Genomic DNA, 115,343 nt, shown 5'->3' with positions numbered 1-115,343 from the left:
TAGCAAAAAATTTCCACGCTGCGAAAAAGCCACAGCATGATATGCCCTGAATTCAGGTTGAAAACCACGTCATGCCAGTTCACCGTTTCACGCTGCATCCACTGTAAAACCAGCGCTTCACCAATCACTACAACCAGCATGAAGACAATGGGTAGTGCCAAATCGATCATGATGTCATTCCTGATGGCGCTTGTCGTTAGGCAACGGAGCCGCTGGGGAAATGGCCTCCACCGTCTCTCGGCTACGCAGAAAAATCCATCCGGTTATACCCGCCAGCATCGCGCCCGTCACCAGATCGATGAACAGGTGCCGGCGCAGTTGCAGGATGGAGAAGGCAATTGCGGCACCCCAGAGAAGATACAAACCCGTTTTTACTTTCTGCTGGCTATCGCTCATCGCCCACACCGCCAGTGCCGTTAGCGCCATATGCAGCGACGGCAGGCAATTTTGCGGCGAATCGATACTCTGCAAAAGCTGTAGCAGACGAGCGGAGAGGTCGCCTCCGATAGCCTGCGGATACACCATCGTGGTTGGAAAAATCAGGTACACCGCGCCCGCAATCAACGCCGTAAGCTGCGTTGCCCGACGTAATCCAGCCAAGCGCGCAATCGGGCAGGATAAGTAAGACAGAGGAATGATGATAAAAAAGGAGAGATACAGCCAGATAGCCAAGGGGCTAAAGGGAATCCATTCGTCGATAATCGAGGGAGGTAACACCGTTCCCTGCCCTTGAAACTGTGCACTCAGTTGATACACCACCCCGACCGATCCCCAGCCGAAGAGCAGCGCTTTCAGCCGCAATAGCAGCGTGCTTTGAGGAAATCGCATCATATTTCCTCCTTCAGGCGGGTAATCCGTCTGCGCTTTTGCGTAAATTCTGGCGCGATCTCACCAGCGCTTAACCGCCACTGTAGCCGCGACGCATCAATGCCCTGCAACGCAAACTGCTGCACCAGACTGTCACGGCAGGCTTCCAGCTCTGGCAGGCTACACGCGGCGGATAAATGCAGCGTCGCGTCGCCCTGCTGCACCAGCCGATAATCAGCATGTAGCGGCAGCACATTAGCAATCACCCGGTTACAGAGATCCGCAAACACGGTCTGAGGCTCACCGCGATTATCCGGCAATCTCAGGCTGTCATCGCTGCGCCCTTCAATGCGGGCTATCGCCATCGTCACCCGACCACACGCACAGGGTGTTTTTTGCTTCACCAATATATCGTCCAGCCGATAGCGCACAATCGGCTGCGTGCTGCGGGTGAAATCGGTAATGATGGGCGTAAAGCGTTCGTCATCCAGCCACTGCGGCTCAATGTGAATAAATTCTTCGTTAAGATGCAGCGTGCCATGTTCACAGGTCGATGCCAGAAAGCCTTCCGTTGCCTGATACACTTCCCCTACTTGCCCGAAGACCTGCTGCAACAGCTGCTTATCCTGCGGCTCCAACACCTCGGCCACGGAAATCACCTTTTTGGCCGACAGGCGCAGTTCACCACGCTGTACCGCCAACGCCAACTCGCGCAGCACCTGTGCAGGAGCAACGATAATCGACGGTGACCACGCTTCCAGCCGCGAAAAATGGCCGGAAAATGGCGCAAAGAGATCGTAAAACGACAGGCTGAGCCAGCGGTTATCGACGCTGTGATACAGGTTGTTATCCGCCCGCAGAAACAGCGCCACCCGTTCACCGGCGCGTAAACCGTCCGGCAGCATTTTTGCCAGCATGCCTCCCGCCCACACCTGCTGTTCACGTGGGCTGACGACAAACAGCCCACGCTGACCAGAGGTGCCGGACGACAGCCCGACGCTGAACCCATTTACACTCGGCGTGAAGTCGCGATCGTCCTCACTGCGGCGCGCGCAGGCGAGCAGGTCATCCTTCTTAAGTCCGGCGGTGTTCATCCGATCGAATTCGGCCATCATTACGGCTTTATCCATCATCGGCCACGACGTTATAGGAAGCTGGCAGTAAGGACGAAAATAGGGACTACGCGCCAGCACCCGCCGCGCGAAGCGGGCGAGCTGATTCTGCTGATGGCGTTCAAGCGCCTGACGGGTAGTAAAACTCAGGCGTCTGGCGCGGAAATAGTGCCAGATCGTCATCAGCGGAATCATAAGTCGCCCTCGTGGCACAGACGAATCTCGACCTGTCCGTTCAGGTGCAACTGGTGCAGCTGATCCAGCGTGTGGTAATAGGCTTTTGGATCGTCCATCACCAGATTCGCCAACCGCGACGGCCCACGACCTTCACGGTAGCTGTGCGGCGACCAGGCAGCATCACTTGCCAGCAGCACCCAGCCGTTTTCGGTCAGCACAAACGCGCCAAGGTGTCCGGCTGCGTGGCCGGGCAACGGCACCAGCACGATCTCTTTATCACTACCGGGCAGCGCATAGCCTTGCGTAAACGGTGCCAGCTCGGCAGGCAGGTCGGTAAGCGGAAAATTTTCAACAAACTGGAGCGCCTGCTCGAAATGTTCAGGGATCAGCGCGGGGACAAACGCCCGTTTCAAGGCGGAGAAACCGCGCAGGTTCCGCGTCTGCTGCCAGCCCAGCGCCGAACAGATAAACGGCACGGAGGGGAAATCCCGCAGCCCCGCGATATGGTCGCCGTGAAAATGGGAGATGATCAGGCCGTCGATATCGGCAGGCTGAATACCCTGCGCGTGTAGCTGGTGAATCAGCGCGTCTTTCGTTTCGAAATGCACCGGCGTCATTCTGCGGTACAGTTGGAACAGGCCGGAACGCGTGGCGTCGGTGAAATGCTGAGCATAGCCGGTATCCCACAGCCAGCGCTTACCCTGACTTTCCAGCATCCAGACCCGCGCCGGAAAACGGCACACTTTCCATCCCGCACCACGCAGCGCCATACAACCCGGATGCAGGCAGTATCCTACTTCAAACGTCGAAATATTAGCCATGTCCGTCAGTGCTCCGCTGCGCAAGGTGTGTTTTGAACCAGCTACCGGTTAACTCGATACCCTGCTGGAGGGAAAAACGCGGCTGATAGCCCAGCTCTTGCTGCGCTTTCTCCGCGCTAAGCGTCATATCAAAATTCACCGCTCCCGCGCTATAGCGTGTCAGCAGCGGCTCTTTTCGGCTAAACCACGAGAACAGTTCCATGCCACCGGCCACCGCGTGCAGCAACGGATACGGCACCGCCCTAACGCGATAATTCATGCCCAACTGACCGACCAGCAGTTGCTGAAGCATGTCTGCAAGGCGCGCGGGCTCATGGTTGGTAATGTTGTACGCCGAACCTGAAACTAACCCCGTGCGCTGGCTGGCAAGTGCCATCGCCTCTACCACGTTGCCAACAAACGTCAGATCCAGCAGCGCTTCACCACCGCGCGGGAGACGCAGCACGCCTCTCCCCACCGCGATCTGCTCCAGAACACGTGGCAAAATCACGCGGTCATGTGGGCCAAACAGGCCACGCGGGCGCAGGATGACATAGGTGGTTTGCGGGTAGCGTGACGTCATCGCCTGAAGCCGTTCTTCCGCCAGAAATTTGGTCTGCGCATAATGATTGGCAAAACGCGCCGCACGGTAGCTTTCATCAATGTTCAGGTGGTGCTGATAATCAAAGTAAATCGCAGGCGTGGAGATGTGCACAAAACGCGGGATACCCAACTGACCGGCGGCTTCAGCCAGTCGCGCCGTTACCTCGGTATTATTCTGATAAAAATCATCATATTGACCCCACGGTGATGATTTTGCGGCACAGTGCCAGATCACATCACAGCCCGCCATCAGCGTTCGAAATTGCTCTACCGAGGTTTCGACCAAATCGATGCGGGCGAACTGCGCGCCGAGTGCTTCAAGCTGTTGCCCAACCGTGCGATCGCGCCCGCAGGCCAGCACCTGATGTCCGGCCTGGAGCAGCCATTCCACCGCGTTACGCCCCAACCCGCTGGTGGCGCCCGTGACGAAGACTCTCATGGGATCAGCACCATTCCGCCCAGCGTCAGCCCAGCGGCCGTACCGACCAGCATCGCGGGTTCACCTTCAGGCAGGCGTTGCGTCACGATAGCATGATGCAGCGCCGTCGGAATCGAGGCCGCCACCTGATTGCCGTGATAGCGGTAAATATCAATCAGCTTTTCCGTCGGAATCGCCAGCCGCTTGCGCATATGTTCCAGCGACAGGTGGCTGGCCTGATGCGGAACCACCGCCGCCATCTGATCCAGCGAGTACCCGCTGGCATCCAGCAGACGTTGCAGATAGCCCTCAATCAAGGCAGAAGCCTGTCTGAAGAGCCGTTTCCCCTGCATATGGAACAGAAAATCATGCAGTTCCATCCCCGCACGCGGGTTGCGCAAGGTGCCGCCTGCGCGGATTTGGCACAGTTCGTTGCCCTTCGGATAAGTTTCCAGCAAGCACGCCGCAATACCGCTGCGCCCATCGCCGCGTTCAACAATGGCGCACGCGGCACCATCGCCAAAAATCAGCGACGACTCTTCATCATCCCAGTCAATGCCGCGTGAGGCCAGTTCGGTAGAGACAATGGCAATGCGCCGATAAGCGCCGGTATTCAGCAAACCAGCTGCGACCTGAAGCGCGGAAATAAAGCTGACGCAACTGCTGTTAATATCAAAACAGGCCGTCCCTTTTGGCAGAGACGACGCCTTTAATAAATGGCTGGCGCTATAAGGCAGCGCCTGAATCGGAATAGCAGAAGCAAACAGCAGCAGATCGATGGACGCGGGCGGAATAACTCCCCGCGCCAGCGCGTCATTTAACGCCGCCACACCGAGTTCAGCCTGGCTAGCATGATTATCGGCATGGTGACGATAGATAATGCCTGAACGGCTTTCGACATAACCGGCGGGCTTATTGAGCCGCACATCTAATTCGGCTGACGTCACCCGCTGCGCAGGAAGCGCGCTGCCGGTAGAAATAATCTTGAGTGGAACCAATCCCTGAGTAAATGCATGACTTTGCGTCTTCAACATCAATCCTTTTCAGATTCATTATCGTTTTAGCTGCACCTACGGTGCCATATACCCTAAATAATTCGAGTTGCGTGACAAAACGTTATCGTTTTGAACAACGCAAAGCGTTGGCCCGCTAGGGCGAGGCCCATTTATGGCCTTGTAGCGCGGCAACCGCGCGACAAATTCGTCGGGAACGAATTTGACTAGCCAACGGCTGGCCTTCGGTGAGAGACAGGATGTCTCTCATTTCATCCCCAGGAGCTTACACAAGTAAGTGACTGGGGTGAGTAAGGGCGGCCAACGCACAAGCAGCTCGAAGTATGACGGGTATCACGTACAGTATTTATTCATTCTGCTGCTAAGAATAACGAAATCACCACGAATTGAAATCTTAAGCTGTGCGATCGCACTATTCTATCCCGACACTTTTTCGCTATTCTCTGTGCATTCTCGATGCTGAATTAAGCCAGAAGTTATACTTATGTCATTGTTTATCAAATCGGTTATTGGCGCGCTGATCGTATTGCTCATCAGCGTATTGGCGAAAAGCCGAAACTATTATATTGCCGGGCTGGTGCCGCTATTTCCCACGTTCGCACTGATCGCACATTACATCGTTGGCACCGAACGCGGACTGGACGCGCTGCGCGCCACCATCCTGTTTGGCATCTGGTCCGTTATTCCTTATCTGGTTTATCTCATTTCACTTTATTACTTTACCGCGTGGATGAAATTGCCACAGGCACTGCTCGCAGCGGTCGTATGTTGGAGTGTCTCAGCGGCACTGTTGGTGAAAATCTGGACGTGGTATCAGGGGAATTAGGTGCTGGCAGAAGGGCGGCCCCCTCTGCCAGAGGCAAGTGATATCAGGCGAAGGCAAAGCCTTCATCTTCCCATCCCGTGATTCCCCCGATCATAATTTTTACCGGGCGACCGAGTTGTGCCAGTTTTAATGCCGCCTGATCTGCGCCATTGCAGTGTGGTCCCGCACAATAGACGACAAACCGCGTGTCATCAGGCCACTCGGCCATACGCTCAGGTGTGATTTCCCGGTGTGGCAGATGAAGCGCCCCCGGTATATGACGCGCGGTAAAGTGCTTCGTCGATCCCACCACATGCAATAACACAAAGTCCTGCTGAGTCTCAGAGAGGGATGCCGCTACATCCGCACAGTCAGTTTCAACAGACAAACGCCGTGCAAAATGGGATAGAGCAATATCAGAAGCAGCAAAGGGATAGTCAGTCACGTAACTCATCGATCTTCCTCACGGATTGGAATAAGGCTTGACTATAAAACGGATACATCAAGGCTGGCAGATGGCATTATTGACATATATCGTCAAGATCATGACAAGTTATTGAGGCAGGAAAATCGATGTTCAACCCGCTTGTTGTCGTACTTGCTTATGATGGCTTGTGTACATTCGAATTTGGTATTGCCGTTGAAGTCTTCGGCCTTCCACGCCCCGAAATGGGAGAGGACTGGTATCAGTTTGCCGTTGCGGGTTTAGACAGTGGCGCGATGCGGGCAACGGGCGGCATCCATGTTGTTGCCGATGGTGGCCTTGAACTGTTAACACAGGCGGGCACGATTATCATTCCCGGCTGGAAAGGCAGTGATGTGCCCGTCCCCACACATCTGGTCGATGCGTTACGTCAAGCACATCAGCAGGGTGCCAGACTGCTCTCTATCTGTTCTGGCGTTTTTGTCCTCGCGGCGACCGGCCTGCTTTCCGGGCGACGCGCCACGACACATTGGCGCTACAGTGACACGTTAAAAATGCAATATCCTGATATCAACATCGAGCCAGACGTTCTTTATATTGATGAAGGAACGATTCTTACGTCAGCCGGGAGTGCTGCGGGTATCGATCTTGGGCTGCATCTCATCCGTCGGGATTACGGCAGCAAAGCGGCCAATCAGGTTGCTCGCCGCTTGGTGGTCGCACCACATCGTGATGGTGGGCAAGCACAGTATATTGAAAAAGCGGTACCGGTAGACTATGAACGCTCACGCCTCGGACCGCTTATCGATCATGTCCGAGCCAACCTCGCGGAAGAGTATTCCGTTACGAAACTGGCAGCAATTTCTTGTATGAGCCCACGCACGTTCCTTCGCCGTTTCTCTGCCGCTACGGGTACGACGCCAGCACGCTGGTTACTGGCCGAACGGCTGAATACCGCACGCGATTTACTGGAAAACACGCGCTTATCGATCGAGAAAATCGCCGAAACGGTGGGATTCGGTACTGCCGCCTCGTTACGCCATCATTTTCGCCAGCAGCTACATCTCACGCCCTCAACCTACCGGTTGCGCTTCGGACAGAGAACCGATGATACCCCAGAGAGCCTTGCCGCTAAGAGAGGATAAGATCATGACAAAAACGACGTACCCCGGCACCGTTTATCGTCCCATTCTCTCCGCACAGGAAGCCGAACGCTTCACGCTCCCGCACTATTTCACGCGGCGTGGGAACGATGGTCAGACAGAGGCTGATGTCTGGCAGCCCGCACCGATTGAGGTCGATCCAGAGACGCAGTGGGTTGTCGGGCAGCAGGTGGGAGTGGATGGTGCAACACATACCCATATTCAACAGGCGGTGAACGCCGCACTGCGGGCGCAGCAGGATCGGCCGTGTATTGAGATTACATTGCTACCGGGCACCTATACCGGCACGGTCTACATCCCTGCCGATGCGCCACCGCTCACGCTATGTGGTGCGGGAGAACAGCCGGATGACGTAGTGATTCAACTCGCGCTGGATTCGATGTTTTCACCGGCAACCTACCGGGAAACCGTGAACTCACACGGCGAATACCAGCCCGGTGACCCTGCCTGGTACCTGTACGATCTCTGTGCGTCAAAGCAGAACGCGACGATTGATACCATTTGTGCCGCCGTGGTCTGGTCGCAAAGCGACAATTTCCAGATGAAGAATCTGACGGTAGTGAATACCTTGCTGGATTCAGTGGATGGTCGCGCGCATCAGGCCGTGGCGCTGCGCACCGATGGCGACAAAATACAGCTTGAAAGGGTTCGCCTGATCGGGCGTCAGGATACGTTTTTCGTCAACACCAGTAACCTCCGCAACGAGTACGTCGTAGACCGCTACAGCCGCGCCTACATTAAAGACAGCTACATTGAGGGCGATGTCGATTACGTTTTTGGGCGCGCAACCGCGGTATTCGAGCGTGTCCACTTTCACACGGTTTCCAGCCGTGGAGCGAAAGATATTCATGTCTTCGCACCTGACAGCATGCCGTGGACGCAATACGGTTTTCTGGCGGTAAATTGTCGCTTTACAGGAGACAAAGGCTTCAATGGAGAAAGAAAAGCCAAACTAGGCCGCGCCTGGGATCAGGGGGCAAGGCAGACGGGATACCAGTCCGGCCAGACGGCGAACGGCCAACTGGTCATTCGCGACAGCACAATTGACGCGAGCTATGACAGAGAACAGCCGTGGGGAGCTGCGGCAACAACCGCACGGCCCTTTGCGGGTAACGCGGATTCAATACGTAATCTGGACGATGTGCATTTCAATCGCTTGTGGGAATACAACAATATCGACGAGGCGTGAGGTACAACGAAAGGGATAACAATATGAAAGACGAGGGTTATTCGAGAAAGAGTCGCACTGATAGAATTAATTAACCTGAGCATCTGGCGGCCTGTAAACAATACAGGCCATGGAAAAGTAAGAAGAATTTTATTATATTACTGATAAATCTCGCTTAATTAGCATTCCCTGATGTCAGCCAATCATCACGCTTATCCTGAGCGATGGTTATGTCTTTTGCTTTACGCCCTTAACAAGGTTGAAGATTTTATGTTTTTTCACTCACTCATAACAATTAGACTTAGGTACAGGTGTAGGTATATACTTTTCCGTTACAGGGATGTTGATTCTTCAGACTGAGGTCATGAGATGTCGCCATTATTCACCGATAGTGAAATAATAAGCAGGGTAATCAAAAAACACTTCAATAAAAACCTGGATCACTACAACGGCGTAAAATTCTCATTTATGGTTCTCAATAAGAAGAACCCTTCTCAAATGATCATCATTTCCAGTTATCCCGATGAATGGGTAAACATCTATAAAGAAAATAAATACCAGCACATTGATCCTGTTGTTCTTGCATCATTTAATAAAATATCGCCTTTCTCGTGGGAGAAAAGTCTGGTTATTAACACTAGATTTCAGCTGGCCAAGATATTTGATCTCTCTAAAAAATATAATATTATCAATGGATATACTTTTGTACTTCACGATAATGGCGACAATCTGGCCATGCTATCGATTATCGTGGACAGTTCGTATCCAGATGATGTTGAAACATTCATTGAAGAGAAAAAAGACACCTTTCAGATGCTATTAATTGAGGCATATGAAAAAATCATCTCCCTTTGCAGAGAGATGATTGAAGATAAAAAACAATCAAACAATAAAGACATATTCTCTCAACGAGAAAATGAAATTCTTTACTGGGCCAGTATGGGTAAAACCTATCTGGAAGTTGCGATTATTCTCGGCATCAAAACCAGCACGGTAAAATTTCATATCGGCAACGTTGTGAAAAAACTTGGCGTCCTGAATGCCAAGCATGCCATCAGGCTCGGCGTTGAGTTACAGCTCATCAAGCCTGTGCAATAGCGGCAGGTACCCGTAGAGGCCACTGCTTCAATTCATTGCTCATAAATTTCCCACTGCGGTTAATACGACGAGCCAGCGCTTCCTGATTCTCATCATCAACGGGAAGGAAGACTAAATAAACTCTTTCTTCCTTTTCTGACAAGCCTTGCTCGACCACGCGAATTCCCCAGCCAGAACGCTTTAATATTGTCAGCATAGGGTGACTCACTATCGTATATATTCCATCATAACCCTTATCCCTTGAATAATTAATCATTGAAAGAAACAGCATAGAACTAATTGGGTATTCATTGCCGAGAATATCTTTCGCTCGTGATTTATCTACAAAGAACCGACTAGATTCCAGGTAATTACCTTCAGGGATATTTATCTCCTTGAAGTAAGGAAAAAACGTCCCGGTAATCATGTTAGGGTATTTTGTTTCAATAAATCTCAAACTACAGATAACGGTGTTATCTTTCATGCCAAAAAGATAAGTCGTGTTATTATTATCATACTGATCAAATTCCATTCCATCAGTACATTGCACGGCCCAATTCAGTCGATCTTTAAACGTCTCTTTTCTGAGGGTAAATAGCTCTTCTGATTTTGTTTCTGACAACAGGGTGTGATTTACATCAAATATCTCTAACATTTTTCCTCCATTGAAAAGTTAATGCATAACCTCAAAAAAATGACACTCCATCCCGCAGTTCCTTCGCCTTCAGATTATTATTCAGGCTGATTATTTATAGGTATTCTGTCCCTTTCTAGGGCGGTTGTACAGATGCAACCTGCATTGTCAGCAAGAGTTCACAAACGAAAAATATCGCGAGAAAATCAAACATAAACAGATGATAAACAGATAAAAAAAATCCGGAACGCGAGACGATTCCGGATTTTTATATTACTCAACCTGTGAGTTACTTCTCTGTTTTATCCTGCAATTGCCCGACCTGCGGCAAACCGGTGCTGGCAGAAGAAGAAAGCAAGCCCGTCTCAGCATAGTTAAACAGTTTTTCACGCGTGTCCGTGATGTCCAGATTGCGCATAGTCAGCTGGCCAATACGGTCATCCGGCGAGAAGACCGAGTCGCCTTTCTCCATGGTCAAGCGCTCTGGCTTATAGGTCAGATTGTCAGACACGGTATTCATAATGGAGTAATCATTGCCACGACGCAGTTCCAGCGTCACTTCGCCGGTGATGGCGCTGGCGATCCAACGCTGAGAAGAATCACGCAGCATCAGCGCCTGAGAATCAAACCAGCGTCCCTGATACAGGAAACGACCCAGCTGACGACCATTGGCGTGGTATTGCTCGATAGTGTCTTCGTTGTGGATACCGGTGACCAGACGCTCATAGGCAATGTGCAACAGTGCCATTCCCGGCGCTTCATAGATGCCGCGGCTTTTTGCTTCAATGATACGGTTTTCAATCTGGTCGCTCATACCCAAACCATGACGTCCGCCGATACGGTTCGCTTCCAGCATCAGCTCAACATCGTCAGTAAAGGTCTGGCCGTTCAACGCAACCGGGTGCCCACGTTCAAAACGGATGGTCACTTCTTCTGCCGGCACCTTGACGTTCTCATCCCAGAATTTCACGCCCATAATCGGGTTAACGATTTTGACGCTGGAATTCAGGAATTCCAGATCCTTCGCTTCGTGCGTCGCACCCAGAATGTTGGAGTCAGTCGAATAGGCTTTTTCGGCCGACATTTTATAGCCGAACCCTGCCTGCGACATAAACTCAGACATCTCCTGACGGCCGCCCAGCTCATCAATAAAGTCGGTATCCAGCCATGGCTTGTAAATCTTCAGTTCAGCATTGGTCAGCAGACCGTAACGATAGAAACGCTCAATATCGTTGCCTTTATAGGTGCTGCCGTCACCCCAGATGTTCACGCCGTCTTCCTTCATCGCCGCAACCAGCATCGTACCGGTCACTGCACGGCCCAACGGGGTGGTGTTGAAATAGGTCACGCCTGCCGTTGTGTTATGGAATGCGCCACACTGAATCGCAGCGATACCTTCGGCGACCAATTGTTTACGGCAATCGATAAGGCGAGCATTTTCTGCGCCATATTCCATAGCCCGACGTGGGATTTCATCGTAGTCATCCTCGTCTGGCTGCCCCAGATTTGCGGTATATGCGTAAGGAACCGCGCCCTTTTGACGCATCCAAAGCAGCGCGGCGCTGGTATCCAGACCACCCGAGAACGCAATACCAATACGTTGACCAACCGGAAGATGCTTGAGAATCGTTGTCATAAATGTAATCCCTGCTTCGAAAGATCTATGGATAGAAGCGTCGTCGCTCACACCATTATGTTACGCCATACATTCCTGAGCGCTCGTGCCCCGTGTACATCCTACATCAACGGGCTGGTCGACGACCAAAATCGACACGCTCACAAATGCATATTTATGCAAAATAAGTGAGTGATAATTTAAACATCTTTTTGGCGGGACAGGAAGAGAAGAGTCATGCTTTCATGCAAAAAAATTCGGGGCGAATTCACAGCCAAGTTAGCAAGTATAACGCCATCTTCTCTTTAGGCTAAGCAGCAAAAATCGTTTACGCGACTCACTCGACATTAATAAAACATCGTTTCATTTTTACGATATTTTTTTGCTATCCTCTTGCGGTTAACACCTTCCCTTGCATATTGCTGGAGATGCTATGTCTAAGAAAGTCGCCGTTCTGCTGGCTCCTGGGTTTGAAGAAGCAGAAGCGATCATGGTGATTGATGTACTGCACCGTATGAAGATAGAAGTCACCATGCTGTCATGCTATGACAGACTGGAGTTGCACAGTTATCACAATATTCGCATGTTTGCCGATGCTCTGCTGGAAAGAAACCAGGACACGCTGTTTGATGCCATAGTCATTCCTGGCGGCCCGCAGGGTACCGTAAACTTGGCCGCAAACCCGATGGTTGTCGAGTTCATCCGTCGCCATGACGACGCGGGCAAGCTGATCTGCCCACTGTGCTCAGCAGCCGCACGCGTACTGGGTGGCAACAAACTGCTTAAAGGCCGCCGCTACGTCTGCTCTGGGGATTTATGGCAAGACGTGACCGATGGCATTTATGTTAACGAGAAAGTCGTTGAAGATGGCAATCTGATCAGCGGCAAGGGGCTGGGCGTGTCATTCGATTTTGCCTTTACCATCGCCACCCGTCTGACCGGTGACAAAGAAGACGCCAACTTCCAGGTTGAGCACATCGATTACGATTACTGGCGCGTACCGGCGTAACCGTTCACCAGCCTAAGATAATAAGGCGCGCCCCGCCGCGCCTTCCTGCTTGACCTTCCTACTTGAACAAACCGAATAGCCTTAATAACCTTCCCCATAACGCTCACGGTACTCTTTCGGCGTGATGTCATAGCCTTTCTTAAAGACAGCGTAAAAGTAAGGCAGTGAAGGGTAGCCGCACATCAACGAGATCTCACCAATCGAGAGCGAGGTCGATATCAGCAAATTGCGCGCCCGATCCAACTTCTCTGCGTGAATCACACCGTGAATCGTCTGACCTACCTCATCTTTGAAGCGCTTTTCCAGATTTGAGCGGGAAATCCCTACCGCATCCAGCACCTGCTCGACCTTAATGCCTTTACAGGCGTGATAGCGGATAAAGTGCATGGCCTGAATAACGGCAGGATCGTGCACGGAGCGATAGTCTGTTGAACGGCGCTCGACCACCCGAACCGGCGGCACCAGAATGCGTTGCAGCGGCAAATCAGACCGATCCAGCAGCAACTGATGCAGCAGTTTCGCGGCACGATACCCCATTTGACGAGTGCCTTGCGCTACCGATGACAGCGCCACGCGTGAAAGATAGCGAATCAGGTCTTCGTTATCGATCCCGATGACGCACAGCTTTTCCGGTACGGCAATATTCAGGTGTTCGCAGACCTGCAACAGGTGACGTGCACGGGAGTCCGTCACCGCGATAATGCCTGTCTGCGGCGGCAGCCCTTGTACCCAGTCGGCCAGCCGATTTTGCGCGTATTGCCAGTTATCCGGCGAGGTTTCCATTCCCTGATACACCACACCCTGATACTTTTCTGCCGCTACCAGTTGCCGGAAAGCATGCTCCCGCTCCTGCGCCCAGCCTTTCCCACCCGATGCTGGCAGGCCATAAAAAGCAAAGCGATTCAGCCCTTTTTCTTTAAGGTGCATAAACGCGCTTTCCACCAGTGCATAATTATCTGTGGCAATATAATGCACAGGCGGGTAATCCTCAGGCTGATGATAGGAACCGCCAACCCCCACCAATGGCACGTTCACATCCTGTAGTAGTTGTTTGATCTCGCCATCGTCAAAATCGGCAATCACGCCATCGCCTAGCCATTCTTTGATATTATCAATGCGGCAACGGAAATCTTCTTCAATGAAGATGTCCCAATCACACTGAGAAGCCTGTAAATATTCGCCAACGCCTTCAACCACTTGACGGTCATACACTTTGTTGGCGTTAAACAGCAGCGTAATACGATAGCGTTTTTCAAACATGGTTATCAGTGCTCATTAATCGCAAACTCCTTGAATAAAATCCTCTTGCTTGAATAACACAGCGCCCCCAGAGGCCAAAATAATTTGCTGATTATTGCGAGCCGCCACGTATTGCCGCCATGAACCCACAATCACGTTATACACGCCGCTTTGTGGCAGTATCCATCCACACCGCCAGCAGCAGAATTCCGCCTTTCACGACGTATTGCCAGAATGTCGGCACATCCAGCATACTCATCCCGTTATCCAGCGACGCCATGATAAATGCTCCCATCACTGCACCTGCAACGCTGCCAATACCGCCAGCCAGACTGGTTCCACCAATCACGCAGGCCGCAATCGCATCCAGCTCGGCAATATTCCCGGCGGATGGCGACCCCGCCCCCAATCGTGAACTGAGAATCAGCCCGGCGACCGCGACCATCAGGCCATTAATCGCAAACACCGCCATTTTAGTGCGCTCGACATTCACGCCCGATAAACGTGCAGCATCGATGTTCCCGCCCACCGCATAAATACGGCGACCAAATGCAGTTCGCGTTGCCAGAAAAATACCGCCCAGCATCAACAGCGTCAGCACCAAAACCGGCGTTGGCACACCGCGATAATCATTTAGCAGATAGATCGCACCCAATACGACGAGTGCCGTCAATGTCTGTCGACCGATGTCGCCTGTGGGTGGATTTATCGGTAATCCTAATCGGGCGCGGCTACTGCGCCGACGCCACTGCCAGGCAATGAACACCATCAGCCCGATGGCTCCGAACATAAAACCGATGCCAGAAGGCAGATAGCTCTGCCCAATCTGCGACATCGCTTCGCTGGTCGGGGAAACCGTCGTCCCATTGGTAATGCCGATTAAGATGCCGCGAAAAGCCAGCATCCCTGCCAGCGTCACGATAAAAGAAGGAACTTTACGGTAGGCGACCCACCAACCATTCCACGCGCCAAGCAGCAACCCCAGCGCAAGTGTCACAACGATAGTCAACGGTAAAGGCCAGCCAAACCAGACATCAAAAATAGCCGCCGCGCCGCCCAATAGCCCCATCATCGAGCCAACCGACAGATCGATCTCGGCGGAGATAATGACAAACACCATACCGACCGCCAGAATACCGGTGATCGCCGTTTGCCTCAGCAGGTTGGAGAGATTACGCGCGCTGAGATACGCCCCGTCGGTCATGTAGGTGAAAAAGAGCATGATGGCGATGATGGCGGCAATCATCACGTAGACCTGAAGATTGATGCTTTTCAAGCGTTGCAGCATCGAGGCAGAGCCAGCAACACGTTGTTGTTCAGACTGCGATATTTTCAGCACGATGTTCACTCCTCAATGCAGCTTCCATAACCTGTTCCTGGGTTAAATCACGGTTGATCAAATCCGCTTTGATACGCCCCTGATGCATCACCAGCACCCGATCGCTCAACCCCAGCACTTCGGGCAATTCGGAAGAAATGACAATCACGGCAATGTGCTGTTTTACCAGCGCATTAATGAGCTTATAGATTTCATATTTGGCGCCGATATCGATACCGCGCGTGGGTTCATCAAGGATCAGAATGCGAGGATTCAGCAGCAGGCATTTCGCCAGCACCGCTTTTTGCTGGTTACCGCCGCTTAAGCGGGCGATCGCCAACTCCGGGCTGGAGGTTTTCACTTTCAGATTTGCTAGCGACTGCCGGATGATGTCCTGTTCACGCGCATCATCCAGCATGGAAAACGGCCCAGAGAATTGATCGAGCGCTGCCAGCGTCATGTTTTGCGCTACGCTCATCACCGGGACGATGCCATCCTTCTTACGATCCTCTGGCACCATCGCAATGCCTTGTGCCATCGCCTGCTGGCAGTTGCTGATGGTCACCTGCTCGCCATCAATCAAGATGTCACCTTGCCAATGGCCGTGATAGGCACCAAACAGGCATTGCACCGTTTCCGTACGCCCCGACCCAACCAGCCCGGCAATACCGAGAATCTCACCTCGGTGCAGTACAAACGAGACATCATCCACCCGGCGAATGTGGCGATTGACCGGATGCCAGGCAGTAAGGTGTTCTACGCGCAGTACTTCTTCGCCAATGGCATGTGGTTCATTGGGATAAAGCTCTGTCAGCTCTCGCCCCACCATCATGGCAATGATATGGTCCTCGCTCAGCTCGGCCGCCGGGCGCGTGCCAATCGGCTTCCCATCGCGAATTACGCAAATCACATCGGAAATGGCTTTAACTTCGTTGAGCTTGTGCGAAATATAGATACAGGCAATACCGTGATCGCGCAGATCCTGAATGATCTCAAGCAGAATGCCCGTTTCCCGTTCAGTCAACGAGGCCGTTGGCTCATCCAGCACCAACAGACGCACCTGCTTGTTCAGCGCCTTGGCAATTTCCACCAACTGCTGCTGACCTAATCCGAGCTCTCCCACTTTGGTATTCGGATCGACGGCCAGTTTGACCTGCTCCAGCATACGCTGGCAGCGAAGGTACATATTGTCGTAATCCATCACGCCAAAACGCGTCCACTCGTTACCCAAAAAGAGGTTCTCCAGCACCGTCATCTCTTTCACCAGTGCCAATTCCTGATGAATAATCGCGATGCCTTTTTGTTCCGTATCACGAATATGGTTGGCGCGCAGCTCATCACCAGAGAAGACGATCTGCCCGTCATAGCTGCCATGCGGGTAAATGCCACACAGCACCTTCATCAAGGTAGATTTACCTGAGCCATTCTCGCCGCACAGTGACAAGACCTGACCAGCCTCCAGCGTCAGGCTGACATCATCGACGGCTTTCACCGCACCAAACGCCTTGGTGATGTTTTTCATTTCCAACAGATGTGGCATCACAGCCTCCGTGATTCAGGTGTCCCAGACCTCGTCTGTGACAGTGGTGAGCCACAACCTCATGTCGTGACCCGGTGAGCATCTTTCCTGCATCCTGAAATCTAGTGGCAGCGACGTGCGTTAATACACGTCCGCTTTTTTGTGGAAACCATCGGCAATGACGGTGGAATCGATATTGGATTTATCGACGGGAATCGGCGTGAGCAAGAAGGAAGGGATGTCTTTCAACCCATTGTTTAATTTAGCATTAGACTCAGGTGCTTTACCGGAACCCAGCGCCACGGCGATATCCGCCGCATCTTTCGCCAGCTTGCTGATCGGTTTATAGACCGTCATGGTTTGCGTGCCTGCCACAATACGTTTGATGGCCGCCAGATCGGCATCCTGACCGGAAATAGCCACTTTCCCAGCCAGTCCCTGTGCGGCAAGCGCCTGAATCGCGCCGCCTGCCGTGGCATCGTTCGACGCAACAACCGCGTCAATCTTATTGCTGTTCGCCGTTAGTGCATTTTCCATAATTTTCAGCGCATTCTCCGGTAACCAGGCATCAACCCATTGATCGCCGACAACGTTGATTTTTCCGCTTTCGATCAGCGGCGTGAGCACTTTCATTTGCCCCTGACGAAACAGCTTCGCATTATTATCAACAGGTGAACCGCCCATTAAGAAATAGTTGCCGCCGGGCACCTTATCGACGAGATATTTCGCCTGTAGTTCGCCAACCTTTTCATTATCAAATGAAATATAAAAATCCACATCTGCATTATTAATCATGCGATCGTAAGCAAGCACTTTTATTCCTTCACGCTTTGCTTCCGCAATAACATTGCCAAGTACCTGGCCGTTATAAGGAATAATAACTAATACATCGACACCGCGATTGATCATGTTTTCTATTTGAGAAATTTGCGTGGCTTCATTGCCGTTTGCTGATTGAACAAACACATCAGCACCCTGTTTTTTGGCTTGCTCAACAAAAAGATCGCGATCTTTTTGCCAGCGTTCAAGACGCAAATCATCAATCGCCATGCCTATTTTAACATCTTTCGCAAATCCGGGCTGACAAGCTAAAGTGAATACGGCACAAGCTGAGAGTAAAAAATGGTTAACTTTCATCATAGCGTACCTTTTTTATTTAAGATGCAGGGCCTAAGACTCCAATAGCAATAGCCAGATGAGTATTGTCGCTAAACATGCCCCCATCAATTACAGATTTTTATCCTCCAATTATGTTTTTTGGTTTAATTCCCATTTTTTGATACGGGTCATATTTTATTGTTGAGCTACATTTTCATGTTGTTACTTATTGCGGCGCGTATTCAGAGCGAAACACCGTCATTTTTGCGACACAGCGCACATTTAATAATTCTCTGAATTTCAGTGTGAAATAACGTAATTGAGGAAACCTTCATCCGCTCCGAAAATTAATCCCATTCCCGTCTCTTCCGTCCGGGTGGTTTCTAAGGAGTTAACGATGCAAGCCTATTTTGAACAGATCGAAAAAGTCCGTTATGAAGGTAGCCAAAGCGACAATCTCTTCGCCTTTCGTCACTACAATCCCGATCAGGAAATTCTCGGTAAACGCATGGCGGACCATTTGCGCTTTGCTGTCGCGTATTGGCACACGTTCTGCTGGAACGGCGCAGATATGTTCGGCGTCGGCTCTTTTGCCCGGCCGTGGCAACAATCAGGTGATGCGATGGAGCTGGCGAAGCGCAAGGCGGACATCGCATTCGAATTCTTTCAAAAACTGGGCGTGCCTTACTACTGCTTTCATGACGTCGATGTCGCGCCAGAAGGGAACTCACTGAAAGAGTATCTGCATAACTTTGCGGTAATTACCGATGTGCTGGCGGAAAAGCAGCAGGCTAGCGGCGTGAAGCTGCTGTGGGGCACCGCCAACTGTTTCACTAATCCTCGTTATGGCGCAGGCGCGGCCACCAACCCCGACCCTGATGTGTTTGCCTGGGCGGCCACACAGGTATTTGCCGCAATGAACGCGACCAAAAAACTAGGTGGCGAAAACTATGTGCTATGGGGCGGGCGTGAAGGGTATGAAACACTACTCAATACCGACCTGCGACAGGAACGTGAACAGATCGGCCGCTTCATGCAGATGGTTGTCGAGCATAAACACAAAATCGGTTTTCAGGGCACGCTGCTCATCGAGCCAAAACCACAGGAACCGACCAAACACCAGTACGATTATGATGTCGCCACTGTTTATGGCTTCCTCAAACAGTTTGGGTTGGAAAAAGAGATTAAAGTCAACGTTGAAGCCAACCACGCGACGCTGGCGGGTCATTCCTTCCACCATGAGATAGCCACCGCTGTCGCGCTCGGCGTTTTCGGATCGGTCGATGCGAACCGTGGCGACCCGCAGCTTGGCTGGGACACCGATCAGTTCCCTAACAGCGTGGAAGAGAACGCGCTGATCATGTATGAGATTCTCAAAGCGGGCGGCTTTACGACGGGTGGCTTGAACTTTGACGCCAAAGTTCGCCGTCAGAGCACCGATCGCTATGACCTTTTCCATGCGCATATCGGCGCGATGGATACGATGGCGTTAGCGCTCAAGGCAGCTGCCAGAATGATTGAAGATGATAAGCTCAATCAACTGGTCGCCAAGCGCTACGCTGGCTGGAATGGGGAGCTGGGTCAGCAAATTCTGCAAGGTAATTCATCGCTGGAATCGCTCGCTCATTATGCACAAAGCCATCAACTGGCACCGCAGCACCAGAGTGGCCAGCAGGAATTGCTGGAAAATCTGGTTAACCGCCACCTATTTGGCTAGAACGGTACGCTCGCCTGCTATGGCAGGTTAAAAAACTGCCGTAGCACGAGGTTATCAGGAGCCACTATGTATATCGGTATTGATCTGGGTACGTCCGGTGTTAAAGCCATTCTGCTGGATGAAGCTGGAAAAGTGATTGCCAGCCATAGCGCGGCGCTGAGTATTTCTCGTCCGCACCCGCTCTGGTCGGAGCAAGCGCCTGAAGACTGGTGGCAGGCAACCGACCAGGCGCTACAGGCGTTGGCAGCCACGCACAATCTTCGCGCCGTGAAAGCACTGGGGCTAACCGGGCAAATGCACGGTGCTACGTTGCTGGATGCTCACCAGAACGTGCTGCGGCCCGCGATTCTCTGGAATGACGGACGCAGCGCGGCTCAATGCCGAACGCTGGAGCAGCTGGTGCCTACCTCGCGTCAGATTACCGGCAACCTGATGATGCCGGGCTTTACCGCTCCCAAATTGAAATGGGTGCAGGAAAACGAAAGCGACATCTTCCGTCAAATCGACAAGGTCCTGTTGCCGAAAGACTATCTCCGCTGGCATCTGACAGGGGAATTTGCCAGCGATATGTCCGATGCGGCGGGAACGCTTTGGCTGGACGTCGCCAAACGAGACTGGAGCGACACCCTGCTGGAAGCCTGTGCACTGAGCCGCGAGCATATGCCCGCGCTGTATGAAGGCAGCCAGATTACGGGTTATCTGCGACCTGATATCGCCAGCCGTTGGGGTATGGAGCGCGTCCCCGTTATTGCTGGCGGCGGAGATAATGCAGCAGGTGCAATTGGTGTCGGGCTGTATAAAACCGGTCAGGCAATGCTGTCTCTCGGCACATCTGGCGTTTATTTCGCCGTTAGCGACGGTTTTCTCAGCAATCCGCGGCATGCCGTCCATAGCTTCTGCCATGCGTTACCAAATACCTGGCACCTGATGTCCGTGATGTTAAGCGCCGCATCCTGCCTGGATTGGGTCGCTCGCCTGACACACGCCGAGAGCGTGTCCGCCATGTTGCAAGAAATCGTCTCGACGCCAGCCGATGATGCCATCACGCCAGTGTGGTTCTTGCCCTATTTATCCGGTGAACGCACGCCGCACAATAATCCTGATGCCAAAGGGGCGTTCTGGGGACTTACCCATCAACACGGCCGCCCAGAACTGGCAAAAGCAGTACTGGAAGGTGTGGGATTTGCGCTGGCTGACGGCATGGATGCACTGCATATGACTGGGCTAAATCCCGATAGCATCACGCTGATTGGTGGTGGTGCACGCAGCGCCTACTGGCGGCAAATGTTGGCGGATATCAGCGGCCAAACGCTGGAGTACCGCACAGGAGGGGATGTCGGCCCAGCGCTCGGTGCTGCCCGTCTGGCACAAATCGCTATGCATCCCCATACGCCACTGGCAGAGCTCTTGCCGCCGCTACCGCTGGAGCAGGTTCATCAGCCGAATGCTCAACGCCACGCCGACTATGCCGAGCGGAGACGTACATTTAAAGCACTCTACCAACAGCTTAAGCCGTTGATGTAAAAATTAATCCGTCGTCAACTTACCCAGCGACGCACATCGACTTTCTGTAGCGCCATCGAAAGCAGCAGGCTGCCTGCTAGCGCGATGGCGAAAACAGAGAAGATGTCGAGAATCGGATGAGCGGGTAGCACCACATCATGCGTACGCAGATAGTGAATGATCAACGCGTGGAAGCCGTAAATTGCCAGCGAATGGCGCGAAATGGTGGCAAAGCCCGGTAAAATTCGCTGGCTAAAGTAATGCTTAAACACTACCAGCAGGCTGACCGCAGCCAGAAACACCAACGGGCCACAGTAGATATAAAACGTTTGGGTGAACGTATCGTTCAATAATGTGTGGTGCTTCGTCCCCATCGCCACCAATGCGACACACACGATGAAAAAGGGGATAGCAGCAAGTACGACTTTCTTTGGCACATCCAACATGCCCAACGCTCGCCCCAGCGCGGCATATAGCACGTAGTAAAACGTATCGCCGTAAATATAGAGATTAACAGGCAGTAATTTAAAGCCTTCAAACCCCACACGCCCCGTATTGGGATTAGCGACAACAGCCAATAAAACAATCAAGACAACCAAATATTTGCCCGATATTGGCTTAACTGTAATCAGTGGGGAAAGCAGATAAATCACGATAATGGCGTAGAAAAACCATAAGTGATAAAAGATCGGTTTTTGCAACGCATGGTGTAATGAATTCAGGCCATTAATCGGTGTGAGTGTCGCAATATAGATCAGCGCGACCGTACTATAAAAAAGCAGGCATAAACCGATACGCAGGAAATGTTTCTTCCCCGCACTGCGTTCACCAAAAAATAAGTATCCCGAGATCATGAAAAACAGCGGGACGCAGACGCGCGACGCTGAGTTCAGAACATTAGCCACATCCCAATGTCCATCACCCGGCATCCCCCCCGCGGTAATATAGTAGGTTGTACTATGAATCAGAACGACCATCATGCAGGCCAGCGCCCGCAGGTTATCAATCCAGCCGATCTTATCCGTCATGCACAACCTCTTGAAAGCAAAGCGCTATTCAAAACAGCGTAGCCGTTGTTAAGCGCTGACACAATCAACTATCAATCATCAGCTATAACAACCGGGCAAATCCTAGTGTAAGGACGGCTTAATACGGAAAACGGTGTTGAGTTAAGTTATGCGCGCCGACGGTGGCAAGCGCGCAAGGTTTTAAGGAAGTATGCTGTTAGAACAGTCCCATCGGCTTATCAGAGTAGCTCACCAATAGGCACTTGGTTTGTTGATAGTGTTCCAGCATCATTTTATGGTTTTCACGCCCGATACCAGACTGCTTGTAGCCCCCAAACGCGGCATGTGCCGGGTAGGCGTGATAGCAATTGGTCCAGACGCGACCAGCCTGAATGCCACGCCCCATTCGGTAAGCGATGTTGCCGTTACGGCTCCACACGCCTGCGCCCAGGCCGTATTCTGTATCGTTGGCGATCTCCAACGCCTCTTCCATCGTCTTGAACGTCGTTACCGCCAATACCGGACCGAAAATTTCCTCCTGGAAGACGCGCATACTGTTTTTACCGAACAATATCGTCGGTTCCAGATAGTAACCTTCCGCCAGACCACCCGGCATCGCCTTACGCTGGCCGCCCGTGAGCACCCGTGCGCCCTCTTTCTTACCGATATCAATGTAGTTAAGGATAGTATCAAGCTGGCCTGCTGACACCTGTGCACCCATCATGGTGCTGCTGTCCAGCGGGTTACCAATGCGGATAGCCTCAACGCGCTTAATTGCCCGTTCCATAAAGCGATCGTAGATCGACTCCTGCACCAGCGCACGACTCGGACAGGTGCAGACTTCTCCCTGATTGAAGGCAAACAGCGTGAAACCTTCGAGCACTTTGTCAAAGAAGCTGTCTTCCTTATCCATCACATCGGCAAAGAAGATATTTGGCGATTTGCCACCCAGTTCCAGCGTCACTGGCGTCACATTCTGCGCCGCATAACTCATGATCTGCTGGCCCACTTCGGTCGACCCGGTGAAGGCAACTTTCGCAACGCGTTTCGATGTCGCCAGATATTCACCAATTTCGCTTCCCGACCCGTTAACGACATTAATGACACCCGGCGGCAGCAGATCCTGAATCAGCTCCATCAAAATCAGCACCGACATCGGCGTCAGTTTGGCAGGCTTCAGCACAATACAGTTACCAGCGGCCAGCGCAGGTGCCATCTTCCAACAGGCCATCAGCAGCGGGAAATTCCAAGGAATGATTTGTCCAACAACGCCGAGAGGTTCATGAAAATGATAGGCCACGGTATCGCCGTCAATTTCGCTGATCGCCCCCTCTTGTGCCCGAATACAGGCCGCGAAATAGCGAAAGTGGTCAATCGCCAACGGCACATCCGCCCCGCTGGTTTCGCGTATCGGTTTACCATTATCCCAGGTTTCTATCTGCGCTAACCGCTCAAGATTTTGTTCCATCCGGTCAGCGATGCGGTTAAGCACCAGCGCCCGTTCCTGCACCGACAGGCCACCCCATTCCGCTTTTGCTTTGTGAGCAGCATCCAACGCATGGTCAATATCTCGCGTTGTCGAGCTGGCTACCTCACACATCGGTTGACCCGTTACTGGCGTTAAATTAACAAAATACTGACCCGCATCAGGTGGAATCCAGGCTCCGCCGATAAAATTGTCATAGCGTTTTTTCAGATTAAGAGAGCCAATTTCGCCAGATGCAGATCGGCCTTCGAGATTATCGTGCGCCATTTCAGTCTCCTTTTCAGTTCCGGGTAAGCGGCGAGGCCGCAGTGAAAAAAGAGGCAAACAGTAAACCGTTACATTAAGCCTATACGGGGTAGGGAGTTAGCGACAGGATTCGGCCAGAGAAGAAGGCAACTCTTCGAGTTGACGCACAGTTTCTTGCGAGAAAAAATCGCGTCCCTTCAGGCGTGGTGAAATAATACTTTTAATTTCCAGGGTTACTAACATGCAGGTATTTCAGGTGGAAGAGGTGCATTTACGAGCAGATACCGCCCTTGAAGGCGCAACGCAACATTCGGTCTATCATCCCGATTCGCTACACCAGCCACAGCCTGACTGGCTGGCGGAAGAGGTGCCCGTTGCGCTGGTTTATAACGGCATCTCACACGTTGTGATGATGGCTTCACCAAAAGAGTTGGAACAGTTCGCTCTCGGGTTTTCCTTATCTGAAGGCATTATCCAATCACCAGCAGAGATTTACGGCATTGATGTACAGGCCGCCTGTAACGGCATCGAAGTGCAGATTGAGCTTTCCAGCCGACGCTTTGCCGGGCTAAAAGAACGACGCCGGGCAATGGATGGCCGCACAGGCTGCGGCGTATGTGGCGTAGAGCAGCTTGCAGAAATCGGCAAACCAGTGATGCCCCTGCCCTTCACCCAGACATTTTCCCTCAGCAAACTTGAAAACGCACTGGTGCGACTGCGCGATGTACAAAAGATCGGCCAGATGACAGGCTGTACCCATGCCGCCAGTTGGATAGCGCCAGACGGCACGCTGTCAGGCGGAAGCGAAGATGTTGGCCGCCATGTCGCACTGGATAAATTGCTTGGTACCCGAGCAAAACACGGGTGGCAACAGGGTGCCGCGCTGGTTTCCAGCCGAGCCAGCTATGAAATGGTACAAAAGTCTGCCATGTGCGGCGTGGAAATCCTGTTTGCTGTCTCGGCAGCCACCTCACTGGCCGTTGACGTTGCACAACGTTGCAACCTGACGCTGGTGGGGTTTTGTCGACCAGGGCATGCGACCATTTACACGCATCCGCAACGTCTGAGCGAATAAGCCATTACCGCTAGGATCGCGATGGTTCCCCGCCAGTGGACAAGCAATTTGAAGCACGACGGTATAGATTAATTTGTTTTTACATAATGCAATAACGACATAACCGTTTGTTATCATGAGGTAAAGCAATATGGTTCATGGCATCAGATCGAGAATAATCATTTTCAATATCATTTAATTAACTATAATGAACGTATTGCTTACGCGGTACTAACAGAACAGTGCCGTAACATTTTTTTTACCATGGAGATGCTAAACATGAGTTATTCACTGCCATCGCTGCCTTATGCTTATGACGCACTGGAACCGCATTTCGACAAAGAAACGATGGAAATTCACCATTCCAAACACCATCAGGCTTACGTCAATAATGCTAATGCCGCGCTGGAATCTCTGCCTGAGCTGGCTAAATTATCTGTTGAAGAGCTGATTGCTCAACTGGATAGCGTCCCTGCTGAGAAAAAAGCAGCACTGCGTAACAACGCGGGCGGCCACGCTAACCACAGCCTGTTCTGGAAAGGCCTGAAAGTAGGTACGACGCTGACTGGCGATCTGAAAGCAGCAATTGAGCGCGATTTCGGCAGCGTTGATGCGTTTAAAGAAAAATTTGAGCAAGCCGCTGCAACGCGCTTTGGTTCTGGCTGGGCGTGGCTGGTTCTGAAAGACGACGGCAAACTGGCCGTGGTTTCTACTGCAAACCAGGACAGCCCACTGATGGGTGAAGCAATTTCTGGTACTTCTGGCTACCCAATCGTCGGTCTGGACGTATGGGAACACGCTTACTACCTGAAATTCCAAAACCGTCGCCCAGATTACGCTAAAGCATTCTGGAACGTGCTGAACTGGGACGAAGCTGCTGCTCGCTTCGCTGGCGCGAAAAAATAAAACCACTGGATGCCTGATACTATCAGGTGACTTCTGCGTTTGAATCGAGACTGGAATAACACTCTGTTATTCCAGTTTTTTATTATTCTCATCGCACAGAATTGCCTCGCCGACTATTCAACCAACGACACAACTAGAAATCCTTTTTTACGTTCGAATAACAATGACATCACCTTATTTACTCATTTTTTATTCGTGTTCAGGTAACAGGTAAACGTCCAGTCCAAAACGTGGGCAGTACGTAAAGTTTCAGAGTAGAGTGCCGATATCTACTGCGGGTTTTTATCATGCTATTTTGCAGGATTGGCTTGGCACGCGGTAATCCGAGATGCTAGCACCGCTAATCAAGTGTGCATCAGGATAGTGAATTTGGCTCAATACGATATAGTGGTGAAATGTGATGGCTATAAATTTTGACAATCTAAAAGTCGGTAAAAAATTAGGATTGGGATTTTTCCTGATCCTGCTGATGACCATGGTGATTGCCGGCGCGGGCATTATGCATATCAGCTCGCTAAAAGACAGCATTGATAAAGTGAATTTAAGCAACAACATCAATGATGAGATCAATCAGGCTAAGTATTATCGCGCATTATACGGTGCCAATTATAATCCTGATGATATAAAAAAGAACATTGAGCATATTTCCAACATCAGTAAACTCGCTGAAAAAACAAAAGAATTTAGCTGGCCAGAAAATGACGCAAAGAAAATAGCGAATATACCCACATTAATTAAGGATTATCAGGAAAAACAAAAAAATTATATTAACGCAGTGAATACTAAAGATGCGGTGAGAAAAAGTTGGAATATTTCAACGACGGAAAAACCACTGCAACAGCTCAACGATCAATTAAAGATAGACAACAATAGCGCTAACCTTCAATTATTACTTTCTGACTTAAACCAAAAACTGATTTCCGTTCGTTACCACGTTCGTGGCTTATTACTCTCAACGGATAAAGAATCCGAAGAAAAGCTGACGGATGCGATCAACGCCGCACAAACATCGTTGACCTTCCTGTATCAGAGCCTGTCTGCCGAACAGCGTGAAACACTGACGCCCGTTCTAACAATAATGAATAACTATGAAGAACAGGTCTTGGCCTATATGCCAGCCTATCAGGAAGAGATGGCACAGGCAGGGCAAATGCGAGTTGTTGCCGATGGGTTGAATGCCGTGATCAAATCCCTACTGAGCGATCAGCTTGCCGCCTCACAGGCCGATATTAACAATGCCACGCTGCAAATGATCATCGCCGCGCTGATTACACTGCTGCTTGGCCTGCTGATTTCCTGGTTTATTTCGCGTCAAATCACCACGCCACTGGGTAGCACGCTGAGCATGGCTGAAAAAATCGCAACAGGCGACCTCACCATGTCCATCAACACCACCCGTAAAGATGAGCTGGGCCAGTTGATGAGTGCGATGTCGAAAATGAATGACAACCTGCACAATATGATCGATGACATTCGCGTCGGCGTCAGCCAGATTTCTAACGCGTCTGGCGAGATCGTCGCAGGCAATACCGATTTATCTTCACGTACCGAGCAGCAGGCCGCTGCCGTAGAACAAACCGCCGCCAGCATGGAGCAACTCACCGCAACGGTTAAGCAAAACGCAGACAACGCACACCACGCCAACAAGCTGGCCATCAGCGCTTCCCACACCGCGAAACAGGGTGGTGAACAGGTGAATAACGTGGTGCAAACCATGACTGCGATTGAGAACAGTTCCAAACGTATCGCAGAAATTACGTCCGTCATCAACAGCATCGCCTTCCAGACTAACATTCTGGCATTGAACGCCGCGGTAGAAGCCGCCCGTGCTGGTGAGCAAGGCCGTGGCTTTGCCGTTGTCGCCAGCGAAGTCCGTAGTTTAGCTCAGCGCAGTTCTCAGGCCGCGAAGGAAATTGAAGACCTGATCTCTGAATCGGTTAATCAAGTATCACGCGGTGCGACGCTGGTCGGCAATGCGGGCAAAACCATGAACGATATCGTCACCTCGATCACGCAGGTGCATGACATCATGGGTGAAATCGCCACCGCATCGGATGAACAAAGCCGGGGAATCAGCCAGGTTAGTCAGGCGATTGTGGAGATGGACAGCACTACGCAGCAGAACGCCGCGCTGGTTGAGCAATCCTCTGCTGCTGCCGACTCGCTGGAAGAGCAGGCGAGACTGCTGAAGCAGGCCGTGTCCGTCTTCCGTCTGGCCAACGCACAGCATGATGACACACCGGCCGGTATCGCGTTTACCAACCAAACACATCGTCTGCACGCGCCGCGCTAATAGTAAAAACAGCAGGGCACCAAAAACGACAAAGCCCCTGTTAAACAGGGGCTTTGCAATTAATCCAGTATCCTCTGTCTACACAGAGAAAAGGCCTCAGAACGATTTCGGCGCGTAACCGGTCATCTCTTTTAAGCCCATTTCACGCCCGAGTGCAGTCATCGGGTGCACAATCACCAAACCGCGAACGCTCTTCTTCAACGTCCCCATATCAGCCTGCTCTTTTTTGGTAATCGCACGGTTGAAAGGTAGGTTCGCCAGTTTCTGCGCTTCTTTGCTCAGTTTCTGTTCTCTCACGTTACGCAGGCGCTCAATCTCAGCCGTGAGCTTTTCGCAAGCTTCCAGATTGAGTGCGATGGCTTCGGCATCACCTTGTGCCAGCAGCGTAGTCTGCTTATGCGTCAGCTTATCCAATTGGTCGCTAAGGCGTTTGATCTCTGCTTTTTCCTGCTCTTTCATAAAAGATAACCTATATAACGGGAGAATAATGCGGGGCACAGCATACACTATACGCTAAATAATTCGAGTTGTTGAAAGACCAGCCAGCTTGAAGTACGACGACTATAAACACTTGGCGGACTAATGTGGCGTGATGTCGCTAAGTGGGACTAAAACGCCTTTTTCAGACTGATTTGCGCAATCAATGCAGTCAGAGATAAAACCAGTGTGGAACGTACCATCTGCTGGTAACGCTGCTGTTGCATACTCACCAGAAGTGGATCGGCAGCTTCTACTACGGTCGGCAAAGCCGGCTCTGCGGGCAACGCAGCAACGCAATGCAGCTCACCGATAGGCCCCAGAATTTCATCATCGGTAAAACGGTAATGCCGATCGTCATGCGCCAACTCTTCTCCCAGCGCCATTAATAGCTCCGCATCTTCGTACTCTTTACGGCTGATCATGCCCAAGCCATAAATCAGTTTCAGACGCACGGAAAGATCGCCCAGTGGCCCCGTTCCCGTCATCAGAGGTTCAACGGCATATTTCACCGCATAGTCATCTTTACGGAACACCTGCAACATCAGGATGCTGACCGCTTCAGCCAGCAATTCAACGGCACAGAGCATAAAGTCGCGCACGGTCTTCCCTGAGTTCAGCGCTTCCAGAACCCGGTTTTCAAACGCCTGTGTTTCTTCCATCGTCACTTCTCGACCCTTTAAACCCGCACACAGCCTACCCCATTTCGGTAGCATGCTTACCGGCAGGTGTGGCGACATCGCATCCCCGACGTCGCCCGTATACCTTTACACCGTGTCGAAAAGACCACACCTGCCTGGTGACGAGACGCGCCGATTACTGCATGGCGTTATACACATTCACTGCTTGCGCGACAACCTCGCTGTCAGCATCCAGACCAGAAATCTGCACCAGCGCCGCCTGCACGCCCTGGGTGTGGATTAACTCAGCCAGTTCCAGCGCCTGTGGATCTTGTTCGCTGCGATAATGCATCGCCGCGGCAATGCCGGTAATCAGGTTGTCATGCGGCAAATGGTATTCCAGCGTTCCCAGCAGCGGTTTGATCAAACGGTCGCCAGCACTCAGCTTACGCAGCGGCTGACGGCCAACACGCTCGACATCATCATGCAGATGGGGATTTTCAAAGCGGCTGAGAATCTTGTTGATATAGGCAGCGTGCTTATCCGCATCAAAACCGTAGCGTTTGATGAGTACCGCGCCGCTCTCTTCCATTGCGCCTTTGACCACGGCTCTGACTTTCGGGTCAAGAATGGCATCGCGGATCGTTTGATGGCGCGCCTGCTGACCGAGGTAGGCCGTAATCGCATGGCCGGTATTAAGCGTAAACAGCTTACGCTCGACAAACGCCATCAGATTGTCGGTCAGTTCCATACCGGAAATCGCTGGCGGCTCACCGCAAAACTGGGTTTTATCGACAATCCATTCGCTGAAGGTTTCTACCGTCACCGCCAGCACATCATTGCTACCGGCTTCGGAAGGAGGAACGATGCGATCTACAGCGGAATCGACAAATCCCACATGCTCGACCACCCATTCCTGATGGCCTTCCGGCAGCAGTTTCAGTACATGTTGTTTTAACTGGCTGGTGCCACGCACCATATTTTCACAGGCGATAATGTTCAACGGCCGGGTATTGCCGTCTTCGTGACGCTTTACCAGCCCCTGAGCGATAGTTCCGGCGATTTTTTCCAGAATCTGCGGCCCCACAGCAGTCGTCACCAGATCGGCCACGGCAATGAGCGCTACGGCATCCTGACTGCCGCTGTGAACGGCGCTAACGTTGCTGACGGTATCAAGGCGCGTGTTATCACCGACAATCCGCACCGAGTAGCTTTTACGACTGTTCAGGGCATCTAACAGCGGCTGATTGACGTCAGCGAATGTCAGTTCGACGTTGGCATCCGCCAGCAATTTCCCAATAAACCCGCGGCCAATATTACCCGCGCCAAAATGTAATGCTTTCATGAGACATAACCTTAAAAAGACATAAAAAGAGGCCGCCCGAAGGCGGCACTAGCCAAATTAATCAGGCACTCTTTTTACCGGAGAGTAAGTCGAGTACTTCCTGAACGTCCTGAGTGTGTGCCAGACGCTCAATAACCGCATCATCATCCAGCGCATTGGTCAGGCTGGTGATGACCTGAATATGTTCGTTGTTACGGGCAGCGATACCGATAACCAGACGCGCAACCTCGTCTTCTTCATCGCCAAAGCGAACACCTTCAGGATATTGGCAGAAGACAACGCCCGTTTTCAGCACGCGGTCTTTCGCTTCTATCGTACCGTGCGGCACGGCAATCGATTCGCCCAGATAGGTGGAAGTCAGTTTTTCACGTTCCAGCATCGCTTCAACATACGCAGGCTCGACATAGCCGCCTTTCACCAGTTGTTCACCGGCGAAACGGATTGCCTGCTCTTTGTGTGTCGCATGCTGATTCAGGAACACATTGCCTGCGCCCAGTTGGAACAGGTTAGTCTGTGCGTCGGCGACAGCAGGTGCTGGCGTCGCAACGGCCTCAGACTTCACCGCACCCTGCGCTGCCACAAGACGAGCCGCCAGATCGCTATACAGCCCGCTATCAAGGAAATTAGTCAGCGAGATGTGCTGTGCCTGCGGCGCATGGCGCATTGCACGCTCGGTCAAGTCACGGTGCGTAATCACCAGATCGACATCGTCCGGCAGGCTATTGATCGCGCTGTTGGTCACCGAAATATTAGTCAGCCCGGCATCCTGAACTTTCTTACGCAACACGCCAGCGCCCATCGCGCTGGAACCCATACCGGCGTCACACGCTACGATGATTTTACGCACGGTGCTCATATCACCGCTGACACCCGTGTTAGTGGCTACGCCTTTAGAAGAGGCCTTCATTTCCTGCACGCGACGTGTCGCATCACTCAGATCTTCTTCTTTTTGCTTGGTGCTTTTCAGCAGAATCGCCGACACAATGAAGGACACCGCAAAAGCCGCGGCAATCGCTGCCAGGTTAGCGAAGTAAGCGCCTTTTGGCGTCATCGCCAACACCGCCAGAATGGAGCCTGGAGACGCAGGAGAAACTAAGCCACCACCTAATACGCTCAGCGTAAACACGCCGGTCATCCCACCCAGAATCACCGCAATAATCAGACGCGGATTCATCAGCACGTAAGGGAAGTAGATTTCGTGAATCCCGCCCAGGAAGTGGATAATCGCCGCACCCGGTGCTGATTCTTTGGCATTACCACGACCAAGGAACATGTAAGCCATCAGCACACCCATACCCGGGCCTGGGTTCGCTTCGATCAGGAAGAAAATAGATTTGCCGGTTTCTGTCGCCTGCTGAATGCCCAGCGGTGAGAAGATACCGTGGTTAATAGCGTTATTCAGGAACAGAATTTTCGCCGGTTCAACGAAGATGGACGTAAACGGCAACAGGTTGTTCTGTACCATCAGGTTAACGCCGGAAGCCAGCACCTGAGAGAAGACTTCAACCAGTGGACCAATTGCTAAAAACGACAGAATTGCCAACAACATACCGATAATACCGGCAGAGAAGTTGTTGACCAGCATTTCAAAGCCGCTCTTAATTTTACCGTCGACCATGCGGTCAAAACGCTTGATCGCCCAGCCACCCAACGGACCGACGATCATTGCGCCGAGGAACATCGGGATATCGGTCCCGACGATCACACCCATCGTCGTAATGGCACCCACCACACCACCACGCTCACCGAATACCAGACGTCCGCCGGTATAGCCAATCAGCAATGGCAGCAAATACGTAATCATCGGACCGACAAGCTTCGCCAACGTTTCATTGGGGAACCAGCCAGTGGGGATAAACAGTGCGGTAATGATACCCCAAGCGATAAATGCGCCAATATTGGGCATCACCATATTGCTGAGGAAGCGACCAAAGTTTTGCACTTTGATCTTAATATCTGGTGAAAGCATAAAAACACACCCCTATTGAAACGCGCTGACAATAAGAGCGCGTGGTAATTATCGTGAGACGGCGTGGCAACGTGTGTTAGTCGCAGCGATGGTTAGCAACAACCGACAGCCTTATTTTTACCGAGGTATCGACGGTTACCGAAAGCTCAGCTGTTATAAAAACACCGATTGCCACAAAAATATTTCCGTCATTATTACTGTATGCAGCGCGGACTCTAACACGCTGTTTTCATACCGCAACCTCATGGCAGGAACGTGACAAAAATCACACAACCACCCTACATCAACGATACAAATAGGTGATTTGCTTCACAAAAAACCGTTAAAAATGAAAAACTAAACAGATTCGTAGACAAATACCGCGTCTTATATGTGATTTACATCACATTTTAATCACCCATGTTTGTTTTATTTATGTGATGTAAATCACAATTTATTTTTCCCCCTCTCGTCTGCCAAACTCATCTACCTACCGCTGATATCGACTCGCCAAGAGGCTATTAGGGATAATTCACACCATTTACCCCTCTGAGCGCATTCATTACATTCTGCTGCTGCACAGGTAATGCCGCCACCATACTGTTATATTGCGCCGCCTGCTGTGGGGTACGGAATTGGACAGATGCGCCGTTAAATACGGCCTGATCGCCCTGAACCTGAAGGAAATCGCCAACCTGAATCAGGCTTTGTGCAAATGACGTGGCGCCAGGAATAACAGGTAACAACGCATTCGTCGGCTGTATTACCGTGCTCGCATAGAGTCGCTCATAAGGAATTTGCACCTCTTCAGGCTGCTTTAACGTGCGATGGGCATTGTCAGCCTGCGCTTTTGCCGCCTGAACATGCTGCGCCAACAGGCTCATGGTGCCGACAGATTGCCTGAGCGCATCACGCTGTGTCAGATAGTCTTTAGGGACGCGAATACGAGAAATTTGCCCCAGCATCGGCGTTAAACTGCCAGATACAGCCTGATTAAACTGCTGAGAAAAGGTGGTTAAAATCGCGTAGTCGTTGGCAAAATTGCCAAAATTTTTCTTTTGCTCTTCCGTCAATACAGGCAGTTTTCCATCCTGCTGCGACTGCACGCTTTGCAGGAACGCAATGAATGCCTTGCGCTGGTCGGCCTCACTATCACCGCAGGCAGCAAGCTGCAATGCCGCCAGAATAACCAGAACTGGCAGCAGCCAGCGTGAACGGTACATCATCAGCCTTCTCATTCCCTACTCCTGTTATGCCTACTGCCCCGCCAGCCGTGCTGTATTTAGACAAAAACACGCTGACGACGGATTTTCCATGACAAGATTTTCTACGATATAAGCATAGTCGAATCAGGCTGGCTGTGCAGAAAAAGGCCAGGTATGACAACGAATACCGACTGTTTAAGCATCGAGATGCACGGGCGACCACAGAGGTGAGGCGGGACGTTTTGCGACGCGGGAAAAAATAACCCCCGAATGGGCGAACCGACTCGGGGGTTGGGATTACGTAACGCTATTGTCGTTATTGCAGCACGGAGATATCCGCAACCTGCAAGAACAGCTCACGCAGTTGGCTCAGCAGCGTCAGACGGTTCACTCGCACCTGATCGTCTTCTGCCATCACCATCACCTGATCGAAGAACGCATCGACAGGCTCACGCAGTGAGGCCAGCTCGACCAGCGCTTCCTGATAGCGACCTTCGGCAAACAGCGGCGTCAGTTTGTCGCGCAGCACAACAAGGTGCGTTGCCAGCGTAATTTCCGCTGCGTCTTTCAATACGGCAGCGTTAACGCTTTCATTCAGCGTATCGGTAGACTTCGCCAGAATGTTGGAAACACGCTTGTTGGCCGCCGCCAGCGCCGCCGCCGCATCTAGCGAACGGAAGTGGCTAACAGCTTTGACGCGGGCATCAAAATCAGCCGGACGGGTTGGACGACGCGCCAATACCGCCTGAATGGTATCCACACTGTGACCTTCTTCCTGATACCAGGCGCGGAAACGACCGAGCATAAACTCAATCACGTCATCCACAACCTTAGCATTAGTCAGCTTGGTGCCATACAAACGCACTGCTTCTTCGGTCAGCGTCTGCAAATCGAGCGGCAGACGCTTTTCGACGATGATGCGCAGCACACCGAGGGCAGCACGACGCAGCGCAAACGGGTCTTTGTCGCCTTTAGGGTGTTGGCCGATGCCAAAAATCCCTGCCAGCGAGTCCATTTTGTCGGCAATCGCCAGCGCGCACGCCACCGCAGAAGACGGCAGTTCATCACCCGCAAAGCGCGGCTGATACTGTTCATTCAGCGCAACGGCCACATCTTCCGCTTCGCCATCATGACGCGCATAGTGCATCCCCATCACGCCCTGCGTGTCGGTGAATTCGAACACCATGTTGGTCATCAGGTCACACTTCGACAGCAAACCCGCACGCGTTGCGTGATTCACATCGGCACCAATTTGGCCAGCAACCCAGCCAGCCAACGCCTGAATACGGTCAGTTTTGTCGCGCAATGAACCCAACTGCTGCTGGAACAAGACGGTTTCCAGACGCGGCAGGTGATCTTCCAAACGCTTCTTACGGTCGGTATTGAAGAAGAATTCGGCGTCAGCGAGACGCGGGCGCACTACTTTTTCGTTACCGGAAATAATCTGCTGGGGATCTTTGGATTCAATATTGGCAACAAAGATGAAGTTTGGCAGCAGATTGCCGCTGTTGTCGTAAACCGGGAAATACTTCTGGTCACCTTTCATGGTGTAAACCAGCGCTTCGGACGGCACAGCGAGGAATTTTTCTTCAAATTTCGCGGTCAGCACCACTGGCCATTCCACCAGCGAGGTGACTTCTTCCAGCAGGCTGTCGCTCAAATCGGCATTGCCGCCAATCTTGCGTGCAGCGTCTTCAGCATCAGCTTTAATTTTGGCTTTACGCGCCTCATAGTCAGCGACAACTTTACCGCGTTCCAGCAGAATCTGCGGATACTGTTCAGCGTTATCGATCGTAAATTCAGCTTCACCCATAAAGCGGTGGCCGCGAATAGTACGAGCGGAATCAATACCCAATACCTGACCGGGGATCAGTTCCTCACCCAACAGCATAGTCACGGTATGTACCGGACGCACAAACTGGGTTTCTTTGTCGCTCCAGCGCATCAGCTTTGGAATCGGCAACTTAGATAATGCGGTGCTGACCATACCCGGCAGCAGCGCCTGCGCCTGTTCACCTTTAGCGTGGGCACGGTACAGCAGCCACTCGCCTTTGTCGGTCGTCAAACGTTCAGCTTGCTCAACGGTAATACCACAGCCACGCGCCCAGCCTTCTGCCGCTTTGGTCGGCTTGCCTTCTGCATCAAACGCTTGGGAAATCGCCGGGCCGCGTTTTTCTACTTCACGATCGGGCTGAGACGCGCTTAAGCGTGCCACTTTCAGCGCCAAACGGCGCGGCGCGGCAAACCAGCTTACGTCACCGTGTGCCAGATTGGCGGCATCCAGCTCCGCCGTGAAATTCGCGGCAAAGGATTCTGCCAGATTACGGAGAGCCTTCGGCGGCAGCTCTTCCGTGCCAATTTCCACCAGAAAAGTCTTGTCAGTCATGGCTGCCTCTTAGCTCTCTTTCTTATTACACATCGGGAAACCCAACGCCTCACGCGAGGCATAGTAGGCTTCCGCAACCGCTTTGGTCAGGGTACGAATACGCAGAATGTAGCGCTGGCGCTCGGTAACCGAGATCGCTTTACGCGCGTCCAGCAAGTTAAAGCTGTGCGCTGCTTTCAGAATGCGTTCGTAAGCCGGTAAAGGCAGCGGTTTTTCCAGCGCGAGCAGGTGCTGCGCTTCTTTCTCATATTGCTCGAAGCAGCTGAACAGGAAATCGACATCAGCGTGTTCAAAGTTGTAGGTCGACTGTTCGACTTCGTTTTGATGGAACACGTCGCCGTAGGTGGTTTTCCCTAACGGGCCGTCGCTCCAGACCAGATCGTAAACGCTATCAACGCCCTGAATGTACATCGCCAGACGTTCCAGACCGTAGGTAATCTCACCGGTGACGGGTTTACATTCCAAACCACCAACCTGCTGGAAGTAGGTAAACTGTGTGACTTCCATACCGTTCAGCCAGACTTCCCAGCCCAGGCCCCATGCGCCCAGCGTTGGGTTTTCCCAGTTGTCTTCCACGAAGCGGATATCGTGAATGGTCGGGTCCATACCCAGCTCTTTCAGAGAACCGAGGTACAATTCCTGAATATTCTCCGGTGATGGTTTAATCACGACCTGAAACTGGTAATAGTGCTGTAAGCGGTTCGGGTTTTCGCCGTAGCGCCCATCGGTCGGGCGACGAGAAGGCTGCACATAGGCGGCGGCCATCGGCTCCGGCCCCAGTGCCCGCAGACAGGTCATAGGATGTGAAGTGCCTGCGCCGACTTCCATGTCCAATGGTTGAACAATGGTGCAGCCCTGGCGAGCCCAATAATCCTGTAATGTCAGGATCAGGCCCTGGAAGGTCTTGGTATCAAACTTTTGCATGTTGGATTCGCGCGCGATACAAGTGGATTTATAAGGAATGCGCCAGTATACCCTCTGACCGCAAGATATACAGCCAGAATGCGGTAACAAGTGCAAATCCCCGCCATCATCTTTCAAATTACAGGGTCAGCCTGAAAAAACGGTCTGCAACATCTTCAGGCTCAGCAACAGCAGCAATGCGGCAAAGGCCTTTTTCAGCGTCGCAACCGGCAAACGATGCGCCAAACGGGCACCGACCGGCGCAGTGAAGAAGCTGACGACTGAAATCAGGAAAACGGCAGGCAGAGACACATAGCCGACGCTGTAATCAGGCAATCCGGTCGTCGACCAGCCGTTGATCAGGTAGCCCAACGCGCCGGAAACGGCAATCGGTAGCCCAACCGCCGCCGATGTACCAATCGCCTGCTGAATACGGACGTTGCACCACGTCAGGAACGGCACCGTAAGCGACCCGCCGCCAATAGCCACCAACGCAGAGATGCTGCCTATCATCAATCCCGCCAGCGAAATCCCTGCCGTACCGGGCAACTGACGCTGCGGTTTGGGCTTGATATTCAGCACCATTTGCAGAGAAACATAGGCCATAAAACAGGAGAAAAAGATCGCCAGCGTCCGCGTCGGCAACAGCGTCGCCAACCAGGTGGCAGCGAATGTCCCGATCAGAATGGCGGGCGTAATCCTTACGACTACCGGCCAAAGTACCGCCTGATGTTGATGATGAGTACGTAGACTGGAAATCGCCGTGACGACAATCGCGGCCATTGACGTTCCCAACGCCAGGTGCACCAGATGCGTATTATCCACGCCCTGTGCGGCAAACAACGCCGTCAGCACTGGCACCATAATGCCGCCGCCACCGATACCTAATAATCCCGCCATGAAACCCACCACTGCACCTAATGCCAGATAGGCTGCTACCCACTCCACCGCCATTCCCTGTCCCCCTGTCTCTATTGATGCTTTTCTTATGATTAATGAACAGCCTGAGCTGTCGGCAAAACATTATTCACGATTCCACGACGACTTTCCGCCCCATCCGCAAACAACCTTTCATATCTGCGAACACGCCCGCAAAATGCTGGTTGCATATACAGCATGATGAATGCCATGATCGCACCACATTGCGGCAGACTGCCTTACAATAAACTGTGCGTCCAAACACCAACGGCGCAACCGAATCAGGAGAAAGGAATGCAACGCTGCGGCTGGGTTACACAAGACACCTTATATCAGGATTATCACGATAACGAGTGGGGGAAGCCCTGCACCGACAGCCAGAAGCTATTTGAGCTACTGTGTCTGGAGGGTCAACAGGCGGGCCTTTCCTGGATTACTGTCCTGAAAAAACGCGAAAACTATCGCCACTGTTTCCACCAGTTCAACCCTGAGCGAGTGGCGAAAATGACGCAGGATGACGTAGATCGGTTAGTGCAGGACAGCGGCATTATCCGCCACCGCGGGAAAATCGAGGCGATTATCACCAACGCAAAAGTATGGGTGGCGATGGAAAGCAAAGGAGAGAGCTTCGCGGACTTCATTTGGTCCTTCGTCGAACACCGGCCACACCTCAACCATCCCGCTTCACTCGCAGAAGTTCCCGCCAAAACGGACGTTTCAGATGCCATGTCCAAAGCCCTAAAGAAACGCGGCTTCAAATTTATCGGTTCGACTATCTGCTATGCCTTCATGCAGGCGGGCGGATTGGTCAACGACCATGTCATTGACTGTTTTTGTCATCAGGAAAGCACGTCATGATCCGCCCTTATCGCAGCCTCGATCTTGCGCCGTTGATGCAACTCTGGTTAAAGAGCACCATTCTGGCGCATCCCTTTATCCGTGAAGATTACTGGCGAGAAAGCGCCAGTGCGGTACGCGAGATCTATATTCCCCAGTCACAAACCTGGGTTTATGAAGAACAAGGAAGCCTTATTGGCTTTATCAGCGTACTAGAAGCACGGTTTATCGGCGCGCTGTTTGTCGAACAAGCCTATTATGGAAAGCAGATTGGCACCGCACTGATCCAACATGTTCAGGCGCAGTACCCCTTACTCACTCTGGAAGTGTATCAACAGAATACACGCGCTTTCCGGTTCTATCATAAGCAGGGATTTGTCGCCGTTGAGGAAAACATCAATCAGGATACACAAGCTACGGCGCTGATCATGCAGTGGGTGAACGAGGGAACAGCAAACGCCGCTCCCTCTAGTGCAATCGACCACCTCTGAGTCATCGACTCAACGGGGTATCAGAACGTTGTCCAGTTATCGTTCCCATTATCCCGTGACGCGAGCGTCGGCAGGCGAGCCACAGCTCTATTGCCCGAATGTCCATTGCCAGTGTTAGACCCTTGCCGTCTTGATACCCCGGCAACATCCGCATCGGATATGCGGAAAACTGACATGAGTTTTGCCAGCTTCGAGGCCTGTTCCTGCAACGAATTCGCCGCGACGGAGGATTCGCTCACCATAGCGGCATTCTGCTGAATGGTGGTATCCATTTCAGCCACCGCACTGCCAATTTGCGCAATACCGCGACTCTGCTCATCCGATGCTGAAGATATTTCCCCCATGATGTCATTCACGCGGCTCACGGAAGCGACAATGTCATCCATCGTTGTTCCCGCCTGAGAAACCAGATCGGTTCCTGCATCCACACGAGAAACCGATTCTGAAATCAGGCTTTCGATCTCTTTTGCCGCCTGTGAACTGCGCTGAGCAAGACTGCGAACTTCACTAGCAACAACCGCAAAACCACGGCCTTGCTCACCGGCGCGCGCCGCTTCCACTGCCGCATTCAATGCCAAAATATTGGTCTGGAAAGCGATACTATTAATGACACTCGTGATATCAGAAATCTTCTTCGAGCTGCCTGAGATATCGCTCATGGTATTAATCACGCGGTTAATAATATCCCCACCGCGATTCGCATTGGTTGAGGCTTCTCCGGCAATCTGGCTGGCATGTCGCGCATTATCGGCGTTGTTCTTCACCGTAGCCGTTAACTCTTCCATACTGGCTGCCGTTTCTACAATCGCCGCCGATTGCTGCTCGGTGCGTGATGACAAATCATTATTGCCCGATGCAATGTCAGAGGAAGCGCTCTCAACGCTGTACACGCTTTGACGAATATCCGTCATTAAATGACGCAATTTCTCCGTCATCACCATCATGGCCGTCGTTAACTGCCCCAGTTCATCATGCCGTTCCACCGTGACGTTTGCAGAGAGATCGCCGCCTGCAATGCGCTCCGCCAGCTTCAGGTTAGTAATAATGGGTCGGGTGATTTGTCGCGTGACGGACCATGCAATCAGCAATCCAAAGACGATGGCTATCGCCCCTAAAATCAATGTTTGCAGTACAGAGCTATTGATAATGTCATCATTCCTCGCACCGAGCTTTTGCAGAATAGTACCGATATCGCTCGTCATTCTGTCTCCGGTGGCCCGGAATTTGACATCTGTGGTTTTTAACTGTCCTAGTTGCTTGTAGTATTGTTCTGCCGTTTGATTATAATTTTCAAACACTTGCCAAAAAGCATCCACTACGCGACGACGATCGTCACTGACCGACGCTGCCAGCGCATCATAGGATGCTTTCGATTCGGCATAAGCCTGTTTCTGCACATTAAACGCGGCTTCGCTGTTCTCTCTTTGTAAGATATAAGTGCTATTAACCAGTTTCAGAAACAGCAGTGAGAGGGTATCTTTCTGCGCCGCCAGCGCATTTTCATCCGCGCCAACCGGGAGATTGGTCATAAATGCCGTTAACGCATCGGAGGCATTCATCTGGCTGATTTTCTTTGCCGTATCGACCACCGCGTTCGCGGCGGCTTTCATGGTATTCAGATCGGTATCATAATCTGTAAAATCCTGGTCAAGTTTATTAAAATCAGAGAGATAATCTGCTTCCCATGCGAGTGCTTTCGCTTTTTCCTTTTGCGCCCTAGCCTGCTCAATGTACTTATTCAGGTTTTTAATATGCTCGTCTGCAAAGGTGAATGAATACTTGACCCTCGCCATTTTCGACTGATCGAGCTGATGATTCATTTCATTCAGAATAGTCGTTTTAACATACAATTCATGGATGATAAAAAACCGTATGGCGCCAACCCCAGACGCTATCATGACTAACAACAGGACAATACCAAACCCGCCATACAGCTTATGAGAAACCTTAAGATTGCTCATAATTCTGGTAAAAAAATGCATTTCCGCCCCCGTTAACAACATCGTGTCTAAATAACAGCATCATTTCTAAAACATCCCCGCAAATAGCGTTATCGGTTTTTTGCAGTAATGCTTTACAAGAAAATGATTAACAAAAATCACGATGGAATAATTTTAATCAAACTGTAATAAATCTCATGCAGTCAGTACGTGATGCATGCTGTAAGCGAACTCCAACGCGTGCTCTGGGAAGAAACCATGTCATCGCGCATCACACAAATCGTGCAAATCCCCCATTAATCGCGGTTAACCTTGGGCAAATGCGGGGGCAGTATCACTTGCAGTCTGTTGCCAGCTACGCGATTATTCGATAAGCGATTTCTACGTTAACTTCCTTAATCTGCTGGAGTTTGTGATGAAACCTAGCGTTATCCTGTATAAAACCATTGCTGACGACCTACGCGCTCGTTTAGACCAATACTTCACCGTCACTGAACTTGACGCCTTTCCCTCACTCGACCATCCGGCTCTGGCAACGGCAGAAGGCATCATCGGTTCCGGCGGAAAAGTCGATAAAGATTTCTTGCAACATGCGCCGCGTTTACGCGCGGCTTCCACCATTTCTGTCGGTTACGACACTTTTAACGTCGATGCGCTAAATGAAAAGGGGGTGATTCTCATGCACACCCCGACCGTGCTGACGGAAACCGTGGCGGATACGGTTCTGGCACTGATGCTCGCCAGCGCACGTCGGGTTGTAGAAGTGGCTGAGCGAGTCAAAGCGGGAGAGTGGAAAGGCGGTGTCGGCAGCGACTGGTTTGGTACCGACGTTCACCATAAAACCATCGGTATTCTGGGGATGGGGCGCATCGGTCTGGCCGTCGCGCAGCGCGCTCACTTTGGTTTCAGCATGCCGGTACTGTACAACGCCCGCCGCCATCACGCTGAAGCGGAGCAGCGCTTTAATGCCCGTCACTGCGATCTCGATACGCTATTGGCTGAGTCGGATTTCCTCTGTATTACGCTGCCATTGACGGCGGAAACCCACCATCTCATTGGCCGCGAACAGCTGGCAAAAATGAAACCCAGCGCCATTTTAATTAATATCGGCCGTGGTGCCGTGGTGGATGAAGACGCGCTGACGGAAGCCTTGGTGAAAGGAACCATTCAGTGCGCAGGTCTGGACGTTTTTGTCAAAGAACCGCTGCCTGTAGATTCTCCGCTGCTGGATTTACCTAACGTGGTGGCGCTGCCGCATATCGGTTCGGCCACGCACGAAACGCGCTACGACATGGCTGCCTGCGCCGTTGACAACCTGATTGCCGCCCTAAGCGGTCAGGTAAAAGAAAACTGCGTGAATCCGCAGGTTTTGAAATAACCCTAGATCGACCTTAGCGCTGCGACGACGCTTTCGCAGCGCTGCTTTTCGCCACTCAGTAACCCCATCATCACACGCGAAACGCGGCGATTTCCCGCAAAAACCCCGCTTTTCCCTACCTAAAAACTGGATAACCAATGCCGGTTTTGTTCTTTGCTGTTTCCTACCGCCTATGGAAGTATCGATGATAACGAGCGGTTAACGTTTCCTGCTTTATCCCCCCGTTTCAGGACGTAATCGATCCGCATATTCACCTGATAAACCAATAAATTTAATAAAAACTATCCAATGTAGGGACAATCATCGTGGCGACTTTTTTGCATCCTCATCAGAAACGTACTATTTTTGCCTCGCTACTCCTTCTGGGCGGCACACTGAGCGCACAGGCAGCGAACGACGCACCGAAAATCGGCGGCACGCTGGTTTATCTGGAGCAGCAGGCACACACCAATCTCTATACGCCCGCAGGCGGTTTTTATCCGAACGGCGGCATTCTCAACCAGATTACCGATAAACTGACGTACCAGAACCCGGAAACGCTGGAGATTGAACCGTGGGTTGCCGAATCCTGGACCATCAACGCGGATAACACTGAATACACGTTCAAGATCCGCCCGGGTATCAGCTTTTCTGACGGCACCCCGCTGGACGCCAACGCAGTGGCGAAAAACATTGATACGTATGGCTTAGGAAACACCGCTCTTAACCAGCCTGTTTCGGAAGTCATCAACAATTACCTGCGCAGTGAAGTCATCGACCCTCTGACGGTGAAATTTTACTTTAAGAAGCCCTCACCGGGTTTTTTACAAGGCACCTCGGCCATCGGTTCCGGCTTGGTTTCTCTCAGCACACTTGAGCGTAATTTCAATCAGTTAGGTAATGCAAAAAACATCATTGGCTCCGGCCCATTCGTGGTCAGCAGTGAGAAGCTGGGACGCGAACTGAAACTGACCGCCCGTAAGGATTACAACTGGGCACCCGTTAAATCGAAGCATCAAGGGCGCGCCTATCTGGACGGCATTACCTATCTGGTCACGCCAGAAGACAGCGTGCGTATCGGCGCGTTGGTCTCCGGTCAGGCGGATTTCATTCGTCAGATCCAAGCCTATGATGAAAAGCGGGTGCAAAGTCAGGGCTTCAACCTTTATGCCCCGCCTACGCGCGGCGTCAATAACAGCGTGGTTTTCCGCCCGGATAACCCGCTGGTAGCGGATATCCGCGTACGTAAAGCGCTGCTGCACGCTACGAATACCAAAGAAATCATTGCTACGCTGTTCTCTGACAACTACCCACAGGCCACGTCCCCACTGGCGAAAACTGCCGCGGGCTATGTTGATCTCTCCAGCAAACTGACCTTCGATCCCGCACAGGCCAACAAGCTGTTAGATGACGCGGGCTGGAAAACCGGTCCCCAAGGGTTACGACAGAAAGACGGCAAAACGCTGGAATTGACCGCCTATGAATCGCTGCCACAACCACAGAACAAAGAAACCTTACAGCTGGTTTCGCAACAGTGGGCAAAAGTCGGCGTGAAGCTGAATGTGTTAGCGGGCGACGCGGGCAGCAAAACCGTGGATAGCCTCGACCCGCTAAAAACCGGCGTAGCGCCGGCGATGGTAGGCCGTGCCGACCCAGATGTGCTGAAAAGCCAGTATTACCCAACGGTACGTAACGTCCTGCTGCAAAAAGGTGGTGCCAGCGACAAGGTGAAGGACTTTGTTGATCCCCACCTGAATACGCTACTGGATGGTATCGCCGCAGAAACCGACCGCAGCAAGCGGCTAGCGCTGGTAGGAGAAGTACAGAGCTACCTGATCGATCAGGCTTATGTCATTCCCATCTTTGAAGAACCACAGGTGTTTGCCGGCGCGCCCACCACCAAAGGCATCGCGTTTGAAGCCGTGGGTCGCCCCAGTTTTTATAACACCTGGCTGGATAAGTAACACAGCAGAAGAGGGATGAGATCATCATGAACCGATATCTGGGATGATCTCGATACGCTAGTGGCTTAATCTGATTTCCTCCGATCACGTTGCCGCTCACGGCGGAAACTCACTCAACCTTAGCGCTGCGACCACTCTCTCGCAGCGCTACCGCCGTGCGCTAAATAACCCTACCATCACACGCGAAATACGGCTATCTCCCGCAAAAAAACACGATTTTTCCTACCTAAAAACTGGATAACCAATGCCGGTTTTGTTCTTTGCTGTTTTCTACTGCCTATGGAAGTATCGACGATAACGAGCGGTTAACGTTTCCTGCTTTATCCCCCCATTTCAGGACGTAACCGATGCACACATTCACTTGATAAAACATAACGTTAATAAAAAACATTACCTGTAGGAACAACCATCGTGGCGACTTTTTTACATCCTCATCAGAAACACACTATTTTTGCTTCGCTGCTCCTTCTGGGCGGCGCACTGAGCGCACAGGCAGCGGACGACACACCGAAAATCGGCGGCACGCTGGTTTATCTGGAACAGCAGGCACACACCAATCTCTATACGCCCGCGGGCGGTTTTTACCCGAACGGCGGCATTCTCAACCAGATCACCGATAAACTGACGTACCAGAACCCAGAAACGCTGGAGATTGAACCGTGGGTTGCCGAATCCTGGATCATCAACGCGGATAACACCGAATACACCTTCAAGATTCGCCCCGGTATTACTTTCTCTGACGGCACCCCGCTGGATGCCAACGCGGTAGCAAAAAATTTCGATACTTACGGTTTAGGGAATAAGGCGCTCAACCAGCCGGTTTCAGAGGTGATCAATAACTACCTGCGCAGTGAAGTCGTCGATCCGCTGACGGTGAAGTTTTACTTTAAGAAGCCGTCCCCAGGCTTTTTACAAGGCACCTCGGCGATCGGTTCCGGTCTGGTTTCTCTCAGCACGCTTGAGCACAATTTCAATCAGTTAGGTAATGCGAAGAATATTATCGGCTCCGGCCCGTTTGTAGTCAGCAGCGAGAAGCTGGGGCGGGAACTGAAGCTGACCGTACGTAAAGATTACAACTGGGCTCCGGTTAAATCGAAGCATCAGGGGCGCGCCTATCTGGACGGCATTACCTATCTGGTCACGCCGGAAGACAGTGTACGCATCGGTGCATTGGTCTCCGGTCAGGCGGATTTCATTCGTCAGATCCAGGCCTATGATGAAAAACGAGTACAAAGTCAGGGCTTCAATCTTTATGCCCCGCCTACACGCGGCGTCAATAACAGCGTGGTTTTCCGCCCGGATAACCCGCTGGTCGCCGATATCCATGTTCGTAAAGCGCTACTGCACGCCACCAACACCAAAGAGATCGTGAATACGCTGTTCTCTGACAACTACCCGCTAGCCACGTCACCACTGGCTAAGACTGCGGCTGGCCATGTCGATCTCTCCAGCAAACTGACCTTCGATCCCGCACAGGCCAACAAGCTGTTAGATGAAGCAGGCTGGAAAACCGGTTCGCAGGGATTACGGCAAAAAGACGGCAAAACGCTGGAATTGACCGCCTATGAATCGATACAACATCCACAGAGCAAAGAAACGCTGCAACTGGTTGCTCAACAGTGGGCAAAAGTCGGCGTGAAGCTGAATGTACTGGCAGGGGATGCGGGCAGCAAAACCGTGGATAGCCTCGACCCATTGAAAACCGGCGTAGCTCCTTCCATGGTAGGTCGCGCCGATCCAGATGTGCTGAAAAGCCAGTATTACCCGACGGTACGTAACGTCCTGCTGCAAAAAGGCGGCTCCAGCGACAAGGTAAACACCTTCGTAGATTCGCACCTGAATACGTTGTTGGATGGCATCGCCACAGAAACCGACCGCAGCAAGCGGCTGGCGCTGGTTGGGGAAGTGCAGAACTATCTGACCGATCAGGCCTATGTTATCCCCATCTTTGAAGAGCCACAGGTATTTGCAGGTGCCTCCACCACCAAAGGCATCGCGTTTGAAGCCGTGGGTCGCCCCAGCTTTTACAACACCTGGCTGAATAAGTAACACCGAAGAAAGAGGGAAGAGATTATCATGAATCGATATCTGGCACTGCGTATCGGTCAGGCACTGCTCGTACTTTGGGCGGCATTTACCTTGTCTTTTATCCTGCTTCAGGCGATGCCGGGTGATGCCATCCTGATCAAATTTCAAAACCCGGATCTCGGCCTGAGTGCCGAGCAAATCGCACAGCTGCGCCTGTCTTACGGAGCCGACACCCCAGCGCTTACGCAGTATTTTCATGCGATAGCCCAGATACTGCGTGGCGATCTCGGCCTCTCTCTTCAGGCTGGCGTACCCGTGACCGAGCTTATCGCCGCGAATCTGCCGCCCACGCTGCTACTCGCGGTACTGGGTTTTATCGCTGCTGGGCTGTTGGCGTTTACCCTCGCCTTCTTATCAACGCTAACGCCGTTTCAGTGGCTACGAACCACGCTGCAATCGCTGCCGTCGCTGTTTATTTCCGTGCCGACCTTCTGGCTGGGCATCGTATTGATTCAGATCTTCTCTTTCCGTCTAGGGCTGATTCCGGTGATTAACCCCGGTGAATGGGAAGGACTGATTTTGCCCGTTCTCACGCTGGCGCTGCCGATCTCTGCTCCGCTGGCTCAGGTACTGATGCGTAGCATCGATCAGGTGCAAACACAGCCATTTGTTGCCGTTGCCCGCGCGAAAGGTGCCAGCCGTAGCGGCGTGCTCTGGCGACATATCGCCCGTAACGCCATGCTGCCTACACTGACCATCGCTGGTTTGCTGCTGGGCGAGCTGATCGCGGGCGCGCTGATTACCGAAACCGTGTTTGGCCGCAACGGGCTCGGCCAGTTGACTCAGGAAGCTGTGAACTATCAGGACAGCAGCGTGCTACAGGCCATCGTGCTTATTTCTGCCGCCGCCTTTGTCGTCGTCAATCTAACCGTCGACCTACTCTATCCTCTGCTCGATCCGCGCCTGAAAAGAACGCCAGGAGCCACGCTATGACTACCGTACAGTTGGAAAAAATTACGTTTCCCCTTCTGCGCAAGCGACCGTTTCTACGTCGCTATGCCTTTCAACCAGGGCTACTGCTGGCGTGGTTGGTCATCTTAACCGTCGCACTCTGGGCGCTGTTTCCTGGCTGGTTTACCAGCTATAGCCCGACAGAAGGCATCGCAGGCGCACAGCGACTGGCACCCGACGCAGACTACTGGCTCGGCACCGACCAACTGGGGCGCGATCTCTATGCGCGCATTGTTTATGGCGCGGTGCACTCGCTGTCAGGCGCGTTTATTGCCGTCGGGCTAGGTCTGGTGCTCGGCAGCCTGTTCGGCCTATTGGCAGGTGCCGTTGGCGGCTGGCTGGATAGCGTCGTCATGCGCAGCATCGATGTCTTACTTGCCATTCCCGGCCTGCTGCTAGCGCTGAGCGTCATCATCCTGTTGGGTTTCGGCACGGTTAACGCCGCAATTGCCGTGGGTGTTACCTCCATCGCCAGCTTTACCCGACTGGTGCGCTCAGAGGTGTTACGTGTACGCCATAGCGACTATGTTGAAGCCGCCTATGGCAGCGGCGGCACCTTTTTCAGCGTGCTGTGGCGACACATCCTGCCAAATTCGCTCACCACCGTTTTTGCTTTCGCCGCCCTACAATTCGGCAGCGCGATTCTGGCGATTTCCACGCTGAGTTTTCTCGGCTACGGCGCACCACCGCCCACGCCAGAATGGGGGCTACTCATCGCCGAAGGCCGCAATTACATCGCAACCGCCTGGTGGCTGACCACCTTCCCCGGCCTGGTTGTCGTACTTGTTGTGTTGTCCGCTAACCGTATCAGCCAATCGATCAGGAGGACGGAACGATGAGTCTGCCAGCCAGCTTACAAACCAGCGCAGCAGTCCCCGTACTGGCTCTGGAAAATGTCACTATCGCCTACCGCAGTGACGACCGCGAGCAAACCGTCGTGGAAGGCGTCTCTTTCCATATTCAGCCCGGCGAAGTCGTCGCACTGGTAGGAGAATCCGGTTCAGGCAAGACCACTACCGCACAGGCCGTCATCGGCTTGCTCGCCGAGAACGGCAGGCTCACGCGCGGTGCCATTCGGCTAAACGGCGTGGATATCAGCGGCTGGTCGCAAAAGCGGTTGGACAGCGTGCGCGGCGCGCAGATCAGCCTGATCCCACAAGATCCCACCAGTTCCCTTAATCCGGTGCAGACCATCGGCGAGCAGGTAGATGAGATTCTGCGTATTCATCAACGGGAAGATCGCCAGACTATCCGCCAGAAAACGCTGGCGCTGCTGGAACGTGTTGGCCTGAATCAGCCGGAACTGCGGGCGAAGCAGTATCCGCACGAGCTATCTGGTGGCATGAAACAGCGCGTGTTGATAGCGATTGCGATTGCACTGAAACCCGCGCTGATTATCGCCGATGAACCCACCAGCGCGCTGGATGTCACGGTGCAGAAACGTATCCTCGATCTGCTCGATGAGCTGCGGCGCGAAAATGGCACGGCGGTGCTGTTCGTCACTCACGATCTGGGCGTAGCGGCCGAGCGTGCCGATCGTCTGCTGGTTTTCCAGAACGGCTACATTCAGGAGCAAGGGCCGACGCTGGACGTGCTCAGCGCGCCCTCAAGCCACTATGCCCGCACGCTGCTGGCGAATGTTCCATCGCTCAACCCGATACCGCGTCCACCGCGCAACCATGCCTCCGAGATTATTGTCTCGGTCGAAAATCTGGTGCAAACCTTTCCCCTGTCAGGTAGCAAAGGCGAGCATTTTCGCGCTGTGGATGACGTCTCTTTCAGCGTAGTACGCGGCACAACGCACGCCATTGTCGGCGAATCCGGCTCCGGTAAAACCACCACGGCACGCAGCTTGCTCGGGTTCCATCATCCCAGCGCCGGACGTATTCTGATCGACGGCACCGACATCACTCACCTGAAAGGTGAAGCGCTGCGTCAGTTCCGGCAGAAAATCCAACTGGTCTATCAAAACCCCTTTGGCTCGCTCGATCCATCGCAGCGGCTGTACGACATCGTCGAGGAACCGCTACGCAATTTTAATCGCCATACTGCCGCACAGCGGGAGCGAAAAATTCATGAGATGTTCGAACGCGTCTCCTTGCCAGTAGCGCTACTGTCGCGTAAGCCGCGTGAACTGTCCGGCGGACAGCGCCAACGCGTCGCGATCGCCCGAGCGCTGGTGCTGGAACCGCAGGTATTGGTATTGGACGAAGCCGTTTCCGCACTGGATGTCACCGTGCAGGCGCAGATTCTCCGTTTGCTGACCGAGCTACAGGAATCACTGGGGCTGACTTACGTGTTCATCTCGCACGATTTAGCGGTAGTACGTCAGATTGCCGATACCGTTTCCGTGCTGTACCACGGCAAGCAGCTTGAATCCGGCCCGGTGGAGCGCATCTTCGCCCAGCCCGAACATCGCTATACCCGTGAACTTATCGAGGCTATCCCTGGGCAGCAACACCCGGCTTTTGCCCGTTCACCCCACCCCCAAATTCATACTGAATCCACATTCGCACTAAACCAAGGACTGTAAAATGGCAACGAAACGCCTGGGATTTTTCACACGGTTGCTGGATGACGTTTCCGCCCAGCAGCGTTATCGGCTGGCAACGGAACAGATCGTCAAAGCCGAACAACTAGGATTCGACAGCGCATGGGTCGCACAGCACCACTTTCACGCGGATGAAGGCGGATTGCCTTCACCGCTGGTGTTTCTGGCGCTGGTCGCCGCACGGACTCAACGCATCCAGCTCGGCACTGGCGTGATTACGCTGCCAATGGAAGAGCCGCTACGCGTGGCGGAAGACACTGCCGTGCTCGATTTACTCAGCAACGGCAGGCTGGAAGTCGGCGTGGGTTCCGGCGGCACGCCGTCCTCATTTGCCGCGTTCGGTCACGACAGCGCGCAGCGCGGACAGATCCTCGGGCGCTACCTGGAGAAACTGCGCGCCGCCTGGCGGGGAGACGCATTGAGCGAAGACGGCAATCAGCTCTACCCTGCCGCCCCGCATTTAGATAAGCGCGTCTGGCAGGCCACGTTTTCCATCGAAGGGGCGGAGCGAGCAGGCAAAGCAGGCGATGGCCTGATGCTCTCTCGTACCCAGCCACGCCCGGAACATTTTCCAGACGCCACGCTCGCTGACTTGCAAAACCCGATGATCGACGCCTATCTGGCTGCGCTGCCCGCTGGCGTCGCGCCGCGTATCCTCAGCTCACGTAGCGTCTTCGTGGCTGACGATCGTCAGCTAGCGCTGAGTCTGGCAGAGAAAGGACTTAATCGTTCTGCCGCCCGTTCCGGCACGTTCCGCGCGATCCCTCATGACTCAGTAGAAGCGCTGATTGCTTCCTTCGATAGCCATGTCGGCACAGCACAGGATGTGATTGCATCGCTTCGGGCTGACAGTTCGCTGGAGCGGGCGACGGATGTGACGTTCCAGGTACACTCCATCGATCCGCCACATGCGCTGATCCTTCGCTCGCTTGAATTGATTGCCACTCAGGTGGCTCCCGCTTTGGGCTGGAAGCCCGCCGTCAAACAGAAAAGCCCGCTCGGGCAGGAGATTGCATGACGCACGCTAACACCTTGCACACCCATGACATACTGAATGCGCTGGCCGAAATCAGCCCGGATTCCGCCCTCGCAGAAGCCAGAAAAACCCGTGAAGCGGCAACCCGCCACACCCAAGGCAGTTACGACGCACTGTTTAACGCCGCGGCACATGATGACGTGACATTACCGTTATCGCTGCGCTTTTGGTTTGCAACAAAGATCAGCGACTGGCAGCAAGATGAGCAGCTACAGCATTTTTATGCCGAGCGACTGGCGGACTTCCCAGAACCTACGCTGACACCCGCGCTACAGCTGGCGCTGGATCACGCTGAGCGCCTGACGAAGACCCCCGTGCAAGCCGCACCATCCCACGTCAACGCGCTGGAACAGGCGGGCTGGTCGGTAGACGATATCGTCACGCTGTCGCAGCTCATCGCGTTTGTGAATTTCCAAAGTCGCCTGCTGCGCGGCTATCGCCTGATTGCAGGTCATCGCGTTGGCCAACCACATTCACAGGCCGCCGTTGCAGGCCAGTGGCATACCCAGCCCCAGACGCACAGCGGCAAAGCCGCACCGCAGGCGTTCACTCAGGCGGAACTGGATTGGGAACCATGGATTACCCCCAAACCACTGGCAGCATTCAATGCCGATGAGCAGGCGATTCTGGCGCGATTCGGCCATACCAATTCCGACTATTTCCGCCTGCTAGGCCGCAACCTTCCGGTGCTGGAACAGCGTACGCTAACGGATAAAGGGATTTTTTATACCTCTGGCGGCCTGCCGCGCAAAGAACGCGAACTGATCGCCGCCGTCACCAGTAAGGTCAACGGCTGCATTTATTGCGCCTCGGTACATGCCCGTAAAGCCAGTCAGCTCTCTAAGCAGGACAGCGATGTGCAACGGTTACTGGACGTCGTTCCCGGTGGCGATTTAAGCATCGGCCAAAGCCCACGCTGGCAGGCGATTATCGATTTCTCCGCACGCCTCTCCGCCACGCCCGCACAGGTCAATGCCAACGACCTGAAGCAACTGCAAGAACAAGGATTAGATACGCTGGAGATTGTCGATATCGTGCAGTCAGCCGCCTTCTTCTCCTGGGCCAACCGACTGATGCTCACGCTGGGCGAACCCTTCTGGCCAGAGCATTAATATTCAAGCGGTCTGTTTTTTATATTGAACAGACCGCTCCCATTCTGAATTCATTCTGAACCTGCTGACACGCCTATTGTCTAAATAACGAAATGGATTTAATTACCTTGATAATTAAATTTTATTTCGCAGAACATACCCAATATAAAACAATTACTATGCAAATAATTAAACCCATCACTATATAAATAATTTAATATATTTCTCAAAATAAAAAAACCCAATAAGATATTTATAAAGTTAAAAATTAAATAAATATAAAAACCAATAGTTTGTTATTTTTCGTCAAAAAACCAGATGGCAAAAAAAACAAACACAACTACAGTTTAATCGCTGGCGAAATTAAATAAGCCAGAAACTATCGACTAACACTAATAGCAAGGAAATTATTATGATTGGTATTTTGAAATATTCAGCAGATTCAACACTGGCATTAGGTGTCTCCGATCAGCAAAAAGATGCCACAGCCGTTCTGCTCCGTGCAGATTCCTCACTCGATAAAATCCTATGGAATTTGGATAGTAGAACAGGCGTAATTTCACTGGCGGCGAGTGACGGGGCTTTAGCACTGGCAATTAAAAATAAAGCTATTGCCAGCGGTACAGATCTCGTTTTACAGTTAACCAACCAGAATGAATCAACTCAAAAGTGGGATTTTGCGAGCAAACCTGGGTTTATTTTTAGCCAGGCGAATAAATCCTATGTCATCGACGTTCAAGGTCGTGGTGGTGCAGGAACGCGTGTTCAGCTATTTGAATTTAATGGTTCAATCGCTCAGCAATGGAAATTCGTTCCTCTGGATAGAGTCTCTTTATCCGCGAGCGAATAAAATTAACTGATATGTATAGTACGCAATATCAGTTTAAAAACCATCTTATTCAAATAAGATGGTTTTTGGTTTTTATAATCTGCTCATAAGCATGACTTGATAATGAATATATACCCCAAATAATTCGAGTTGCAGGAAGGCGGCAAGAGAGGGAGTCCCGATGAGCTTACTCAGGTAAGTGATTCGGGTGAGTGAACGCAGCCAACGCACCTGCGGCTTGAAGTATTACGGGTATATTATCTAAAAGTAACACGATGCACTTATTCTATCACTGCTTCACCATTGTCTGATTCATTCCTCTCACTAAAATTCTACGATAGCGAATTAGACTGACGTCCGTTTCCGTCAGTTCTATCCATGAAATCTTAATATATCCACCTGATTGAAGTTCTGCGTAATGAAACGCCGGAGCAGTTGAAAGCGCGCGTAACGCTGTCTCTCTGAGAGAGTAACGCGAACGACGCCAGAAGCGCGGATTTCAGATCACATCACACAAGGTGAATTGCAAATATTGCCATTACAGCAAGGAGAACGGCGCTCCCCCCCACTCTATCTGCTAGCCGAAGAGAAAGGACAGCCGCTCAGCAAAGAGATCCTCACGCTCATCGCGCTGCTGTTCGGCAGGATCTGATACGCGAGTAGCGTAGTGAATGCTTTTATTGATAACGTCAGTATTGATGCCAAACCTACCGCCGGGAGAACGCCAGACGGGCGGCGAATGCCAGAAAGACAACGCCCGTCGTTCGGTCCATCCACTTCACAACCGAGCCGCGACGCAGAAAACGCGACAGCGGACGCGTGGTGGCAATCAGCGTGGACGACCACAGCGTGCCGATAAAGACATGAATAAGAACCAGCAGATAAGTCCACAGCACCACTGAATGTCCGGCTGGGATAAACTGCGGCAGGAATGAAACGTAGAACACGCCGATTTTTGGATTTAACACGTTGCCCAGCATGCCACGGAGAAACCAGTTCTGCTGCTTCGGTGCACCTTGTGGCGCGGCCATCACCAGTTCGGTTCTGGGTTTCAGGAGCATTTGCAGACCCAACCAACAGAGATAAGCCGCACCGCACCATTTCAGGATGTTATAGGCCAGCTCCGATGCCGCAATCAACGTCCCTAAGCCAAACGCCACCATCGCACCCCAAATCAGGCAGCCGACGTTAATACCAAACGCGGCATGAAAAGCCTTTTTACTACCTTCAACAGTAGCGGTGCGTAGAATCAGCGCGGTATCCAGACCCGGAGTCAGGGTCAGCAGCGTCGCGGCAAACGTAAAAGCAATCAGCGATTCGGTCAAGGTCACGGTAATTCATCACTCCAGTAAGGGGAAAGCATCACAAAACACGCCATACTCAGGCGAAATCAATCCCATAATGCACCTTCTGACAGTGCAAACATTCAAAACGGTAAAGTGCCGTTTCGCCTCCGGGCTGATAGTACTCAATCAGCTTCTTCCAGGCTTCCAGCGGCCACGAAAAGTCCGTAAATTGCGCCGATAGTGCTTCCGCTCCCAATGCAATCAGCTCTTCACGGCCAGCATCCCCAGCAAAGGCACAAGCATCGTCACAGCACGCCAACCAATGCTCCTGCTGCCAGGAAACGTAGCCCGGCGTTCGCTCGCACACTTCATCAACGATCTCCTTCGCCACACCTGCGCACAGCAATGGGTGACTGTCCGCAAAATGTATATCGTAGCGTGCTGCCGCGCTGCCATCTGCGATACACCAGGGGCAAAATGTCTCTTCGGGTAAATCATGCACGGTATAGCACGATGCAGTATAAACATAGCCACGCGCCTGATTGCAGCATGGGCAGACGTCATCAGACACGTTGATACTTCCCGTCGATAACGGATTAGGGTGGTAGCGGAAATGGGGGAAAGATGAATTCATGAGGTAAACACTCCACGCAACAGGCAATCAATCCTAATTAATCTCGGCGTAATATACGACAGAGCATGATCCTACCCAACCCATCTCTTCAACCAGACAAAATCTGTCTCTGATTCAGAAAGTGTAAATACGCTCTCCCGACAGATGACCTTACGCTACGCTATCTGACAGACCATGATCCACGATACAGGCGCAATACCATGATAAAACGCAGCTTCCTCATACTCTCCTTATTGACGCTTTCCGCATCGTCACTGGCACAAGATGCCCTGCCGGACGCGGTGAAGAGCGTAGAAAAACAGGGTATTACGATCATTAAGCCGTTCACTGCACCCGGCGGCATACAAGGCTGGCTGGGCAGTTATCAGGGAGTGGGAGTGACCATCTACTTAACCCCTGACGGTAAGCATGCCATTTCAGGCTATATGTATGATGAACACGGTAACAACCTCAGCGAAGCGCTGATTCAGCAGGAAGTGTATGTTCCTGCTGGTCGAGAGATGTGGCAGAAATTGCAGCAAGCACCATTTATCACCGAAGGATCAAAGGATGCGCCGCGTAAAATTATCGTCTTTGCCGACCCGTTCTGTCCGTACTGCAAACAGTTCTGGCAGCAGGCACAGCCATGGGTAAAAGCAGGAAAAGTGCAACTGCAAACGCTACTGGTTGGCGTCATCAAACCGGAAAGTGGACGTTATGCTGCGGCGATTCTTGCCGCCAGCGATCCGGCCAAAGCCTGGCATGAGTATGAGCTATCGAATGGTAAAACGGTGCCTCCGTTCCCCGAAAGTTCTCCACGCGACATCTGGAATAACATTCAGTTTAATCAGCGGCTAATGGATGAATTAGGCGCAAACGTCACGCCGGCCATCTATTACCTGAATGATAAAAATGAACTACAGCAGGTGGTCGGGCTGCCAGATGAACAGCAGTTGGCGGAGATGATGGGGAAATAACCGCAGGAGGGAATATCCCTCCTGCGGTTTTCTCTTAGCGATGCGACCAGTACGCCATAAAGTTGATCGTTTCTTTATCGAGGTGGCGCTCGTCGAGCAGATAGCGGCGCAGCCGTTTGATGGCAGAAGACTCTCCCGCAGCCCAGGCGTAAAACGGACGATGTGCCGTTGCCCGCTCCCACAGTAACTCGTCTTCCGGTGTCTCTTGTGCGATTTCATCGCGGTTGGTGCAGGCGCTGGCAGGAATTTTTACGTCCTGCTGCACCGCAGCCAGCAGGCGTTCACCCCATACTGTGCTGTCGGTTTCCTCACGCGGCAACCAGTGAATCTGTGCAAACGGGAAACTACCCGATGTCACGCAGTCAGCCGCTTTCGGCACTTCAAAAAAAGCCTGCACCGATGGCGGAGAAGGCTGGGTAGCCAGTTGCTCAAGAATTCCCATTGCCGCAGGCAGCGCCGTTTCATCCGCAATCAACAGCACTTGCTCAACGCCCTCGTGTGGTGCCCATTCATAACCGCCGCTGTCGCCATCGGCCTCCGCATTGGGCGCGACAATTTGTAGCGCATCGCCCGGCTTAGCGTGATTCGCCCAGCTTGAAGCTGGTCCGGTATCGCCGTGCAGCACAAAATCGATCGCCGCCTGCTGTGATTCATGGGAGACAGACCGCAGCGTATAGGTGCGTAAAACAGGCCGACGCTCACGCGGCAGTGCCAGATAATCCTGATACCACGTGTCGCTCACGGCCATCGGCGTCAGCTCCCCGCTTTCACTAGCGAGCAGCAGTTTGATGCGCTGATCCGGCGCGTCCAGTTTCATCTGGCGCACTTCAGAGCCGGTGAACACACAGCGAACAAGCGAGGGCGAGAGCAGCGTCTTGCTCTCTAAGCGTAAATTAAACAACCGATAGGCTGAAGACGTCGTACGATTAGCTAAAGACATAGTGAGAAAGCCGGTATGTTTTGTAAGGGAAAAGTCAGTCAGCAGGGTAAAACCCACTCATCGCAACTTATCACAAACAAAACACTAACGATAATCATTATCACTCTTCAGATGAATGCCGTGATAAAAGCGGCATTTTCTTCATCTTGTTGGCAGGAAGCCATTCGGAGCGGGTATAAAAAACCATCAAAAGACTTGTTAGCAGGTCTTTGATTGCTTATTTTAAAGACCTATTAACCGGTCATTAAAGGTCTATCATGCCAAATATTATATTGAGTGATACCAGTGCTAGCGTCAGTGAACTGAAAAAGAACCCGATGGCGACGGTCAAGGCTGGTGATGGCCTGCCTGTCGCTATCTTGAACCGCAACCAACCTGCGTTTTATTGCATTCCTGCGGATCTCTACGAAAAAATGCTGGATGCGCTGGACGATCAGGAGCTGGTTAAGCTGATCGGTGAACGTAAAAACCAACCGCTGGTTGACGTGGATTTGGATAGCTTCCTATGAGTTATCGCGTCAAATTCAGGGAAGATGCGCTAAAAGAATGGCTAAAACTCGATAAAGCTATCCAACAGCAATTCGCCAAAAAACTAAAAAAATGCTGCGAAAATCCCCATATTCCTGCGGCAAAGTTACGAGAGATGAAGGACTGCTACAAAATAAAGCTCCGAGCGTCAGGCTTTCGTTTGGTTTATGAGGTTATTGACGACGTATTGGTTATCGCCGTGGTGGCGGTAGGCAAACGTGAGCGCAGCGGTGTTTATCATCTGGCGAGTGAGCGAATGAGGTAGCCGCGTTAGGGTGGATATAAAAAATGCCGGCCAAATAGTTCACTATTCAGCCAGCATGTTTTCGTCTTCCCGAAAAGCAGTTAAGCCCGCTTCCCTACACCATTACCGCATCGTCACAAACTCTTCCGATGCCGTCGGGTGGATGGCGACGGTGTTGTCGAAGTCTTTCTTGGTTGCGCCCATTTTGACGGCGACCGCGAAGCCTTGCAGCATTTCGTCCATACCAAAACCTATGCCGTGGATGCCGACAATTTTTTCTTCTTTGCCCACGCAAACCAGCTTCATACGGCACGGCTGGCGATGCTGCGTAACAGCAGTGTACATTGCGGTGAAGGCGGACTTATACACTTTCACCTGATCGTCGCCGTACTGCTCGCGCGCCTGTGGTTCAGTTAACCCGACGGTGCCAATCGGTGGGTGGCTAAAGACGACGGTCGGGATGTTGCTGTAATCCAGATGCTCGTCCGGTTTATTATTAAACAGACGCTCGGACAAACGACGCCCCGCTGCAACAGCAACCGGCGTTAGCTCGACGGCACCCGTGTTATCGCCAACGGCGTAAATGCCAGAAACGTTGGTGTTCTGGAATTTATCGACGTTGATGTAGCCTTTGTCGTTCAACTCAACACCAGTGACGCTCAGGTTCAGGTTATCCGTCGCGGGTTCACGACCAATCGCCCAAATCAGGCAGTCAACAGTCTGTGACTGGCCGTTTTCCAGCTCCAGCGTCAGGCTGCCATCCGCGTTTTTCACAATCGCTTTCGGGATCGATTCGGTATGCAGCGTCGGCCCTTCGGTGTTCATCACTTCCACCAACGTATCGACAATCAGCGGATCAAAACTGCGCAGCGGTGCATGTTTACGCACAAACAGGTGGGTTTCAGAACCCAACCCGTTCAGCACGCCCGCAATCTCCACTGCGATATAACCTGCACCGACGATAGCGGTGCGCTTCGGCAGCGCATCCAGCTCAAAGAAGCCATCAGAATCGATGCCGTATTCCGCACCGGGAATATCAGGGTGAACCGGACGGCCGCCCGTCGCGATCAGGATATGGTCAGCCGTAATTTTCTCGCCGTTCACCTCCACCGTGTGCGCATCGACAAAACGAGCGAAACCGTGAATGACATCGACTTTATTCTTACCCAACACGTTATCGTACGACTGGTGGATACGATCAATGTAGGCGCTACGGTTCTTGACCAACGTACCCCAGTTGAACTGGTTCACCGTGGTATCGAACCCGTAATCTGGGCCGTACTGATGGATCGCTTCGGCAATCTGCGCCGCATGCCACATCACTTTCTTCGGCACACAGCCGACATTGACGCAGGTGCCGCCCAGGTATTTTGCTTCGATCAACGCACATTTTTGTCCATACATCGCCGCACGGTTGATAGACGCAATACCGCCGCTGCCGCCGCCAATAGCAAGATAGTCATAGTGTTTGGTCATCAGTGTATCCATGCTTAAGTGAATAAAATTTGCCTAGAGTGTAACGCCAGAGCCCTATGTCCAATAAAGGTTATGCCTATGGTTGCGATAGGAAAAACCGACGGCATAACCTATCGCAATCGCCAGAATTATTCCGGTACGATTTGCTCAACCAGCGTATGTCCGGTGCCTTCCGGCACCAGCACGCTATGCAGCCACGGCAACACGCTCTTCATCTGCGCTGCCAGCTTCCACGGCGGGTTAATCACAATCATGCCAGATGCCGTCATGCCGTACCGATCGCTGTCCGGCAACACCGCCAGCTCAATTTGCAGAATGTTGCGAATGCCTGTGGCTTCCAGCTCTTTCAACATGCGTTTGATATGCTGACGTAGTACCACCGGATACCACAGTGCAAATACGCCCGTGCCAAAGCGTTTATGCCCTTCTTTAATGCCTTTCACCACGGCCTGATAGTCTGTCTTCAGTTCATAAGGCGGATCGATCAGCACAAATCCGCGACGAGAAAGTGGCGGCAGCTGTGATTTCAACTGCTGATAGCCATCATCACGCGACACTTTGGTTCGCGCATCTTTCTGGAATTCATTACGCAGCAGCGGGAAATCGCTAGGGTGCAGCTCGGTCAGGTGAAGTTTGTCCTGTTCACGCAGCAGCTGACGCGCTATCAGCGGGGAGCCAGGGTAATAGCGCAACTGCCCGTTGTGGTTATAGGTGCGCACAGCCTGCATGTAAGGTTCGAGTTCAGCCGGAATGTCGTCACGCTGCCAGATTTTCGCGATGCCATCCAGATATTCGCCTGTGCGCTCAGCGTGTTCACCGCTGAGCTGATAGCGGCCAGCGCCCGCATGGGTGTCCAGATACAGGAAAGGTTTTTCTTTCTCTTTCAGGGCGGTGATGATCAGGCTCTGAACAGTGTGTTTCAGCACGTCGGCGTGATTGCCGGCATGGAAACTGTGGCGGTAACTTAGCATGCTTGCTTCCGGTGAAGTTTTTATAAATAACATCGATTAACCGACAGTATAACCGTCTGCGGCGGAAAATATCCCCTCAAACGCTTCACGCTGCGAACCGCCCCGCAAACCGGCAGTTTTTGTCGTCTTAAATCAGTAAATTGCGAAACAGGTTCATTTTTCGTTCGAGTAGATGCTACCGATATTCAGGCAGAGGAAGTACGGGCATACGCTAGGAGTCCAGGAATATTTTCCAACAGATCTGGTGAGTGATAAATAAGCGTTATATTATTAAATATATAACGATCATTCACGGAGCATTATCATGGGAAACCATTTTGAGCGAGGCGTCCTCGCTGGGCTGAGATCTGCCAACCCAAAATCCAGCAACGACATTAACCCTTACTGCTACGATTATCGGCGCGGCTATATCTGTGGCTATGCTCACAATCTGGCGGAAACCAAAGGCGACCGCCAGCAGGCTGCCTTTGAGGCAGGGTTGTTATCGCGACGCTACGGACTAGAACGGGAGAGAGTCGCAGAGTTCTTTACCGAACAAGGCAATCCCTACGCCATTCGGTTTTTTTATGCTGGCTATGATGCGCACACGCCGCGCTAACTGATGTCAGCTAGCGGCGTGCTTCGCGTAAATCGAAGCTAATCGGGATCGTGATGGTGAGCTGCGCGTTATCGCCAATCACGTCTACCGGCGGCGCTGGAAGCGGCTGAGCACGCTGCGGCAAGGCGGTAGACTCCGTATCCAATGGCGTCACGCCGCTGCTGCTGACCAACGAAACGGCCAACACGTTTCCGGTTCGATCCAACGTCACGCGAATCTGTGCAACCCCCTGCAATCGCTGCCGTGCAGCCTGAACGGGATAGCGTTTATGGCGGCTCAGATGCGCCAGCAGCTTGCTACTCCAGTCCGCCACCCCTTTACGCATCTGCGCGGCATCGCTGTTATAGGGCGCAGCCACGTGCTGACTGCTGCCCGGCAGCGGCGCGCTGGTAACAGGGGCAGGCGGCTTTTCCGATGGTGCAATGTCTTCCTGCGGCGTTGTCTCCTGCACCTGCTTTTCCATTTTTTTCTGTACTTTTTTCTGCGGCTGCGGTTTTTCCTTTTGCGCCGTCGCAATCACTGGCTTTGGTGCAGGCGCAAGCGGCGGCACGTCTTGCATCATTTTTTCCGGTTGGGCTGCCGACGCTTGCGGCGTGGACAGCGTTTGCTGCGGGCCAACAGGCGCATCCTGAGGACTGGTTGTGGATTGCACGCTATCCGCAACCATTAACATCATGGCGGGCGGCGGCGCTTCAATGGAGGAATCAAGCGCATGGTAGCTAACCCAGACAATCAGCCCTGCGTGTAACGCCAACGCTAGCAGCGAGCCACTTCCCCAACGTACTGTCGTTGTGGGCTGCATCGTATTGTATTTCAGCGTTTGTGCGGCCATTAGCACACCGCCTCTCGCCACAGAGATAGGGGCAACACTCTCAATGAATGCGGTTCCGGGGAAATCATCATGCGTTCTTCATCACATCGTTAGGTATAAGACAGGCACAGATAATAGTGGGTCGTTCAGCGACGGGGATCGGGCAGAAAAAAAATCAAAACAGCATAAAGTGTAATGCTATTACAATTTAGCAGGATATTTTATCGCGCAGCAATCTGAATCCAGTAACGAGAGAAATAACGCACTTGCACAGGAAGCGCTTCCACCAGCGCAGCCAAAATATTATCGGTATCAGACAGCGGGAAGACGCCGGAAAAGCGCAGGCTCTCAACTTCTGGCTGGCAACGAATCACGCCGCTGCGATAGCGGCTCAGTTCATCAACAAAATCCACCAGACGCTGGTTATCCGCCAACAATTGCCCTTTCACCCAGGCCGGCTCTGCTTTTGCTGTCTCAATCGCCCCACAGCGCTGCGTGGTGAACGTCGCCGTCTGCCCGCTTTTTACCACTTGTCCATCCAGACCGTTCTGCTCTGGATACAGCCTTACCGCACCGTCATACACCGCTACCCGCGTGTGTTCACCCTGCACCCGCAGGCTGAAGCGCGTCCCCAGTGCCTGCACCTTTCCCTGCTCCGTCGTCACAACGAAAGGGCGCGGGTATTGCACCGTCTTCTCAGACTGACTGGTTTCGATCATGACTTCACCGCGGATCAGTGCGAGCTGGCGTAGATCGTCACTGTAGGTCACATTCAGCGCCGTCTGCGTATTCAGCAGCAACGTCGTGCCATCCTCCAATACTGCATGGCGCTGTTCACCCACCTGCGTTTGATAATCCGCCGTCAGCGACTGCCACAAATCTGTGCGCGACCCAACTACGCCAGCGCTGCCGGTCAGACAAAAAATAGCCAGCGCTTTCAGAACGCTGCGACGCTGCATACCGTTAAGCGTCGACAGACTTTGGTGTGCCGCCCGCGCGTTAAGCTGACCCAGATTGGCACAGACGGATTCGATATGCTGCCACGCCTGTTCGTTATCCGCCGAGGCTTCCCGCCAACGCAGCCACTCGCAGCGATCCTGTTCCGTAACACTGTCGGACATCAGTTGCGTCAGCCACGCCACCGCTTCACGCGCGCTGTCTGGCTGAATCGGCTGACCCTGCCCGTCACGATAAAAAGTGCGATCGTTCATAGCGGTAGTGCAAAGAAACACTGGAGGTTAGCGCGTTGCAGATACTGTTTCACCGAGCTGCTGGAAACCCGCAAACGTTCGGCGATATCGCTGTAGCGCATACCGTGGAGGTGCGCCAGTAGAAACGCCTCTCTGACTGGCGCAGGCAGGCCGTCCAGCGCAGCATCAAGCTGTTCAAGAATTTCGAGGGTAAGAAGACGCGTCTCAGGGGATGGCATACAGGCATCCGGCTGCGTGCTCAACACCTCCAGATAAGCATCTTCAATCTTTTTACGACGATAATGATTAGCGACTAAACGACGAGCCACAGTGGCCAGAAATGGGCGCGGCTGGCGAATCGTGAGAAGGTCGGGATTCATCAACACGTTAAGGAACGTGTCCTGTGCCAGGTCTTCCGCATGCTGGGCGCAATCCAATTTATGGCGCAGCCAGTTATACAACCAGCGGTGGTGATCGAAATAGAGCTGTTGGGCAAAGTCATTTACGCTGGCCGTCGCTTTCCTCACCATCGAACTTTACCCCAGAGTGCCATTTAAATATAAGAATGATAATCGTTCTTATTTATGTTTTTTCCCTCTGGCTGTCAAGTTCCGAAACGAAAATTATTCAAATTTGCTGAATTTGCATTACGCCCACGCAACACGTCCCTACTAACGGGGCGGAAATCACATCCGCCCCACGCCATGCTATCAGAAGCGTTGTAGTACGCTGATTTTCACGTTACGTCCCACACCGGACACCGATTCGCCCAGATACGGGTAATAATCGGTATTCAGTAAGTTATCGACCGTCACACGCGCTTCAAATCCTTTTATCGTCTGCGGCTGCCAGCTTGCGAAGAGTCCATGCAGCACGTAGCCTTTCGTCTTCGGTAACGCCCAGCCAGAAGCCAGCGGGTCGCCGTCAGCAGGTGAGCGATCCTGCTTGCGCACAAAGTCCCCTGTCCAGCCTATCGCCATATCCAGACTCGGAATTTTGGTGCCTAGCGTCGCATGTGCGGTTGTTGGTGGGATTTCAGCAATCCAGGTTTTATTGCCCCACGGATTACGCAGTGACGCATCGCGTTCGCCGCGAATCGAGGAGAAGGACAGGCTACCAAATAGCCTGCGGCTGTCGTAGAACGACTCAATTTCAACCCCCTCGATGGTATATCCCGTCAGATTGCGGTAAACCGATAACGGCCCGGCACAGGATGAATTACGCCCCGTCTGTGCAGACGCTTCGCAATACACGCCTGTACGTTTGAAGATTTCGTTTTTGCCCCGGTTACGGAACAGCGTGGTGCGAATTTGCAAGCTGTCCTCTTCCAGCATCAGGTTATTGAAGTCCAGAATCGCCCCCAGGCGGATACCTTTAACGCTTTCCACTTGCAGATTACGGCTGCTTCCCGGCACACCCGAGGTCGCGGATTGAACTTCATACTGCTCATCGATAACGGGCGCGCGCCAGGTTCGGCTGGCATCAGCAAACAGCGAGAGGTTATCCGTTGCTTTCCATAAAGCACCGATTCGCGGCGACCAACCGGTGTAGGTCACGCTGCTGTAGTCATGCCCCGCCGCCGGGTTGCTGCTGTTATAGCGAGGGGCAATGTTGGGTCGCCCAGTATTGGTTACATGGTCATAGCGTACGCCCGGCGTGATCGTTACGCTGCCCAGCGTCACCGCATCCTGTAAGTAAACGCTACGCGTTTCCTGATCGCCCGACGGCATATAGTAAGGCTGGAAATAGCCATAATTGTACTCAGCATTGTTACTTTCGCTCGGCAAAGACATCAGTGTGCTACGCTTATTTTGATGCCAGCGCATGCCTACCAGTAGCGAGTGATCAAACGGGCCGGTACTAAAACGGCTTTCATTACTAACTTCCGCCAATTTATCGGTGTAACTGATCCAGCTTTCATGGCCCAAGGTTCCCAAAAAACCATCTTGCGCCACGGAAGCTGTGCGCCTGTCGTGCTGTTCGGTTTTTGAGGTAGCAAATGACGCCGTCAGGTTCAACCACGGCTGATCCGCTGGCGCGACATTCCATTTCAGCGAGTAATTTTTATCCACCTGATCGCGGTAGACCAGCTTGCGCCGCCAGGCCTCTTCCCAGCCATAAAGATTAACGTCTCTTTGTGATGGCTGTCTGATATCGTCACGTTTAGCAGCAAACGGCTGCCAACCGTCGGATTCGGAACGCATCGCGGAAAGCGTTAGCGTCTGATAATCCGTCAGATAGATGTTGGTCTTCAGTAAATAAGACGCCATGTCGCTGGTCGAGTAGGCAAAGCGCGTGCCGTCAGGGCGCTCAATATTGTCGCCATCGCGCTTGCTCATGTAGAGCAGGCCGTCAGCCATCCCTTCTTCCGTTCGGCCATACAGCGCGCCGCTGTAGATATTTTGTCGATCGTTAGTGTGATAGCTGTATTTGACCATCCCGCCGAAGTTTTCTCCCGGCAGCAGCAGATCGCTGGCGTCTTTGGTCTCAATCTGAATGGTGCCACCGAAGCCGCCGTTGCCGCTGCGAATGTCATGTGGCCCTTTATCGACATCGATACGCTTAATCAGCTCAGGTTCAATAAACACCGAACCCTGGCGGTATTTCTCAAAGCCTTTTGGCGCACCGTCCAGTACGACATTAACGTCTTCCATGTCCCCCATGCCCCAAATGTTCAGGCTCTGTCCACCCGGTCGAGGAGAACCCGCCATCGACACGCCGGGGAGTTTATCGAGCAGGCTGGCAATGTTGTCGGCCTGTACGCGATCGACATCGGCTTGACGCAACACGGAACGTCCGGCAGCGGCGCTGTCCGATGTACCGCCAACCACCGAGAGCGTCGGGATTATCAGGCTACCGTCGCTTCCCTCGGCGGCAAGCGTAGATTCCAACCGGTAGCCCGTGGCCGTCTGAACCACATTGAGCCCCGTTCCCGCTAGCGCGACCGCAAACGCTTCCTGAACGGTGTAGGTTCCCTGCACGCTCCCGCTAGTTTTATTCTGTGTTTGGTCGGGAGAGAACGTGAGAATTATATTGGCGCGGCTAGCGACAGCCTGCAAAGAGGTTCCTAGTGACCCTGCCGGAATGGAAAACGTCATTCTTGGTGCTGCGACAGAAGCCGTACTTTCCGCCGCCAGCGCCGAGCCGGCCGCTCCAGCGCTCAAGAGCAACACGCCAGACAGTGCCAAATGGACTGCCCGCGCTACCGCCAAGGTAGGTTTGTGCGCAGCGATGCACCCACCATTATGATTGTTTATTGCCATTGTCATTCCCCTGAAATATTGAAAAAAAAGACACATCAGGTAGGTCACGCGAAAAACGAAATCGGGCAGAAAAATAGCAAAAAATTTCAGGGACACGTATTTAGCACAGCGTTAAGAACCGTGTTCAGATAATGTTTGGGCGCTTATTTATGATGGAAAAATGCACCTTTGGTCACGAGGAGCACCGGCTCCACCATTGATTTTCGCGGCACTTGACCTCATCTTAGTGATTAATACGCAATAAATATGCGCTTTGCCGGTCTCTCTTCAACAGACTCCACTTACCGGCAACGAGATCACCCACACTTATCAGGACGGCACCATGACGAATCCATTACTGACCTCATTTACCCTGCCCCCGTTCTCCAGCATTAAAACGGAAGATATTGTCCCAGCAGTGAAAGATGCGCTGGATGAATGCCGTAAGACGGTAGAGCGGGTGGTCGCTCAAGCGGGGCCATTTACGTGGGATAATCTGTGTCAGACGCTGGCAGACAGCGACGATCGTCTTAGCCGCATCTTTTCCCCCATTAGCCATCTGAATGCGGTGAAAAACAGCCCAGAGCTGCGCGGTGCTTATGAACAATGTCTACCGCTGTTATCTGAGCACAGCACCTGGGTTGGTCAACACGCCGGGTTGTATCAGGCCTACCGCAGCCTGCGTGACGGTGAACACTACGCCACGCTGAGCGTGGCGCAGAAGAAATCCGTTGATAACGCGCTGCGCGATTTTGAACTGTCCGGTATTGGCCTGTCGCCGGAAAAACAGAAACGCTACGGCGAAATTTCCGCTCGTCTGTCTGAACTCGGCTCGCAGTACAGCAACAACGTGCTGGATGCCACGATGGGCTGGAGCAAACTGATTACCGACGTCACCGAGATGGATGGCATGCCGGAAAGTGCGCTGGCAGCAGCCAAAGCGCAGGCAGAAGCCAAGGAGCAAGAGGGCTGGCTGCTGACGCTGGATATCCCGAGCTATCTGCCGGTGATGACCTACTGCACCAATCAGGCACTACGTGAAGAGATGTACCGCGCCTTCGGCACGCGAGCTTCCGATCAGGGGCCAAACGCGGGCAAATGGGACAACAGCGACATTATGGCGGAAGCGCTGGCGCTGCGTCACGAGCTGGCACAGTTGCTGGGCTTCGACAGCTACGCACACAAGTCGCTGGCAACCAAAATGGCAGAAAACCCGCAGCAGGTACTCGACTTCCTGACCGATCTGGCGAAACGCGCCCGTCCACAGGCTGAAGAAGAACTCGCGCAGCTGCGCGCCTTCGCCAAAGAACACTATGGCGTGGACGAATTACAGGCCTGGGATATCACCTACTATAGCGAACAGCAGAAGCAGCATCGGTATTCCATCAGCGATGAGCAACTGCGACCGTATTTCCCGGAAAATCGCGCGGTGAACGGTCTGTTTGAAGTGGTTAAACGCATTTACGGCATTACAGCGAAAGAGCGTAAAGATGTCGATGTGTGGCACCCAGATGTTCGCTTTTTCGATCTGTTCGATGAAAGCGGTGAACTGCGCGGCAGTTTTTACCTCGATTTATACGCTCGTGAACACAAACGCGGTGGTGCCTGGATGGACGACTGCGCGGGTAAACTACGCAAAGGCAATGGCGAGTTGCAAAAACCGGTCGCCTATCTGGTCTGTAACTTCAACCGCCCGGTCAACGGCAAACCCGCGCTGTTCACCCACGACGAAGTCACCACGCTGTTCCACGAATTCGGTCACGGCCTGCACCACATGTTGACCCAGATCGATACCGCCGGTGTCGCGGGCATCAACGGCGTACCGTGGGATGCAGTCGAATTACCGAGCCAGTTCATGGAAAACTGGTGCTGGGAGCCGGAAGCGTTGGCCTTTATCTCCGGCCACCACGAAACCGGTGAACCGCTGCCGCAGGAACTGCTGGATAAAATGCTGGCGGCGAAAAACTATCAGGCCGCGCTGTTCATTCTGCGTCAGTTGGAGTTCGGTCTGTTCGATTTCCGCCTACATGCAGAGTTTGATCCTGCAAAAGGCGCACAGGTTCTGCCGACGCTGGCTGAAATCAAAGCGCAGGTGGCCGTGGTGCCCAGCCCAAGCTGGGGCCGCTTCCCACACGCCTTCAGCCACATCTTTGCAGGCGGTTATGCCGCAGGCTACTACAGCTATCTGTGGGCCGACGTGCTGGCGGCGGATGCTTACTCCCGCTTCGAGCAAGAAGGTATCTTCAACCGCGAAACCGGTCAGTCATTCCTGGATAGCATCCTGACGCGCGGCGGTTCCGAAGAGCCGATGGAGCTGTTCAAACGCTTCCGTGGCCGTGAACCGCAGTTGGATGCCATGCTTGCGCATTACGGCATCAAAGGATGAGCATCTGCTTAATCGCAGAAGAAGGTGCCGATAGTGGCGCCTTATCTTCTCTGGCAGCACGCTGGGGGCTGGTTTCCGATCCCGATGCGGCCATGGCGCTGGTGCTGACAGCGGAACGTCTGGAACTGCGCAAGCAGGATGAACCGAAGCTCGGCGCTATCTTCGTCGATTTCGTTGCCGGGACGATGGCACATCGCCGTCGCTTTGGCGGCGGACGCGGCGAGGCTGTCGCTAAAGCCGTCGGTATCAAAAAAGATTACCTGCCGGATGTCGTGGATGCGACAGCCGGGCTAGGGCGCGATGCCTTTGTGCTGGCGGCATTAGGCTGCCACGTACGCATGGTGGAGCGCAATCCGGTGGTTGCAGCCCTGCTGGACGACGGATTGCAACGTGGTTATCAGGACGCAGAGATTGGCCCATGGCTACGAGAGCGGCTGACGCTGCTGCACGCGTCGAGTATGACCGCGCTGCGCGATATCACGCCGCCACCGGATGTGGTTTACCTCGATCCGATGTTCCCACACAAACAAAAGAGCGCGCTGGTGAAGAAAGAGATGCGGGTATTTCAGTCGCTGGTGGGTGCGGATGACGACGCCGATGCGCTGCTGGAACCCGCACGCGCACTGGCAAAGAAACGCGTCGTGGTGAAGCGACCAGACTATGCGCCGCCGCTAGCTGGCGTACCAGCACAGTCCATGCTGGAAACCAAAAGCCACCGCTTCGACTTCTATCTTCCCGCCTGATCCCTTCGCGCCGCCGATGCTACGTGTGTCGGCGGCTAAAAACTTAGCCTGCTTCGCATTTCCTACGCTGCTTTTGCAAAGTCTGTAGCACAAATGGGAAGCAAATCGCATAATTTCGCGCTATCACCTTTTATGACACTAAGATGACATAATGAAAAAAACGCTTTTGTCACTTCTGCTTTGTTTGAGTACTTCTGCTATGGCCGCTCAAGAACCCGTCAATATTACGATTCTGGGGACATCAGACCTGCATGGCACCTTTGTTCCCTGGGATTACGCCACCGACACCGCCAACATGGCTGGCAGCCTGAGTCAGATCGCCACACAGGTGCATAAAGTCCGTGCGCAGCAGCCGAATGTGATTCTGGTTGATGCGGGTGACACCATTCAGGGCAACTTTGTCGAAACCTTCAAAAATGACAAAACCAGCCCGATGATGCTTGGTTTTAACGCCATGAATTATGACGTCTGGGTGATGGGTAACCACGAGTTCGATTTCGGTCTGAACGTGCTTTCCACCTCGCTTGACCAGTTCAAAGGCACCGCGCTGGCGGGCAACATTTTTTGGGAAAGCGGTAAACCTTACCTACCGGCCTATAAAATAGTCGAACGGCAGGGCGTGAAGATTGGCATCATCGGTATGGATACACCGATGACCGCGGAGTTCGCCAAAGGCACTGACCGCGTGAAGGGACTGAATTTCACCGATCCCGTCGGGGCGGTAAAAACCGTTATCCAGCAAATCCATGGCAAAGTGGATGCCATCGTGCTGGTCGCCCATATGGGCATCGATAACGAGAATCAGCGACCGGGTACTGGCGTCGGTGATATTGCCCGTGGGAACCCTGAATTAGCTGCCATTGTCGCGGGTCATATGCACGTAAAAGTGGATAAAGAGGTGATTAATGGCGTGATCGTCACCGAACCGGACAGATATGGCCGCGCACTGTCGCGCATCGATTTACAGTTTGAACAGCAGAACGGTAAATACGTGCTGATCAACAAAGACAGCTATACCTATTCGATTAAGGACGTGGATTCTGACCGCAAGATGGAAGATATCTACGAACCTTATCACAACACCCTACGCGCCAACGCCAACCGCCCAATTGCGCAACTCCTGGGACACGATCTGGTGCCGCAAGATGTCGTGAAAGGCATTCCTCAGGTACACGTGCAGGACACCGGTATCAGCGCCCTGTTCCAGGAAGCCAGCCGTCATTACGCCCCCAAAGCGCAAATTATCGCGCTGCAAATTGATAACGATCGCCCTAAGCTGAACGTCGGCACCATTGCCGCAAAAGACATCGCCTTTAACTATCAATACGCTGGCGGCGAGATCACGGTTTACCAACTTACCGGAAAAGAACTGAAGAAATACATGGAATGGTCAGCGGGTTACTTCAACCAACTGCAAGATGGCGATGTGACTTACAGCTTCAATCCGCAGCGCCGCGCGTCCAAGTATTCCACCAATGACTTCTTCGACGGCGTGACGTACACCATCGACCTGACGAAGCCCACCGGACAGCGTATTACCGATCTGAAAATGAATAACGGTACGCCAGTTACCGATGACATGCCGATCCGTCTGGGCATGAACAGCTACCGTATGGGTCACCTGACGCAGAAAGGCGGTGTGCTGGAAGGTATGCAGTTCCCGGTACTGTCGGACACCAAAGTGGAATATGGCGAAGAAGCGGGTACGATTCGTAACCTGACCATTCGCTATTTAACTGAGGTGAAAAAAGGCCAATACGAGGGTACGGTGCCACAGCGCTGGAAACTGGCGGGATTGCAAGGCTATGAGCGCGAGCGCAGCATCGTCGAATCGCTGCTCAACAGCGGAAAAATCAGCGTACCAGCCTCAGACGATGGCCGCTACAGCAATGTGCAATCCATCAACGTGAAGTCGTTGCTGCTACCGGATGCTGCGCAAAGGGAAAAGCGCGTGGCGGAACTGACGCAACAGCGCGACAGCACCACCAACACATTGACCAAACAGCGGCTGAACGATCAACTCACGATTATCGCGGCGATTAACTAACCGACACCTTGCGGGAATCTGGGTAGTAGACAAAGTGCAGCGGTGATAATGGATAGATCGTAAAGACGCTGCAAGTACATCCCTGTAAGCTCGAGCCGCGCGGATATGAATCTCATCCCTGAGATTCACCCTTTCAGGGCCGTCGCAAGCGACGTTCAAAGGCGTTCCTAACGCCTTTGTCCCTGGCGCGGACGCTTTACTCTTCTATTCCATTATCACCGTTTTCACTCTACGAAGAGGTTTTCCAACGATCAGCAAAACTGCTATCTCTCACTTCGGGCTTTCCAGCGTTCGCTCGTCAGGTAGCCGTTCACGCCGACATCCAGGAAAGGGCGTGGCGGCAGGTAGTTTGCCTGTCCGAGCGACTGCATATCACCAATCAACGGATTGTCTTCACCTAACGCCAGATCCGCCAGAATATGCCCGGCAGCAGTTTGCTTCGATAGCCCCGCACCGTTACAGCCTGCGGACGCGTAAACATTGTCGCTTAACTGTCCCCAAATTGGCGCACCGTTGCGCGTGACGCTAATCAGCCCTGACCAGGTATGTGCCATCTTCACATCACTCAACTGCGGGAACATGCGGGCAAAAATAGCAGCATGGCGACGCGCGTGGCGTCCGGTTTCTACCGCGCTGTTGACGAGTTCCGGCGTAAATCTCACATGCTCCCGAATCAGGAAGCGATGGTCGCGCGTATAGCGCAGCGTCGCACTGGCCAGTGCATTGACCGGCGTCAGCCCCCAATCTGGCATGTCACCCATTCGTGCTATCTGTTCCGCATTCAGCGGCTCTGTCAGTGTCGCAAAGGTCGCCACGGCAAACACCCGCCCCTTGAACAACGGCAGGCCGCGCGCTGCGCCGTTAATCGCCATCATCAGCTTCTCTGCCTGAATCTCGCCATAGGGCGTTTCCACACGAATGCGCGGCCCCGTCTCGATATTCAGCGCGGGTGAATGGGCGTAAACCGTCACGTTCTTCGGCAGATTCGCCACCAGCCCGACCACCAGCGCCGCCGGGTTTAACAAAATACAATTGGGCGTATACACAGCGCGATGATAGAAAGACGTGCCTAAGCGGCGCGCAAGTTCGTCTTTTTCCACCACCTGATAAGATTCGCCAAGATCGTTCAATTCACGGACATAAGTATCGATCAGACCGTCGAACGTCGGACTGACGGCACAGTGATATTTCCCCGCCACGCTCCAGTCACACGCGATAGCATGGCGATCCACCTTCTCTTTCAGATGCGCCACGCCGGACTGCAACAGACGACGATAAGCCGCCGCTTTTTCCAGCTCAGCCGTCGAGCTGCCGATGTTGTGCGGCAAATCGATGACGAAACCGGAGTTACGCCCGGAGGCATTGTCGCCAATTTCTCCCGCATCCAGCAGGATAATATGCTTATCTGGGCGCTGTTCAGCCAAACGCTGTGCAAAAGCAATCCCCGCATAGCCCGCACCGATCACCAGCCAGTCCGCCGTTGTTTTCCCCCGCTGCTGCGGATAGATAGGTTTATCGGCGAGATCTGCCGACCAGCCATTACGATTCTGATCGAAAGGAAGATGTTTGATTTTCACAATGGTGTAAGCCTTGAAGAGAACGGGTTGTACCAGAAAACTACCGATACACAATGCTGATTAAGATAAAGAAAGGCGGGAAGCGGTGTCCAGCAAGAAATGTCGCTAAAACTTAGATAAATAAGTAAAAAGTCAAAGCACCTGCAAATACAGGCGCTTTGACTACATTATGCGTTAAACCATCATCCGTTAAACAACGCCCTGCGCCAGCATTGCATCGGCCACTTTGACAAAGCCCGCTACGTTGGCTCCGCGTACATAGTTCGTCTGGCTATCTTCACCGCCGTACTGGACGCAGGCATTGTGAATATCCAACATGATGTGATGCAGACGCGCATCCACCTTCTCGGCTTTCCAGCCCAAACGTGCCGCGTTCTGCGCCATTTCCAGCCCGGATGTCGCCACGCCGCCTGCGTTGGCTGCTTTGCCCGGCGCAAACAGCACGCCCGCATCCAGGAACGCGTCGGTCGCAGGGATGGTGGTTGGCATGTTGGCACCTTCTGCCACGGCTTTCACACCGTTAGCAATCAGCGTCTGCGCCGCTGGCAGATCCAGCTCATTCTGCGTCGCACACGGCAGCGCGATGTCTACCGGTACTTCCCACGGCGTTTTACCTGCCAGATAGGTCAGCTTCGCTTCACGCGCGTAATCTTCCACGCGGCCATAGCGTTTATTTTTGATCTCTTCCAGCAGCGCCAGTTTCTCTGGGGTAAACCCGTTCTCATCCACTACCGTGCCGTTGGAATCCGATGCCGTGACCACACGCGCACCCAGCTCCATCGCTTTTTCAATCGCGTACTGCGCCACATTACCGGAACCGGACACCGCAACTCGCATCCCTTCAAAGCCCAGGCCATGGCGTTTCAACATCGCTTCCGTGAAGTAAATCAGACCGTAACCCGTCGCTTCAGGACGAATCAGACTACCGCCGAACGACAACCCTTTGCCGGTGAAGACACATGCGGTGTTGTTAGTCAGTTTCTTCATCATGCCGGTCATGAAGCCAACTTCACGCCCCCCCACGCCGATGTCACCCGCCGGAACGTCCGTATCCGCGCCCAGATGACGATACAGTTCCGTCATCAGTGCCTGACAGAAACGCATGACTTCGCCCTGGCTTTTCCCTTTCGGATTAAAGTCTGAACCCCCTTTACCACCGCCCATTGGCAGCGTCGTCAACGCATTCTTGAACGTCTGCTCGAATCCAAGGAATTTCAGAATCGACAGGTTAACGGACGGGTGGAAACGCATACCACCTTTGTACGGCCCGATCGCAGAGCTGAACTGGACACGCCAGGCGCGGTTTACCTGTACCTGACCTTTGTCATCTGTCCACGCCACGCGAAACTGAATCACACGTTCCGGTTCCACTAATCGTTCCAGCAGGCTGTAATCCGCATAGTGAGGGTTCTGCTCCAGAAAAGGCCACAGCGTGGAAAGGACTTCATTAACGGCCTGTAGAAATTCAGGCTGATGCGGATCGCGTTGTTGAACAGAATCAAGAAAACTTGCCAGAGATACGATTTGTGCCATGAACAGCTCCTGATTGAACGAATAAGCTCCCTTCTGCTTCTTTAATTTTTAGACACGCAGAAGCTTGTGGGATCGGTGAAAATGAGGTTGTGTCCTCTGGACTATAACACTGGCGATGGATATTTAAGCAAGCGTTTTCTTTTCAGATAAACGTTACAATCCAATGAGATAGGAAGGGTTTTTGGGCGATTTTGAGAAAGAAATTAGACATAAGTTTTTGTTATATAACAAAAGGCACAGCTAAGAAGCCGTGCCTTTCGCTACTGAAAAAAAATGCAAAAAAAGCTAATTTTTATTCGTCTTCTTCATCACGCAACGGCACGATGAGCATATCGACATGGACGGTATTAATCAGCTGACGTGCAGAAGACATCAGTTTGCTCCAAAAGTCCTGATGGTGTCCGCACAGCACAAGGTCAGCGTCGTATTTCTTGATTGCATCCACCAGCACTTGCCCTAAATCACCGCTGCCGCTCAGCGTTTCGCTGATGGGGTAGCCGGCATTTTGGGACAGCTCAGTCAACGCATTCTGGGTTTCTTCAGAGATACGCTGTTGCATGTCACCCAGATTGACGTCGATCAGCCCCGTGTAAAGATCGGAGTAATTCACATCGACATGGATTAACGAGACTTTCGCATTGTACGGCCTTGCCATTGACACCGCTTTTTCCACTAACACTTTGCTTTCTGGAGAAAGGTCAACCGCAATAAGGATGTGTTTGTAAGCCATAATGAGACTCCTTCCGTAAAGACTAATTAAGGGTTAGCAGCTATTTCTCCTGCCAATCTGATACTTAACGGCGGATTATAGGATAGCACTCGCCCGCGCTATCGGACTGTTCAGTCGATCACAACCCGTTTTCAAATCTGTTAATTCTATTGATAAGTGTAGTAGAAACCGCTCCTTTTCACAGTTAAATCGCGTAGCTTCTCCTTCCAGAAAACGCATTGTCTCGTCGAAAATCATCCTTCATGCCGATTGCGTCTGCCTCTCTGGCACAAACGAACATTCTTCTTCTACACTACAAGTAGGGGGCAGTAAGACTATCCACTGCGCTCTGGGATGGAAAACAAGAATGGGGCTAGCCATGACGCTGTTGGCTAACCAAATGACAATAAAATCGTGCGTTAGCACGTGGCATAACTATTCGTCGTTGAAATACGTCGCGGATAATCGTAACGCTTGTCATCGGTCACAGGTGGGCAACGGGAAGGTATGATCACCGCCTCTGACGAATAGAACGACCGGGAGGGAAGCATGATTAGTACATTTGCGCTTTTCTGGGCTTTATGTATCGTCTGTATCATCAATATGGCGAGGTATTACTCTTCACTACGCGTGTTACTGCTGATTTTGCGTGACTGTGATCCACTGCTTTACCAATACGTCGACGGAGGAGGTTTTTTCACATCGCACGGGCAGCCAAGCAAACAAATCCGGCTGGTAGGATACCTCTACGCACAACGCTATCTTGATCATCACGACCCTGAATTTATTCGCCGCTGTGAGCGGGTACGAGGGCAATTTCTGCTCACGACCGCCTTGTGTGGCCTCATCGTCATCAGCCTGATTGCCATGATGATGTGGTATTAACACATTGTACTTATACAATTATTGGTATTAACAGCATGAACGTCGATAAAAAGTAAAAAGGCGATTCCCCACAGAATCGCCTTTTTTATGATTAACCAGTTACCAAAATCAAATCAGCTTCAGAGCCAACCAGTACAGCGCGCCAGACATCAGCATTGAGACAGGCAGCGTCAATACCCAGGCCAGCAGAATGCTTCTTATCGTTTTGCCCTGTACTCCCCCACCGTCAGCAATCATCGTCCCGGCAACCGCCGAGGATAATACGTGCGTGGTGGAAACCGGCATACCGGTGTAGCTGGCAACGCCAATCGACAAGGCCGCCGTCACCTGTGCCGAAACACCCTGTGCGTAGGTCATACCTTTCTTGCCAATCTTCTCGCCGATGGTGACAGCAACGCGTTTCCAGCCCACCATGGTGCCCAGAGACAGCGCCAGTGCGACGGCAACGATGATCCAAAGAGGCGCATATTCAACCGTCTGAAGCATATCTTTACGCAGGTTGCTCAGGTAGCGTTTATCTTCGCCCGACGTTTCTGGCAGCTTGATCACCCGATCCATCGTATCCGAGATACACATCAGCAGGCGACGCACTCTGCTGCGATCGTCAGGGTTCAGTTGGTCATAGCTTTTCAGGTTATTCAGCAAGCCCTGTGTGCGCTCAATCGCAACCATTACGCGTGAACTATCACAGTGGAACTCTTTCTGACCGTTGCCGGGAATCGTGCTTTCTGGCGTAGGAATCACTGGCGGGGACAGGTCGATGACGTGCGTCAACGCGTCGCCGTGCTGCTTGTAGTATTCCTGCAAGTTGACAACGGCATCACGGGTACGGCTGATGTCATAGCCAGACGCGTTCATGTTGACAATAAACCCGGCAGGCGCGACGCCAATCAGCACCAGCATAATCAGGCCGATACCTTTCTGACCGTCGTTTGCACCGTGAGAGAAGCTCACGCCAATCGCCGATAAAATCAGCGCGGTACGCGTCCAGAACGGCGGCTTACGCTTGCCGTCCTGCTTTTCGCGATCGACGGGCGTCAGATGCACGCGTTTGCGTTTTTTACTGTTGTTCCAGAACCGACGCAGTACCAGCAGCATCAGGCCTGCAACTACCATCCCCACAATGGGCGATAACAGCAGTGACAGGAAAATGCTGATCATTTTCGGCACGTTCAACGCATCCACGATGGAGGTATCCGTCAGCAGTGCGTTGGTCAAACCAATACCGATGATGGAGCCAATCAACGTGTGAGAGCTGGAGGCAGGAATACCAAAATACCAAGTACCAAGATTCCAGATAATAGCGGCCAGCAGCATGGAAAAGACCATCGCCAGACCATGCGCCGAACTCACATTCAGCAATAAATCCGTGGGGAGGAGGTGAACAATTGCATAGGCCACGCTCAGGCCGCCCAGCAGTACACCGAAGAAATTAAAGACACCCGCCATAACAACGGCAAACTCGGCGCGCATGGCTCGGGTATAAATAACGGTGGCAACGGCATTCGCAGTATCGTGAAAACCGTTAATGGCTTCGTACATCAATACAAACAACAAAGCCAATATCAACATCAGGCCGGTGTAGTAATCCAGTCCGGCAAATAAATGTAGCATAAACGTTAGGCCATTTAGTGGTCATGAACGCGGCGCATTATCGGCGACAAGCAGGGGTGGGGAAAAGGAAAATATGACATTTTTTTGACTTAAAATGTGACGGGTATCGACAAGAAAACCACTTAATCAATATAAATCAATTAATTATATATTTTTACTAAAACATGCAAATTGTTACGCTGGTATCGAACAAAAACCAACACTACAATTTGCCGCCCCAATGGCCCATTTGCCTGCGGTCATCAATCACTCATCGGAGAAATGCATTGTGGAACAGTTTGACGTTGTCATCATCGGTGCTGGTGCAGCAGGTATGTTTTGTGCCGCACAGGCGGGACAGCGTGGGCTGCGTGTTCTACTGCTCGATAACGGCAAGAAGGCGGGGCGTAAAATATTGATGTCCGGCGGCGGACGCTGCAACTTTACCAATATGTATGCGGAACCAGCCGCGTATCTGTCCCACAATCCTCACTTCTGTAAATCGGCACTGGCGCGTTATACCCAATGGGATTTCATTAGTTTGGTCAACAGCCACCGCATCGCTTACCACGAAAAAACACTTGGCCAGCTATTCTGCGATGATTCCGCCCAGCAAATCGTGGACATGCTGGTAACAGAGTGTGAGCGGGCGAACGTCACCCTCCGTCTGCGCAGTGAAGTGACCTCAGTGGTGAAATCAGACGATCTGTTCAGCATCCACCTCAGCAACGGTACATCATTCCAAAGCGCATCGCTGGTCGTTGCCTGCGGCGGCTTGTCGATGCCCGGTCTGGGCGCAACGCCGTTCGGTTACCAGCTTGCCGCGCAGTTTGATCTTAACGTACTCCCAACCCGCGCCGCGCTGGTACCCTTTACGCTGCACAAACCACTGCTCGAACAGTTGCAAACGCTCTCCGGCGTTTCTGTACCTACCGTCATCACCGCAGAAAATGGCGTGACGTTCCGTGAAAACATCCTGTTCACACATCGTGGGCTCTCTGGCCCCGCTATTTTGCAAATTTCCAGCTACTGGCAAGCGGGTGAATTCGTCACCATTAACTTGCTACCCGGACACAATCTCGCCCAGCTCATCAATGATGAACGCAGTGCCCACCCAAACCAAAGCCTGAAAAATACGTTGGCACAGTGGCTGCCTAAACGACTGGTTGAATGCCTGCAAACACTAGGACAACTGCCGGATGTGACGTTGAAACAGCTCAACAGCGCACAGCAGCTACAAATTGAACAAAGCCTGCAACAGTGGCGCGTACAGCCAAATGGTACGGAGGGCTACCGTACCGCCGAAGTCACTATCGGCGGCGTTGACACCCGCGCGCTGTCTTCCAAAACCATGGAGGCCAATTCAGTGCCAGGGCTGTATTTCATCGGTGAAGTGGTCGATGTAACTGGCTGGCTGGGAGGCTATAATTTCCAATGGGCGTGGAGTTCAGCATGGGCCTGCGCACAAGCGCTGCCTTTTAGCAAATAGGCACTATAATAACCTCTATTCAGCGCTCTCCTTTAGTTAATGGAGAAAGGGACGTCTCTACATCGGCCTCTGCTGCCAGAAAGGAGATGTGAATGAGCCCCAGACGTAGTGAACGTAAAATCAACATGTTGCAGCTACTGACAGCAGGTATGCTGCCACTGCTGCTGGGATTACTGTTCACTTTTGTAGAATCCAGGTTAATGGTAAAACGCGATTTGGAAGCCACTGCGCAAATCGCAATGAATCATGCTGAGAATATTTCGACACAGGCGTGGAAGATGGTGGATCGCCTCCAGCACTTTCATGGTCAGTCCTGTGATGCCATCGGTGATGCGCTGCAACGTCTTGGCTCGATTTTTCCTTACTTTCGCGCGATCGGCGTCACCCATAATACCGATGTCTACTGCTCTTCAACGTTTGGCAACGCACTGACACCAATAAGTCGCGTCATTCAACAGCCGCTCCCGGATACCTATTCTGAACGCTGGAGCCTGTCAATTGCAGGCTCAGACAACGTGAGAGCACGCCCTGCAATCATCTTCATCCAGATGCCCCTCACAGGTTATGGCGCTTACACCATGGTTGACGCGCAGTACCTGATCGATCTTATGACGGCGATCAGCCAAACCCGCGGCTATCAACTTACACTGAAGATCGGCAACGGTTACCCCATTCAAATTGGCCCGATAATTACGCTCAACTCGGGCTTATTTTCTACCTCAGCGCTTGAAATAAGATCGAGCGCTTTCCCGATAACCCTTACGATTACCGCACCAACCTCTCAATCTGTCGCAAACTGGAAGCAGGCGTTCTTCACGTTCTTGCCGCTGGCAATGATTCTCTCCCTGCTCTTCTTTGCAATGATGTGGTACTGGCAAAAACGTAAATTATTATTCCGCGACGAGCTCCGTAAAGGCATCGCCAAAGGCGAATTTTCCGTATATTACCAGCCCATCTATGATGCAGAATCGCAATCCTGCATCGGCGTTGAGACATTACTGCGCTGGCGGCGCAGCAATGGACAGTGGATCAGACCCGATATCTTTATCTCTGCCGCCGAAGCAGAAAGCATGATTATCCCCATCACCCGGCATTTATTTGATCTGGTCGCAGCCGATATCGCCAGTTGGCAGGTAAAACCCGGATTTCATCTGAGCCTTAACGTTGCAGCCGAGCACCTACATCACCCAAATTTCGTTTCAGACGTACATCGCTTCGCAGAAAAAGTGGCATCTCATTCGTTAAGCATCACGCTGGAACTGACAGAACGTAACCTCATCAGCAACGGTCCTGAAGTCATACAGCGCCTGCATCAACTACGTGAAGATGGCTTTATGATCGCCATCGATGACTTCGGCACCGGCCACTGTTCACTCTCTTATCTGCAAAATTTCCCACTGGATTGCCTGAAAATCGATCAGGGATTCGTCAGTGCCATTTCATCACCGGATGAAGAAGCCCCCATTCTTGATGCCATTATTAATTTGAGTCATCGCATCAAACTTCAATCGATAGCAGAAGGCGTGGAAACCACGCAACAACTCATGTATTTACAACAGCACGGCGTCAAATATATACAGGGATTTCTTTATGCGAAGCCGATGAACAACGAATCGTTGCTAGTATGGCTGCACTATCATAGTAATAAATCGATAGAAAGCTTTATGAATAAAAAAGAAGAAAGGGAAAAGAAGTAATAACCGGCAGAAGCTTGTCCACCGGTATTTTATAATTGGCAAATCAGAAACGGTAACCGACGCCAATATTAAAACCGTCTACACGCGTTTCGTAGATTTTCGTGCCTTCGTAGCCAATATCAATCGCCCAGTTTGCTACCGGTGTGATTTGAATACCGGCACCGTAAGCAAAGCTGGATTTGCTTTCGCTACCAGATTGGCGGAACGCATCCCCTTCTTCCCAACTGGATTTACCACGCCCAATCCCCGCTAAACCATAAACACTGACATATTCATTAAAGCGGTAAGATGGACCTGCCATCAGTGAATAGTATTTCAGCTTATAAACATCACTGCTTGAATTCTGATAATACTCAGTTTGTTCCGCGCTCACATAAGTGAAAGAACCGATAATACCAAGTGCAGAATCACCCTGATAATGGTATTTGGCCGTAATCCCTTTTGGATCTTTAAAGTCATCGACTTTCGCCTGAGCATAACCCAAAGACACTGTTTGTGTCGCCTGAGCAGCAGACATTCCCATGGCACAAGCAATCAAAGTGGAGAGTAGCAGTGTTGTTTTTTTCATGATCGAAACATCTTCCATATTTGAATAAAAAGACGGCTTCAACAAAGCGAATATATAAGTATCGCGAATGTTGTCCGCACATAAATTTACATTTAAATACGGAGAGGTAAAGTCAGTATTATTCTTAAATAAGCGGAATTGATTTTACTTAAACCATTAAAAAACAAAAAGATAGGTATTATTTATGATAATTAACGCGCGGTTTTTCACGCTATTTTTGGGAACATTCCGAACTGAAAATAGAGGGCATATGGAAATTTCCGACGATAAAGAATACGGAGATAAAACCCTGTATTTATAAAGGATAACGTTCACAATCGACTATTTTTTAAACGAAAGCGTTCTTAAAACGAGACTATTTTTAAACAAATAGTGTGTATAGACGATGATTGAAACGGGAGAAAAACTAAGAATGATTTACTGAGGAAGTGTGTTGGTCGGCGAGAGAGGATTCGAACCTCCGACCCACTGGTCCCAAACCAGTTGCGCTACCAAGCTGCGCTACTCGCCGAATGCGGGCGCATATTACTGCTACCTCATTGAAGCGTCAATCCCTTTTTCACAAAAGGATTCCGGCTGCCGTTAAAGTATCCATCTCTTGTATTTACAGCCTGAAACTGACGTCCTTGTCCGTGATTCATATCAATTAGCAGGTCTCTGACACCAGTTATTCTTAGGATTAATACCGCCGTCAGGCGACGTGTATCCCAAACATCCAAGAATCGTATCAAACAACTCTTCATGGCGATGTGTTTTACCAACGCGCTGCTGGGTTTTCAACTGCTCAAACGCATGTAAGTTATCGGTGTCAGCCAGAAATTTATCCGATGTCCACACCAGCATCGGTGAACGGAACTGCTCAGGTGGCGCCATCTGACGCGGCGTGCCGTGCAAATGGTAGTTATCATCAATAGATTCACCGTGATCGGAGGCATAAAACACGATCGCTTTCTTGTCCCGAACCTGATCGATCACGCTATCAATAAAGCTATCGGTATAGAGCACACTGTTGTCAAAAGCATTAATCAACTGCTCACGCGAACAGGAAGCATCAACGCCCATACACTCAGGCTGATAATGTGCATAGCTACGGGGATATCGCATGGAGTACAGGTAGTGAGAGCCTTTGGTATGCAACACAATCAGGTGTTTACCTTGAGGGTAGCGTGCCAGCGACTCCTTGACCTCATCAACGAGCAACATATCCTGCACCGATTTGCCGTCATTCTGTTTCTCTGACGCGATCATTTCTCGGAAGGAATAGTTATTCGCCTCAATGCTATTGTAAAACCACACCTCACTTTGCATCGCAAACAGTTCGGAGGTAAAGCCCAGCTCTTTCATTACGGCAAAGACGTTCTGTTCTTTTAGCGTTCGCTGCGGGTTGTCTTCCGTACCGCCTTCTCGCACAAACATACAGCGCATGGAAAGTTTGGTTGAGGTATCACACGATTGGCCACGGAATGCGACCAGATTTTTTTCTTTTGATAACTTCGGTGTCGTATCTCGCTCGTAGCCTAACAGCCCCATATGATCCCAACGGGTTGTTTCACCAATAATGAAAACCACGTAAGTATCATCAATACCTTTCGGCGGGACATAGGTAAAGTGCTGAGCGGGGTCGAAAAGATTGGAGGAATCCTGACTCTCGTCATACTTGGTGTATGCAAATAACCCTAACGCGGATAACCAGTTAGAAGGCAAATACGAGTGAGCCACAACGCCGCCATAACTAGGTAAATCCACATTGGATTCTCGTTCAGACACCGACTGAGCCTTGTCCATATAGCGAAGTGGCATCCACACGAGTGCAACGACAGCGACAAGAACCAAAAGAGGAATCAAACGCTTCCCTGGCGATTTAAGTTGTTCGATCAACGTATCGCGCAGCGAGTTCTTCCAGATCAGAAATAATGGCAGCGCACTCACCACTAGCATCCACAGGAAAAAACGAAAGCCAATAACTTCTTTAGAAAGATCAATATCCGTGGTCATGACTGCTGCAACAATCCCATAGCCAATCACGACATTGAAAAACGTCATGTAATAGCTAGCGGAAACGGAAATCAACACCAAAATAGAAGCGATAATCCGATAAAAACGGCGTCCCCCAAGTGAAATAATTCTCATCAGGAAAAAGGTGAATAAGATACTTGCTGTCAATTCGACAAGAGCGGGAATAAGCGTTGGAATCTGGCTGCCAGCAGAGAGTGAAAAATAATCAAATCGGCGGTAATACACTGAGGTATTGAGAAAAAGACCAATATAGATTGCCAGGACAAACGATAACTTGGGTTGCGAAAAAGATGCTACAAACTTCATTATGACAAGTGCTCCAACAAACCTTTCTTATTATCTGAAGATATACGACAACATCCCTATGCCTGAGTTCAACGAAAATAATCAGACGCTCAGGCTTTTTTATATCGCAAAACAGCAAATAGGCTTAGACCGTTAATGAGTAAAGATTACTTATAATTAAGTGAAGGAAACAGGAAAAAACTGTTCTTTTATGTGAATGAATCCACGAAAAAATAAACTACGTGACCCAACATGTTCTAAGAAAATATGATCAATTATTGATATATACCCTCGCGACGCAATCGGGCAATGAACTCAACAACGATGGGGTGATTCAGGAACGCCATAATTTCTTCTGCACGCCGCTCTCCAATGCCCGAAAACTGTCGCCACTGCTGTATCGTCCGTTGCTGTAACGCCAGCCAATCCACATGATCCAATGCGCTCATCGCTGAGCGGGGAACAGGAATACCCAACGCAAGTAACCAGCGAGATAACGGCTCCTGCCGTGCCGACTGTAAGCTCGTATAGATATCTCGTGCCCGTTTCACCCCGATGCCATTAACTGCGCTAAGCTGTGTCTCTGTCAGAGATAACCACGCCAGTACATCCCCCAGTAAATTATGTTGCATCAAGCGCAACCACATCCCGTCACGCATGCCCACCAGATTTAAACCGTGCTCCCCACTCAGCCAGACTAAGCGCGCCAGAAATTGCTGCTGACACACTGCGCTATAGCGAAAACAGCTAAAAGCATGGAAATCATGTTCACTGGGCGGGGTTATAGCTGGCCGCTCAGTGCCACGCCATACCACATTATCCAGACGCGGAATCCCCTGCCCCGCCAGGCTGACACTAACTCTATCGCCGGGCAACACATCCCATTGTTTCCAACGAGACAGAGAACCCACATTCACTCGACTGACCGATTTATCATCCAGTTTCAGAGGGTTAAGTTTTAATACCACGGCGATCTTACCCGTCCGCCCGACAGAAAATGCCACATCGGTGACTTCCGCAACCTGATGAACGGGCGGATATTTCCACGCTATCGCCCAGTCGGCCGACGTGTTACGCCAATAACGGCCTTGCGGTTCTTTAGTCTGGCGGATAACCACGCCATCTGTCACGAAGGGCAACGGGCTGCTATACCAGTAGTGACGCCATTTCTCTGCATCGGCGAATGACCCAATGGCATGGGTATACTCCGCTACCATGGCAAATCCCATTTCCTGCAATTTTTTCAGACGTTCTGGCATCGTCTTTGGGCCATCCGGCCATTCCCAGACAAACAAGCCAATCTGCGACAACACGGGAGATGGCTGATGACGACGCATTTCACCCGCCACGACTGAACGTGCATTAACTCCCCCCTGAGTACGCTGTCGATGATTGGTCATCTTTAGGAAAAGCTCTCCTTGTAATACTAACGAGGAAGGTGCTTCGGTTAGTAAATGAGGGACTCCCGGAATCAGACGAACTTTTTCAGTCCAGTCTTCGCCTTGCAGGCCATTACCCCGGCTAACCGCGGACACGAGCTTGCCGTGCTGATAGACCAACGTGACAGCCACACCATCAACTTTTGGCTGAACCCATAAATCCTTACGCTGTGCGATCCAGTACACCAATTGCTCGCGGTCGGACAATTTTTTCAACCCCGTATGGGCAACAGGATGACGTTGCTTGCCATTATCGGGTAAGCAGGCAGAAATCGCATTTTGAGGCTGAAAGCAGCCAACCCACTGGTTTAACTGCTCCCTCAGTTGATCATAAACATCATCTGCTACTGGGCTTTTCCCTTCGATGTAATACACGTCATCCCACCGTGCTAACTGCTGACGCAATGCAGTAATTTCTTTGTTCGAACGCGTGTTATCCCAAGCGGGACAGGCTTCAGCCGCAGCCGAAAAACCACTGATGCCCCCAACAACGCTGATGATCAAAAAAGTGCAAATCCTGAGCCACATAGTCCCTCCTGCCATCCAGTAGCGAATGGCCGCAGTACATAGCAACAAAGGGGAAAATACGAGGCCGAAAAAGGAGAAATGCCAAACGCGCCGCAAGATGATTTATCGTTTACAACACTGGTAAAAAAGACAGGAACGCGCGTCGCAATCTCAAAAAGACACGTTGGCAAAAGATTTGCCCAATGGCATAACGGAAAAACAATCCGCGGAGAATTTATCACAGCGCGACTGATGACATATTGGCGTGTATAATGCGGGGATATGCACATGTTCCTGCTGCATATCAACATCCACCATCGTAACGTAAATAAACTTCATTATGGCTCAAGGCACGTTATATATCGTTTCTGCTCCCAGTGGAGCCGGGAAATCCAGCCTGATTCAGGCATTATTAAAAACTCAGCCGCTTTACGACACTCAGGTCTCGATTTCGCATACCACACGAGCGAAGCGGCCGGGAGAAAACCACGGCGAACACTATTTTTTCGTCGAAGTCGATGAATTCAAGCGTATGATTCAGGATAGTGAGTTTCTGGAACATGCTGAAGTCTTCGGTAATTACTACGGTACATCCCGACCTGCAATTGAACAGGTATTAGCGACAGGTGTTGATGTTTTTCTGGACATCGATTGGCAAGGTGCCAAGCAAATTCGCGCCCAAATGCCGCTCGCGCGCAGTATTTTCATCCTGCCACCGTCAAAAGAAGAGTTGGCTCGCCGTCTGCGTGGCCGTGGACAAGACAGTGACGAGGTTATTGCCCGCCGTATGTCTCAGGCGGTGGCTGAAATGACGCACTACGGCGAGTATGATTACCTGATTGTGAATGATGATTTCGATCTGGCACTGCTCGATCTGAAAACCATTATTCGCGCCGAACGTCTGCGTTTGAGCAGACAACAGGTTCGGCATGATGCATTAATCACCAAACTATTGGCAGACTGACGCCTCTTTCAGTATGATGCCCAGTCATTTTATTTCCTGTGGAGTAGCACATTATGGCACGCGTAACTGTTCAAGACGCTGTAGAGAAAATTGGTAACCGTTTTGACCTGGTGTTGGTCGCTGCTCGTCGCGCCCGTCAAATCCAGACTGGCGGCAAAGATCCGTTGGTTCCTGAAGAAAACGATAAGTACACTGTGATCGCACTGCGTGAGATCGAAGAAGGTCTGATCAACAACCAAATTCTGGATGTTCGTGACCGTCAGGAACAGCAAGAGCAGGAAGCCGCAGAGATTCAAGCGGTAACCGCAATTGCTGAAGGCCGCCGTTAATCACACCACGAGTCGCCCTTGTACATTTTTGAAAGCCTTAATCTGCTGATTCAACGTTATCTTCCCGAAGATCAGATCAAACGTTTACAGCAGGCTTACTTGGTTGCACGTGATGCTCACGAGGGGCAGACTCGCTCCAGCGGTGAACCCTATATCACACACCCTGTTGCCGTCGCCTGCATTCTGGCGGAGATGCGTCTCGATTACGAAACGCTGATGGCAGCACTGCTGCATGATGTCATAGAGGACACCCCCGCCACCTATCAGGATATGGAACAGCTTTTTGGTAAAAGCGTTGCTGAACTGGTAGAGGGCGTATCCAAGCTGGACAAACTGAAGTTCCGCGATAAGAAAGAAGCGCAGGCTGAAAACTTTCGCAAAATGATCATGGCGATGGTGCAGGATATTCGCGTCATTCTGATCAAACTTGCAGACCGTACCCATAACATGCGCACGCTGGGTTCATTACGCCCAGACAAACGTCGCCGCATTGCCCGTGAAACGCTGGAAATATACAGCCCATTGGCACACCGTCTGGGTATCCATCACCTCAAAACCGAGCTGGAAGAGCTGGGGTTTGAAGCGCTGTATCCGAACCGCTATCGCGTAATTAAAGAGGTCGTTAAGGCCGCACGCGGTAACCGCAAGGAAATGATTCAGAAAATCCTGTCGGAAATCGAAGGTCGTTTGACAGAAGCAGGGATTGCCTGCCGCGTCAGCGGTCGCGAAAAGCACCTGTACTCCATCTACTGCAAAATGCACCTGAAAGAGCAGCGTTTTCACTCCATTATGGATATTTACGCGTTTCGGGTCATCGTCAAAGAATTGGACACGTGCTATCGCGTGCTTGGTCAGGTTCACAGCCTGTATAAGCCGCGCCCGGGTCGGGTGAAAGATTATATCGCCATTCCTAAAGCCAACGGCTATCAATCACTGCATACCTCTCTGATTGGCCCGCACGGCGTGCCGGTCGAAGTGCAAATTCGCACCGACGACATGGATCAAATGGCGGAAATGGGTGTGGCTGCGCACTGGGCTTATAAAGAAGGCGAGAGCAGCACCACCGCTCAAGTACGCGCACAGCGCTGGATGCAAAGCCTGCTGGAACTCCAGCAAAGCGCCGGTAGCTCGTTTGAATTTATCGAAAGCGTTAAGTCCGATCTCTTCCCTGACGAGATGTACGTCTTTACGCCGGAAGGCCGCATTGTGGAACTCCCCGCTGGCGCGACGCCTGTCGATTTCGCCTACGCGGTGCACACCGATATTGGCCACGCCTGCGTCGGCGCACGTGTTGACCGTCAGCCTTACCCGCTGTCACAGTCGCTCACCAGTGGCCAAACCGTTGAAATCATTACCGCACCGGGTGCCAGACCGAATGCCGCCTGGCTTAACTTTGTGGTGAGCTCCAGAGCGCGTTCCAAAATCCGCCAGATGCTGAAAAACCTCAAGCGTGATGATTCCGTAAGTCTCGGACGCCGTTTACTAAACCACGCATTAGGCAACGGTCGCAAACTCTCCGATATCCCTGAAAAGTCGATTCAGCTTGAGCTTGAGCGCATGAAGCTCGCGACGCTGGACGATCTGATGGCGGAAATTGGTATGGGTAATGCCATGAGCGTCGTCGTGGCAAAAAATCTGCTGAATGAGCAATCTGAGCTGGGAACCACCGGGTTGCGCAAATTGCCAATCAAAGGCGCAGATGGCGTCATGATCTCATTTGCCAAATGCTGCCGCCCCATCCCAGGCGATCCGATTATTGCCCATGTCAGCCCCGGTAAAGGGCTAGTGATTCACCATGAATCCTGCCGCAACATTCGCGGCTATCAGAAAGAACCTGAGAAATTCATGGCGGTAGAGTGGGATAAGGTGACAGAACAAGAGTTCATCGCCGAAATCAAAGTAGATATGTTCAACCATCAGGGCGCACTGGCCAATCTGACGGCAGCGATTAACGCCGCGAACTCCAATATTCAGAGCATCAATACGGAAGAGAGGGACGGCCGCGTATACAGTGCCTTTATCCGTCTCACTACCCTTGATCGCGTTCATTTGGCTAATATTATGCGTAAAATTCGCGTAATGCCGGATGTCATCAAAGTTAACCGTAACCGAAATTAATCGTCATGACACCTCAACGTTATGCACGCATAAAAGAAATGCTCAACTGCCGTCAGCCCGATCTGACGATTTGCATGGAGCAGGTGCATAAACCGCATAATATTTCTGCCGTGATCCGCACTGCGGATGCTGTCGGCGTACATCAAGTTCATGCAATTTGGCCCACCAGCCGAATGAAAACGCTGGTTTCCTCCGCTGCGGGCAGTAATAGTTGGGTAGAAGTTAAAACCCATCGCACCATACATGATGCGGTCGGCCATCTGAAGGATGAAGGGATGCAGGTTCTGGCGACCAATTTGTCTGAACATGCAGTCGATTTTCGGGAAATTGATTACACCCTACCGACCTGTATTCTGCTCGGACAAGAAAAAACCGGAATTACTGCCGAAGCGCTCAAACTAGCCGATCGGGACATCATCATTCCGATGACCGGCATGGTGCAGTCGCTGAATGTCTCCGTGGCCTCAGCGTTGATCCTGTATGAAGCCCAACGCCAACGCCAGATCGCCGGTATGTATCAGCGTGAAGACAGCCCGTTGAATGAAGAAGAGCAGCAGCGCCTGCTGTTTGAAGGGGGCTATCCGGTACTGGCGCGCGTCGCAAAACGTAAAGGACTACCTCGCCCTTATATTGACCATCAAGGTCAGATTGTAGCGGATACCCCGTGGTGGGCCGCGATGCAATCGTCGGAGTGTTGATGAAAGGCCGCCTGCTAAACACCCAACCGCTGAGCACACTTGCCGGCGTGGGTGCCAGTCAGGCAGCAAAACTCGCCCGACTCGGATTGGAAACCGTGCAGGATCTCCTGCTGCATTTGCCTTTACGCTACGAAGACCGTACGCATCTTTACCCGATTGGCGACCTCCTTCCCGGCATGTATGCCACCGTGGAAGGTGAAATCCTACGCAACGACATCACCTTTGGCAGCCGCCGTATGTTGACCTGCCAAATCAGCGACGGCAGCGGCATGCTGACCATGCGCTTCTTCAATTTCAGCGCCGCGATGAAAAACAGCCTCGCACCGGGACAGCGCGTTACCGCTTATGGCGAAATCAAGCGCGGTAAAATCGGTGCGGAGATCATCCATCCTGAATATCGTGTTCAGGGGGATAGTACGCAGGTCGAGCTACAGGAATCACTCACGCCGGTTTACCCCTCCACAGAGGGCGTTCGTCAGGCCACGCTCCGTAAACTTACCGATCAGGCGCTAGAGCTACTCACCGCAAACCACATCGATGAATTACTGCCTGAATCACTGAGCCGATCGCTCATTAGCCTACCGGACGCGCTGCGCACGTTACATCGTCCCCCACCGGATATGCAGCTCAGCGAGCTTGAGCATGGGAAACACCCAGCGCAGCAGCGGCTGATTATGGAAGAATTGCTGGCGCATAACCTGAGCATGCTTGCCGTGCGAGCAGGGGAACAGCGCCATAAAGCGTCGCCGCTACCAGCTAAAGACAGCTTGAAACAGCAACTGCTCTCCGCCCTACCGTTCACTCCCACGCAGGCACAAGATCGTGTCGTGGCGGAGATCGAAACGGATATGGCGAAAGATTTCCCGATGATGCGTCTGGTACAGGGTGATGTGGGCTCAGGGAAAACGCTGGTCGCCGCGCTGGCCGCATTACGTGCTATTGCCAATGGCAAGCAGGTCGCGCTAATGGCACCAACAGAGCTATTGGCCGAGCAGCACGCTCATAACTTCCGTCAGTGGTTCGAACCATTAGGGCTTGAAGTCGGCTGGCTGGCTGGCAAACAAAAAGGAAAAGCGCGTCAGGCACAGCAGGACGCTATCGCTAGCGGTCAGGTTTCCATGGTTGTCGGAACCCACGCCATTTTTCAGCAACAGGTGAAATTCAATGGGCTGGCCTTGGTCATCATTGACGAACAGCATCGCTTTGGCGTTCATCAACGCCTTGCGCTGTGGGAAAAAGGCGAAGAACAAGGCTTTCATCCTCATCAACTGATTATGACCGCCACCCCCATTCCCCGTACGCTAGCGATGACAGCTTATGCCGACCTGGATACCTCGGTTATTGATGAGCTACCGCCAGGCAGAACCCCTGTCACCACGGTCGCCATACCAGATTCACGCCGCAGCGACATCATCGAACGCGTGAGTAGCGCCTGTCAGCAGGAAGGTAGGCAGGCTTATTGGGTCTGTACGCTGATTGAAGAATCCGACCTCTTGGAAGCACAGGCAGCGGAAGCTACCTGCGAAGAGCTGAAGGCTGCTCTGCCGAATCTCAAGGTTGGGTTGGTTCACGGTCGTATGAAAGCGCAGGAAAAGCAGGCGGTGATGCAAGCCTTCAAACAGGGCGAGCTACAACTGCTGGTGGCGACCACCGTCATCGAGGTCGGGGTGGATGTACCGAATGCCAGCCTGATGATTATTGAGAACCCGGAGCGTCTGGGTCTGGCGCAACTGCACCAATTACGTGGGCGTGTCGGGCGCGGTGCAGTGGCATCTCACTGCGTGCTGCTCTACAAAACGCCAATGAGCAAGACGGCACAGAAACGGCTTCAGGTTCTACGCGATAGCAATGACGGCTTTATCATCGCCCAGCGCGATCTGGAAATTCGTGGGCCGGGGGAATTGTTAGGTACGCGGCAGACAGGTAATGCCGCGTTCAAAGTAGCCGATCTCCTGCGCGACCGGGATTTGATCCCACAGGTACACCGCGTTGCCCGCCATCTGCATGAGCACTATCCCGAACATGCCATTGCGCTCATCGAACGCTGGCTACCCGAGCGCGCACGCTACACCAACGCCTAATCGCAGCAGCGCTTCTTCATTTTTTAAAACTATACACTAAATAATTCAAGTTGCAGGAAGGCGGCAAGCGAAGGAATCCCGATGAGCTTACTCAAGTAAGTGATTCGGGTGATTGAACGCGGCCAACGCACATGCAGCTTGAAGTATGACGGGTATATCCCCTTAAATAATAAGGCCTTGCTTATAAGGCAAAAATTCATACCGAAAAGATGCGTTAGCAAACGTTTGCTTTCGACAAAGAGATCATTAAAATGCGCTCTTTGTCGTTTCAGGAACGCCAACTTACATCATGACCACCACCACGGAAACATCCCAAACAGAAGCCGCTGCCGCCCCTCAGCGCAGTGAACTCATCTATCGTCTTGAAGACAGGCCGCCGCTGCCGCAAACGTTGTTTGCCGCCAGTCAGCATCTGCTTGCCATGTTTGTTGCGGTGATTACCCCCGCGCTACTGATCTGTCAGGCATTAGGTTTACCCGCTCAGGATACGCAGCGCATCATCAGTATGTCGCTTTTCGCTTCCGGCTTGGCCTCTATTCTCCAAATTAAAACCTGGGGTCCCGTTGGTTCTGGTCTGCTGTCTATTCAGGGCACCAGCTTTAACTTCGTGACGCCGCTGATTATGGGTGGACTGGCCTTGAAAAACGGTGGGGCGGATGTTCCCACGATGATGGCAGCACTGTTCGGTACGCTGATGGTTGCTTCCTTCACTGAAATCATTCTTTCGCGCTTCCTGCATTTAACCCGTCGCATCATTACCCCGCTGGTTTCCGGCATTGTGGTGATGATCATTGGTCTGTCGCTGATTCAGGTCGGCCTGACCTCTATCGGCGGCGGCTATGCCGCAATGGGTAATAACACCTTTGGTGCGCCTAAGAACTTATTGCTGGCAGGTGTGGTGTTGCTGGTGATTATTCTGCTGAACCGCCAGCGTAACCCCTACCTGCGCGTCGCCTCACTGGTGATTGCCATGGCGGTGGGTTATCTGGGTGCCTGGCTAATGGGTATGCTGCCGGAAAACACATCCTCGCAACACGATACGGCCATCATGGTGCCCACGCCGCTGTATTACGGTTTAGGCTTTGACTGGAATCTGTTGATTCCGCTGATGCTGGTCTTCATGGTCACATCGTTAGAAACCATCGGTGATATCACCGCGACCTCCGACGTTTCTGAGCAGCCCGTCAAAGGCCCGCTGTACATGAAACGCTTGAAAGGCGGTGTGCTGGCAAACGGTCTGAACTCTTGCCTGTCCGCTGTATTCAATACCTTCCCGAACTCGTGCTTCGGCCAGAATAACGGCGTCATCCAGCTTACCGGGGTTGCCAGCCGCTATGTGGGTTTCGTGGTTTCGCTGATGCTGATCGCACTGGGGCTGTTCCCTGCCGTCAGCGGATTTGTGCAGCATATTCCAGAGCCCGTTCTGGGCGGCGCCACTATCGTAATGTTTGGTACGATCGCCGCTTCAGGTGTGCGCATTGTGTCCCGCGAGCCGCTGAACCGTCGCGCTATCATGATTATTGCGCTGTCGCTGGCCGTTGGCCTTGGCGTATCGCAACAGCCGCTGATTCTGCAATTCGCGCCAGATTGGATTAAAACGTTACTGTCTTCCGGTATTGCTGCTGGCGGGATTACCGCAATCGTGCTGAATATGGTCTTCCCACACGAAGAAAAATAGCGCCAGTACGCAATAATTTCTGTTCAGTTCATGTAAAAGCGAGCGGTGATGCAACACCGCTCGCTTTTTACTGTCTGTAACAGCATTACCTATTGAGCCTTCAGGGAAATTGCGGCATAAGAACAGTTCTCCCTGACGATTGGCATGGACTGACACGATGAAATTTATCGGGAAATTATTGCTGACCCTACTGCTGCTGGCCTTTTTAGCGCTCGTGGTCGTATATGTATTACTGCAAACCAGTTGGGCGGCAGGCTGGGTAAGCAATTGGATAAACCAAAACACCGACTACCAGTTGTCACTGGGCAAAATCAATCATGACTGGTCAACTGCCGATCATATTCAACTCACTGACGTCAGTTTTGGCCAGAAAAACCAGCCGCCAACCCTTACTGCAAAGCAGGTTTCCGCAGGGTTTAGCGTGCGTCAAATTACCGAGCCGCGCCATTTTTCCAGCCTGGAATTGGAAGGCGGTACGCTGAACCTTTCCTCACAGGCGGCCACACTCCCTATCGAAGCCGATGTGCTACAGCTGCGTACCATGGCACTACAGGCAAAAGACGGCGATTGGCGCTTGAATGGTCAACAGATCAACGGCGGAATGATGCCGTGGCAGCCCGAGGCGGGTTATCTACTGGGCAAACAGGGGCAGTTCCAGCTCAGCGCCCGTTCACTCGAACTCAATGATATTCCTGCCAGTCAGGTATTAGTGCAGGGTCAAATCAATCATAACCAGTTGATTTTGAGCAATTTCGGTGCCGATGTTGCTCAGGGGCAGCTAACGGGCAACGCCAGCCGCGCGGAAGACGGCAGTTGGCAGATCGGTAACCTCAGACTCAGCAATGTCCGTTTGCAAACACAGAGAACGCCGGAAGCCTTCTGGCAGCCCGTCACTGAATTGCCTTCGGTTACGGTTAATCGTTTTGACCTGATTGATGCCCGTATTGAAGGGCCGGGATGGGCATTTATCGATCTTGACGTCGCCCTACAAAATGTCACGTTTAAGCAGAATGATTGGCAGAGCGAAGGGGGAACTCTGTCGTTCAATGCGACCGATATTGTGAACGGCAATATGCACCTTATTGACCCTATCGTGAACCTGGATTTGTCTCCGGCGGGCGTTAACATCAAGCAATTTTCTACCCGTTGGGAAGGCGGTTTACTGCGAACCAACGGCAACTGGCAGCGGAGCAATCGCCGTTTACAGCTGAATGAATTTGTTGTCGCCGGGATGGAGTACACGCTCCCCAGTGACTGGCGTCAACGCTGGCAAGCGACACTGCCATCCTGGCTGGCAGAGGTGAATGTGCAAAAATTCACGGCGAATCGCAACCTGCTGATCGATATCAACCCGGATTTCCCCTTCCAGCTAACCGCATTGGATGGCTACGGCAGTAATTTGCTGCTGGCTCGCAATCACCAATGGGGAGTATGGACAGGATCGTTGAATCTTAATGCCAGTGACGCGACGTTCAATAAAGTCGATGTTCGCCGCCCTTCTCTGGCGTTGGTAGCCGATGATAACCAGCTCGCCATTAATGAACTCAGTGCATTTACGCAAAATGGCATGCTGGATGCTAAAGCAACCATCAATCAACAACCCGCACGCAACTTTTCCCTATCGCTGACAGGGCGCGCCGTACCGCTGGACGTTCTGACACGTTGGGGATGGCCAGAACCCGCAACCGCACCGACGGGCAACACCAATCTGCAATTGCAGTTGAATGGGCGGCTTGCCGCTGATACGCCGCTGAAGCCAACCCTAAGCGGTACGCTGCAAGGCGTGGATAGCAACGACCATCCTATCAGGCAGCAAATGCATCAGGGAACGGTGACGGAAACGCCATAAATATTACGTTTTCAAAGACGTGCAAAAGCATCCATAGCGTCATAACATTATGAAAAATAGGATAAACCCCGTGAAAACCACGGGGTTACTCTGACAGGGTACTGCGGGATAGCGCGAAGCGTGATGTACGGATGGGAAGAACGTCATAAGGCTCCGTAACGGGTTAATCGACTTCCGATCCCCCCTTTTCCAATGGCGCATCCGGCTGAGCAGGCAGCACAATATAAACGCCTTCAAATAACGCGCCTTTATTGTCATCACCAAAGAGCTCGACGTTTAACTGCACGCGAGCTTTACGTCCACGCGCAAGGCGATCCAAATCGCCACTCAGCGAGCCTAAATCAGCAACCGCGCTCGGCCGACCACTCACCGGCGCGCTGTAGCGGATGTGTGCGTCCGCCAGAATAATGGTTCCACCAAGGTGCCGTTCACGCAACAACAACCAGATTAATCCCCAACCGGTGAGCGTAGCGAGAGAAAACATGCTGCCAGCAAAAAGCGTGTGGTGTGGGTTCTGATTACCCGCTTCAGGCATGGTGGTGATAAATTTTTTGCCAGTGTATTGGCTTATCCTCACCCCCATTTTTTCACTCAGAGGGATGTGCTCATACCAGGCCTGTTGCAACTGCCCGCACCAGTCAGGACGGTGTAAAATATCATCCAGCGTCGCCACTGGTTTGATCATCAGGAAGTGACGCACTGGCGTCGTTTGTGGCGCGGTGATTTCCCCCTGATTAACAAAGCCCAGCTTGGAGAAGAAATCCATTGCATCTTCACGGGCGCTACAGACTACGCGCTTGACGCTTTCCTGACGTGCTACAGACTCCAGGGTAATCGCAAGCAGTGTTCCTAACCCTTTCCCCCGCAGGTCGGGATGAACGGCTAAAAAGCGGATTGCCGCCTCATTATCGGCATTGATAGAAAGACGCCCAATCGCGACCAGCTTCCCCTGCTCATCAACCACCGTTTGGTGATGTGCCAGCGCGTCATAGGCATCGCGCTCGGAGCCTAGCGGCTGGTGTAGGGGTTTACGCAGCATTTCCCAGCGAAATTGATAGTACGCATCCAGTTCTTCCGCGCTTTCAGGTACTCTCAGATGATACATAGCCCTTCCTCTAGCCAATGATGCTTTATTGCACCCTGGTTCATAAGATCTCAAACGACTAACAAACGGATACACGGAACAACAGCGTTATGTCTGTAGCCAGAATGTCACCGGGCCGTCATTCACCAATGCCACTTTCATATCCGCCGCAAATTGCCCCGTTTCCGTGTGAACACCTTGTTCACGACACCGTCCAACAAAATACTGATAGAGGCGATCGGCCTCTGAAGGATGTGCACCGCGAGAAAATCCAGGTCGCATACCACGCTGCGTATCGGCCACCAGCGTAAACTGGGAAACCACCAGCACATTGCCGCCAGCCTGACACACATTGAGGTTCATTTTCCCGTCATCGTCACCGAAAATCCGGTAGCCCAACACGCGCTCGCAAAGTCGTGTGGCTTTTTGTTCGTCATCACCCTGCTCAACACCCAGCAATATCAGTAAACCCTTATCGATTTCCCCAATGATATTACCTTCTACCGTAACGCTGGCGCTGGAAACCCGCTGAATTAGCGCAATCATAAAACCCAACTACTCCCGATATTATCATTCCCAATAGGGGCTGTGTCCGCCCCTGTAATATAAATCATGCTTTGGCCGTCGTTGTCTGCATCGCGAAAAAGTCTGGAACCACGTGACGATCGGTCACCAGAATGCTGTGAATTCCCAAGCTTTGTGCGGCATCGACATTTGCAGAATTATCGTCAAAAAACACGGCCTGCGCAGGAGGAACGCCTTCCTCTGTCAGGACATAGTGATAAATCGCCAATTCAGGCTTACGTAATCCAATATCTTGCGACAGATAGATCCTGTCGGCTGCCGTCGCCACTTCTGGGAATAGCGCAGGCCAGTGTGAACAGTGGAGGCGATTGGTATTCGACAGAATCACCACGCGGTGCCCTTCCTGACGCAAACGCTGCATGATGTCGATAACCTCAAGACGCAATGCGACAAAAATAGCCTGCCAGCCAGCGGTGAATTGCTCAAAGCTCAGAGCGATGCCCATTTCCTGACACAATCTGGTGGCAAATTCCTCATCGCTAATTTCGCCCCGCTCATGCTGTTCAAACGCTTCGCCCATGACAAAGCGCTCTTGCAGCGTCGCGAGCGGCGCGCTGCTCAGATTACTCCAGACGCCCAATACCCTTTTGAAATCAATATCAATGACGACATTACCCAAATCAAAGATATACAGCATGGCAGCCACCTCCTGACGTAATCGTAGGATTTTCACTGTAGCGGGAAATGGCGGAACTGAACAGGGAGGAAATATAAGGAAAGGTTAAAGTGGAAGAAAGCGCATAAAATTCAGGGCACCCGAAGGTGCCCTGTTGCGTGACAAGACAAATCCGTCTGAAATTAGACGTCTTTGCTGCCGCGGCTCGCGCGTTTACGATCGTTTTCGGTCAGGTGACGCTTACGAATACGAATAGACTGCGGCGTAACTTCAACCAGTTCGTCATCATCAATGAACTCCAGCGCTTGTTCCAGAGACATTTTGATCGCCGGAACCAGCGTGGTCGCTTCATCGGTACCTGATGCACGCATGTTGGTCAGTTTCTTACCGGTCAGACAGTTTACCGTCAGATCGTTAGAACGTGAGTGAATACCGATGATCTGGCCTTCATACACTTCTGCACCGTGTCCGAGGAACAGCTTACCGCGATCTTGCAGGCTAAACAGTGCAAACGCGACCGCTTTACCCTGACCGTTAGAGATCAGTACGCCGTTCTGACGCTGGCCGATTTCACCCGGACGCACGTCATCGTAGTGGCTGAACGTGGAGTACAGCAGACCTGTACCTGACGTCATGGTCATGAATTCGGTACGGAAACCGATCAGGCCGCGAGCAGGGATCAGGTAATCCAGACGGATACGACCCTTGCCATCTGGGATCATGTCTTTCACATCACCTTTACGTTCACCCATGGCTTGCATGACTGAACCCTGGTGCTGCTCTTCGATGTCCAGCGTCACGTTTTCAAACGGCTCTTGGTTACGGCCATCGATAACGCGGTTGATAACTTTCGGACGTGATACAGCCAGTTCGAAGCCTTCACGACGCATGTTTTCGATCAGAACGGACAGGTGCAATTCACCACGGCCAGAAACGCGGAACGCATCGGCGTCTTCGGTTTCATCAACGCGCAGGGCAACGTTGTGCACCAGCTCTTTGTTCAGACGCTCCAGAATCTGGCGCGACGTCACATACTTACCTTCTTTACCGCAGAATGGTGAAGTATTGACGTTGAAGAACATGGTAACGGTTGGTTCATCGACGCTCAGTGCTGGTAGCGCTTCGACATTCTGCGGATCGCAGATAGTGTCGGAAATGTTCAGCTCGCCCAGACCGGTGATCGCGATGATATCGCCTGCTTCCGCTTCAGTCGCATCGATACGCTCCAGACCCAGATGAGTCAGAACTTTACCGACTTTACCGTTACGGGTTTTGCCTTCGCTATCAACAATAGTGACTTGTTGGTTAGGTTTAACTTTACCGCGCTTGATACGGCCGATGCCGATAACGCCAACATAGTTGTTGTAGTCCAGCTGAGAGATCTGCATCTGGAACGGCGCATCCATCTCAACCTGAGGCGGAGAAACGTGATCGACAATCGCCTGATACAGCGGAGTCATATCTTCCGCCATGTCGGTATGGTCGAGACCCGCGATACCATTCAGCGCAGAAGCATAAATGATCGGGAAATCCAGCTGCTCGTCAGTCGCATCCAGGTTCACGAACAGGTCGAATACCTGATCGACAACCCAGTCAGGACGCGCACCAGGACGGTCAACTTTGTTGATAACCACAATGGGTTTCAGACCGTTGGCAAACGCTTTTTTGGTCACGAAACGAGTTTGCGGCATCGGGCCATCCATCGCATCAACAACCAGCAGTACCGAGTCAACCATCGACATAACACGCTCAACCTCGCCGCCGAAGTCGGCGTGTCCCGGGGTATCTACGATGTTAATACGGTAGTCTTTCCAATTAATGGCGGTATTTTTTGCGAGGATAGTAATTCCACGCTCTTTCTCCAAATCGTTGGAGTCCATTACACGCTCAGTTGCTTCGACACGTTCACCGAACGTTCCGGATTGTTGCAACAGTTTGTCAACCAGGGTGGTTTTCCCATGGTCAACGTGCGCAATAATGGCGATGTTACGCAAATTTTCGATCACAGCTTTGCCTCAGGCATTTAGAAATAGCGCGCTATTGTACACGTATTAATCGAGGGACTAAACAAGATCACAAGCATCTATGATAAACAACCTAGAGCTGCCTGCTTTGTGATCCCTTTCACGGTGCAAAAGCGCTACAAGCGAACATGAATGCACTAAATAAGTGCAATAATTCACATATGGAGCACCATTTTGGTGCTTTAGACTATAATGGTGCAGTGGGTTTACGTGAGAAAGCCCCAAGGGGCAACACATTGCACGAATTTAAAAAGTTGGCACACTTTTAGCTTTAGTCTACTCACGGCAACAACATCAATCCACAACGATATTCGTTCCACGACGATAAATGACCAATCGGGAGAACCAAGTATGTCCGCAGAACATGTTTTGACGATGCTGAATGAGCACGAAGTGAAGTTTGTTGATTTACGCTTCACGGATACTAAAGGTAAAGAGCAGCACGTCACCATTCCGGCTCATCAAGTCAATGCCGACTTCTTCGAAGAAGGTAAAATGTTTGATGGTTCCTCGATTGGCGGCTGGAAAGGTATTAACGAATCAGACATGGTTCTGATGCCGGATGCCAGCACCGCGATGATCGATCCGTTCTTCGAAGATTCTACGCTGATCATTCGTTGTGACATCCTCGAGCCAGGCACCATGCAGGGCTATGACCGCGACCCGCGTTCTATCGCGAAACGTGCGGAAGATTTCCTGCGTTCTTCTGGCATTGCCGACACCGTACTGTTCGGGCCAGAGCCAGAATTCTTCCTGTTTGATGACATCCGTTTCGGCAGCAGCACGTCCGGCTCCCACGTTGCTATCGATGATATCGAAGCTTACTGGAACTCCGGTAAAGAATACGAAGGCGGTAACAAAGGTCACCGTCCAGGTCTGAAAGGCGGCTACTTCCCAGTTCCACCTGTCGACTCAGCGCAGGACATCCGTTCTGCTATGTGTTTGACCATGGAGCAAATGGGTCTGGTTGTTGAAGCTCACCACCACGAAGTAGCTACTGCTGGTCAGAACGAAGTGGCTACCCGCTTCAACACTATGACCAAAAAAGCGGACGAAATTCAGATCTACAAATATGTCGTGCATAACGTGGCTCACGCCTACGGTAAAACGGCAACCTTCATGCCAAAACCTATGTTCGGTGATAACGGTTCTGGTATGCACTGCCATATGTCTCTGTCTAAAGACGGTACTAACCTGTTCGCTGGCGACAAATACGGCGGCCTGTCTGAACTGGCTCTGTTCTACATCGGCGGTGTTATCAAGCACGCTAAAGCCATCAACGCCTTGGCGAACCCAACCACTAACTCATACAAGCGTCTGGTCCCAGGCTATGAAGCCCCTGTAATGCTGGCTTACTCTGCCCGTAACCGTTCTGCTTCAATCCGTATCCCAGTGGTTGCTAGCCCGAAAGCTCGTCGTATCGAAGCGCGCTTCCCTGACCCAGCAGCTAACCCATACCTGTGCTTCGCTGCACTGCTGATGGCTGGCCTTGACGGCATCATCAACAAAATCCACCCTGGCGATGCAATGGACAAAAACCTGTACGACCTGCCGCCGGAAGAAGAAGCAGAGATTCCAAAAGTTGCAGGTTCTCTGGACGAGGCCTTGGCTGCACTGAACGAAGATCGCGAGTTCCTGACCCGTGGTGGCGTGTTCACTGACGACGCTATCGAAGCGTATATCGAACTGCGTAAATCTGAGATTGACCGCGTTCGTATGACGCCGCACCCAGTTGAGTTCGAACTGTACTACAGCGTTTAATCTCTACCTCGGCGTGGTTGGGTGTGCTGATACCCGACCGTGACCGATAACCAACAGAATACTAAGAAGTTTGTTTTTGTTGCCGTGGAAACGCTTCAGCCCATCTTCGGATGGGCTTTTTTCACCACCGGCATTGGCCGTTGCGACGTAACATCCATCATCCACACTAAATGCACCATGCTGGTGCGGGAGTCTGCGTTATGGCAACAGGCACGCTGCCCGATGCTGGGCAGATCCTAAATTCCCTGATAAATAGCATCTTATTGCTGGATAACGATCTGGCGATTCACTATTCCAACCCGGCAGCACAGCAATTACTGGCACAAAGCTCGCGTAAATTATCTGGCACACCGCTGCCCGATTTGCTGGGATATTTTTCTCTAAATATCGATTTACTGCGTGAAAGTCTGGATTCAGGGCAAGGTTTTACGGATAACGAAGTCACCCTCGTCGTGGATGGCAAAGCGCACATCATGTCGCTCACCGCTCAGCGGGTACAAAACGATTTTATCTTACTGGAAATGGCGCCGATGGATAATCAGCGCCGTCTCAGTCAGGAACAGCTTCAACATGCACAACAGCAGGCCGCTCGTGATTTGGTCCGAGGCCTGGCGCATGAGATAAAAAATCCGCTTGGCGGATTACGCGGAGCCGCGCAGTTGCTTGCCAAAGCGCTGCCCGATCCAGCATTGACGGAATACACCAAGGTCATTATTGAGCAGGCGGATCGCCTGCGTAATCTGGTTGATCGCCTGCTTGGGCCACAGCAGCCCGGTCTGCACGTCACCCAAAGCATCCATCAGGTCGCCGAACGCGTTTGCCAGCTTGTTTCGCTGGAGAAGCCAGACAACGTGACGCTGGTAAAAGATTATGATCCTAGCCTGCCTGAGTTAACGCACGACCCCGATCAGATTGAACAGGTACTGCTGAATATTACCCGCAATGCATTACAGGCTCTGGGTGAGGAAGGCGGAACGATTACGATACGTACCCGCACGGCTTTTCAGCTTACCTTGCACGGCGTGCGCTACCGCCTCGCCGCCCGTATTGATGTGGAAGATGACGGCCCCGGCGTACCCGCTCAACTACAGGACACCCTGTTTTACCCGATGGTAAGCGGACGCGAAGGGGGAACCGGTTTAGGGCTTTCTATCGCCCGCAGTCTTATCGATCAGCATTCCGGTAAAATTGAATTTAACAGTTGGCCAGGACACACCGAATTCTCGGTTTACCTGCCCATTCGCCAGTGAGGTTCACAATGCAACGAGGGATAGTCTGGATTGTCGATGACGATAGCTCCATCCGTTGGGTGCTTGAGCGCGCGCTTGCTGGTGCGGGTTTAACCTGCGCAACGTTTGAGAACGGAAATCAGGTATTACATGCGTTAGCCACACAAACGCCTGACGTTCTGCTGTCGGACATCCGCATGCCAGGGATGGATGGATTAGCGCTCTTACAGCAAATCAAACAGCGCCACCCGATGCTCCCGGTCATCATTATGACAGCACATTCCGATCTGGATGCTGCCGTCAGCGCTTATCAACAAGGTGCGTTCGATTATTTGCCGAAACCGTTTGATATTGATGAAGCCGTTGCGCTAGTTGAACGCGCAATCAGCCATTATCTGGAACAGCAGCAGCCGGTACGTAGCCAACCGATTAATGGCCCAACAACGGACATTATCGGTGAAGCGCCAGCAATGCAGGATGTCTTTCGCATTATCGGTCGTTTATCTCGTTCGTCGATCAGCGTGCTGATTAACGGCGAATCAGGAACCGGTAAAGAGCTGGTGGCGCACGCCCTACATCGCCATAGCCCGCGCACCAAAGCCCCTTTTATCGCTCTGAATATGGCCGCTATTCCTAAAGATCTGATCGAATCGGAACTGTTCGGCCATGAAAAAGGCGCGTTTACGGGCGCAAACCAGATCCGTCAGGGCCGCTTTGAGCAGGCCGATGGCGGTACGCTGTTTCTGGATGAAATCGGCGATATGCCGCTAGACGTACAAACACGTCTGCTGCGCGTATTGGCAGATGGACAGTTTTATCGCGTTGGTGGCTATGCAGCGGTGAAAGTAGATGTCCGCATTATTGCGGCAACGCACCAAAATCTTGAGCAGCGCGTGCAGGAAGGCAAATTCCGTGATGACCTGTTTCATCGCCTGAATGTGATCCGCGTTCATCTGCCGCCGCTACGTGAGCGTCGGGAGGATATCCCCCGTCTGGCACGTTATTTCTTGCAGGCCACGGCCAAAGAGTTGGGTGTCGAGCCGAAGAATCTGCATCCAGAAGCAGAAACGGCATTAACCCGTTTACCGTGGCCTGGCAACGTTCGCCAATTGGAGAACACCTGCCGCTGGTTGACGGTCATGGCCGCTGGTCAGGAAGTGTTGATCCAAGATCTGCCGCCTGAACTGTTCGAGACCACCGCGCCCGATTCTACCGTGCATATTCTGCCAGACAGTTGGGCCACGCTATTGGCACAATGGGCCGATCGCGCACTGCGTTCCGGTCATCAAAACCTGCTGGCAGAAGCTCAACCAGAAATGGAAAGAACGCTACTGACAACGGCACTGCGGCATACTCAGGGACATAAACAGGAAGCGGCAAGATTGCTGGGATGGGGCAGAAATACCCTGACGCGTAAATTAAAAGAGCTGGGAATGGAGTAGCGAGATTGTTTTTTTATTGCTCAATTGTTAACAAGCAATTTGGTGATAAAAAATACAATCTGGCGCACGAAATTGTCATTAATTTGTCCTTTACTTGCCTTGAGTCAGCAGTATGATCGTGTCGCTGATTCGGGAGGAACACCATGCTGGACTCATTGATTTCTGCGGCAACACTTTCCGTTGCAACACACGGCGCTGAAATTGGCTCTGCGGCAAGTCACTCGCCGCAGGCTGCTATTGCCGCCGTTTTGTGTGCCGCTCTGATTAACTTCTTTAGTTGATCAGCGAAAAGTTAGAGGACAGCCAGTCGGTACTAACATCGACTGGCTGTTTTTTTGGTTAAATCACGCGGGAAAATTGCTGTGTCCTAAGCTTGCTACGTAAATAAACATCAAAACACATACAGATATTGCGGATCAGCAAACGTCCCTTCGGCGTCACCACCAGCCCATCTTCCTGACTATCCACCAGCCCATCAGCCACCAGCGGTGCCAGTAATGCTAAATCCTGCTCAAAGTAGGTTTTAAAATCGATAGCATATTCCGCTTCAATGGGGGCATAGCTGAGTTGGAAATTACAGATCAGCGTCTTAATCACATCGCGGCGAAGACAATCATCACGCGTCAGCTGTAATCCACGCCACAAGCCATTTCCTTTGTCTTTGACCTGCGCATAATACTGCTTCAGCTCTTTCTGGTTCTGGGCATAACTATCACCGATCATACTAATCGCCGAAACGCCCATACCAAGCAGATCGCTATCGCCCTGCGTCGTATAGCCCTGGAAATTACGATGCAGCTTCCCTTCTCGCTGTGCCACCGCCAGCTCATCGTCAGGGCGAGCAAAGTGATCCATACCGATAAATTGATAGCCCGACTGCGTCAGCGATCCAATCGTCTGTTGCAGAATATCCAGCTTTTGTTCTGCGCTCGGTAAATCCGCATCTTTAATTTTGCGCTGTGCGGCGAATAGGCTAGGTAAATGCGCATAGTTAAAGACGCTAAGCCGGTGCGGGTTTAATTCCGCAACGCGCTGTAGCGTAAAAGCGAAGCTTTCCGGCGTTTGCTTCGGCAAACCGTAAATCAAATCAATATTGGTTGAGGTGAAGCCAAGCGCCTTTGCCCGTTCAATAAGGGCAAAGATAAAGTCTTCATCCTGCTCGCGATTGACCAGCTTCTGAACATCTTTATTAAAATCCTGCACCCCCATGCTAAGGCGGTTAAACCCTTCAGCACGTAGATGGTCGAGAACATCCAGTTCAATTTCCCGCGGATCAACTTCAAGCGACAGTTCAGCCTGCTCGGAAAAAGAGAACAGCTCACGCAGCAGCGACATCAGCCGGCTAATCTGTGCTTTATTCAGGTAGGTCGGCGTACCGCCGCCCCAATGCAATTGCGTCACCGTTCGTCCGACGAATAGCGGCGCGCGCTGGCGAATCTCCAGCTCCAGCACATCAAGGTATTCATCCGCTTTATGCTGCTGACGCGTAACCAGCTTATTACAGCCGCAGAAATAGCACAGCCGATGGCAAAAAGGGATGTGGATATACAGCGACAGCGGTCGCTGCGGATAACGGGCAATGGCATGCTGAAACGCAGGCTCATCGTAAGCTTCACTGAATTCTAACGCTGTGGGATAAGACGTATAACGCGGCCCAGAATAGTTATATTTTTGAATCAGGGCCAGATCCCAGTCAACGGACGGTATCGACATATTCGCTCACTCCTTCCAGTTTTTACTCGGTGGGTTATCCTTCCCCTCCTTCAGATCATCCAAAAATGGCGTTCAAAAACGCTCCCGGCGTTTTTGTCTTGGGCGTCGCACCTGATTCATGCGCCCGTTAAACAGGGCGCGATGCAACCGATGCTTACGCTTCGACAATAGCCATAGTTTACTGAACAGACAGAGCAGATAAAACGCAACCAGCAATATCAGGAACAGAAACAGCCATTTCATTGATTAGAACGCATCTTTCGGGTTATTACGTTTTAAAAGCTGCAACATGTCTTCCTGTTGCTCTTCTTCATCGTCATCACCCAGCTCGATTCCAAGCTCTTCCATCAGGATATCGATACGATCCAGCGTTTCGTCAACCCATGACTGATCTTTGGCGCTCAGCGTTTCACCGCTATCCAGACGATCCAACAGGGTATCCAGACGCGCATCATTTTCTAACATTTCCAGCTCTTCTTCTGGAGACATTGTCGGCTTGGCAGCAACGACTTTATCCACGGGCTCAGAAGGCTTTGACTTAGGCTTCGGTTTAGCGATAGCGCTATCCAACACGCCAAGCTGTACAGGCTTTTTGCTGCCGATACGTGGATCGGCGACTTTACGCTGACCAGAACGCGGATCGGTAGACGCTTTTTCCTGAGTTCGGCTACCCGACGCGTTGCCACGATGCTTTTTATCTTTTTTCCGCTCACGAGCTTCACGCTCCAGCTCTTCGCGGGATTTTCTTTTTACTTTGGGCTTTTCTGCCTTGTCGGCAGCCCCTTTGACAGGTCGGTTCATAATGTTGTTCTCAGGTACACAGATATAAGGGAAGTGCGGCGGAATCTAGCAGAAAGCCCGATAATAAAAAAGCGCCCACATCAGACGGCCAAGCTTTTCTTTTCATATCAGTCTGCTGCACTTTGAGGCAGATAAAACCGCCTTTATCGTCAGTTACAGGTATAATCCCCAACCAGACAGAGATCCAGACAGAGATAACGATCGTGACCCAGCAATATAACTACCACATGACGCGTTTTATCATCAGCGCCCCGGATATTCGCCATCTGGCAACAGATAGCGGTATTGAAGTGGCCTTTGCTGGGCGTTCTAACGCCGGAAAATCCAGCGCGCTGAATACGTTGACCAACCAGAAGAACCTGGCACGAACCAGTAAAACGCCGGGCCGTACTCAGTTGATTAACCTGTTCCAGGTGGCAGACGGCGTGCGTTTAGTCGATCTCCCTGGCTATGGTTATGCCGAAGTGCCAGAGCAAATGAAGATCAAATGGCAACGTGCGCTCGGTGAATATCTGCAAAAGCGTAACAGCCTAAAGGGCCTGGTTGTGCTTATGGATATTCGTCATCCTTTGAAAGATCTCGATCAGCAAATGATTCAGTGGGCAGTCGATGTCGAGCTTCCGGTCTTAGTACTACTGACCAAAGCCGATAAGCTGGCTTCAGGTGCACGTAAGACACAGTTGCATATGGTTCGCGAGGCTGTCGTGCCATTTATGGGTGATATTCAGGTTGAGGCATTTTCGTCACTGAAAAAACTCGGCGTCGATAAACTACGGCAGAAATTGGATAACTGGTTCAGCACGCTGCCACACGCTGAAGAAGAACAAGAAGCAGAATAATCCTTTCACGTGGTGCAGAGTATCATTACTCTCATCACGTACCCACTTTCCCGCGATAATCCCCCACCAGAGACGTTCTTCCACACTCGAAACCGTGCTGATACATTGCTGTCTACCAGGCAGCTATTGGCGTTTTGAGGGCAAAAACCTTGGATAAAGCCCATAAAAAACGCCCCGCTCAAAACTGAGCGGGGCGGCTAATATTCAGCCAAATCCGATTACGTGAAGTAAAAGGTCTGAAAGATAGAACATCTTACCTCTGTACCCTACGTCTTTAACTCTACCCTATTTTTTCACGGGAACAAAGGCTTTTTTGTTGTTTACTTTCATAGAAAATGGTTATCGATTACACAAAGTTAAACCAGGTCACACAATACTGTTATTTAATTACAGAAATAGCATAAGAATCGGCCATTAATGTGCTTGATCCCAGTTCATACCTGTACCGATGTCTACCTGCAACGGAACATTCAATTGCATACAACCTTCCATTAATACTTTGATTTTACTAATAGATTCCTCAATAACCGAATCGTGGATCTCGAAAACCAGCTCATCGTGAACCTGCATGATCATCTTCACCTTCGGCGCCTCTTTCTGTAGCCAGTCGTCAATCGCGATCATCGCTTTCTTAATAATATCAGCAGCGGTGCCTTGCATCGGGGCGTTAATCGCCGCACGTTCAGCGCCTTTACGCGCCATCGCATTACGCGAATGGATATCTGGCAGGTAGAGACGGCGACCATCCAATGTAGACACATAGCCATGTTCTGCGGCCTGTTGGCGCGTCCGTTCCATGTAATCCTGCACACCAGGGTAACGTTCAAAATACAGATTCATGTATTTCTGCGATTCGCTACGGGGAATATTCAACTGACGCGATAAGCCAAATGCGCTCATGCCGTAGATCAGACCGAAATTGATCGCTTTCGCACTACGACGCTGCTCTGATGTCACCTTATCCAGCGCGATGCCAAACACTTCTGACGCCGTTGCCCGGTGGATATCCAATCCGTTTGCGAACGCATTCAACAGCCCTTTATCTCCCGATAGATGTGCCATAATACGCAGCTCAATTTGCGAGTAGTCAGCGGCAACAATGCTGTAGCCCTTAGGTGCAATAAATGCCTGGCGAATACGGCGCCCTTCGTCGTTACGCACTGGGATATTTTGCAAGTTAGGATCGCTGGAAGACAAACGCCCGGTTGCAGTAACAGCCTGATGATAAGACGTATGCACACGCTTCGTCGCCGGATTGATCATCAGCGGCAGCTTATCGGTGTAAGTAGATTTCAGCTTGGCTAAACCACGATATTCCAGAATCAGCTTCGGCAGAGGGTAATCCAGCGCCAGTTCAGCCAGCACTTCCTCATTGGTTGATGGTGCGCCTTTTGGCGTTTTCTTCAGAATCGGCAGCTTTTGCTTTTCATACAGAATGCCCTGTAGCTGCTTGGTCGATGAGAGATTGAACTCTTCACCCGCCAACTCATACGCTGCTGTTTCCAGCTCCGCCAAACGAGTCGTTAGCTCTTTTGAGTGTTCTGCCAGAATCGCGGGATCGATTAGCACGCCCGTACGCTCGATGCGGGATAAAACTGGCACCAGTGGCATATCAATAGTCTGGAAAACCTGGCACAGATCGGTATGCGGCTGGAGTTTCCCCCAGAGCTTCTGGTGCAGATGCAGCGTAACATCCGCATCCTCGGCCGCATAAGGCCCAGCCTGTTCCAGCGCAATCTGATTAAACGTCAGCTGATTTTTTCCCTTACCCGCGATCTCTTCAAAGGTAATGGTTTTGTGGCTCAGATAGCGTTCGGCCAGACTATCCATATCGTGACGGCCCGCCACGCTGTCGAGTACATAAGATTCCAACATGGTATCAAACGCGATGCCGCGTAAATCGATGTCATACCGTTGCATCACGCCTTTATCAAATTTGAGATTCTGACCAATCTTAAGCAGCTTCTCATCTTCCAGCAGCGGTTTAAACAATGCCAATACCGTGGCGCGATCCAACTGCTCCGGCGCATCCAAATAATCATGCGCCAGCGGTAAATAAGCCGCTTCACCGGGCTTAATCGCAAATGACAAACCAATCAGATTGGCGGTGAGCGTATCCAGCCCGTCGGTTTCTGTATCAAAAGCGAAAACTTCAGCCTGTTTTAAACGCTCAACCCAATCCAGCAGCGTTTTTTCATCGAGAATAGTGACATAACCATCGGCAGAAAGCGTAGGCGCATTATCTTCTTCAGCAGCCTGCTCAACTACCACGTTACCTATGACCTGAGCTGGCTGGCTGCTCTTTTTACCCTGCATCCAGGTGCCTGATTCAATATCTGATAACCAGCGCTTAAACTCATAACGGGAAAAGAGGCGATGCAGTTCATCCACATCCAGCTCGTTAACAGTGAGCTGATCGCAGCTAAGTTCCAGCTCAACATCCGTTTTAATGGTGGCAAGCTGATAAGAGAGGTAGGCCACTTCTTTATGCTGTTCTAGCTTCGGCGCCATGGTTTTCGCGCCACGGAAGGAAAGCCCGGCAATTTTATCAAGATTGGCATAGAGTGAATCCAGCCCGCCAAGCCCTTGCAATAGCGCCTGAGCCGTTTTTTCACCTACACCAGGCACACCGGGAATGTTATCCGATGCATCTCCCATCAACGCGAGGAAATCGATAATCAGATCAGGAGGAATACCATATTTATCACACACTTCCTGTGGGCCAAGAATGGTGTTGTTCATGGTATTAATGAGCGTCACGCTCGGCGTCACAAGCTGTGCCATATCCTTATCGCCGGTACTAATCAGCACCGACTTACCCGCTTTTTCCGCCTGCACCGCGAGTGTACCAATGACATCGTCCGCTTCTACACCGGATACCGCCAAAAGCGGCAACCCCATTGCTTTCACCATATTATGTAGAGGTTCTATCTGTTCGCGTAGATCCTCCGGCATAGGTGGGCGGTGAGCTTTATAGTTTTCGAATAACTCATCGCGAAACGTTTTCCCTTTCGCATCAAAAACAACGGCAACGTGGCTGGGGCTATATTGCAGCAGCAAACTGCGTAGCATATTCAATACGCCATACATTGCACCGGTTGCTTCTCCCGCGCTGTTTGTTAACGGGGGGAAAGCGTGATACGCACGATACAAATAGGATGAACCGTCTACCAGTATTAAAGGGTTTTCTGCAATCTGAGCCATAGCCTGCCGTGATCGTTGTTAGTCTGTCATAGCGCTAAGCATGCCATAGGTCAGAGAAAGAGACGATCCTTAACGTAAGATATCGGTTGATTTTGCATGGAGCCTCGCAAGATCTTCCTGTGGATAACTTTGTGAATAGTTTTATTTGCGTAATTATTAATTTATCCTTTTATCTGATAGCGTTATTTTATATTCATTAAATTCATAACGTTATAATATAACTCGTTTGTTTTTCATGCATAACAAACTGTCATCAAATTTGTGGATATAAACCAAAAGATAAATAGATATTATGGGCGTAAGATATAAAAGAGTGAACGGCTTAAAGCAATACCCTAAATAATTCGATTTGCGTGAAGACGGCAACTGCGTGAACAAATTTGACCAGCCAGCGGCTGGCCTTCGGTGAGAGACAAGATATCTCTCATTTCATCCCCAGGAGCTAATTCAGGTAAATGACTGAGGTGAGTAAAGGCAGCCAACGCACAAACAGCTTGAAGTATTACGGGTATGAGCCATGCGATTAACCCGCATGGCTCATAAGTGATTACTTTTTAGTAATGAGGAATTTCACCACATCAGCATACTGTTTTACGTAAGCGTCCATTGAACTAGTATCAAGACCATCGTTCTTGATCATATATTTGCCATTAACGAACATCGCTGGAACACCACGTAATTGTAAATCTGCAGCCGCTTTTTCTTGCTGGGCAACCAGAGATTTCACAACAAAACTATTCAGGGCACCATCAAATTCTTCCGCACTCACACCAGCTTTTACAAAGACAGCGCGAATATCTTCCGGTTTTTGTACGGTCTGTGTTTTCTGGACGGCATCAAACATCAGCGGGGTGATTTTATCTTCCACGCCCAGCGCCATGGCCACAGCCCAAGCCTGCGTCAGGTTTTTACCCAATGGGCCCAAGAAATCCACATGATAACGCGTCATCTTCACTCCCTCCGGCAGCGCTTTTTTTACTGCATCCGGGACATGGTAAACTTGTTCAAATTGATAGCAGTGCGGACAATAGAATGAGAAAAACTCGAGAACCTGCGGCTCTTGGGTTGCAGGTTTATCTAATTCTACATATTGCTTACCGTCAGAAAACTCTGCAGCAGAGGCACTAAATGCCAGAACGGCACCAATCAGCGCAAGCCATAATCTTTTCATAAATTTAACTCTCTCCATTTAATTTCAGTACATGGGCATCAACTGTAGAGGAGGCTCCTGTAGCAGTTGAGTTTGCCCAATAAATATTGCCGTTTGCTTCAACCAGAAATCAGCATCCGTCATCCAAGGGAAATTTTTCGGAAAAGCAGGGTCTTCCCAACGACGCGCAACCCAAGCCAGATAATAAACCTGTCGCATCGCACGAAGAGGTTCAATCAACGCCAGTTCTTTCTCCTGAAAATCCGAAAATTCACTATAAGCCTCTAATAAGATATCCAATTGAATACGTTGTTCACGGCGGTCACCATGCAACAGCATCCATAAATCCTGTATTGCCGGGCCATTGCGAGCATCATCCAAATCAACAAATAGCGGGCCATCACGCCACAAAATATTTCCTGGGTGACAATCCCCATGCAAACGCAATGGACGCCAGTCGCTGTGCCAATAAGTTTCAACTGTATCAATCAGTTGACGAGTTGCCTGTAAAAAATTATGTCGATGTATTTTCGGTATTAGCGGACATGTCTCCAACAGCCGATAAGGTTCATGCAAATATTCATTTACCCCGATCGTCGGTCGCTCGGTGAATAACGATTTCTGCCCCGTCTGGTGAATGCGTCCGAGAAAACGGCCGACCCACTCTAGCTGATCTTCATTATCCATCTCATACTGTCGGCCCCCCATACTAGGGAATACGGCAAAATGAAATCCTTCATAGACATTCAACGTCTGCCCATTAAGAAAAACAGGCGCGACGATAGGAACTTCATCTTCTGCCAATTGTTGGGCAAAAGTGTGTTCTTCCACAATTTGCGCCGCGCTCCACCGTTCCGGGCGATAAAATTTCACCACGAATCGTTTACGATCTTCATCAGCGAATTGATACACCCGGTTTTCATAGCTATTTAATGCCGTCAGACCGGAATCAACGCGCAGCCCGACATCCAACAAGGCATCCACAATCAAATCTGGGAACAGTGTCTGGAAGTTAAATACCGAGCTATTCATCGCAGCCACAAATGGCCTGAGGCGGCATAAGATATACGCGTAAAATAGTTAGCATCATGAACGTGTTATTTCTTTTCACTAGTCTTTAATAACCCCACGGGCACGCAGCAAAGCTGTTTTGAAATCTTCCTCGTAGTCTTTCTTTAGACCGGGAATGACTTGTTCTTTATCTGCATCACGCATTTTCAGATGGTAAATAAGGATATCATCAGTTAGTTCGTTTAACTGCCCCTCGAACCCTGCCTCCTGTGCAAGGTTTTGTAAAAATTGCACTAGGTTTAAATCGGGCTCTTTTTGCCAGGCTGGATGCAGCAGCTCTATCAGCTCATTAACACGGTGACATTTCATTTTTTTCTCCTTAAAAACGGTTTGTACTCAATAAATTTCAAGAAGTAGAAAACAGCTTGAGTAATGTTGAATATATAGCGATAAAAATAACAGCCTTGCGCACATGAGGAAAGAACTTGGTCTTCTGTGAAAGTTTTCAGAGAATAATGTATGGTTCCTCCCTCATAGGCTTTCGTACAAAGAAAAGTGGGCATAGATAATTGGGACGTGAAATGATTACAGGCGTTATTCTCGCGGGCGGACGTGCAACGCGCATGGGCGGGCATGATAAAGGTCTGATAACACTAAACGGTGTACCGCTATATCAACACGCCCTGTCTCGACTTAAAACACAGGTTGACGAGGTCATCATCAGCGCCAACCGCAATCAGGATGTATATGCACAAAGCGGGTGCCGCATTATTGGTGACGTCGATAAAACCTTTCCTGGCCCGCTGGCTGGCATCCTGAGTGGATTACATGCATCCACGTCCGAATGGGTGGTATTCGTCCCTTGTGATGTTCCGGCCTTCCCTATCGACTTGGTGCACCGCTTATGGCAAGCACGTGGGGAGGAAAATGCCGCTTATGTCACCGATGGGGAGCGTTCGCATCCCACATTACTCTTAATCAGTAAAAGCCTTATTGAACCATTGGAAACTTATCTGCATCTAGGAAACCGTAAATTAATGCTATTTATGGAACAGGTCGGGGCAAAAACGGTTTCATTTAGCGATCAACCCGAAGCCTTTCGCAATATGAACGCTCCTGAAGACTTATCTAACTGGGAAGAGCAACGCCATGAACCCTAATCGTGTCCCCCTGCTCGCTTTTGCTGCTTATAGTGGTACAGGTAAAACGACATTGCTTAAACATGTCATTCCTCTACTGACTAATCATGGTATTCGAGTCGGACTCATTAAACATACGCATCATCAAATGGATATTGATACGCCAGGTAAAGATAGCTATGAGCTACGTAAGGCAGGCGCAGCACAAACCATTGTTGCCAGCAGCCAAAGGTGGGCGCTGATGACGGAGACGCCTAAGCAGGAAGAGCCAAACATTTACGATCTAGCTGGGAAAATGGATGCATCAACTCTCGACCTGGTGCTGGTTGAGGGGTTTAAACACGAGAAGATCGCTAAAATAGCCTTATTTCGTCAATCATTGGGTAGGGAATTAAGTGATTTGATCGATGAATATGTCATCGCGATTGCAGCAGACTCTGAGACAGATACCATACTCCCAGTGCTTGATATCAATCAGCCAGAGCAGGTGGCTAATTTTATCCACCAATGGCTTCAAAATAGCCGTCTATAAGTGCAAAGAAGGCTACCATTTACACTAACCTAGTGGGTCATTCCGGATAAACAACGGATTTCTACACTTCAAGAATCGTCCCTACGCCGCATAATCACTATGCGATACGGATAGCCACAGGATTGCCGCCATTAAATTTCGCCAAATGTCCCATAGCAAAAAGCCCCTGTCTTGCGACAGAGGCTTTCCACTTATTTGATGCCTGGCAGTTCCCTACTCTCACATGGGGAAGCCCCACACTACCATCGGCGCTACGGCGTTTCACTTCTGAGTTCGGCATGGGGTCAGGTGGGACCACCGCGCTATCGCCGCCAGGCAAATTCTGTTTCATTCCAACCGTCATGCTTCGCTCACGCTCTCGCACAACCATCAGAACCAATCTTTGAACAAGCTAAATATCAAAACATGTCTCTATGAGTCATCATCACTCAAAACACCTTCGGTGTTGTAAGGTTAAGCCTCTCGGGTCATTAGTACTGGTTAGCTCAACGTATCGCTACGCTTACACACCCAGCCTATCTACGTCGTCGTCTTCAACGGCCCTTCAGGGACATCTAGTGTCCAGGGAAGACTCATCTCGAGGCAAGTTTCCCGCTTAGATGCTTTCAGCGGTTATCTCTTCCGCACTTAGCTACCGGGCAATGCAATTGGCATCACAACCCGTACACCAGTGGTGCGTTCACTCCGGTCCTCTCGTACTAGGAGCAACCCCTCTCAATCTTCCAACGCCCACGGCAGATAGGGACCGAACTGTCTCACGACGTTCTAAACCCAGCTCGCGTACCACTTTAAATGGCGAACAGCCATACCCTTGGGACCTACTTCAGCCCCAGGATGTGATGAGCCGACATCGAGGTGCCAAACACCGCCGTCGATATGAACTCTTGGGCGGTATCAGCCTGTTATCCCCGGAGTACCTTTTATCCGTTGAGCGATGGCCCTTCCATTCAGAACCACCGGATCACTAAGACCTGCTTTCGCACCTGCTCGAGCTGTCA

97 protein-coding genes, 1 tRNA gene and 2 rRNA genes (1 of these 100 running past the window's edge) are annotated in these 115,343 nt (G+C 51.7%); 45 read left to right on the top strand and 55 right to left on the bottom strand.

Going from position 1 to position 115,343, the window contains the following annotated elements:
• The 6 genes in view from EDI29_RS12975 to EDI29_RS12950 are tightly spaced (at most 4 nt apart) and all read right to left on the bottom strand, a layout consistent with a single transcriptional unit that may run on beyond the window.
• Nucleotides 1-170 carry the 5' end (the start) of a sterol desaturase family protein gene (locus EDI29_RS12975; RefSeq protein WP_137741211.1) on the bottom strand. It extends 955 nt beyond the left edge of the window, so only the first 170 of its 1,125 coding nucleotides appear in the window; it begins with the start codon at nucleotides 168-170; its stop codon lies off the left edge, out of view.
• A gap of 4 nt (nucleotides 171-174) precedes the next feature.
• Nucleotides 175-828, bottom strand: a complete 654-nt coding sequence (locus tag EDI29_RS12970) for a phosphatase PAP2 family protein (protein ID WP_137741238.1) — start codon at nucleotides 826-828, stop codon at nucleotides 175-177.
• The gene (locus tag EDI29_RS12965; protein WP_137741210.1) at nucleotides 828-2,114 is read right to left on the bottom strand and encodes a F390 synthetase-related protein; all 1,287 of its coding nucleotides are present in this window, start codon (nucleotides 2,112-2,114) and stop codon (nucleotides 828-830) included. Before EDI29_RS12965 ends, EDI29_RS12970 begins: the two co-directional genes overlap by 1 nt.
• Entirely contained in the window at nucleotides 2,111-2,917 is an 807-nt protein-coding gene (locus EDI29_RS12960) for an MBL fold metallo-hydrolase (protein ID WP_137741209.1), read from the bottom strand. Before EDI29_RS12960 ends, EDI29_RS12965 begins: the two co-directional genes overlap by 4 nt.
• Nucleotides 2,910-3,938 (bottom strand): NAD-dependent epimerase/dehydratase family protein, encoded by a 1,029-nt coding sequence (locus tag EDI29_RS12955; RefSeq protein ID WP_137741208.1) that lies wholly within the window; start codon nucleotides 3,936-3,938, stop codon nucleotides 2,910-2,912. The genes EDI29_RS12960 and EDI29_RS12955 overlap by 8 nt, the downstream gene beginning before the upstream one ends.
• A complete protein-coding gene (locus EDI29_RS12950) occupies nucleotides 3,935-4,951 on the bottom strand; it encodes a 3-oxoacyl-[acyl-carrier-protein] synthase III C-terminal domain-containing protein (protein WP_137741207.1) in 1,017 nt (338 codons plus the stop codon). Before EDI29_RS12950 ends, EDI29_RS12955 begins: the two co-directional genes overlap by 4 nt.
• Nucleotides 4,952-5,414: 463 nt before the next feature.
• Between EDI29_RS12950 and EDI29_RS12945 the strand changes: the two genes are divergently transcribed.
• Nucleotides 5,415-5,756 (top strand): GlpM family protein, encoded by a 342-nt coding sequence (locus EDI29_RS12945; protein ID WP_129709235.1) that lies wholly within the window; start codon nucleotides 5,415-5,417, stop codon nucleotides 5,754-5,756.
• Between the two features lie 43 nt (nucleotides 5,757-5,799).
• On the opposite strand, the gene EDI29_RS12940 is transcribed toward EDI29_RS12945, so the two are convergent.
• A complete protein-coding gene (locus EDI29_RS12940; protein ID WP_137741206.1) occupies nucleotides 5,800-6,189 on the bottom strand; it encodes a rhodanese-like domain-containing protein in 390 nt (129 codons plus the stop codon).
• Between the two features lie 119 nt (nucleotides 6,190-6,308).
• Here EDI29_RS12940 and ftrA point away from each other — a divergent pair, with 119 nt between their 5' ends.
• The 3 genes from ftrA to EDI29_RS12925 all read left to right on the top strand — a co-directional run bounded on the left by ftrA (nucleotide 6,309) and on the right by EDI29_RS12925 (nucleotide 9,588).
• Nucleotides 6,309-7,304 (top strand): transcriptional regulator FtrA, encoded by a 996-nt coding sequence (gene ftrA / locus EDI29_RS12935; protein ID WP_137741205.1) that lies wholly within the window; start codon nucleotides 6,309-6,311, stop codon nucleotides 7,302-7,304.
• Nucleotides 7,305-7,308: 4 nt separating this feature from the next.
• Entirely contained in the window at nucleotides 7,309-8,511 is a 1,203-nt protein-coding gene (gene pemB, locus EDI29_RS12930) for a pectinesterase PemB (RefSeq protein WP_137741204.1), read from the top strand.
• 348 nt (nucleotides 8,512-8,859) lie between these two features.
• Nucleotides 8,860-9,588 carry a LuxR family transcriptional regulator gene (locus EDI29_RS12925; RefSeq protein ID WP_137741203.1) on the top strand — a complete coding sequence of 243 codons (729 nt, stop codon included), beginning with the start codon at nucleotides 8,860-8,862 and terminating at the stop codon, nucleotides 9,586-9,588.
• Here the strand turns inward: EDI29_RS12925 and carI are convergent.
• Nucleotides 9,572-10,222: an acyl-homoserine-lactone synthase CarI gene (gene carI / locus EDI29_RS12920; RefSeq protein ID WP_137741202.1), complete on the bottom strand. Its 651-nt coding sequence runs from the start codon at nucleotides 10,220-10,222 to the stop codon at nucleotides 9,572-9,574. The two genes, EDI29_RS12925 and carI, sit on opposite strands and share 17 nt — an antisense overlap.
• A gap of 268 nt (nucleotides 10,223-10,490) precedes the next feature.
• Nucleotides 10,491-11,837, bottom strand: a complete 1,347-nt coding sequence (gene argG / locus EDI29_RS12915) for an argininosuccinate synthase (protein WP_137741201.1) — start codon at nucleotides 11,835-11,837, stop codon at nucleotides 10,491-10,493.
• Between the two features lie 412 nt (nucleotides 11,838-12,249).
• On the opposite strand from argG, the gene EDI29_RS12910 reads away from it, so the two are divergent.
• On the top strand, nucleotides 12,250-12,825 hold the full coding sequence (locus EDI29_RS12910) for a DJ-1/PfpI family protein (protein ID WP_137741200.1): 576 nt from the start codon (nucleotides 12,250-12,252) through the stop codon (nucleotides 12,823-12,825).
• Between the two features lie 81 nt (nucleotides 12,826-12,906).
• On the opposite strand, the gene xylR is transcribed toward EDI29_RS12910, so the two are convergent.
• The 4 genes from xylR to xylF form a co-directional block, all read right to left on the bottom strand.
• Nucleotides 12,907-14,085 (bottom strand): D-xylose utilization transcriptional activator XylR, encoded by a 1,179-nt coding sequence (gene xylR, locus EDI29_RS12905; RefSeq protein ID WP_137741199.1) that lies wholly within the window; start codon nucleotides 14,083-14,085, stop codon nucleotides 12,907-12,909.
• A gap of 136 nt (nucleotides 14,086-14,221) precedes the next feature.
• A complete protein-coding gene (gene xylH, locus EDI29_RS12900; RefSeq protein ID WP_167494507.1) occupies nucleotides 14,222-15,352 on the bottom strand; it encodes a xylose ABC transporter permease XylH in 1,131 nt (376 codons plus the stop codon).
• Nucleotides 15,353-15,380: 28 nt separating this feature from the next.
• Entirely contained in the window at nucleotides 15,381-16,922 is a 1,542-nt protein-coding gene (locus tag EDI29_RS12895; protein WP_137741197.1) for a xylose ABC transporter ATP-binding protein, read from the bottom strand.
• Nucleotides 16,923-17,042: 120 nt separating this feature from the next.
• Nucleotides 17,043-18,038, bottom strand: a complete 996-nt coding sequence (xylF, locus tag EDI29_RS12890; protein ID WP_137741237.1) for a D-xylose ABC transporter substrate-binding protein — start codon at nucleotides 18,036-18,038, stop codon at nucleotides 17,043-17,045.
• Nucleotides 18,039-18,396: 358 nt separating this feature from the next.
• Between xylF and xylA the strand changes: the two genes are divergently transcribed.
• Nucleotides 18,397-19,716: a xylose isomerase gene (gene xylA, locus EDI29_RS12885; RefSeq protein ID WP_137741196.1), complete on the top strand. Its 1,320-nt coding sequence runs from the start codon at nucleotides 18,397-18,399 to the stop codon at nucleotides 19,714-19,716.
• A 66-nt stretch (nucleotides 19,717-19,782) separates the two neighbouring features.
• Complete coding sequence (gene xylB, locus EDI29_RS12880) at nucleotides 19,783-21,240, top strand: xylulokinase (RefSeq protein WP_137741195.1); 1,458 nt, start codon at nucleotides 19,783-19,785, stop codon at nucleotides 21,238-21,240.
• A gap of 14 nt (nucleotides 21,241-21,254) precedes the next feature.
• Here xylB and EDI29_RS12875 read toward each other — a convergent pair whose 3' ends face one another.
• Both EDI29_RS12875 and exaC read right to left on the bottom strand, forming a co-directional pair.
• Nucleotides 21,255-22,247, bottom strand: coding sequence for an acyltransferase (locus tag EDI29_RS12875; RefSeq protein WP_137741194.1), 993 nt, complete (start codon nucleotides 22,245-22,247; stop codon nucleotides 21,255-21,257).
• A 196-nt stretch (nucleotides 22,248-22,443) separates the two neighbouring features.
• On the bottom strand, nucleotides 22,444-23,979 hold the full coding sequence (gene exaC, locus EDI29_RS12870) for an acetaldehyde dehydrogenase ExaC (RefSeq protein ID WP_137741193.1): 1,536 nt from the start codon (nucleotides 23,977-23,979) through the stop codon (nucleotides 22,444-22,446).
• A gap of 220 nt (nucleotides 23,980-24,199) precedes the next feature.
• Between exaC and fdhD the strand changes: the two genes are divergently transcribed.
• The 3 genes from fdhD to EDI29_RS12855 all read left to right on the top strand — a co-directional run bounded on the left by fdhD (nucleotide 24,200) and on the right by EDI29_RS12855 (nucleotide 28,211).
• Entirely contained in the window at nucleotides 24,200-25,033 is an 834-nt protein-coding gene (fdhD, locus tag EDI29_RS12865; RefSeq protein WP_137741192.1) for a formate dehydrogenase accessory sulfurtransferase FdhD, read from the top strand.
• Between the two features lie 258 nt (nucleotides 25,034-25,291).
• On the top strand, nucleotides 25,292-25,918 hold the full coding sequence (gene sodA, locus EDI29_RS12860) for a superoxide dismutase [Mn] (protein WP_137741191.1): 627 nt from the start codon (nucleotides 25,292-25,294) through the stop codon (nucleotides 25,916-25,918).
• Between the two features lie 400 nt (nucleotides 25,919-26,318).
• The gene (locus EDI29_RS12855; RefSeq protein ID WP_137741190.1) at nucleotides 26,319-28,211 is read left to right on the top strand and encodes a methyl-accepting chemotaxis protein; all 1,893 of its coding nucleotides are present in this window, start codon (nucleotides 26,319-26,321) and stop codon (nucleotides 28,209-28,211) included.
• 96 nt (nucleotides 28,212-28,307) lie between these two features.
• Here EDI29_RS12855 and EDI29_RS12850 read toward each other — a convergent pair whose 3' ends face one another.
• From EDI29_RS12850 to EDI29_RS12815, 8 genes are all read right to left on the bottom strand, one after another.
• Entirely contained in the window at nucleotides 28,308-28,670 is a 363-nt protein-coding gene (locus EDI29_RS12850; RefSeq protein ID WP_137741189.1) for a YibL family ribosome-associated protein, read from the bottom strand.
• Between the two features lie 149 nt (nucleotides 28,671-28,819).
• Nucleotides 28,820-29,404, bottom strand: coding sequence for an MltR family transcriptional regulator (locus EDI29_RS12845; protein WP_167494506.1), 585 nt, complete (start codon nucleotides 29,402-29,404; stop codon nucleotides 28,820-28,822).
• 100 nt (nucleotides 29,405-29,504) lie between these two features.
• A complete protein-coding gene (locus tag EDI29_RS12840) occupies nucleotides 29,505-30,653 on the bottom strand; it encodes a mannitol-1-phosphate 5-dehydrogenase (RefSeq protein ID WP_137741187.1) in 1,149 nt (382 codons plus the stop codon).
• 61 nt (nucleotides 30,654-30,714) lie between these two features.
• Entirely contained in the window at nucleotides 30,715-32,622 is a 1,908-nt protein-coding gene (locus EDI29_RS12835; protein ID WP_137741186.1) for a PTS mannitol transporter subunit IICBA, read from the bottom strand.
• A 500-nt stretch (nucleotides 32,623-33,122) separates the two neighbouring features.
• A complete protein-coding gene (locus EDI29_RS12830) occupies nucleotides 33,123-33,839 on the bottom strand; it encodes a DUF3053 domain-containing protein (protein ID WP_241664929.1) in 717 nt (238 codons plus the stop codon).
• A gap of 283 nt (nucleotides 33,840-34,122) precedes the next feature.
• Nucleotides 34,123-36,192, bottom strand: coding sequence for a glycine--tRNA ligase subunit beta (gene glyS / locus EDI29_RS12825; protein WP_137741185.1), 2,070 nt, complete (start codon nucleotides 36,190-36,192; stop codon nucleotides 34,123-34,125).
• A 9-nt stretch (nucleotides 36,193-36,201) separates the two neighbouring features.
• Nucleotides 36,202-37,116, bottom strand: coding sequence for a glycine--tRNA ligase subunit alpha (glyQ, locus tag EDI29_RS12820; RefSeq protein ID WP_010296573.1), 915 nt, complete (start codon nucleotides 37,114-37,116; stop codon nucleotides 36,202-36,204).
• Nucleotides 37,117-37,242: 126 nt separating this feature from the next.
• A complete protein-coding gene (locus EDI29_RS12815; RefSeq protein ID WP_137741184.1) occupies nucleotides 37,243-38,049 on the bottom strand; it encodes a sulfite exporter TauE/SafE family protein in 807 nt (268 codons plus the stop codon).
• Between the two features lie 258 nt (nucleotides 38,050-38,307).
• Here EDI29_RS12815 and EDI29_RS12810 point away from each other — a divergent pair, with 258 nt between their 5' ends.
• Complete coding sequence (locus EDI29_RS12810; RefSeq protein ID WP_137741235.1) at nucleotides 38,308-38,871, top strand: DNA-3-methyladenine glycosylase I; 564 nt, start codon at nucleotides 38,308-38,310, stop codon at nucleotides 38,869-38,871.
• On the top strand, nucleotides 38,868-39,341 hold the full coding sequence (locus EDI29_RS12805; RefSeq protein WP_137741183.1) for an N-acetyltransferase: 474 nt from the start codon (nucleotides 38,868-38,870) through the stop codon (nucleotides 39,339-39,341). Before EDI29_RS12810 ends, EDI29_RS12805 begins: the two co-directional genes overlap by 4 nt.
• A gap of 20 nt (nucleotides 39,342-39,361) precedes the next feature.
• On the opposite strand, the gene EDI29_RS12800 is transcribed toward EDI29_RS12805, so the two are convergent.
• On the bottom strand, nucleotides 39,362-41,323 hold the full coding sequence (locus EDI29_RS12800) for a methyl-accepting chemotaxis protein (protein ID WP_137741182.1): 1,962 nt from the start codon (nucleotides 41,321-41,323) through the stop codon (nucleotides 39,362-39,364).
• 373 nt (nucleotides 41,324-41,696) lie between these two features.
• On the opposite strand from EDI29_RS12800, the gene ghrB reads away from it, so the two are divergent.
• The 9 genes from ghrB to EDI29_RS12755 all read left to right on the top strand — a co-directional run bounded on the left by ghrB (nucleotide 41,697) and on the right by EDI29_RS12755 (nucleotide 53,169).
• Entirely contained in the window at nucleotides 41,697-42,659 is a 963-nt protein-coding gene (gene ghrB / locus EDI29_RS12795; protein WP_137741181.1) for a glyoxylate/hydroxypyruvate reductase GhrB, read from the top strand.
• A gap of 305 nt (nucleotides 42,660-42,964) precedes the next feature.
• Nucleotides 42,965-44,602: a TIGR04028 family ABC transporter substrate-binding protein gene (locus EDI29_RS12790; RefSeq protein WP_137741180.1), complete on the top strand. Its 1,638-nt coding sequence runs from the start codon at nucleotides 42,965-42,967 to the stop codon at nucleotides 44,600-44,602.
• A gap of 411 nt (nucleotides 44,603-45,013) precedes the next feature.
• Nucleotides 45,014-46,651, top strand: a complete 1,638-nt coding sequence (locus tag EDI29_RS12785) for a TIGR04028 family ABC transporter substrate-binding protein (RefSeq protein WP_137741179.1) — start codon at nucleotides 45,014-45,016, stop codon at nucleotides 46,649-46,651.
• Nucleotides 46,652-46,678: 27 nt separating this feature from the next.
• Nucleotides 46,679-47,623: an ABC transporter permease gene (locus EDI29_RS12780; protein WP_137741178.1), complete on the top strand. Its 945-nt coding sequence runs from the start codon at nucleotides 46,679-46,681 to the stop codon at nucleotides 47,621-47,623.
• Nucleotides 47,620-48,480, top strand: coding sequence for an ABC transporter permease (locus tag EDI29_RS12775; RefSeq protein ID WP_137741177.1), 861 nt, complete (start codon nucleotides 47,620-47,622; stop codon nucleotides 48,478-48,480). Before EDI29_RS12780 ends, EDI29_RS12775 begins: the two co-directional genes overlap by 4 nt.
• The gene (locus EDI29_RS12770; RefSeq protein ID WP_137741176.1) at nucleotides 48,477-50,174 is read left to right on the top strand and encodes a dipeptide ABC transporter ATP-binding protein; all 1,698 of its coding nucleotides are present in this window, start codon (nucleotides 48,477-48,479) and stop codon (nucleotides 50,172-50,174) included. Before EDI29_RS12775 ends, EDI29_RS12770 begins: the two co-directional genes overlap by 4 nt.
• A 1-nt stretch (nucleotide 50,175) precedes the next feature.
• Nucleotides 50,176-51,210 (top strand): putative FMN-dependent luciferase-like monooxygenase, encoded by a 1,035-nt coding sequence (locus tag EDI29_RS12765; RefSeq protein WP_137741175.1) that lies wholly within the window; start codon nucleotides 50,176-50,178, stop codon nucleotides 51,208-51,210.
• Nucleotides 51,207-52,340, top strand: coding sequence for an alkylhydroperoxidase domain protein (locus tag EDI29_RS12760; RefSeq protein ID WP_137741174.1), 1,134 nt, complete (start codon nucleotides 51,207-51,209; stop codon nucleotides 52,338-52,340). The genes EDI29_RS12765 and EDI29_RS12760 overlap by 4 nt, the downstream gene beginning before the upstream one ends.
• Nucleotides 52,341-52,731: 391 nt before the next feature.
• A complete protein-coding gene (locus EDI29_RS12755; protein WP_137741173.1) occupies nucleotides 52,732-53,169 on the top strand; it encodes a ricin-type beta-trefoil lectin domain protein in 438 nt (145 codons plus the stop codon).
• 686 nt (nucleotides 53,170-53,855) lie between these two features.
• Here the strand turns inward: EDI29_RS12755 and EDI29_RS12745 are convergent.
• Together EDI29_RS12745 and EDI29_RS12740 are read right to left on the bottom strand one after the other, a co-directional pair.
• Complete coding sequence (locus tag EDI29_RS12745) at nucleotides 53,856-54,479, bottom strand: LysE family translocator (protein WP_137741172.1); 624 nt, start codon at nucleotides 54,477-54,479, stop codon at nucleotides 53,856-53,858.
• Nucleotides 54,480-54,528: 49 nt separating this feature from the next.
• Nucleotides 54,529-55,068: a CbrC family protein gene (locus tag EDI29_RS12740; RefSeq protein WP_137741171.1), complete on the bottom strand. Its 540-nt coding sequence runs from the start codon at nucleotides 55,066-55,068 to the stop codon at nucleotides 54,529-54,531.
• A 200-nt stretch (nucleotides 55,069-55,268) separates the two neighbouring features.
• Here EDI29_RS12740 and dsbG point away from each other — a divergent pair, with 200 nt between their 5' ends.
• A complete protein-coding gene (dsbG, locus tag EDI29_RS12735; RefSeq protein WP_137741170.1) occupies nucleotides 55,269-56,024 on the top strand; it encodes a thiol:disulfide interchange protein DsbG in 756 nt (251 codons plus the stop codon).
• 34 nt (nucleotides 56,025-56,058) lie between these two features.
• Here the strand turns inward: dsbG and EDI29_RS12730 are convergent, their stop codons facing one another.
• Nucleotides 56,059-56,964 (bottom strand): siderophore-interacting protein, encoded by a 906-nt coding sequence (locus tag EDI29_RS12730; RefSeq protein ID WP_137741169.1) that lies wholly within the window; start codon nucleotides 56,962-56,964, stop codon nucleotides 56,059-56,061.
• 257 nt (nucleotides 56,965-57,221) lie between these two features.
• Here EDI29_RS12730 and EDI29_RS12725 point away from each other — a divergent pair, with 257 nt between their 5' ends.
• Nucleotides 57,222-57,473, top strand: a complete 252-nt coding sequence (locus EDI29_RS12725; protein WP_137741168.1) for a type II toxin-antitoxin system Phd/YefM family antitoxin — start codon at nucleotides 57,222-57,224, stop codon at nucleotides 57,471-57,473.
• On the top strand, nucleotides 57,470-57,757 hold the full coding sequence (locus tag EDI29_RS12720) for a type II toxin-antitoxin system RelE family toxin (protein ID WP_137741167.1): 288 nt from the start codon (nucleotides 57,470-57,472) through the stop codon (nucleotides 57,755-57,757). The genes EDI29_RS12725 and EDI29_RS12720 overlap by 4 nt, the downstream gene beginning before the upstream one ends.
• 102 nt (nucleotides 57,758-57,859) lie before the next feature.
• Here EDI29_RS12720 and gorA read toward each other — a convergent pair whose 3' ends face one another.
• Both gorA and EDI29_RS12710 read right to left on the bottom strand, forming a co-directional pair.
• Nucleotides 57,860-59,212: a glutathione-disulfide reductase gene (gorA, locus tag EDI29_RS12715; protein ID WP_137741166.1), complete on the bottom strand. Its 1,353-nt coding sequence runs from the start codon at nucleotides 59,210-59,212 to the stop codon at nucleotides 57,860-57,862.
• 128 nt (nucleotides 59,213-59,340) lie between these two features.
• Nucleotides 59,341-60,183, bottom strand: a complete 843-nt coding sequence (locus EDI29_RS12710; RefSeq protein WP_137741165.1) for a 23S rRNA (adenine(2030)-N(6))-methyltransferase RlmJ — start codon at nucleotides 60,181-60,183, stop codon at nucleotides 59,341-59,343.
• A 304-nt stretch (nucleotides 60,184-60,487) separates the two neighbouring features.
• On the opposite strand from EDI29_RS12710, the gene EDI29_RS12705 reads away from it, so the two are divergent.
• Entirely contained in the window at nucleotides 60,488-60,781 is a 294-nt protein-coding gene (locus tag EDI29_RS12705) for a DUF2623 domain-containing protein (protein WP_107169331.1), read from the top strand.
• 10 nt (nucleotides 60,782-60,791) lie between these two features.
• Here EDI29_RS12705 and EDI29_RS12700 read toward each other — a convergent pair whose 3' ends face one another.
• The 4 genes from EDI29_RS12700 to EDI29_RS12685 form a co-directional block, all read right to left on the bottom strand.
• Nucleotides 60,792-61,613 carry an energy transducer TonB gene (locus EDI29_RS12700; protein WP_137741164.1) on the bottom strand — a complete coding sequence of 274 codons (822 nt, stop codon included), beginning with the start codon at nucleotides 61,611-61,613 and terminating at the stop codon, nucleotides 60,792-60,794.
• Between the two features lie 200 nt (nucleotides 61,614-61,813).
• Entirely contained in the window at nucleotides 61,814-62,803 is a 990-nt protein-coding gene (locus EDI29_RS12695; protein WP_137741163.1) for a FecR domain-containing protein, read from the bottom strand.
• Nucleotides 62,800-63,312 (bottom strand): sigma-70 family RNA polymerase sigma factor, encoded by a 513-nt coding sequence (locus EDI29_RS12690; RefSeq protein ID WP_137741162.1) that lies wholly within the window; start codon nucleotides 63,310-63,312, stop codon nucleotides 62,800-62,802. Before EDI29_RS12690 ends, EDI29_RS12695 begins: the two co-directional genes overlap by 4 nt.
• Before the next feature lie 180 nt (nucleotides 63,313-63,492).
• Nucleotides 63,493-66,045 carry a TonB-dependent receptor gene (locus EDI29_RS12685; RefSeq protein WP_137741161.1) on the bottom strand — a complete coding sequence of 851 codons (2,553 nt, stop codon included), beginning with the start codon at nucleotides 66,043-66,045 and terminating at the stop codon, nucleotides 63,493-63,495.
• Between the two features lie 322 nt (nucleotides 66,046-66,367).
• Between EDI29_RS12685 and prlC the strand changes: the two genes are divergently transcribed.
• The 3 genes from prlC to EDI29_RS12670 all read left to right on the top strand — a co-directional run bounded on the left by prlC (nucleotide 66,368) and on the right by EDI29_RS12670 (nucleotide 71,200).
• The gene (gene prlC / locus EDI29_RS12680; RefSeq protein WP_137741160.1) at nucleotides 66,368-68,410 is read left to right on the top strand and encodes an oligopeptidase A; all 2,043 of its coding nucleotides are present in this window, start codon (nucleotides 66,368-66,370) and stop codon (nucleotides 68,408-68,410) included.
• Nucleotides 68,407-69,153, top strand: coding sequence for a 16S rRNA (guanine(1516)-N(2))-methyltransferase RsmJ (rsmJ, locus tag EDI29_RS12675; RefSeq protein ID WP_137741159.1), 747 nt, complete (start codon nucleotides 68,407-68,409; stop codon nucleotides 69,151-69,153). The genes prlC and rsmJ overlap by 4 nt, the downstream gene beginning before the upstream one ends.
• Before the next feature lie 151 nt (nucleotides 69,154-69,304).
• Nucleotides 69,305-71,200: a bifunctional metallophosphatase/5'-nucleotidase gene (locus tag EDI29_RS12670; RefSeq protein ID WP_137741158.1), complete on the top strand. Its 1,896-nt coding sequence runs from the start codon at nucleotides 69,305-69,307 to the stop codon at nucleotides 71,198-71,200.
• A 263-nt stretch (nucleotides 71,201-71,463) separates the two neighbouring features.
• Here the strand turns inward: EDI29_RS12670 and EDI29_RS12665 are convergent, their stop codons facing one another.
• The 3 genes from EDI29_RS12665 to uspA all read right to left on the bottom strand — a co-directional run bounded on the left by EDI29_RS12665 (nucleotide 71,464) and on the right by uspA (nucleotide 75,040).
• The gene (locus EDI29_RS12665; RefSeq protein ID WP_137741157.1) at nucleotides 71,464-72,777 is read right to left on the bottom strand and encodes an NAD(P)/FAD-dependent oxidoreductase; all 1,314 of its coding nucleotides are present in this window, start codon (nucleotides 72,775-72,777) and stop codon (nucleotides 71,464-71,466) included.
• A 189-nt stretch (nucleotides 72,778-72,966) separates the two neighbouring features.
• Complete coding sequence (gene gdhA / locus EDI29_RS12660; protein ID WP_039474396.1) at nucleotides 72,967-74,310, bottom strand: NADP-specific glutamate dehydrogenase; 1,344 nt, start codon at nucleotides 74,308-74,310, stop codon at nucleotides 72,967-72,969.
• Between the two features lie 292 nt (nucleotides 74,311-74,602).
• On the bottom strand, nucleotides 74,603-75,040 hold the full coding sequence (gene uspA / locus EDI29_RS12655) for a universal stress protein UspA (RefSeq protein ID WP_005968210.1): 438 nt from the start codon (nucleotides 75,038-75,040) through the stop codon (nucleotides 74,603-74,605).
• A gap of 528 nt (nucleotides 75,041-75,568) precedes the next feature.
• Here uspA and uspB point away from each other — a divergent pair.
• Nucleotides 75,569-75,904: a universal stress protein UspB gene (gene uspB / locus EDI29_RS12650; protein ID WP_137741156.1), complete on the top strand. Its 336-nt coding sequence runs from the start codon at nucleotides 75,569-75,571 to the stop codon at nucleotides 75,902-75,904.
• Nucleotides 75,905-76,012: 108 nt separating this feature from the next.
• On the opposite strand, the gene pitA is transcribed toward uspB, so the two are convergent.
• Nucleotides 76,013-77,518, bottom strand: coding sequence for an inorganic phosphate transporter PitA (gene pitA, locus EDI29_RS12645; RefSeq protein ID WP_137741155.1), 1,506 nt, complete (start codon nucleotides 77,516-77,518; stop codon nucleotides 76,013-76,015).
• A gap of 268 nt (nucleotides 77,519-77,786) precedes the next feature.
• Between pitA and EDI29_RS12640 the strand changes: the two genes are divergently transcribed.
• Nucleotides 77,787-78,986, top strand: a complete 1,200-nt coding sequence (locus tag EDI29_RS12640) for a BaiN/RdsA family NAD(P)/FAD-dependent oxidoreductase (RefSeq protein ID WP_137741154.1) — start codon at nucleotides 77,787-77,789, stop codon at nucleotides 78,984-78,986.
• A 92-nt stretch (nucleotides 78,987-79,078) separates the two neighbouring features.
• A complete protein-coding gene (locus EDI29_RS12635; protein WP_137741153.1) occupies nucleotides 79,079-80,683 on the top strand; it encodes an EAL domain-containing protein in 1,605 nt (534 codons plus the stop codon).
• Nucleotides 80,684-80,726: 43 nt separating this feature from the next.
• On the opposite strand, the gene EDI29_RS12630 is transcribed toward EDI29_RS12635, so the two are convergent.
• The 4 genes from EDI29_RS12630 to ligB form a co-directional block, all read right to left on the bottom strand.
• Nucleotides 80,727-81,251 (bottom strand): Ail/Lom family outer membrane beta-barrel protein, encoded by a 525-nt coding sequence (locus tag EDI29_RS12630; RefSeq protein WP_137741152.1) that lies wholly within the window; start codon nucleotides 81,249-81,251, stop codon nucleotides 80,727-80,729.
• 434 nt (nucleotides 81,252-81,685) lie between these two features.
• Nucleotides 81,686-81,762, bottom strand: a tRNA-Pro gene (locus EDI29_RS12625).
• Between the two features lie 131 nt (nucleotides 81,763-81,893).
• On the bottom strand, nucleotides 81,894-83,573 hold the full coding sequence (eptB, locus tag EDI29_RS12620) for a kdo(2)-lipid A phosphoethanolamine 7''-transferase (RefSeq protein WP_137741151.1): 1,680 nt from the start codon (nucleotides 83,571-83,573) through the stop codon (nucleotides 81,894-81,896).
• Between the two features lie 254 nt (nucleotides 83,574-83,827).
• Nucleotides 83,828-85,519: an NAD-dependent DNA ligase LigB gene (gene ligB, locus EDI29_RS12615; protein ID WP_137741150.1), complete on the bottom strand. Its 1,692-nt coding sequence runs from the start codon at nucleotides 85,517-85,519 to the stop codon at nucleotides 83,828-83,830.
• 319 nt (nucleotides 85,520-85,838) lie between these two features.
• Between ligB and gmk the strand changes: the two genes are divergently transcribed.
• The 7 genes from gmk (at nucleotide 85,839) to EDI29_RS12580 (ending at nucleotide 95,215) form a co-directional block, all read left to right on the top strand.
• Entirely contained in the window at nucleotides 85,839-86,462 is a 624-nt protein-coding gene (gene gmk, locus EDI29_RS12610; RefSeq protein ID WP_107169346.1) for a guanylate kinase, read from the top strand.
• A 53-nt stretch (nucleotides 86,463-86,515) separates the two neighbouring features.
• Nucleotides 86,516-86,791, top strand: a complete 276-nt coding sequence (gene rpoZ / locus EDI29_RS12605; RefSeq protein ID WP_005968230.1) for a DNA-directed RNA polymerase subunit omega — start codon at nucleotides 86,516-86,518, stop codon at nucleotides 86,789-86,791.
• Nucleotides 86,792-86,809: 18 nt separating this feature from the next.
• Nucleotides 86,810-88,909, top strand: a complete 2,100-nt coding sequence (gene spoT / locus EDI29_RS12600) for a bifunctional GTP diphosphokinase/guanosine-3',5'-bis pyrophosphate 3'-pyrophosphohydrolase (RefSeq protein ID WP_137741149.1) — start codon at nucleotides 86,810-86,812, stop codon at nucleotides 88,907-88,909.
• A gap of 5 nt (nucleotides 88,910-88,914) precedes the next feature.
• A complete protein-coding gene (gene trmH, locus EDI29_RS12595) occupies nucleotides 88,915-89,607 on the top strand; it encodes a tRNA (guanosine(18)-2'-O)-methyltransferase TrmH (protein WP_137741148.1) in 693 nt (230 codons plus the stop codon).
• Nucleotides 89,607-91,688, top strand: a complete 2,082-nt coding sequence (recG, locus tag EDI29_RS12590; protein WP_137741147.1) for an ATP-dependent DNA helicase RecG — start codon at nucleotides 89,607-89,609, stop codon at nucleotides 91,686-91,688. The genes trmH and recG overlap by 1 nt, the downstream gene beginning before the upstream one ends.
• Before the next feature lie 289 nt (nucleotides 91,689-91,977).
• On the top strand, nucleotides 91,978-93,366 hold the full coding sequence (locus EDI29_RS12585) for a nucleobase:cation symporter-2 family protein (protein WP_137741146.1): 1,389 nt from the start codon (nucleotides 91,978-91,980) through the stop codon (nucleotides 93,364-93,366).
• A gap of 157 nt (nucleotides 93,367-93,523) precedes the next feature.
• The gene (locus EDI29_RS12580; RefSeq protein WP_137741145.1) at nucleotides 93,524-95,215 is read left to right on the top strand and encodes an AsmA family protein; all 1,692 of its coding nucleotides are present in this window, start codon (nucleotides 93,524-93,526) and stop codon (nucleotides 95,213-95,215) included.
• A 163-nt stretch (nucleotides 95,216-95,378) separates the two neighbouring features.
• On the opposite strand, the gene fabY is transcribed toward EDI29_RS12580, so the two are convergent.
• From fabY to typA, 4 genes are all read right to left on the bottom strand, one after another.
• A complete protein-coding gene (fabY, locus tag EDI29_RS12575; RefSeq protein ID WP_137741144.1) occupies nucleotides 95,379-96,320 on the bottom strand; it encodes a fatty acid biosynthesis protein FabY in 942 nt (313 codons plus the stop codon).
• Nucleotides 96,321-96,407: 87 nt separating this feature from the next.
• A complete protein-coding gene (gene dtd / locus EDI29_RS12570) occupies nucleotides 96,408-96,845 on the bottom strand; it encodes a D-aminoacyl-tRNA deacylase (RefSeq protein WP_137741143.1) in 438 nt (145 codons plus the stop codon).
• Nucleotides 96,846-96,909: 64 nt separating this feature from the next.
• Nucleotides 96,910-97,521: a glucose-1-phosphatase gene (yihX, locus tag EDI29_RS12565; protein ID WP_137741142.1), complete on the bottom strand. Its 612-nt coding sequence runs from the start codon at nucleotides 97,519-97,521 to the stop codon at nucleotides 96,910-96,912.
• Between the two features lie 161 nt (nucleotides 97,522-97,682).
• A complete protein-coding gene (gene typA, locus EDI29_RS12560; RefSeq protein ID WP_010298147.1) occupies nucleotides 97,683-99,506 on the bottom strand; it encodes a ribosome-dependent GTPase TypA in 1,824 nt (607 codons plus the stop codon).
• Nucleotides 99,507-99,875: 369 nt separating this feature from the next.
• Between typA and glnA the strand changes: the two genes are divergently transcribed.
• The 4 genes from glnA to EDI29_RS12540 all read left to right on the top strand — a co-directional run bounded on the left by glnA (nucleotide 99,876) and on the right by EDI29_RS12540 (nucleotide 104,237).
• Nucleotides 99,876-101,285 carry a glutamate--ammonia ligase gene (gene glnA / locus EDI29_RS12555; protein ID WP_107169360.1) on the top strand — a complete coding sequence of 470 codons (1,410 nt, stop codon included), beginning with the start codon at nucleotides 99,876-99,878 and terminating at the stop codon, nucleotides 101,283-101,285.
• Nucleotides 101,286-101,485: 200 nt separating this feature from the next.
• Complete coding sequence (glnL, locus tag EDI29_RS12550) at nucleotides 101,486-102,535, top strand: nitrogen regulation protein NR(II) (RefSeq protein ID WP_005968247.1); 1,050 nt, start codon at nucleotides 101,486-101,488, stop codon at nucleotides 102,533-102,535.
• An 8-nt stretch (nucleotides 102,536-102,543) separates the two neighbouring features.
• Nucleotides 102,544-103,956, top strand: a complete 1,413-nt coding sequence (glnG, locus tag EDI29_RS12545; RefSeq protein ID WP_107169361.1) for a nitrogen regulation protein NR(I) — start codon at nucleotides 102,544-102,546, stop codon at nucleotides 103,954-103,956.
• Nucleotides 103,957-104,099: 143 nt separating this feature from the next.
• Complete coding sequence (locus EDI29_RS12540) at nucleotides 104,100-104,237, top strand: YshB family small membrane protein (protein ID WP_010281646.1); 138 nt, start codon at nucleotides 104,100-104,102, stop codon at nucleotides 104,235-104,237.
• A gap of 58 nt (nucleotides 104,238-104,295) precedes the next feature.
• On the opposite strand, the gene hemN is transcribed toward EDI29_RS12540, so the two are convergent.
• From hemN to yihI, 3 genes are all read right to left on the bottom strand, one after another.
• Nucleotides 104,296-105,669 (bottom strand): oxygen-independent coproporphyrinogen III oxidase, encoded by a 1,374-nt coding sequence (gene hemN / locus EDI29_RS12535; RefSeq protein ID WP_137741141.1) that lies wholly within the window; start codon nucleotides 105,667-105,669, stop codon nucleotides 104,296-104,298.
• 72 nt (nucleotides 105,670-105,741) lie between these two features.
• A complete protein-coding gene (locus tag EDI29_RS22755; protein ID WP_010298124.1) occupies nucleotides 105,742-105,912 on the bottom strand; it encodes a hypothetical protein in 171 nt (56 codons plus the stop codon).
• Between the two features lie 3 nt (nucleotides 105,913-105,915).
• A complete protein-coding gene (yihI, locus tag EDI29_RS12530; RefSeq protein WP_137741140.1) occupies nucleotides 105,916-106,470 on the bottom strand; it encodes a Der GTPase-activating protein YihI in 555 nt (184 codons plus the stop codon).
• A 203-nt stretch (nucleotides 106,471-106,673) separates the two neighbouring features.
• On the opposite strand from yihI, the gene yihA reads away from it, so the two are divergent.
• Nucleotides 106,674-107,309 (top strand): ribosome biogenesis GTP-binding protein YihA/YsxC, encoded by a 636-nt coding sequence (yihA, locus tag EDI29_RS12520; RefSeq protein ID WP_137741139.1) that lies wholly within the window; start codon nucleotides 106,674-106,676, stop codon nucleotides 107,307-107,309.
• 204 nt (nucleotides 107,310-107,513) lie between these two features.
• Here the strand turns inward: yihA and spfP are convergent, their stop codons facing one another.
• The 5 genes from spfP to EDI29_RS12500 form a co-directional block, all read right to left on the bottom strand.
• Entirely contained in the window at nucleotides 107,514-107,561 is a 48-nt protein-coding gene (spfP, locus tag EDI29_RS23315; RefSeq protein WP_071892919.1) for a small protein SpfP, read from the bottom strand.
• Between the two features lie 162 nt (nucleotides 107,562-107,723).
• Complete coding sequence (polA, locus tag EDI29_RS12515; protein WP_137741138.1) at nucleotides 107,724-110,513, bottom strand: DNA polymerase I; 2,790 nt, start codon at nucleotides 110,511-110,513, stop codon at nucleotides 107,724-107,726.
• Nucleotides 110,514-111,060: 547 nt separating this feature from the next.
• A complete protein-coding gene (gene dsbA / locus EDI29_RS12510) occupies nucleotides 111,061-111,684 on the bottom strand; it encodes a thiol:disulfide interchange protein DsbA (protein WP_137741137.1) in 624 nt (207 codons plus the stop codon).
• 24 nt (nucleotides 111,685-111,708) lie between these two features.
• Complete coding sequence (locus EDI29_RS12505) at nucleotides 111,709-112,695, bottom strand: serine/threonine protein kinase (RefSeq protein ID WP_137741233.1); 987 nt, start codon at nucleotides 112,693-112,695, stop codon at nucleotides 111,709-111,711.
• A gap of 78 nt (nucleotides 112,696-112,773) precedes the next feature.
• Nucleotides 112,774-113,043 (bottom strand): YihD family protein, encoded by a 270-nt coding sequence (locus tag EDI29_RS12500; protein WP_005968263.1) that lies wholly within the window; start codon nucleotides 113,041-113,043, stop codon nucleotides 112,774-112,776.
• Nucleotides 113,044-113,255: 212 nt separating this feature from the next.
• On the opposite strand from EDI29_RS12500, the gene mobA reads away from it, so the two are divergent.
• Both mobA and mobB read left to right on the top strand, forming a co-directional pair.
• Nucleotides 113,256-113,834 (top strand): molybdenum cofactor guanylyltransferase MobA, encoded by a 579-nt coding sequence (gene mobA / locus EDI29_RS12495; RefSeq protein ID WP_137741136.1) that lies wholly within the window; start codon nucleotides 113,256-113,258, stop codon nucleotides 113,832-113,834.
• Nucleotides 113,824-114,345, top strand: a complete 522-nt coding sequence (gene mobB, locus EDI29_RS12490) for a molybdopterin-guanine dinucleotide biosynthesis protein MobB (protein WP_137741135.1) — start codon at nucleotides 113,824-113,826, stop codon at nucleotides 114,343-114,345. The genes mobA and mobB overlap by 11 nt, the downstream gene beginning before the upstream one ends.
• Nucleotides 114,346-114,545: 200 nt before the next feature.
• On the opposite strand, the gene rrf is transcribed toward mobB, so the two are convergent.
• Nucleotides 114,546-114,661: ribosomal RNA gene (rrf, locus tag EDI29_RS12485) — 5S ribosomal RNA — on the bottom strand.
• Nucleotides 114,662-114,794: 133 nt separating this feature from the next.
• Nucleotides 114,795-115,343 (bottom strand): 23S ribosomal RNA (locus tag EDI29_RS12480); the annotation flags it as partial.

It is taken from the genome of Pectobacterium polonicum, from assembly GCF_005497185.1.
Lineage (GTDB): Bacteria > Pseudomonadota > Gammaproteobacteria > Enterobacterales > Enterobacteriaceae > Pectobacterium > Pectobacterium polonicum.
This window is presented reverse-complemented; position numbering and strand designations above follow the sequence as displayed.

Bases quoted from the DNA above. Each gene is read 5' to 3' on its own strand.
- EDI29_RS12970 (WP_137741238.1), bottom strand. From the start codon at position 828: ATGCGATTTCCTCAAAGCACGCTGCTATTGCGGCTGAAAGCGCTGCTC.
- EDI29_RS12965 (WP_137741210.1), bottom strand. From the start codon at position 2,114: ATGATTCCGCTGATGACGATCTGGCACTATTTCCGCGCCAGACGCCTG.
- EDI29_RS12960 (WP_137741209.1), bottom strand. From the start codon at position 2,917: ATGGCTAATATTTCGACGTTTGAAGTAGGATACTGCCTGCATCCGGGT.
- EDI29_RS12955 (WP_137741208.1), bottom strand. From the start codon at position 3,938: ATGAGAGTCTTCGTCACGGGCGCCACCAGCGGGTTGGGGCGTAACGCG.
- EDI29_RS12950 (WP_137741207.1), bottom strand. From the start codon at position 4,951: ATGTTGAAGACGCAAAGTCATGCATTTACTCAGGGATTGGTTCCACTC.
- EDI29_RS12945 (WP_129709235.1), top strand. From the start codon at position 5,415: ATGTCATTGTTTATCAAATCGGTTATTGGCGCGCTGATCGTATTGCTC.
- EDI29_RS12940 (WP_137741206.1), bottom strand. From the start codon at position 6,189: ATGAGTTACGTGACTGACTATCCCTTTGCTGCTTCTGATATTGCTCTA.
- ftrA (WP_137741205.1), top strand. From the start codon at position 6,309: ATGTTCAACCCGCTTGTTGTCGTACTTGCTTATGATGGCTTGTGTACA.
- pemB (WP_137741204.1), top strand. From the start codon at position 7,309: ATGACAAAAACGACGTACCCCGGCACCGTTTATCGTCCCATTCTCTCC.
- EDI29_RS12925 (WP_137741203.1), top strand. From the start codon at position 8,860: ATGTCGCCATTATTCACCGATAGTGAAATAATAAGCAGGGTAATCAAA.
- carI (WP_137741202.1), bottom strand. From the start codon at position 10,222: ATGTTAGAGATATTTGATGTAAATCACACCCTGTTGTCAGAAACAAAA.
- argG (WP_137741201.1), bottom strand. From the start codon at position 11,837: ATGACAACGATTCTCAAGCATCTTCCGGTTGGTCAACGTATTGGTATT.
- EDI29_RS12910 (WP_137741200.1), top strand. From the start codon at position 12,250: ATGTCTAAGAAAGTCGCCGTTCTGCTGGCTCCTGGGTTTGAAGAAGCA.
- xylR (WP_137741199.1), bottom strand. From the start codon at position 14,085: ATGTTTGAAAAACGCTATCGTATTACGCTGCTGTTTAACGCCAACAAA.
- xylH (WP_167494507.1), bottom strand. From the start codon at position 15,352: ATGCTGCAACGCTTGAAAAGCATCAATCTTCAGGTCTACGTGATGATT.
- EDI29_RS12895 (WP_137741197.1), bottom strand. From the start codon at position 16,922: ATGCCACATCTGTTGGAAATGAAAAACATCACCAAGGCGTTTGGTGCG.
- xylF (WP_137741237.1), bottom strand. From the start codon at position 18,038: ATGAAAGTTAACCATTTTTTACTCTCAGCTTGTGCCGTATTCACTTTA.
- xylA (WP_137741196.1), top strand. From the start codon at position 18,397: ATGCAAGCCTATTTTGAACAGATCGAAAAAGTCCGTTATGAAGGTAGC.
- xylB (WP_137741195.1), top strand. From the start codon at position 19,783: ATGTATATCGGTATTGATCTGGGTACGTCCGGTGTTAAAGCCATTCTG.
- EDI29_RS12875 (WP_137741194.1), bottom strand. From the start codon at position 22,247: ATGACGGATAAGATCGGCTGGATTGATAACCTGCGGGCGCTGGCCTGC.
- exaC (WP_137741193.1), bottom strand. From the start codon at position 23,979: ATGGCGCACGATAATCTCGAAGGCCGATCTGCATCTGGCGAAATTGGC.
- fdhD (WP_137741192.1), top strand. From the start codon at position 24,200: ATGCAGGTATTTCAGGTGGAAGAGGTGCATTTACGAGCAGATACCGCC.
- sodA (WP_137741191.1), top strand. From the start codon at position 25,292: ATGAGTTATTCACTGCCATCGCTGCCTTATGCTTATGACGCACTGGAA.
- EDI29_RS12855 (WP_137741190.1), top strand. From the start codon at position 26,319: ATGGCTATAAATTTTGACAATCTAAAAGTCGGTAAAAAATTAGGATTG.
- EDI29_RS12850 (WP_137741189.1), bottom strand. From the start codon at position 28,670: ATGAAAGAGCAGGAAAAAGCAGAGATCAAACGCCTTAGCGACCAATTG.
- EDI29_RS12845 (WP_167494506.1), bottom strand. From the start codon at position 29,404: ATGCTACCGAAATGGGGTAGGCTGTGTGCGGGTTTAAAGGGTCGAGAA.
- EDI29_RS12840 (WP_137741187.1), bottom strand. From the start codon at position 30,653: ATGAAAGCATTACATTTTGGCGCGGGTAATATTGGCCGCGGGTTTATT.
- EDI29_RS12835 (WP_137741186.1), bottom strand. From the start codon at position 32,622: ATGCTTTCACCAGATATTAAGATCAAAGTGCAAAACTTTGGTCGCTTC.
- EDI29_RS12830 (WP_241664929.1), bottom strand. From the start codon at position 33,839: ATGAGAAGGCTGATGATGTACCGTTCACGCTGGCTGCTGCCAGTTCTG.
- glyS (WP_137741185.1), bottom strand. From the start codon at position 36,192: ATGACTGACAAGACTTTTCTGGTGGAAATTGGCACGGAAGAGCTGCCG.
- glyQ (WP_010296573.1), bottom strand. From the start codon at position 37,116: ATGCAAAAGTTTGATACCAAGACCTTCCAGGGCCTGATCCTGACATTA.
- EDI29_RS12815 (WP_137741184.1), bottom strand. From the start codon at position 38,049: ATGGCGGTGGAGTGGGTAGCAGCCTATCTGGCATTAGGTGCAGTGGTG.
- EDI29_RS12810 (WP_137741235.1), top strand. From the start codon at position 38,308: ATGCAACGCTGCGGCTGGGTTACACAAGACACCTTATATCAGGATTAT.
- EDI29_RS12805 (WP_137741183.1), top strand. From the start codon at position 38,868: ATGATCCGCCCTTATCGCAGCCTCGATCTTGCGCCGTTGATGCAACTC.
- EDI29_RS12800 (WP_137741182.1), bottom strand. From the start codon at position 41,323: ATGCATTTTTTTACCAGAATTATGAGCAATCTTAAGGTTTCTCATAAG.
- ghrB (WP_137741181.1), top strand. From the start codon at position 41,697: ATGAAACCTAGCGTTATCCTGTATAAAACCATTGCTGACGACCTACGC.
- EDI29_RS12780 (WP_137741178.1), top strand. From the start codon at position 46,679: ATGAATCGATATCTGGCACTGCGTATCGGTCAGGCACTGCTCGTACTT.
- EDI29_RS12775 (WP_137741177.1), top strand. From the start codon at position 47,620: ATGACTACCGTACAGTTGGAAAAAATTACGTTTCCCCTTCTGCGCAAG.
- EDI29_RS12770 (WP_137741176.1), top strand. From the start codon at position 48,477: ATGAGTCTGCCAGCCAGCTTACAAACCAGCGCAGCAGTCCCCGTACTG.
- EDI29_RS12765 (WP_137741175.1), top strand. From the start codon at position 50,176: ATGGCAACGAAACGCCTGGGATTTTTCACACGGTTGCTGGATGACGTT.
- EDI29_RS12760 (WP_137741174.1), top strand. From the start codon at position 51,207: ATGACGCACGCTAACACCTTGCACACCCATGACATACTGAATGCGCTG.
- EDI29_RS12755 (WP_137741173.1), top strand. From the start codon at position 52,732: ATGATTGGTATTTTGAAATATTCAGCAGATTCAACACTGGCATTAGGT.
- EDI29_RS12740 (WP_137741171.1), bottom strand. From the start codon at position 55,068: ATGAATTCATCTTTCCCCCATTTCCGCTACCACCCTAATCCGTTATCG.
- dsbG (WP_137741170.1), top strand. From the start codon at position 55,269: ATGATAAAACGCAGCTTCCTCATACTCTCCTTATTGACGCTTTCCGCA.
- EDI29_RS12730 (WP_137741169.1), bottom strand. From the start codon at position 56,964: ATGTCTTTAGCTAATCGTACGACGTCTTCAGCCTATCGGTTGTTTAAT.
- EDI29_RS12725 (WP_137741168.1), top strand. From the start codon at position 57,222: ATGCCAAATATTATATTGAGTGATACCAGTGCTAGCGTCAGTGAACTG.
- EDI29_RS12720 (WP_137741167.1), top strand. From the start codon at position 57,470: ATGAGTTATCGCGTCAAATTCAGGGAAGATGCGCTAAAAGAATGGCTA.
- gorA (WP_137741166.1), bottom strand. From the start codon at position 59,212: ATGACCAAACACTATGACTATCTTGCTATTGGCGGCGGCAGCGGCGGT.
- EDI29_RS12710 (WP_137741165.1), bottom strand. From the start codon at position 60,183: ATGCTAAGTTACCGCCACAGTTTCCATGCCGGCAATCACGCCGACGTG.
- EDI29_RS12705 (WP_107169331.1), top strand. From the start codon at position 60,488: ATGGGAAACCATTTTGAGCGAGGCGTCCTCGCTGGGCTGAGATCTGCC.
- EDI29_RS12700 (WP_137741164.1), bottom strand. From the start codon at position 61,613: ATGGCCGCACAAACGCTGAAATACAATACGATGCAGCCCACAACGACA.
- EDI29_RS12695 (WP_137741163.1), bottom strand. From the start codon at position 62,803: ATGAACGATCGCACTTTTTATCGTGACGGGCAGGGTCAGCCGATTCAG.
- EDI29_RS12690 (WP_137741162.1), bottom strand. From the start codon at position 63,312: ATGGTGAGGAAAGCGACGGCCAGCGTAAATGACTTTGCCCAACAGCTC.
- EDI29_RS12685 (WP_137741161.1), bottom strand. From the start codon at position 66,045: ATGGCAATAAACAATCATAATGGTGGGTGCATCGCTGCGCACAAACCT.
- prlC (WP_137741160.1), top strand. From the start codon at position 66,368: ATGACGAATCCATTACTGACCTCATTTACCCTGCCCCCGTTCTCCAGC.
- rsmJ (WP_137741159.1), top strand. From the start codon at position 68,407: ATGAGCATCTGCTTAATCGCAGAAGAAGGTGCCGATAGTGGCGCCTTA.
- EDI29_RS12670 (WP_137741158.1), top strand. From the start codon at position 69,305: ATGAAAAAAACGCTTTTGTCACTTCTGCTTTGTTTGAGTACTTCTGCT.
- gdhA (WP_039474396.1), bottom strand. From the start codon at position 74,310: ATGGCACAAATCGTATCTCTGGCAAGTTTTCTTGATTCTGTTCAACAA.
- uspA (WP_005968210.1), bottom strand. From the start codon at position 75,040: ATGGCTTACAAACACATCCTTATTGCGGTTGACCTTTCTCCAGAAAGC.
- uspB (WP_137741156.1), top strand. From the start codon at position 75,569: ATGATTAGTACATTTGCGCTTTTCTGGGCTTTATGTATCGTCTGTATC.
- pitA (WP_137741155.1), bottom strand. From the start codon at position 77,518: ATGCTACATTTATTTGCCGGACTGGATTACTACACCGGCCTGATGTTG.
- EDI29_RS12635 (WP_137741153.1), top strand. From the start codon at position 79,079: ATGAGCCCCAGACGTAGTGAACGTAAAATCAACATGTTGCAGCTACTG.
- EDI29_RS12630 (WP_137741152.1), bottom strand. From the start codon at position 81,251: ATGAAAAAAACAACACTGCTACTCTCCACTTTGATTGCTTGTGCCATG.
- eptB (WP_137741151.1), bottom strand. From the start codon at position 83,573: ATGAAGTTTGTAGCATCTTTTTCGCAACCCAAGTTATCGTTTGTCCTG.
- ligB (WP_137741150.1), bottom strand. From the start codon at position 85,519: ATGTGGCTCAGGATTTGCACTTTTTTGATCATCAGCGTTGTTGGGGGC.
- gmk (WP_107169346.1), top strand. From the start codon at position 85,839: ATGGCTCAAGGCACGTTATATATCGTTTCTGCTCCCAGTGGAGCCGGG.
- rpoZ (WP_005968230.1), top strand. From the start codon at position 86,516: ATGGCACGCGTAACTGTTCAAGACGCTGTAGAGAAAATTGGTAACCGT.
- trmH (WP_137741148.1), top strand. From the start codon at position 88,915: ATGACACCTCAACGTTATGCACGCATAAAAGAAATGCTCAACTGCCGT.
- recG (WP_137741147.1), top strand. From the start codon at position 89,607: ATGAAAGGCCGCCTGCTAAACACCCAACCGCTGAGCACACTTGCCGGC.
- EDI29_RS12585 (WP_137741146.1), top strand. From the start codon at position 91,978: ATGACCACCACCACGGAAACATCCCAAACAGAAGCCGCTGCCGCCCCT.
- EDI29_RS12580 (WP_137741145.1), top strand. From the start codon at position 93,524: ATGAAATTTATCGGGAAATTATTGCTGACCCTACTGCTGCTGGCCTTT.
- fabY (WP_137741144.1), bottom strand. From the start codon at position 96,320: ATGTATCATCTGAGAGTACCTGAAAGCGCGGAAGAACTGGATGCGTAC.
- dtd (WP_137741143.1), bottom strand. From the start codon at position 96,845: ATGATTGCGCTAATTCAGCGGGTTTCCAGCGCCAGCGTTACGGTAGAA.
- yihX (WP_137741142.1), bottom strand. From the start codon at position 97,521: ATGCTGTATATCTTTGATTTGGGTAATGTCGTCATTGATATTGATTTC.
- glnA (WP_107169360.1), top strand. From the start codon at position 99,876: ATGTCCGCAGAACATGTTTTGACGATGCTGAATGAGCACGAAGTGAAG.
- glnL (WP_005968247.1), top strand. From the start codon at position 101,486: ATGGCAACAGGCACGCTGCCCGATGCTGGGCAGATCCTAAATTCCCTG.
- glnG (WP_107169361.1), top strand. From the start codon at position 102,544: ATGCAACGAGGGATAGTCTGGATTGTCGATGACGATAGCTCCATCCGT.
- EDI29_RS12540 (WP_010281646.1), top strand. From the start codon at position 104,100: ATGCTGGACTCATTGATTTCTGCGGCAACACTTTCCGTTGCAACACAC.
- hemN (WP_137741141.1), bottom strand. From the start codon at position 105,669: ATGTCGATACCGTCCGTTGACTGGGATCTGGCCCTGATTCAAAAATAT.
- EDI29_RS22755 (WP_010298124.1), bottom strand. From the start codon at position 105,912: ATGAAATGGCTGTTTCTGTTCCTGATATTGCTGGTTGCGTTTTATCTG.
- yihI (WP_137741140.1), bottom strand. From the start codon at position 106,470: ATGAACCGACCTGTCAAAGGGGCTGCCGACAAGGCAGAAAAGCCCAAA.
- polA (WP_137741138.1), bottom strand. From the start codon at position 110,513: ATGGCTCAGATTGCAGAAAACCCTTTAATACTGGTAGACGGTTCATCC.
- dsbA (WP_137741137.1), bottom strand. From the start codon at position 111,684: ATGAAAAGATTATGGCTTGCGCTGATTGGTGCCGTTCTGGCATTTAGT.
- EDI29_RS12505 (WP_137741233.1), bottom strand. From the start codon at position 112,695: ATGAATAGCTCGGTATTTAACTTCCAGACACTGTTCCCAGATTTGATT.
- EDI29_RS12500 (WP_005968263.1), bottom strand. From the start codon at position 113,043: ATGAAATGTCACCGTGTTAATGAGCTGATAGAGCTGCTGCATCCAGCC.
- mobA (WP_137741136.1), top strand. From the start codon at position 113,256: ATGATTACAGGCGTTATTCTCGCGGGCGGACGTGCAACGCGCATGGGC.
- mobB (WP_137741135.1), top strand. From the start codon at position 113,824: ATGAACCCTAATCGTGTCCCCCTGCTCGCTTTTGCTGCTTATAGTGGT.